The organism is Photorhabdus kleinii (assembly GCF_025384885.1).
Classification (GTDB): Bacteria; Pseudomonadota; Gammaproteobacteria; order Enterobacterales; family Enterobacteriaceae; genus Photorhabdus; species Photorhabdus kayaii.
Map to the genome: position 1 here is coordinate 1 of NZ_JAJAFY010000010.1, position 102,051 is coordinate 102,051.

A 102,051-nucleotide genomic window follows, 5' to 3' on the forward strand; every position below is an offset into this window, starting at 1 on the left:
TGGATCTTTGTGACTTCCCCCAAAACTTCTTACTGGGGAGAAAAAGTTGATTACATTGAAATTAACCGCCGCAAATATACTCCTGATACCTTCCGTAGTACCAAATTTAAGGAAGCTCAGGAAAAAGCCAAACTCACACTGAATGGCGATACTGCAACGCTGGAGGTGGTATTTACCGAAACGAAGGGCGTTTTACCCCGTAGTAGTGAACTGTACTGGTACTATGAACAATCAGCGAATGTTATCGCCCCTTTGCGCTATCTCTGGGGAGCAGAGCCCACAGCAGAAAATACCATTAAGGGCAGTTTTGACGGAGAGCGTACACTATGAAACAACGATTAAAACATTTACTTAAAAAATGGTTTCCCACTATTCATCCACTGCCAGCCAAACGGCTGGCCCGTTGGGAAAAAGAAATTCTAGCGGTACCGCCAGATATTAAGGATAAAGAAACTATTAAGCACGTTGAAATATTGGACTACCTTGATAATAAGGAATGCCGTATTCGTAACACTCAACGCCGTGCCCGGAGTATTGCCTTGATTCCAGTCACACTAGGGATTATTAGTAGTCTGGTATTAAATGTTAATGATTTTATTGAAACATGGCGGGCAGCAGAAAAGAATCTGCTTTGGTCTGTTAACGATGCAAAAAAAGATTATGGTGAGAAGTTTTATTTGGATCCTGATCTACCAAATTTTCTTAAAAAATATGAATACATTGCCCATGATAAAGAAATCTCCTTAAGAAAATACCTGTATTATCGATATAATCATTATGAATATAGCAATGATATTTTGATAACTGATATAACATTTTTATTACTTTACTTACTAATTATTCCACCTTTCGTATGGGCTGTATTTTTTTTACGCCGTCAAGCACCATTAATTATCGACCGTGAACGACAGATTTTTTACACCTGGTATAAAGGTAAAGCCTATGCTGCTCGTTATCCACAAATCGGCATGGCAGAAAAAACTAATATTTTTTTCCTCAAAGTCTACGGACTGGATGAAAATAATAACCTTATCGGGCGGGGTTTTATCCCTAACGTCAGCAGTTATTCTTTTGCCTTCTTAAGTAGTGGCAATGATAAAGGTTTGGCGCTGGCTTTTATGGTGAAATTCTTATTAAATGGCAAAGAAGCAGTCAGTAAGGTGGATTATAAACGCCGTGAGCCGCTTATCTGGTGGAGTAAAGATAAAAGACCTGCGGATTTAGAAGCCCAAATTCCGTTGATTTTGGCAGAATTGGATCGCTTAGGTCCTCCTGATGAAGATCTTTCCGAATGAAGCAACGATTAAAAAACTTACTTAAAAAATGGTTTCCTACGATTCACCCGCTGCCAGCCAAACGGCTGGCCCGTTGGGAAAAAGAAATTCTGGCGGTACCACCGGATATTAAGAATGAAGAAACCATTAAACATGTGGAAATACTTGATCGCCTTAATGATAAGGAATGCTGGGTTAGGAATCCCCAGCGCCGTTTCAGGAGTATTAATTTTATCCCAGTAACTCTGGGGATTATTAGCAGTTTGGTGTTAAACGTTAACGATTTTATTGAAACATGGCGGGCAGCGGAAAAAAATTTACTTTAGTCTGTTAACGATGCAAAAAAAGATTATGGTGAAAAATTTTATCTACGCAATGATTTACCCAATTATATGGAAGATGCTCGTTATATTGGTAACGATAAAGAGATCTCTCTGAAAAAATATCTTCACTATCGCTATACCTTTTACCCAAGTAGTTCCCGGCTTCTCATTATTGATATAAGCTTCCTACTGCTCTATCTGTTAATTATTCCACCTTTCGTGTGGGCCGTATTTTTTTCGCGCCGTCAGGCACCATTAATTATTGACCGTGAACGACAGATTTTTTACACCTGGTATAAAGGTAAAGTCTATGCCGCTCGTTATCCACAAGTCGGTATGGCAGAAAAAACTAATATTTTTTTCCTCAAAGTCTACGGACTGGATGAAAATAATAACCTTATCGGGCGGGGTTTTATCCCTAACGTCAGCAGTTATTCTTTTGCCTTCTTAAGTAGTGGCAATGATAAAGGTTTGGCGCTGGCTTTTATGGTGAAATTCTTATTAAATGGCAAAGAAGCAGTCAGTAAGGTGGATTATAAACGCCGTGAGCCGCTTATCTGGTGGAGTAAAGATAAAAGACCTGCGGATTTAGAAGCTCAAATTCCGTTGATTTTAGCAGAATTGGATCTCCTAGGTCCCCCTGATGAAGATCTTTCCGAATGAAACAACGATTAAAACATTTACTTAAAAAATGGTTTCCTACTATTCATCCAATGCCAGCCAAGCGGTTGGCTCGATGGGAAAAAGAAATCTTGGCGGTACCTCCAGATATTAAAAACGAGGAAACCATTAAGCATGTGGAAATATTGGATTGCCTTAATGATAAGGAGTGTTGGGTTAGGAATCCCCAGCGTCGCTTCCGAAATATCACCTTAATCCCAGTAACATTAGGAATTATCAGCAGCTTAGTGTTAAGCGTTAACGATTTTATAGAATCAAGAAAAAAAATGAGGAAGCTATACATCGATGGGTTGGTTATGCCAAAAAGAAATATGGTGAAGAATTCTACCTGCGTAATGACCTACCAGAGGATATGGAAGATGTGCGTTATATCGGCAATGATAAAGAAATATCACTAAGAAAATATTTGTATTACCGTTATACCTACTACCCCAGTAGCCCCCAACTTCTGATAATTGATATAAGTTTCCTTCTGCTCTATCTATTGATTATTCCACCCTTTGTCTATTGTGTATTTTTCTGGCAGAGTCAAGCGCCATTAATTATCGATCGCGAACGGCAAATCTTTTATACCTGGTATAAAGGTAAAGCCTATGCTGCCAGTTACCCACAATTAGGTATGGTAGAAAAAACTAATATTTTATATCTCAAAGTCTACGGACTGGATGAAAATAATAACCTTATCGGACGTGGCTTTATCCCTAATATCACCAGTTACACCTTTGCGGCCTTAAGCAGTGGCAATGATAAAGGACTGGCAGTCGCCTTTATGGTAAAGTTTTTATTAAAAGGCAAAGAAGCAGTCAGTAAGGTGGATTATAAACGCCGTGAGCCGCTTATCTGGTGGAGTAAAGATAAAAGACCTGCGGATTTAGAAGCTCAAATTCCATTGATTTTGGCAGAATTGGATCGCTTAGGTCCCCCTGATGAAGAAGAAAATGAAGAAAAAACAGCGCCAATAGCGCTGTAATTACAATGGATAATAAATTAAACCTGATACATTTCGCACAAATAATGGGAAACTGCATCATCAGCGTTTGAGCCAATCACTTCCATTTCTGGCAGGATATCTTTCAAGCGCTGGTGAGCATCCTGCATAATACAGCCCTTACCTGCTACCGTCAGCATTTCAAAGTCATTCATGCCATCACCAAAAGCAATACAATCACTCAGTTTATAGCCCATAGATTGGGCTACCCGCTCAAGTGCATGACCTTTCGACACTCCACCTGCCATCACTTCCAGGCAATTGCGCAACGAGAAACTCACATTGACTCTATCACCCCAACGTGTTTTGATTTTCTCTTCCAACACAACCAATAGATCATGATCTTCGCAGGTAAAATAAACTTTGCATACATCATCGGTTTTGAAGTTGTCACGCTCAAAAAGTTGATAATGAAACACTGATTCCTGAAAAAATTCTTTCTGCTCAGGGCATTCACGATTCATATACCAGTGATCATGACAATAATAATTCGTCAAAATATCAGCGTTATCAAACTCCATTAGACACAAGTCATGCACAATCTCAGGCTCAACATTGTGACTGAAAACCAGTTCACCCATAGCATTGTGTACCCGAGCGCCATTGGAAGTAATCATATAGGCATCAATACCAAGAACATCTCGGATTTGCGCAACATCTACATGATGACGACCAGTAGCAAAAATAAAATGAATGCCTTTATTGGTCAGTAAATTAAGAGTTTCCTTGGTGTAAGAAGTCAATTTGTGATCAGGAGACAGCAAAGTGCCATCTAAATCTGAAGCAACAATGTGATACATAGTTATCGTTCCTATCATTTAATTGAGTCAATTCTGGTCAAAAAAATCACAAATGGCGTTGAGTGCCTGGCTACGTAATTTATCTTTTTCAAATAGGATTTCATGATGCGACCCCTGAATAATTAACAGTAACGGCTCTTCAATGAAAGCCCTCTCTCTCCTACGTAATTCACAAAAAGCCCGTATTTTCTGATTATTAATGACTTTATCCTCACTGGCTTCTAAGACCATCAGCGGTGTCTCAATTTCTCCGGCTTTTTCTATCAGCATATCGCCAATCCAGATACTTTCCCTCATCCAGTGATATGTTGGGCCACCTATGCGTAATTCCGGATTATCCGCGTAATAACGGAGGTAACGGCTATAACGTTCATAACTGTGTGTCAGAAGGTTTATCAAATAAGGCAACGGACGCCATTTCCCAGTTAGTACCGCATAATGGTTGCGCATATCTGGCCGCTTTTCAGCCCGATTTACCAGGAAAGTTGCCAACCAACGTGGCATAGGAAAGTTAATACCAAACATAGGAGCACAAAGGGCTGCTGCATCAAATACCTGGCCGTGACGTAATAAAAATCCCCCTAATATTGCCGCACCCATTGAATGAGCTAACGCATAACAGTGAGAATAATGACGAGGAAGAATTTCTCTTTCTATTAATATTTCAACGTCATCAATATAATCATCAAATTTTTCTACATGCCCTTTTTGTGGATCTGCAAGCATCCTACTGGATCGCCCCTGTCCACGATGATCAATAATAAAAATGTCGTAGCCAAGGTGATAAAAATCAAATGCTACTTCCGAGTATTTAACATAACTTTCACTACGGCCAGGAAAGATAACAACCGCTCTATAATTTTTTATCGTTGCACAAAAACGGACATAACGTATCAGTACATTATCGACACCAATAAATTCACACTCTTCCCTGGCTTGCCAAAAATCTAATAAAGGCCCGTTGGCAAAAGCAGAAAACTGCATCTCACGATTGAGCCAACTTTCTTTCAACATTTCTGGCGTCATAAGTTGCCCTCTGACTATCCAAACTCCTCTAGATGTTCACGTATTAAGGCCATAAAGACATTACCAAAACGTTCAAGTTTCCGTTGCCCTACCCCGTTGATTAATAACATTTCACCCTCCGTCACCGGGCATTGCTCTGCCATTTCAATCAGCGTGACATCGTTAAATACAACAAAAGGAGGGATATTTTCTTCGTCAGCAATAGATTTCCGTAATTTACGTAGCTTGGCAAATAGTTTGCGATCATAATTACCACTATACGATTTACTTTGCTGATTACGCCCTTTCAGATTCTGTATTCGTGGAACAGCCAGTTTTAGCGAAACTTCACCACGCAATATCGGACGCGCAGCTTCCGTTAATTGTAATGCAGAATAATTGGCAATGTTTTGACTGATAAAGCCTAAATGAATAAGCTGCCGCAATACACTCACCCAGTGTTCCTGACTTTGATCTTTACCGATACCATAAACCGGCAAATGATCATGTCTCATATCACGGATACGCTGATTATTCGCACCTCTAAGCACTTCAACAATATAACCAATACCAAAGCGCTGCCCAACCCGGTAAATACAAGAAAGCGCTTTTTGGGCATCCACCAAGCCATCATAATTTTTTGGTGGATCAAGACAGATATCACAGTTACTGCAAGGGGTTTGTTTGCTTTCACCAAAATAGTTCAATAACACCAGACGGCGGCAAGTTTGCGCTTCGGCAAAAGCCCCCATTGCATTGAGCTTATGCCGCTCAATATCCTGCTGTGTGCCCACCTCTTTCTCTTCCAGACAACGGCGAAGCCATACCATATCAGCAGGATCATAAAACAGCACCGCTTCCGCCGGCAGACCATCACGCCCGGCACGCCCGGTCTCCTGATAATAGGATTCGATATTACGTGGAATATTAAAATGAACCACAAACCGAACATTGGGTTTATTAATTCCCATACCAAATGCTACGGTTGCCACTACAACTTGCAAATCATCACGCTGAAATGCATCCTGCACCCGCGCACGCTGGCTGTTATCCAACCCGGCATGGTATGGCGCAACACTCAAGCCACGTTTTTGTAAACGCTCTGATATCTCTTCAACTTTGCTACGGCTATTACAGTAAACAATACCGCTTTTACCTTTTTGACCGCGAATAAATAACCACAGTTGATCCAATGGTTTGTATTTTTCTATCAAGGTATAACGAATATTGGGGCGGTCAAAACTGCTGATATGGATAAGTGGATTATTAAGATTCAGTAGTCGGACAATATCATTGCGAGTCGTTTCATCTGCGGTGGCCGTCAACGCAATGACAGGTAATGTCGGAAAGCGTTGCCTGAGCTGCCCCAACGCCCGATATTCTGGTCGGAAATCATGGCCCCACTGTGAAATACAGTGAGCTTCATCCACAGCCAGCATTGCTGGTTGCCATTCCAGAAGTTGCTCAAGGAAGTTATCCATCATCAAACGCTCAGGGGCGATATACAGCAATTTAATCATGCCCTGACGGCAACGCCGGATCACATCAATCTGCTGTTCGCGGACCTGAGTTGAATTCAAGCAATCCGCCGCAACGCCATTTGCCCGCAGTTGATCCACCTGATCTTTCATTAAAGAGATCAACGGCGAAACAACCAAAGTTACCCCTTCCTGTACCAGCGCCGGAATTTGGTAACACAATGATTTACCGCCACCAGTCGGCATAATGACTAAACAATCACGCCCCTCAAGAATGGTATTGATAACTTGTTGCTGACCAGGCCGGAATTGCAAATAACCAAAGGTTTCCCGCAATACCTGCTCTGTCAGTGATATCGTATTAATGACCTCTGCGGTAGACACACTTTTCCTCAACCATATTAAAAAATCACAGACGCTTTTCAAAACGCCTGGGCATTATGCTATCTCACTCTGGAAATAATTACAGCATGTCATTGAACATCATCTCAGTATAAAAGCGGGTTTAATTGAAGGTTACAGCCGATCAAAAATTCTCCCCCAATTCATCTTACTCATCCCAACGCAGCGCCATAACGCCACATTTTTGACTGCTATTTAAGCAAAAATAGAGTAAATCCTTACACTTACACAGTTGTTAATGATAATAATTTGTATTAATGTTATCAAAATTGAATACCCCAAAAGTCACCTGTCTAAGAGAACCGGAATGAATACCTGGAAAAGGATGCTTATATTCGAAAATTTCAGAATTAAGCGTACCGATTTGTTTCCAGTGTACAACGACTATGTTGGATAGGATTTTTGATTATGAATAGGGATTGTTATCACCATGAGTTCACTGCATATTAACTCCAATAATCACACTCTGCACCTCAACGCAGAGAACTGGCTCCATGCCAATCGCCATCTGGTGACAAAAATATTACGTGAGCTATATCACGAAAAATTAATTAATCCTACCTATCATGGACAGCAGCAGTATTCTCTGGCAATAGGTGACTACCAATACCATTTTCAAGCGGAAACTTATCAGCTCGATCATATTGATATTGATGCCGCTTCCGTAACCAAATTCAGGGATAATCAATCTCAACCGCTTGATGCTATTCAACTGATTATTGAGTTGCATCCGCTGTTGGAAATCCCGGAAAAAATGCTGCCGATTTATCTCGACGAGATATCCAGTACGCTCTACGGTCACGCTTTTAAATATCAGTACAACCGACTTACAGCCCAAGATTTAGCTTATGCCGATTATCAAGTCGTTGAAACGACAATGAGTGAAGGCCATCCAGTCTTTATTGCCAATAATGGCCGAATTGGTTTTGATGCCGATGATTATCAGCGTTATGCACCTGAAAGCGCCAGCCCCGTGACTTTAATCTGGATTGCGGTACATAAGAATAAAGCTATTTTCTCGTCATTATCCGATCTCTCATACCAACAATTAATAGAAGAAGAGCTAGGGAAATACCTGCCAGCCCAATTTGAACGCCATCTTAATATGTTGGGATTATGCCCATCAGATTATTATCTGATGCCTATCCATCCCTGGCAGTGGCAGCACCGTATTGCTATCAGCTTTGCGGCAGATATTGCCAATAATCATATTGTTTATCTTGGAGAAGGTCATGATCGCTACCTCGCACAGCAATCTATCCGCACTTTCTTCAATATTACTCAACCGAAGAAGAACTACGTTAAGACTGCCCTCTCCGTGTTGAACATGGGCTTTATGCGCGGGCTCGATCCACACAGCATGGTCACAACCCCATCAGTCAACGAATGGCTCAGTAACTTAGTCCATAATGACAGTTTCTTCCAACAGAAGGGTTTTACCGTACTACGGGAACGTGCCGCTCTCGGTTATTTCAATAACTACTTTGAGTCAGCCATTAAAAAGGACAGTCCACATAAGAAAATGTTGTCAGCACTGTGGCGCGAAAGCCCAATGACGCTGTTGCAGGATAACCAGCGCCTGATGACAATGGCTTCGTTGCTGCATGTCGATTATCAAGGTCATTCCGTCGTCGCAGCTTTGGTAAAGTATTCCGGTTTAAGCGCAGAAGAGTGGGTGTCACGTTATCTCGATGCTTACCTCTCGCCATTACTGCGCTCTTTCTTCACCTATGATCTGGTATTTATGCCACACGGCGAAAACCTGATGTTGGTATTAGATAATAACAGCCCGACAAAAATGTTGATGAAAGATATTGGTGAAGAAGTCGCTATTTTGAATGGTGATCTTCAACTGCCTGAAGAGATTAATTTCCTGCACGTCACTATCGAAGACGACATGAAAATTAACTACATCTTCCTTGATATTTTCGATTGTTTCTTCCGCTACCTAATTCCGCTGTTGCAAAAAGATCTTAATCTACCCGAAGAGCGTTTCTGGTTACTGGTTGCACGCTGTGTCCATAATTATCAGTCACAACATCTGCATCAGATTGAAAAATTCCGCAAGTTCGATCTGTTTAAGCAGGAATTTGTTCGTACTTGCCTGAATCGTCTGCAAATGGCGAACAATCAACAGATGATCGATCTCGACGATCGTGAAAAGAATCTCAAATTCGCCGGAACTTTAGTGAATCCACTATACGCTTTACGCCATGAATACTCGGTTACTTTTCGTCAGGCAGAGCAGCAATAAATAAAAATATCAACATAGATAAATACCAAAAGACTTATATTTGGGGATGTAATGAATAATAAGAAAGTGATGTATCCGTTTTTGCGAAAGGATTCCATGATTAAAAAGACAACCCTTGCAATGACGATACAGTTAGTATTGATGGGAAATAGCTACGCAGTCGCGGAAAGTGCACAGAGCACAAGCGATAAAACCACTGCCCAAAATGACAAGATACTCGTCACCGCTTCACGAGCAGAACATGAAGGGGTGACCGAAGACACCGGGATGTACAATACCACGTCGATGGTCACCGCCACCGGTCTAAACCTCTCGGCGCGTGAAACACCACAGACCGTCAGTGTCGTGACCAAACAACGTATGCTTGACGAAAATCTGGACAGTGTTAATAGCGTCATCGATAGCACAACCGGTATGAGCGTACGCCAGTTTGATAGTGATCGTTTTGGGTTTACTTCTCGTGGCATGTCCATCAATAACATCCTGCGTGATGGGGTTGCTACCTACTACGACACCCGCTTTAACTATGGTGACAATCTTCTGGATGCTGACCTGTTTGATCGTATCGAAGTGGTACGCGGAGCAGCCGGTTTGATGGTTGGCCCGGGCAATCCTTCAGCAGCCGTTAACCTGATTCGTAAACGTCCGACCCGTGATTTCCGTGGCGAATTCTCTGCTGGCGCCGGTTCTTGGGATAAATGGCGCACTGGCCTTGATCTCTCTGGCCCGTTAAATAACAGTGGCAACCTACGCGGGCGTTTCGTTACAGCCTATCAAGCGGCCAACTCCTTTATTGATCGCAATAACAACGAAAGATACCCGTTCTATGGCGTTCTTGAAGCAGATTTGACAGAAAATACCTTGCTGACTATAGGCGTTGATTATCAACGTAACCACACCCGCGGCGGTATGTTTGGTGGTTTGCCAATCTACTTTGCAGACGGCAGCAAAACAGACTATAAACGCAGCGACAGCTACGCACCTGATTGGGCTTTTTCAAAAGTTCGGACCTTCTCTACCTTTACCAGCCTGCAACATAACTTTGACAACGGCTGGAGTGTAAAAGGCACCTTTACTTATGATAATAACGCTCTGGACCAAAAAGTCCTATGGGCAACAAGTTTTCCTGACCGTAGCACCAATATTGGTATGGTGCCAGGTAACATGACACTTATTGATGGCAGCCGCCGCCAGAAGAACTACGATCTACAGGTGAATGGTGACTACCGGTTATTTAACCGTACTCATCATGTCAGCTTCGGCTTAAATCATCAGCAACAAGATTTCCAAAACGATTACTTCAACGCAACTTGTATGCCTAAGGGCAGTTGCACCGGACTGGGTGACTTCACCTCTCCTGGCTGGCAATATCCTGAACCAGAGTGGAGTAATACGCGAACTTATGGCTCAAAAGGGCGTAATGAACAGACCGCAGGTTATGCAGTCACTCAGATTTCTCTGGCAGATCCGCTGACCTTGATCCTCGGCGGCCGGGTAACCAGTTGGCAAACACGCGGTGATAATTTCAATACTCCACAGAATGCCAGCTACAGTGACGAATTTGTTCCTTATGGTGGGTTGATCTACAACATTACTCAAGACCTGTCGATTTACACCAGTTACACCGAAATATTCAACCCGGAAAGCCACCGTGACCGCAATAATAAATTGCTTGCCCCAGTGTCCGGACAAAACTATGAAGTAGGCCTAAAAGGTGTTGCCTTCGATAACAGCCTTGATTACTCACTGGCAGTCTTTGAAATCCGTCAAGATAACCTGCCATTAGTAGATAACAATGCACCGAGACTACCGGATCTCTCCATTCCTCGTTATACAGTGGATGGCACCAAAACTCGCGGGTTTGAAGCAGAAATCAGTGGTCAACTGACAGATAACTGGCGTTTTTATACTGGTTACACGCAATTCCGCGCAACAGATCCTAATGGTGTACGAATCAATACCAATACGCCAAACAGGTTGTTTAAACTGTTTACCACCTACACCCTGCCAGGTGCGATGAGTAATCTGACCATCGGTGGTGGTGTTAACTGGCAGGATAAAACCTGGTTAACCGTTGATGGGCCTGGGAAAACATCAATGCAAGCGAAGCAAGACAGTTTCGCGGTGGTTAACCTGATGAGCCGTTATCAATTCACACCGGATCTCTCTTTGACGGTTAACCTGAATAACGTCTTTGATAAGACCTACTACACCCAGTTCGGCCAATATTCTCAGTATTACTATGGCGCACCTCGCAATATTGAAGCGATCTTGCGTTATAAGTTCTGAGTTTAAAGTCATAATGACACTGCGGACGGCAAACCTTATGTTTCTATTTATTTGAGGAAAACAAAAAATGAAATTGAAGCGTTACAAAGGGTTTGCCGTATTGGTGCTGTTGGTCAGTCTGCTGGCTGGCTGTGATAAGCCAGCCAGAACAGACAATATATCGTCAGACAAGCCCGGTTATCCTAAAGAAATAACTACCGCATTGGGTACAGCGGTGATTCCACATCAACCCCAACGTGTTGTTGCCTTGGGTGCAGGAGCGGAAGATATCGTACTGGATCTAGGCATCGTTCCTGTCGGTATCGAATCCCACCGTTGGGGCGGGGATGAACAGGGCTATCTGCCGTGGTTTAAACAAGCGATACAACAGCGTGGCGAGACTTTGCCAACTGTGATAGATATGTACCCCGAATTAGACATTGAGAAGGTAATTCGTCTCAAACCGGATCTGATTGTGGCAACCCAATCAGGCATCACCCAAGAAATTTATGACCATTTATCATATTTCGCCCCAGTGATCGCTTATCCATCTGCCCCTTGGCTCACGACACCACAACAGCAGATTGAATTAATTGCTCGTGCGCTAGATAAACAGCCGCAAGGAGAGCAACTCGCTACTGAACTGGATGCCATATTACGCGAATCAGGTAATACCATCCCGTGTATCAGTGGCTACACTTTCGCCTATATCAAAGCGGGTATCAGCAGTAACATGCTATCGGTATACGTCAAAGGCGATCCACGCGTCGATACCTTAGTCCATCTTGGTTTAACGCTACTGCCATCGGTCAGCACACTGGCCGATCCCTTCGGCAGTTTCGCCGCCAATATTGGACTGGAAAATGCGGATTATCTTAATGGCGCTGATATCTTAATAACCTGGTTCAATAATGAACAAGAACGTAAAGCAGTGGAAGCACAGCCGTTATTTCAATCCATCCGAGCTGTACACCAGGGAGGTTATATTCCGCTAACCGATCAATCATTGGTCGTTGCTATGTCTTACGGTACACCGCTTAGTTTGCGCTGGGGTTTATCACAATTTATGCCGATTCTGGCAGAGGCAATTAAATCATCATGACAAATCCTAAACGCCGATCCCTACTGCTGCTTGGCTTAGGTCTCATGATACTGCTGACCCTCATTTGTATTATTGCCAGCCTGAGTCTGGGCGCAAAAATGTTACCACTATCAACCATATGGCATCACTATTGGTTAGGTGACAGCGGTAGCTATAGCGATCTGGTCATCAATGCCCGCAAACCACGTACGTTAATTGGCATCATGGCCGGTGCAGCACTGGCGCTTTCCGGTGCCGTAACACAGGGATTGCTGCGTAATCCACTCGCCGAACCGGGTTTACTGGGTGTTAACGCTGGTGCTGCTGCGGTGGTCGTCAGTTTCTCTTTCATACCCATACTGAATGAACTTCCACGCTTCTGGACAGCATTTATTGGCGCAAGTCTAGCTACATTGCTGTTCTACCTGCTCAGTGGAGGACAACGTAATAGCAATCCAGCACGCATGGTATTGACTGGTGCTGCCATTAACGCCTGTCTATTTGCTTTTGTGCAAGGTTTCGTATTAATGAATGCGCATGTACTGGATAGTTACCGCTTCTGGACTATTGGATCGCTTAGCGCAATGTCTCTGGCAGAAGCGAGTTCACTGATACCCTATCTATTATTCGCCTTGATATTGACTCTTTCACTCGGCGCTTCCCTGAATGTGATGGTGTTTGGTGAAAGCATCGCCAGTTCACTTGGCGCCAATATTGCCCGCACCCGCGTGTTGTCGCTTATTACTGCTACTATGCTGGCGGCAGTGGCTACCGCTATGGCAGGCCCCATTGCCTTTATTGGCTTGGCTGCCCCCCACTTGATGCGGGCTTTAGTTGGCAGCGATTTCCGCTGGCTACTACCCTATTGTCTATTCGCCGGGCCTTGCCTGTTGCTCACTTCCGATATACTGGCGCGGTTGGTGATAGCACCCGGGGAGATCATGGTGGGAATTATCACCGCAGGAATCGGTGGACCGTTGCTCTATCTGGTTATTAAAACCTATCGTGGAGTTAATTATGTCGCAGATTAACCTATCCAGACCGGCAAAAATTCGAACCTTCATGTTGGGAACTGCTGTTTTTCTTGTACCTCCACAACGGACCCAAAGAGCCATCTTATTGATATTGTTACTGCTTGCAGTGCTATTTTATCTCTCTCTAGCACTGGGTAAGCAAGGTATCGATAACCCCTGGCTAGCAACTTCAACTCCTTATCAGGAATTTATTCTCACACAGCTACGTTTACCCCGCGCATTAGTGGCTATCGGGGCGGGCGCAACACTGGCACTCTCAGGTTCACTTTTTCAACTAACAACCCGTAACGCACTCGGTAGCCCCGATATTATCGGCGTGAATGCCGGTGCTGCCGCAGGGATCGTCACCACACTGATCATCTGGCCTAGCGTTTTCCCCGTTGCTTTAGGTGCGCTGCTAGGAGCCAGCTTCGCAGTACTACTGGTATACGCAGGAAACATTAGCGCCTCCGGACAAATGCAAACAACCAGGATTGTCATCTCTGGAATTGCTATCGCCGCCCTTTGTATGGCATTTGTTAATTTTGCTATCTCGAATGTGCGCCTTGAGCAGGCGCAACAACTTGCTTCGCTGCTGCACGGTAGCCTCGCCAACCGGCGCTGGCAAGATGTTGGGTTAATTTATGGAACGATGATACTGTTTGTTCCGCTTCTGCTCTGGCTAGGACGGCAATTGAACTACGTTAATCTGGGCTATGAAGTTGCTAATACGCTCGGTGTACCAGTACGTATCATTCAGCTTATGAGTTTGTCACTGGCGGTCATACTGGCCTCAATGGCGGTACTGGTTGTCGGGCCGGTGGCTTTTATCGCACTTTCTGCTCCACAAATCGCCCGCCGCTTGGTACGGGCCAAAGGCACTGCGCTGTTCTGCTCAGCACTGGTGGGAGCATTACTACTGCTCGCTTCCGATTTAATGACTTTGCTACTTCCTACTTCGGCACGTCTGCCAATAGGAGTTATCACCGCAGGGGTAGGCGGTGTCTATTTGATGTATTTGCTGTACGCTGAATTAAGGAGAACAAAGTCATGTCATTCGATATGAATTCCTCAACCACCGCCTCACGACTAACAGCCCAAGCGCTTTCGCTAGCATACGGCAAGAAAACGATTGTTGAGTGTCTGGATATTTCTATTCGTGATGGTGAATTCAGCGTCATCATTGGCCCAAATGGTTGTGGAAAATCGACACTACTACGCGCCATTAGCCGAGGTATAACTCCACAGCATGGCGAAATCCTGCTTGATGGGAACAATATTCAACATTACAAACCGAAAACGGTAGCACGTGAGCTATCTCTGTTAACACAAGGGGCAATCATCACCGAAGCGTTGACCGTATACGATTTGGTTTCACGTGGGCGTTACGCTCATCAATCCTTTTTACGACAGTGGTCAGCAGAAGATGAGCGAGCAGTTAACGACGCTTTACATGCGGTCGAACTCCAGGAGATGTCGCAACGGTTAGTGAATGAGCTTTCCGGTGGTCAGCGCCAACGCGCTTGGTTTGCTATGACATTGGCACAACAAACACCCATTGTACTGTTAGATGAACCAACCACTTATCTGGACATCACCCATCAGATTGAAATGCTCGATCTTTGTCAACGTTTACATTTACAGGGAAAAACGTTGGTGCTGGTACTACACGATATTAACCTGGCACTACGTTACGCCTCACATTTAATCATGATGAAAAATGGCAAAATTTACGCCGAAGGTGTGCCAGAAGAGATTATCAATGAGCAGAGTATCGCTGATGTGTTTGGTCTAGCCTGCCGTATTATTTGCGATCCAGAATCTGGTAAGCCTTTAATTATCCCAAGATACAATCCTATCTGAACGGGAAATGAGCTGCCTATACCCTATGGATTTCAAGATGGATCGCGACGGCAAGGGAGCGAATCCCCGGGAGCATAGCGAACTATGTGACCGGGGTGAGCGAGTGCAGCCAACAGAAAGAGGCAACTTGAAAGATAACAGGTATATAGTTTTGTCGTATTAACAAGCAAGCAATATAGGCGCTCAAAATATTTACCACTTGATAATAACAATGATAATAATAATAATTATCATAATTATATTTACAATGATTAGTCATATGTAAGATACTACAATCAGGTGGTATGAACATGTAAGCAGGGAGTTGGTGGTGTCAGAGACAAAGCATTCAATTACACCTTTAACCACAGTGGTAATTGAAGATATCATTCAGTTATTTGAACAAACGTTTAGCCATTTTTCTTCCACCATGAGAATAAATGCAGATAATATCCCTACTAATAGCATGAATTTCCCTCAGTGGTCAGACACAAGGAAATTTCCAGTATTAATTCAGCGCTATCAAGATGAATATTACGGTGACAATGATATAAAACCTAACCAGAAAGCCCTATATTCCTTATGGGCACAATGGTATTTTGGTTTAGTTATTCCCCCAATGATGTTAATGTTGCTGGAATATCCACAAGCAGTGGATACCCATTACAATCTTTTTCAGGTTGAATTCCATGATAGCGGTAGGCCAGATATTTTTTACTATAATTTGACCTGGCTGAATGAGGCTCCTTCATCATTACTCCATCGCCACTATTCTCTCTTGGAGCGCCATATTATTCCCGTATGCGAAAAGATTGAATCATATCAAGGGATAAATAGACGTCTCCTGTGGAATAATATTGGTTATCTTATGTATTGGTATCTTGCAGAATTCAGCACAAGAATAAATAGCAAGTTATATCAAGAAATTATAAATGGTCTTTTTATGGAACCACAATTACCTGATGGTAGAGATAACCCCCTTTACCGTACTGTTATTTTACGGCATAACAATATGCAACGTCGCAGTTGTTGCCAGAGAAATAAACTACCTGGCGTCGGTAATTGCCATGATTGCCCTTTGGAATCCAAAGTAGAAAACAAACATTAACATTCTATTCTATAATTTTTTATCTGCTTAGGTAGAAAGAGATTATTATGATTTAATCGCGCTATTATTCAACAGTTATTTACTCTAACCCAATATTACACATAATAAAATCAATTATGTTGGGAAATAACCAAATTATAACCTATATATGAGATAAAAAGGATATATAATGTACGGAGATGCTCTGCTATTAAACCATCCACTCACGGAAGATAGTCATATAACGGAAGAAAATTTTTCCAGATATTTCTTAAATATGCATAGTGCTGGAGACTATCTCGATGACGCCTATAATGTCATTACCAGAATAAAGAAAATACTACAGCGGGTAGATAGACCTTTCAGTGGGATATTACCCCATGAGTTATCCCCGCTATTTTCTAAAGTGAATTTAGATCTTCCTCTGACCTCATTAAACCAGGCCTTAGATGAGCTACAGCAACTTTATCTTAAAGATGCTGTTTATTTTCATCATCCAAAATATGTTGCTCATCTTAATTGTCCACTGGTATTACCCGCTGTTCTGGCTGAAACCATTATTGGCGCAATTAATTCTTCACTGGATACCTGGGATCAAAGCGCTGGCGGGACACTAATAGAGCAAAAAGTTCTCGACTGGACACGAGATAAAATGGCATTAGGCACAAATGCCGATGGTATCTTTACTAGTGGCGGTACCCAATCAAATCTGATGGCAATACTACTTGCGCGGGACCACTTTTGTCACCAGCGCAATCCTGAACATAAAAATCAGCTACATGGTCTGCCGACAGATTTTCATAAACTACGTATTTTTACCTCGACAGTCAGCCACTTCAGTACACAAAAAGCCGCTGCTATCCTTGGTTTGGGATATAACGCCGTTATCTCTGTTCCTCATGACAGTGAGTTCCGCATGGACCCTCAAGCATTGGAACAAAGCATTAACCAATGCATCGAACAGGGCAACATTCCTTTTGCCATTGTTGCTACGACGGGTACCACAGATTTCGGCAGTATTGACCCACTTCATCCTATCGCGGCTATCGCCAAACAGTATGGTATCTGGTTACATGTGGATGCGGCATACGGATGCGGTTTACTGGTTTCGCCTCGCCGCGCTCATCTACTGGAAGGCATCAATTTAGCGGATTCTGTCACGGTGGATTACCATAAGTCATTCTTCCAACCCGTTAGTTGCAGTGCTTTCTTCGTCAAAAATAAGAAGCATTTATCCCATTTGACTTATCATGCCGAATATTTAAATCCACTCAGTGCGTTACAAGAAGGTACGCCCAATCTGGTCAATAAAAGTATCCAGACAACTCGTCGTTTTGATGCATTGAAAATGTGGCTGACATTACGAATTATGGGTGCAAAACGACTCGGACAAGCTTTTGATAAAGTGGTCGATACGGCTCAGGATGCCTATCGATTAATGGCACAGAATCCCTATTTTGAACTTATTCATTATCCAGAATTAAGTACTTTGGTTTTCCGTTTTATTCCTAAACAAAAATTACCTGATGCAGATATTGACGCCATCAATGCGGCCATTCGTAAGGCACTATTCCGTGAAGGTAATACCGTTATTGCGGGTACCAAAGTCAATGGTAGACAATATCTGAAATTTACTTTCCTTAACCCGGCAACAAACCAGCAACATCTACAAGAAATTGTGCACAGCATCGTAATGCACGGAAACGATTTTCTGGCAACCCATAATAACAACTTATGAGATTAATACTGTTTACCAGGAGAAAATTTTATGACAACTCGCCCTTATGATTTTATCGCCATTGGAATAGGTCCTTTTAATCTCGGACTAGCATGTTTAACTCAGCCACTAAAAGATGTTCATAGCCTGTTCATTGATCAAAAACCGGGCTTTGATTGGCATCCGGGAATGATGCTAGAAAATTCCACCATGCAAACCCCTTTTATGTCAGATCTGGTGACTCTGGCATCACCCACTCATCCACTTAGCTTCCTTAATTACATCAAGCAAAAAGGGAGAATATACTCTTTTTATATCCGGGAAAGTTTTTTCCTGATGCGTAAGGAATACAACCAATATTGCCAGTGGGCGACAGAACAGTTATCTAATCTACGCTTTAACACACGCGTTGACAGCATTAGCTATGATGAACATGCCTCGCTATATACATTACATTGTTCAGATACGTTAACTGGGCAACAACACCAATTTGTTTGTAAAAAATTGGTATTGGGTACCGGACCTGCACCTTATATTCCAAAGTGTTGCCAACCCTTCTCTGATCAGATGGTGACATCTGGTAATTACTTGAAGAACAAAGAAGCTTTACAACAAAAGCAATCTATTACTGTTCTGGGTAGTGGACAAAGTGCCGCAGAGATTTTCTACGATTTGCTCAGTGATATTGATAAATTCGATTATCAACTTAATTGGCTTACCCGTTCGCCACGTTTTTTCCCGCTGGAATATACCAAGCTGACACTAGAAATGACGTCACCAGAATATGTAGATTATTTCTATAGTCTCCCAAGCGAAAAACGTGATGCATTAAATTTGTCCCACAAGCAGCTTTATAAAGGTATCAATAGTTCATTAATCAACGATATTTTCGATTTAATGTACACCAAACGATTAAATGGTAAGTTAAACGTCAATTTATATACCAATAGTGAATTACAACAAATTAGCCATGCCCAAAATGGCCGCGACCTAACATTGGCGTTATTCCAACACGAACAGGAGCAACCATTTTCTCTGGACACCGAAGGAGTCGTTCTGGCTACCGGCTTTCAGTATCAAATCCCGACTTTTATTGAAGGTATACATCACCTTATCCGTTGGGATGAGAAAGGACGTTATGGTGTACAGCGTAATTACAGTATCGATCAGAACAATACCATTTTCATACAGAATGTGGAATTACATACTCACGGTTTCGTCACGCCAGATCTGGGAATGGCCTGTTATCGCAACTCCTGCCTGATTTATGAAATTACCGGTATTGAACATTATCCGATTGAGAAAAGTATCGCTTTCCAGCAGTTCAGCGTTGACACCGAAGGAGCATGCTAATGTCCGTCTTTAATCCTACACTGTTTGAAAAATCCTTGCCTGAAATAGGTACCTTTGCATTACGTTCACTGGATCTGGAACAGGACATTCCCATATTAACTGACTGGGTTAACCGGGATTACGCCCATTATTGGGGAATGCAAAACAATACTGAGAAACAAGTATGGGAATTTTATCATAATTTAGAATCCAGCCATCCGGGCAGTGTCTTTATTGGAATATATCGGGGGCAACCTACTTTTCTATTAGAGTGTTATCGTGCACAAGATGATCTGATTGGAAAATATTATCCGGCACACCCAGATGATATGGGAATGCATATTCTGGTTGCACCACCGCAAGAAAAAATAAGGCATTTCACCTGGGGAATTTTCCAAACCATCATGGCCTTTATTTTTAGTGATACTACTGTGGCTCGCATTGTGGTTGAACCTGATATACGTAATGAGAAAATTCACAAACTTAATCTACAGGCTGGTTTTGTTTATCAGAAGGCATTGGTATTACCGAATAAAACAGCCAAGTTAGCCTTTTGCACCAGAGAACAACATCAGATTGCGTTACAGCGGGAACATCAAGCGACAACATCAACCCACTCAGGCTCATTGATGACAAATGCCATACACTTGCAACCGGCGGTCTGGCGGAAAGTTAATCGTCTACACTTGTGTAAAGCGATTTCTGAATTTTCACATGAATGTTTACTCGTGCCTCAACAGTTAACTGAAAAAGCAGATAGTGATGGATATCACCATTACCGTTTGGATAACGCTGACCATCTGGTCAGCTATACTTTCCGGGCACGGCGTATGGCACTGGATCACTGGCTGATTGATGCCGATTCGTTACAGAAAAATGCCAACGGAGAAGAAAAAGCACTCGATTCCTTGCTATTCATTATTGAGTTCAAACAACAACTTGGCATCAGTGATGTCGTAATGCCTACCTATCTGGAAGAAATTACCAGTACTCTCTATAGCAGTGCTTTTAAGCATAACAGAATCGGTATCAGTGCAATGGATCTCGTGAATACTGATTTTCAGGCGCTGGAAGGGGAGATGATGGAGGGACATCCCTCTTTCGTTGCCAACAATGGCCGGATTGGTTTTGATATTGGTGATTTCCAGAACTTTAGTCCCGAAGCCGCCTCTGCTATGCATTTAGTATGGTTGGCCGCACATAAGAGCAAGGCACACTTTGCTTGCATCGAGCAACTCAATTATCAACAGTTGCTGGAACAAGAGCTAGGCACAACCACAGTAGCTGAATTTAACCGGCAGTTAATCGCGCTTAACCTTAATCCAGAAGACTATTTCCTGATGCCAGTTCACCCCTGGCAATGGCAGAACAAACTGGCATCGGTGTTTGCTCCTGATATTGCTAATCAGAAATTGGTCTATCTTGGTATTGGTGCTGATACCTATCAGGCACAACAGTCAATCCGTACCTTATTCAATCGCAGTCATCCTCAGCGATATTATGTGAAAATGGCGTTATCCATTCTGAACATGGGATTTATGCGCGGTTTATCACCTTATTACATGGCGACGACACCGGGCATTAACGACTGGCTATTCGATTTGGTCACACAAGATCCCATCCTGCAACGTTATCGTTTTAAAATTTTACGAGAAGTCGCCAGTGTTGGATTCAAAAACAGCTATTACGAGCAAGCAATCAGTAGTGATACGCCTTATAAAAAAATGATGGCGGCACTATGGCGAGAAAACCCACTGCAACTCATTGAACCTGGGCAGCAAGTGATGACGATGGCTGCGTTACTGCACAGTGATCAGCACGGGAATCCCCTGTTGCCCGCGTTAATTTCAGCATCCGGCCTACCTACTCAGGAATGGTTACGTCGCTATTTAGAGAGTTATCTTGCGCCACTGTTACACTGTTTGTACGCTTATGATCTGATGTTTATGCCACACGGCGAAAACATCATTCTGGTATTGGAAAACCATGTTCCACAGCACATCTTCATGAAAGATTTAGCGGAAGAGATTCTGGTCATGAATCCCGACGCCGATTTACCGGAAAAAGCGCGTCGAGTCAAAGTAGACATGCCCGAAGATATGAAAACACTGACCATCTTATCTGATGTGTTTGACGGTATATTCCGCTATCTGGCTGCAATACTAGATGAACAGGGTGACTATTCACAGGAGCTTTTCTGGCAGGCCGTAGCAGATTGTATTTTAAGCTATCAGCACAACCATCCTGAATTAAGTGAGCAATTTGTACGTTACGATCTGTTTACACCAGAGATTAAACGCTGCTGTCTAAACCGCCTGCAAATAGCGAATAACCGTCAGATGCTTGATTTAGCTGATCCGGCTCAAAGTTTACAGTTTGCTGATAACCTGATTAACCCAATTGCCAAATTTGGTCACTCGTAAAATAGAGCTATCAATGAGCATGAAGAATGGTGCCTCATCAGTAACATGCTAACGATTCTATATAAGGCGGTGCTGCTACAGTACTGCCTTCTTTATTTGCATAATTTACCTATACACGTAATTTCAGTGGATTAAATTCCAGCACCGATATTATTTTCCGTTTCAACTTACCTATAGTTGTATTCAATTATGCTATTCAGATTATTGCCAGACATTCCTTAAAGCTGGCAAGGTTAGCAATAAAAGCATAACATTAACAACTCATTAACTATATCCGTTATCTTTCAAGTTGCCTCTTTGTTGGCTGCACTCACTCACCCCGGTCACATCGTTATCTATGCTCCCGGGGATTCGCTCCCTTGCCGTCGCGATGCATCTTGAAATCCATAGGGTATATATAAAGTCATATTGATAACACATATCTTTATTTGGGAATAAAATTAAATGTCTACAACGCTATTAACCCTAGAAGAAGCCCGGCAAGTGATTGGTCATGCTTTTGTTCACGATATGCCTTTTAACCAATTATTAGGACTTGAACTGATTCGGTTTGAACAAGATTACGTAGAAATACAATTCCGTAACCAAAGTAAATTAGTAGGTAATATCGCACAAAAAATTTTACATGGTGGTGTCATTGCCTCAGTGCTTGACGTATGTGGTGGATTGGTCTGTATCGGTAACGCCTTGACCCGTCTGATACCCGCATCATTAGAAGAATTAGAAAAACGATTATCAATAATGGGAACGATTGATTTGCGGGTGGATTATCTACGCCCCGGTCGTGGTGAATTATTTACCGCCACCAGTAGTATTATCCGCAATGGCAACAAAGTTTCTGTTGCCAGAGCAGAACTACATAATGAGCAGAGAACCCATATCGCCAGTGTAACGGCGACCTATTTGGTAGGATGACAATATAATTTTAATCGCTTGCGTAATATTCAGCCCGGTGACATATTATTTTCACGTTAACGGGCTAAAAACCCATGACACTCTTTCCACCTTTATTAACATCAGGACAATATGAACAAGCCACAAACTACCAAAGGAGTATTGTACGCCTTCGGTGCCTGTTTTATCTGGGGAATCGCACCAATTTATTTTAAACATATCCAGCAAGTACCTGCTGACGAAATCCTGACCCATCGTATTATTTGGTCATTTTTCTTTATGTTGCTACTGTTAACATTAACTCGTCACTGGTCACAGGTAGCCAAAATTTTCCGTCAACCTAAAAAAGTATTATTTCTGGCCGTGACAGCAACCGTGGTTGCCTGTAACTGGCTGATTTATATCTGGGCGGTGAACCACGGCCATATGCTGGAAGCCAGCTTAGGTTATTTCATTAGCCCATTGGTTAACGTTTTGTTCGGCATGCTGTTTCTCAGTGAACGTTTCCGCCGTACGCAATGGGCTGCGGTTATTCTGGCCTTCACCGGCGTATTAATCCAGCTATGGCAATTTGGTTCTATACCGGTCATTGGATTAAGTTTGGCTGTCACTTTTGCCCTGTATGCCCTGCTGCGTAAGAAGATGAATGTTGATGCTCAAACAGGCATGACGATTGAAACACTGTGGTTACTACCGGTTGCCGCCATTTATCTATTTGGTTTTGCCAACACCCCAACCAGTGATTTAAGTAATAACCCAACGATTCTCAATTTATTGCTGATTGCCGCGGGCATTATTACTACTGTGCCATTACTGTTATACACGGAAGCCGCAGCTCACCTGCGCCTATCCACACTAGGATTCTTTCAGTATGTCGGCCCAACGCTGATGTTCTTGCTAGCAACCTTGGTTTATGGTGAACAAATAGGCACCGACCGTCTGATTACTTTCGGCTTTATCTGGGCTGCATTAGTGCTGTTTACACTGGATGCCGTGTATACACAGCGTAGATCGCAGAGATAGCAAAACAATGAAAATAGCCATCAGATTAGCCAATACAACCGAACAGATCGCCCTTGAAGCTCTGCAATTACGTGCGTCTCTTATGTGGGAAGAAGATAGGGAATCCTTACTAGCAAATCCCCACATGATAGAACTGCCGATAGAATATATTGCAGCAGGATATGTTTATATTGCGGAACAAGCTAATGTAATCTTGGGATTTTGTGTTGTATTGCCGCTAACTGATGGAAATGCAGAACTTGATGGAATATTTGTTGAACCGGCCTTTTGGCATCAAGGTATTGGCAAGCAATTGGTGCAAATCACATTGAATGATCTTCACATAAAAGGCAACGTCTCATTGCAGGTGCTGACTAATCCGCAAGCAGAAGGGTTTTATATTGCCCTTGGCTTTGAATATTTAAGAAAAGAATATACTCAATTAGGAACAGCAATTCGTATGATTAAGTACACCCTGTAAAATAAGCTAATTCTATTTTGTAAATTAATGCCTTTTATCGTCACATCTACTTTATCTTTAATAATTAAATACTGTTTTTTAATAAAAATCCCAACTACATTAAAGATATAAAATAATAGCAAAAGCTTATTTTAAAACAAAAAACACCCCAAGTTATATATCCAATCAGATATTATATAAACCATATGGAATATTTACTTAAGCATTTTATAATAATGTTAATATCGTTTCCACTCAATAATCAACTTTTTAAAATAATAATAAAACCCAATACTGCACAAACAGATGATTAAACTCTTAACGTATTATTTTTATGTCTCTATTATGACCGCCGCAATACAACTATTACGGCGGTCATATAGTGACCTGCTCCCGCCACTAAGTCACAAGTGACTCAGGCGGGGGCTTCCTATGATCCCTATTAGCAAAGGATAACAACTTTCGTTGCAGTCCCTGCTCTGACAGCAACTGCCTTGAAACATAATTTCACATTAGGTCATCCGATGGTAAAATGCATCCCATCCCTCGCTCTTTCTGACCATGCGTTCAGAAACGTAAGAAGCTTACGCACAACCACTTTTTTGGGCTTTCCAGCAGCCACGAGGCTTTAAAATCTGTGACACCTTTTCGTGGATGAGAACCGCTTTTTGTTTCTACTTTTTACGTGCTGAAAATGGCGGTCTTTTACGGGACAGTATTCACTGGGCAACTTGCAAGCAGTGTATGCCCGAACTGAGAAACCGGGAATTATTTTCTTTATGTCCATTAGATAAGATGCATACAGGTGACAGATATAAATCAATACCTACGCTTCTGTCTGCACTGATTGTGTCTGGGGTTAATTTGCCTTCAAATCATCAAATAGGCACACAAGCGTAATATTTTCCCGATAGAGCTTTTTATAGTGACCATCTTTATCTTCCCGTCAATGATACAATGCAAAACTGCTTTTAGGAAACTAACCCATTCGGCGAAAAAGTTTTTGAAGACAGCCTCTAGATTAGCCAATACAGCCAACAAAGACTGACTATTGACTTCACAAACGTGTATTCAATAAACGAACAACTTACCATAACAACAAGAATTACATTAAAATAATAAATTGACATAACACCTAACATTAGAAATAATGATGTTAATTTTTTTTAACATGACCAAAACAAATGATCAAAATAGCAACAGGACTTGCAGCGATCACAGTAATTTCTCTTTCTCACACTGCATTTGCATCTTCTCTTCCACAAGAAAGGGATATACTGGATAAAGAAAAACCAAAGAATATTTTAAAAATTGACGATTTTCTACCTGAAAAGAAAAAATGGACTCTCTCGACTGGAATCTCCATTTTAAATAAATCAGGTGATGGAAGTTCACCTTTATTTTATTTAAACGAGATATCCCCCGGCCACTATATTTTGAACAAAGGAACACAAACATACCAGAAAGAAACTAACGGTGTCTCTGCTCATTCATCACTAATATATGGTATTACTGATGAACTTGCAGTAGGAGCTACTGTCAATGGCCAATGGCAGAATAATCAATATACTTTTGATGATGGCAAGAAAGCCGTTAATGACAAATATCAATTTAATGGTGTTGGACTAGGAGGAAGCTATCAAACCTACTTATTCTCCGATTATACTGTTTTCTTTAGTGGAATAAATATAAAAGAAAGCAAAATAAAAAGCTATACATTAGGAACATCACTAAACTGGATTTATGATCCTTTAGTCCTTAACCTGTCTTTAGGATATTTAGATGGCATATCTAGAGAACGGTTTTCAAACAATTATACAGCTTATACTACAGGTGGTTCCGTCATCTTCGCTGTTAATCCTGAAGTAAATATTCGTTGGGGTTTTTCAAAAGACTTTATCTATACACAAAATAACCTTTTATCTCAAAAATCCTGGAGCAGTAATACATCTCTATTAATTGGAACAATAGTAAATCTGACTGATAGAGTTTCTACTGATATTAATATCAAAGGTGGTGTCGGTAATAATAAAATATCTACCGTTTCTGTTTCTTTATCTTACAAAATCTGAGGACTCTGACAATGTTAAGAATTTTTTGTACTTCATTACTCATTTTGTCAACATTAATAACTACATCCTATGCTGTAATTCCTGAAAATAATGATAAATCTATATCTATAAATGATGATCTAATGAAAGAACTTGGATATAGCTCATTCAATCAGCTCAACTCAGAAGAAATGTACGAAACAAAAGGCAAAGTTGGACCAGTAGTGGTTGGCGCTATCGGCGCTATTGGTGGAGCGAGCTTATCCGTAGGACTTGATAAATCTAACGGAGATCCTGTTAATTGGAGAAATGCAGCTACTGCAGCATCAGCCGGGTTTGTTACCGGATTTAGCGGTGGTATTATGGGCCCAAGCACACTTGGAGTAGCGACTAGCACTACACTAGGAGTCAGTGCTGGTGGAGCAACCAATGCTCTACTCAAAGGTATAAGTAAAGGGTCGGCAAGCTCAGGATGTGTCTCTTGTCATTCGAACATATAATGAACATTAATTTCATCGTATTTTTGTTACTGATTTCTGGTTATCTATATTTGGGTACGAGAGCTTTTCCCGGCCCCAAATGGAGTGTACGCCTCTTATCAACATTTATCATGTTATTTTCTGGATATATTAATGAATACAATACAGTAACACTTATTTTTCTAGTCATATTATTAGGTTATGCCATAATGATTTTTTTCCTAAAAAATCTTGGCATATTAAGTACCACTAGGAATCTGGATGTTCTCTATTTATTGGGACCTGCTATTTACTTAATGATTTTTATCATAAGATGGGCTGAATAATATGATAACACTTAAAATTCACCTAAGAACCACACTGATTTTCGTAATTTTGGTTCTTTTTGCAGGCCAATCTTCTGGGAGAGAGTTAAAAGTAAGTAACTATATAGACTTGAAGTTCAAAAATATAGTAAGACAAGAGTATGACTTTACCTGTGGGCTCGCCTCATTAATAAATATACTTGCAACAAATTATCAAATCAATATAGAGGAAGAGGATCTCATTAAAATAACAGGAATAAAACCAGAATATTCATTTATAGATCTACAGAATACACTCAAGAAATTTGACATTTTATCTATGGGAGTAAAGATATCATTAAAACAACTTGAAAAGGTAAATTCACCAACAATCCTTTATCTGAAAAGAAATGGAACCAATCATTTCGTTATATTTAATGGAATAGACTCTTCTCTCGTCCAAATTATTGATCCGGCTTGGGGAAATATTAATTATACTCGATCTCAATTTGAACGATATTGGCTCCAGGATAATCAATTAGGACGAGCATTAATACTAATGAAAAAAACAGTCATACATATTAATCATGATTATGTCTATAGAAAATCACTTTTCTAAATAGTTGATCTGAATAAAGTACAAACTATATACAATATAACATTTATACTATGGTTCAACACCCCAAAAAGAAAATATGAGTTCCTTAATGCTGGAAGCGAAAAATTTGAGTTATATCTGTGATGAACGCTCTCTGTTCGTTGGGTTGAACTTTACAGTAACCCCAGGTGACATAATTCAAGTTGAAGGGCCAAACGGTGCAGGCAAAACCAGCCTACTACGTATTTTGGCCGGATTGATACGTCCAGACACTGGTGAAGTGCGCTGGCAGGACAAAAACATTCTGAGTCATTATAAGCATTATTACCATAATTTGCTTTTTATCGGTTATCAACCAGGGATAAAAACCGTACTGACACCGTATGAAAACCTGAAGTTTTATCAATCGCTTAAGCAGCAGAAAGACAATCAAGCAATTTGGCAAGCGCTGGAACAAGTCAGTTTAATCGGTTATGAAAATTTGCCAGTAGCCCAGCTTTCTACCGGTCAACAACGCCGTGTTGCTTTAGCACGTCTGTGGCTAAGCCACTGCCCGTTGTGGATTCTTGATGAACCTTTAACCGCCATTGACAAAAAAGGTGCGACAAAATTGATAACGCTTTTCAAACAACATACACAACAGGGGGGAATGATATTACTGACTACCCATCAGTATATGGCAGAAATAACACCATCTGTGAAGAAAATCCACCTAGTAGGTCAAGAGGTGATCTAATGTTTATCACTATACTACGCCACGAATTGAAAATTGTTTTTCGCAAAAGATCAGAGATCGCCAATCCTCTATGGTTCTTCTTAATCGTTATCGCATTGTTCCCATTAGGTATTGGACCGGAACCACAGTTACTAACACGCATTGCACCAGGAAATATCTGGGTCGCCGCACTACTAGCATCGCTACTTTCGCTAGAGCGACTGTTTCGAGAAGACTTTCTCGACGGCTCTTTGGAACAATTATTCCTACTATCCGCACCACTACCACTCATAGTGTTGGGTAAAGTATGCGCTCATTGGATGGTGACAGGTTTACCATTGTTGATCCTATCACCAATAGTAGCCCTACTACTGTCATTAAGCTTTAGCACCTGGACCGCCATAGCATTAACCCTACTACTAGGTACACCGATATTAAGCCTGATAGGGGCGATCTGTGTGGCTCTGACCGTTAAGACACGCAAAGGCGGCATATTGCTTAGCCTGTTGGCTCTACCGTTGTATATTCCAGTACTGATATTTTCCACCATAGCTATCGACGCCGCATCGATAGCTATACCTATCGATGGATACTTGGCGATTTTGGGCGCTATGCTGATAAGCAGCGTAACTCTGGCACCTTTCGCTACCGCAGCCGCTCTGCGTGTAAACATACACTAGGGGATTACTAATCTATCGAACCAGACTATACAGATGAGAGCTAATCCTGAAAACAACAAATAATTTCATTGATCTGAAGAACGATCAGAGTTTCAATTTTGCAGTGAGCAATGACAACTATGTGGAAATGGTTACATCAATTTGCCAAGCCAGAGAAGCTATACCAAATGTGTGGCTACTTTATTCCTTGGCTAGGGCTAGCCAGTATACTGTGCCTAGGACTGGGATGGATATGGGGTTTTGGCTTTGCGCCATCAGACTACCAACAAGGTGAAAGCTACCGCATTATGTATATCCACGTACCAGCCGCAATGTGGTCAATAGGAATTTATGCCTTGATGGCGATAGCAGCATTAATAGGTCTAGTATGGCAAATGAAAATGTCTAATACCATAGTCGCTGCAATGGCACCAGTGGGAGCTGTGTTCACTTTTATCGCTCTGATAACCGGATCTGCTTGGGGTAAACCAATGTGGGGTACCTGGTGGGTATGGGATGCACGCCTGACCTCAGAACTAATACTATTATTCCTCTATATTGGTACCATCGCGCTGTACAACACATTTGAAGATCATCGCCTAGCAGGACGCTCAATTAGCATTCTAGTGTTAATTGGAGTAGTAAATTTACCAATTATCCATTTTTCCGTTGAATGGTGGAATACCCTCCATCAAGGTTCAACCAATCTGCAACAAACCGTTGCTCCAAATATGCGCCTACCACTGCGTTGGACAATTCTCGGCTATCTACTGTTCTTCATCACCTTAACCCTAATGCGCTTGCGTAACCTGATCCTATTCCAAGAACGCCAACACCCATGGGTAGTTGCACTGGTCAATAAGGAAAATTAACCATGAATACAGCATTCAGTTCTTGGCAGTCATTCTTTGCCATGGGTAGCTACGCTTTCTATGTATGGCTAGCGGTAGCAGCTACGTTGATCTCAATGCTCGCTCTGGTAGTACATACACTGTGGCGACGTAAACAACTATTTGATGAAATCATTCGCCGACAAACACGCGAACTACGTATCCACCAGTCAAAACGGACCTCTCTACCAATGAAACGACATACCATCCAGCAACGGGAGAGAAACTATTGTGAATCCTCGTCGTAGAAACCGTCTTTACCTAGTAATAATAGCGTTGATCAGCATTGCACTGACCGTTTCACTGGTTCTGTATGCGCTACGTTCAAATATCGACCTATTCTATACCCCAAGCGAAGTCCTACTAGGCAAAGGAAAAAATCATAAGAAACCGGAAATCGGCCAGAGATTACGTATCGGAGGCACAGTAATGCCCGGCTCAGTAAAACGCGATCCACAAACCTTGAAAGTGAATTTCAAGATCTATGATGCGCAAGGCACTATCAATGTCATTTATGATGGAATCTTGCCCGATCTGTTTAGAGAAGAGCAGAGTGTGATAGCACAAGGCGTACTGGAAAAACGTAATGTCGTAAATGCGCACGAAATACTGGCGAAGCATGACGAAAAATATATGCCGCCTGAAATAACCGAGGCAATGACGGAAAACGATAAAGAGGCAACTTCAGCCTACATCACCCCACAGGAAAGGAACAGAAAGTCATGATGCCAGAGTTAGGAAATTTTCTGCTGTGCCTAGCATTAGCAATTTCCGTGCTGCTGAGCGTTTATCCCCAATGGGGTGCAGTGCGCCAAGACGAACGCATGATGGCCGTTGCTCGCCCGCTTACCTACGGCCTATTCATCACCATTGTATTAGCATTTTTCTGCTTGGTGCATGCATTTGTGGTCAACGACTTCACTGTAACCTATGTGGTCAACAACTCCAACAGCCAACTACCAGTATATTACCGTATTGCTGCTACTTGGGGGGCACATGAAGGTTCTCTGTTACTGTGGGTACTACTACTAAGCAGCTGGACTCTGGCGGTAGCACTATGTAACCGCCAAATGCCACTGGACGCCGTGGCATACGTGTTATCAGTAATGGGAATAATCACAGCAGGCTTCCTGCTGTTCATCATTATGACTTCCAATCCATTCACTCGTACACTGCCAAATTTTCCTACCGATGGGCGAGATCTCAATCCTTTACTACAGGACATTGGACTAATTTTCCATCCTCCGCTGCTATATATGGGCTATGTCGGTTTCTCCGTGGCCTTTGCCTCCTCCATCGCCTCATTAATATCTGGACGGCTGGATACTATCTGGGCACGCTGGTCACGCCCCTGGACTATAGCCGCTTGGGTATTTTTGACCTTAGGGATAGTACTCGGCTCTGCTTGGGCCTACTACGAATTAGGCTGGGGTGGCTGGTGGTTCTGGGATCCGGTAGAAAATGCCTCTTTCATGCCATGGCTGGCCGGTACAGCACTGATCCACTCTCTGGCAGTGACAGAAAAACGTGGTACCTTCAAAGCTTGGACAATATTGTTAGCAATTACTACCTTCTCACTATGCCTACTTGGTACGTTTCTGGTACGTTCTGGTATGTTAGTATCAGTCCATTCATTCGCTTCCAACCCAGAACGCGGCATATTTATCTTGGCCTATCTGGTGATCATCATTGGTGGTTCTTTGTTGCTATATGCAGTGAAGGGTGACCAAATGCGTAGCCGCATACAGCACAAAGTATTCTCACGCGAGACATTCTTGTTGGGTAACAATGTGCTGCTGATCACCGCAATGATGGTAGTACTATTAGGTACACTACTACCGTTGATCCACAAACAATTCGGCTTTGGCAGTATTTCTATCGGAGAACCATTCTTCAATATTATGTTCACCTGGCTGATGGCACCGTTTGCACTACTATTAGGCGTTGGACCTCTGGTACGCTGGCGACGCGATAAACCATCCAATCTATGGAAGCGCTTATGCGTGGCAATAGTATTAACACTACTACTCTCTATCTTGCTACCCTGGCTATTGCAGGATCGAATAGTTGGGATGACTGTGGTCGGACTAATCATGGCACTATGGGTAATTGTACTGACGCTGGTAGAACTTCACGAACGCGCCACCCATCGACACAGCTTTTGGCGTGGTTTGACACAATTCTCTCGTAGCCATTGGGGAATGATATTCGGCCATCTCGGCTTAGCGGTAATGGTTATCGGAATCACCTTCAGCCAAAATTACAGTATCGAACGCAACGTACGCATGAAGATAGGCGATATAGTAAATATCCATGATTACCACTTCATCTTCCGTGACATACACGGCATCTACGGACCTAACTACATTAGTGGTGTGGGTATTATCGACGTTACACGCAACGGAAAACCAGAAGCGACGCTACATGCCGAGAAACGCTATTACAACATAGCCCGTAGCATAATGACTGAAGCGGCTATAGATGGCGGCTTTACCCGCGATCTGTATGCTGTGCTAGGTGAAGAATTAGAAGATGGCTCCTGGACAATACGCCTGCATTACAAACCGTTTGTACGCTGGATCTGGTTCGGTGGCATATTCATGGCAATAGGCGGGATACTGTGCATCTTCGATCCTCGCTATCATATGGGCAGAAAGCTAACGGGCAAAGGTAAAATGAAGGAGCCGACATGAGACATAGGCTATTATTTATCCCGCTAATCCTTTTTCTTCTCCTAGTGGCGGCGTTCATAGTGCAGCTGACACGTAACATCTACAACGGTGAAGAGCCTACCATGCTAGAGTCAGCTTTGATCGGCAAATCAATACCTATATTTAAGCTAGAATTGCTTAATCAACCAGAAAAAACCTGCAATCAAACAATATTGCACAACGGCAAACCAATACTACTCAATGTTTGGGCGACATGGTGCCCAACCTGCTGGGCTGAACACGAATATCTGAATACCCTAGCTGCGAAAGGAATACGTATAATTGGCCTAAACTATAAAGACGATCGTACTAAAGCTGTGGCTTGGCTCAATAATTTAGGAACCCCATACATCTTGAGTCTATACGATGGCGACGGCATGTTTGGCCTCGATCTTGGTGTATATGGTGCACCGGAAACGTTTCTAATTGACGGACAAGGCGTTATCCTCTATCGCCACGCCGGAGCCATGAATAAACGAGTTTGGGAGCAGAAAGTACTACCGCTATACAAGAAATATGGGGGTGACTCATGAAGCTAGTAACACTATTGTTGGCAGGGCTACTGAGCTACAGCACTTGGGCAACAATTGACACATATCAATTTAAGTCAGCAGAACAAGAACAACAATTCCACGAACTGACAAAACAACTGCGTTGTCCAAAATGTCAGAACAACAACATCGCAGACTCCAATTCAATTATTGCAGCAGACATGCGCACCAAAGTGTATGAGTTAATAATACAAGGGAAAAACAAACAACATATCATCGACTATATGGTGGAACGTTACGGTAATTTCGTAACCTATAAACCACCTATAACGCCTATAACACTGATCCTTTGGGTCAGCCCACTACTGTTTGTACTGATTGGTGGTGCTATAGTAATTGTACACTTCCGCCGTCATCAAGAAACAGACGATGGATTTACCAAACAGGAGCAACAACATTTAGTGATGTTACTAAAAGAGACTGACAGGAACAAACCCTAATGATTTTTTGGTTAATAATTATTATGCTACTAGCTAGTGCCTCAGCGCTACTGGTAGTACCTGCAATTCTCCAAGGCAAAGCAAACACCAATACCAACCGCGATACGCTTAACAAGATACTTTATCAGGAGCATCTGAGAGAGTTAGAGCAGAATGAAGCACAGGGTGTGGTAAATGATCGTTTGGCGCTGGTACAAGAGTTACAACGAAACCTTCTGAGTGACATACCTATACAACCAATAGTGCAAAAAAAGCCCATTAATCGCTGGGCGTTAGTGCCTGGTGTATTAGTTCTGATCATAGTAGCTGTCGGGTTCTACCTAAAAACTGGCAGCCTAATGCAAGTGCTTGACTGGCAGAATCAAAAAAAACAATGCGAGAGCTATCAACCAACAAGCACACCAAGAGTTTGCTCACACCTACCATCAACTTGAACCAAATAATCAGGGAGTCACCTAGACTATATGCCGAAATCTTTATGCAATTACACCAAGATAAAGAGATAACAAACATCACTGATTTTGGCGCCTGTCGCTTCCTTAATGCTCCCATAATTAAAGATATCGCCAGCGCCCAAAAAACAACTGTTGCCACTCAGGCTGTCTGGCGTTTTCGACCCAGCTAGCCGCAAAGGTTTTGGATCAGTTCAGCGATGTGTAAATACCTATGCTACATTGGGCAAGGGTTTACAGCAGTTTTTGCTAAAGCCAGTTCTTCCGCTTAAAATAGAGATACGGTGCAAGGCCGGCCGCAATCATTAAACCAATTGCGCCCGGATAACCAAATGTCCAGTGTAACTCCGGCATAAATTCAAAGTTCATACCATAACTGGAAGCCACCAGCGTTGGCGGCAGGAATACCACAGAGACAACCGAGAAGATTTTGATAATTCGGCTCTGTTCAATATTGATAAAACCCATTGCCGCCTGCATCAAGAAATTAACTTTTTGAAACAAAGATTCATTATGTGGCAACAGTGATTCAATATCCCGCAAGATTTCACGGGCCTGCTCTAGTTGAGCTCCCGGCAAACGGGCCCGTCGCACCAAGAAGTTAAGCGCACGCTGTGTATCCATAAGACATAAGCGAACCTTCCAGCTAATATCTTCCTGTTCAGCAAGACTGGACAAGGCAATATCAAACTCATCACCCTGTTTCCCTTCCATAATGACCCGGCTCAGGGATTCCAGCACGCTGTAAATATTTTCGATGACATCAGCCAACTGTTCAATCTTGGTTTCAAACAGATCCATCAGCACTTCATAAGCATTACCGTCGACTAATGTCTGATTACGAGCACGCATACGATACAATCGGAACGCAGGGAGCTCCCGCTCTCGCAACGTATAGAGACGACCATCACGAATAGTAAATGCAACTGTTGCGTTGCCAGCATGGTCTTCCGCGTCTTCAAAGTAAAAAAATGAGTGGACGTGTATCCCGTCTTCATCTTCAAAAAAACGCGCCGACGCCTCAATGTCATCCAGTTCCGGTCGGGTTGCCAGAATTTGGCCTAATTCATTTTGAACTTGCAACCTGTCTTGTTCTTCCGGCTCAACCAAATCTACCCATAAGGAATCAGATAACTTTTCTCCCTCTTCAAATTCAAGACGGAGCAGGCGATTATTCTCTAACTTAAATGCGCTCAGCATGTATCATAAGTCTCCTTTACTCCCTACGTGATCGTAAGGCGCGAATGTTACGCTTAGAAGAAAAAGCCTGTCAACATTCAACCTGGATATTATTTTCAGACCATTTCAAGTCTGGCATAAGCAGCAACCAGCCACTTAATCCCTTCCCCTTGAAACGCGATTTGTAATCGGCTATTTTCACCACTCCCCTCCATATTGACAATGGTTCCTTCACCAAATTTAGGATGACGAACACGTTGCCCAAGAGCATAACCGCTATCATTGGAGCTAATTGGTGTACCTAACCGACTATGGCTAACTGGACGAGATACTGTCGCACGTAACCGAACTTCTTCAATACATTCTGACGGCAGTTCCCCAATAAAACGAGATGGCCGATGATAAACCTCTTTGCCATATAAACGACGACTTTCGGCATAAGTGATGGTCAGCTTTTCCATTGCACGTGTCAGCCCCACATAAGCCAAACGACGCTCCTCTTCTAAACGTCCACCTTCTTCAATCGACATCTGGCTTGGGAACATGCCTTCTTCCATGCCAACAATAAATACCTGTGGGAATTCCAGTCCTTTAGCCGAATGTAATGTCATCAGTTGCACCGAATCTTGATAGGCATCGGCCTGCCCTTCTCCCGATTCCAGCGCAGCATGGGAAAGAAACGCCTGCAATGGCGTAAAATCTTCATCCTCTTCCTGATAGCTAAACTGGCGAGTCGCCGTGACAAGCTCTTCAAGGTTTTCAATACGCGCCTGCGCTTTTTCACCTTTTTCCTGCTGATACATTGCCCGCAGGCCAGAATCACGGATAACCCTGTCAGTCTGAACATGCAATGGCATATCTTCAGTTTCTGTCGATAATGCGTCAATCAGTTCAATAAAACGCTGTAAGGAAGCAGCGGCACGCCCAGCCAGCACTTTCTCTTGAAGCAATATCTGACAACAGTCCCACAACGTTTGCTGCCGTTCACGAGCCGCTTGGCGCACAATATCTAAAGTTCTGTCACCAATACCACGGGTAGGCGTATTCACCACACGTTCAAACGCCGCGTCATCATGACGATTGGCAATCAAACGCAGGTAAGCCAGTGCATCTTTAATTTCCTGACGTTCAAAGAATCGTTGACCACCATAAATACGGTATGGCATTGATGCCTGTAACAGCGCCTCTTCCAGTACACGGGACTGAGCGTTGCTGCGGTAAAGTATGGCACAGTTTTTCAGGGCACCACCATTTTCAAGCCAGTTTTTTATCCGGCCAACCACATAACGGGCTTCATCCAGTTCATTAAATGCACAATAAAGGGAGATAGGTTCACCCTCTACACCATCAGTCCACAGATTTTTACCCAGACGATCACTGTTATTAGCAATCAGTGTATTGGCAACTTTCAGAATATTACTGGTGGAACGGTAGTTCTGCTCCAAACGGATAGTTTCAGCGCCGGGAAAATCTTTCAGAAAACGCTGAATATTCTCAACTTGAGCCCCACGCCAACCATAAATAGATTGATCATCATCCCCGACAATCATCACTTTGCCTGTTTCCCCTGCCAACAGATGAATCCAAGCATATTGAATACTGTTAGTGTCCTGAAACTCATCCACCAGAATATTAGTAAAGCGGCCACGGTAATGTTGCAGGATCTGAGGTTTATTCAACCACAACTCATGAGCTCGCAGTAAAAGCTCGGCAAAATCCACCAGCCCGGCTCGATCACAAGCCTCCTGGTAAGCCTGATAAATTTTCTGCCATGTCGCCTCAACAGGATTGCCATAACTTTCAATATGCTGGGGCCGCAATCCTTCATCTTTTTTACCATTGATGTACCACATGCCTTGACGAGCTGGCCATTGTTTATCATCCAAATTCATTGCTTTGATAATGCGTTTAAGCAGGCGATTTTGATCTTCACTGTCAAGAATCTGAAAATCCTGTGGCAAATTAGCATCCAGATGATGGGCTCGTAACAAACGATGAGCCAAACCGTGGAATGTACCAATCCACATCCCTCCCTGACTGGTACCGATCAAGTTTTCAATCCGATGGCGCATCTCCGCCGCCGCCTTGTTGGTGAAAGTCACCGCCATAATGGAAAATGGCGAAGCCTTCTCCACTGACAACAACCAAGCAATTCGGTGTACCAAAACCCGGGTTTTACCACTCCCTGCGCCAGCTAATACCAACATATTGGTTCGCGGAGCAGCTACAGCTTCCCGTTGTTTGTCATTCAGACTTTCGAGCAGATAGGAGACGTCCATAGTTACCATCAATTGATTAGACAGCGCCCAGAGGCTGCTGTGTTTTTATACAGAATAATTTCTTGATTATATCAATGCTGTCAAAGAAGCCAAATCGTAAATCTCAATGTGAGGCAGTAGGCAGCTTTCCATCGTCTGCAATAATTTTTTATTCTTAGTATTCATCCAGCAAGCTTGCATACCACTACGCAGTGCCCCTGCCACATCAGTATTCAAGTCATCACCGACATGTAAGATTTGCCCAAGCGCTAAACCCAGACGATCCGCAGCCAAACAGTACATATCGCTGCAAGGTTTTGAACGCCCATCAGGGCCAGCTTTCAGCACAAATTTAAAATAAGGGGCAAGACCACAAGCAGCGGGTTCTGCATTGCCATTAGTAATGGCTACTAGTGGCATCTGTTCAGCAAGTGCCGCCAGGGTCTTATGTGTTGATTCAGGAATATCAATCCGATTACGCCAGAGGGTGAAATGCGCCATGACATCATCTGCCCCCCGATCAGCATCTTCACGGCTAAAACCGTAATGGCAAAACATCAACTTTGAAGAGTGCCAGCGCCATAAAGTCATGTCATGACAAATTTCAGGATACTGCTCAAGTGTCAATTCACGGAAAGCACATAGATCCTGATGATTAAGATGACTGAACCTAGGATCATACCGCCGTACAAAATTCAGTACTTCCTCTTCCGTTTTATCCATAACTGGATGATTATCATACAGCGTATCATCCAGATCAAATGTCATCGCTAACACTGGCGCAAGAGGCCGGTAAAAACGCATTACTATTTCCCCCGTTTGGCTCTGGGATGGGCTACATCATACACTTTTGTCAAATGCTGGAAATCCAAATGAGTATAGATTTGTGTGGAAGATAGGCTGGCATGACCAAGTAATTCCTGAACTGCGCGCAAATCACCACTAGATTCCAGAATATGAGTGGCAAAAGAGTGGCGCAATTTATGAGGATGAATATGGCTACTCATTCCCTGGCGTATTCCCCACTGAGCAAACCGTTTTTGTACATTACGAGTTGATATCCGCCGCCCACTCTTTGAGACAAAAACGGCATTATCCTCCGGCTCGAATAGTTCCCGCATTGCCAACCAACGATTAAGCCATTCAACCGCGGTATGTCCCAAAGGCACCTTCCGCTCTTTACTGCCTTTACCTGAAACCCATACTTCTCCACTTTCAAGCTCCAGATGCTGGCAATCAAGGCTCACCAACTCCGACAAACGTAATCCAGCACCATACATCACTTCCAACATCGTCCGGTCACGCACCGATAATGGATCATTAAAATTGATATTCAGCAGCTGGTTCACTTCATCCACATCGATATTTTTCGGCAAGTGACGCTTGGTTCCCGGCGTGCTGACGGTTTTACTCGGGTTAACGGAAATTTCCCCTTGAGTCACCTGCCAATCAAGGAAACTGCGCAAGGAAGATAAACGCAACGCCAAGCTCGCTGACTGTAAGCCAGCCCGACGACTACGTGTTACCAACATTCTCACTTTCGCTGGATCAAGATCTTTCCATTGGCTGACACCCATTTCTAAAACCATCTCAGCCAATGTGGCAAGCTGGCGACGATAATTGGTGATAGTCACTGGACTTAACCGACGCTCTACCCTGAGATACCGCAAAAATGCCTCAATCGGCTCCAGTAACCAGTCAATTTCCTGCATCATATTCGTTTAATCCAACGAGACAATATATCCGGCAATAAATTAGCCAGATGCTCAAGCATGTCAGTTCCCATACCGGCTTGATAATGTTGATGATTTCGACTATTAAATATCACCATCCCCAATTCGCCCCTCGTTCCCAGTAGAGAGACGGCAACCGAACCGACATGCCGAACTTGCGGCAACAACAATAGAATTTCCGGCCCATTTAGCATACCGAGATAGTGGTTTTTATTACCAAAACGCTGAATACGGATTGGTTCAAAAGCATTGCGAGCAAGCGCTAAATCAGGCGCATTAAGTGGTGCACCAATATGCCATTTATCATTGAAAAGACGAATACTGGCACTATTTAGTCCCATATTCTTAGCCCATGAACTTAACCGACCAAGCATATCTTGTAAACTCTCTGCCGCAACTAAATTAACAAGTAATTTAAGCAACTGCTCAAACAGTTGTTCATTCTCTCTGGCCTGCTCCATGAGCAGAGTTATATCTTCTTCCAGATAAGCAATTCGCGTTCTCTGACGGCTCATATACCATTCAACCAAAGAAATCGTTTCTCTTACCGGGTGAGGAATCCGCATCTGTTCAACGACACATGCATTACGGATAAAGAAATTGGGGTTTTCCAACAAATAATCCACAACAGTCTGATCATCAAGTATGCCATTGATGCTTAACTGCTCTTCTTTTTTCTCCATCTCTGATGCTCCGCAGCTCAAAACAGACTCGATTACAGGTGAATTGTACCATCATAAACATGCATCGCCGGCCCCGTCATATAGAGCGGTTTTCCCGGCCCATCCCAACAGATAAACAGTGAACCTCCCGGCAAATCTACCCGAACATGATTGTCGAGCAGTTGCTGCTGAATGCCTATTGCCACCGCAGCGCAAGCACCACTGCCACAAGCTTGGGTTTCCCCAACGCCACGTTCATAAACCCGTAAGCGGATATGACCACGGTTTAAAATTTGCATGAAACCAATATTCGCCCGTTCAGGAAATCTTTCGTGGCTTTCCAAAGCTGGCCCTAAAATATCTACTTCGGCCGTTTCCACATCTGACACTTGAATCACACAATGAGGATTCCCCATAGAGACAACCCCACAAAGAACGGTTCTCTCTACTACCCGTAAAATATAGGTTTTTTCCGCCCTTAACGCACGAAATGGTACATGATGCGGCTCAAATTCAGGTTCCCCCATATTAACGCAAACCTGATCATCATTGGTGATGCTCAGCATCATCCGCCCCGATTGCGTGCTGACTTTAATATCACGCTTATTAATTAATCCTTTAAGACGGACAAAACGGGCAAAACAACGCGCTCCATTGCCACACTGCGCAACTTCACTGCCGTCAGCATTAAAAATACGATAGTGAAAATCCATATCCGGATCATAAGGTGCTTCAACAATTAATAATTGATCGAAGCCCACACCAGTATGTCTATCTGCCAAACGGCAGATCAATTCTGGTGAGAAATAAACATTTTGGGTCACAGCATCAACGACCATAAAGTCATTACCTAGACCATGCATTTTGGAGAACTGCATATAATGCTCCACCGTAAACCGTAGCTACTGACTATCGGCTTATCTCGCTTATTTCTGAGAGGTGCTATCCACTTTCTGCCCTTGCTGCCCAGTATTTGGGGAAATCTGAGACGCAGTTGTCGCCTTCTCTGTCGATGGTTGTTCTGGAGGAAAATAGAGAGGACCTTTCAGTCCACAGCCGGAAAGTACAAATAAGGTTATGATAGCCAGAAATCCGCGTAATTTTTTCTTCATTGCATTAATGCCTGTAATTCATACGTCAATATTCTCTATAATCGCAGTTAGACCTCGAAAAGCAAATAGGAAATGAAGATGAACGACAGTGAATTTCACCAGTTAGCTGACCAACTGATGCTTTATATCGAAGGGCAGTTAGATAATTATGATGGCAATGCTGATATCGACTGTGAAACCAATGGCGGCGTCATGACCCTGAGCTTTGATAATGACAGCAAAATTATTATCAATCGCCAGGAACCTTTCCATCAAATCTGGTTGGCAACCAAAGGCGGTGGTTATCATTTTGACTACAAAGAAAGTCAGTGGATTTGTGACCGCAATGGTGACAATTTTTTAACCATGCTAGCACACGCCATCAGCGAACAAAGTGGCGAACAGTTCAGTTTTCCATAATTGAACCTACCCCGCATCGCGGGGTAAATCAGTAATGTGACACAAAACGATAAGGTTCTGGCTGCTCTTCATTTTCCCCATCATGAGCCACACACAAATGTGAAAAAGATGATTCACTAAATGGAATCACCTGAATCTGGCCTTTCATTTGCACAATCTGATAAAACTGTGGCAAGTTAAAGTTGATAAAACTTGATCCGTAGGTAAACCGATCATGAGATGAAGAATAAAACCGACTGACGTCACGTACCAATTCTTCCTTACTTCCCTCACAATGAGAATAAATTTCTACCCGGTTGGTTTCATCCAGAATATAAATATTAAAACCTTGATTATCTTGCGTATTTTCGAAGAAAAATTGAATAATGCCCTCACTGGCAAAGCCATCAACCACCGCAGGCAAATGTGTCTCTTTGGTATTAATTTTCACCGGCAACCCATGCAATTTGTTATTAGAAATTGCCCCATAGAATTCCACGGCATTTTCCAATTTCTGCACAGATACGTTAAGACGTTCAAAGAACAGCCCCCAAGTCTGGCCGGCAATACGTAATGCTTTAAAACGACCAGGGTCCTGACGATTGCTGGATAAACGTAATTCAATACATTCAGATACCAGTTGCTGGATCCGGGTTCGGATAAGCCCTCGTAAATGTTCGCTGTAACAGAACACTTCAACAGCCGCTGGCGGTGCAGCATCTTGATGCATTTTACCCAATATGGTCTTCAACGCTTCCAGCACAGATTGCCCACCACTAAAGTGTAAAGTCCTCACTTCATTCCATGAATTACGATAAAGTAAGTCAATGCTTTCTACCAAACACTGTTGCGATTCACCAAAACTGAATACATCAAGCTTACGGAAATCAAAATGTACAACCTGATTGGAGAATTCAGCGGTCGGATCTTTTTCCAGATTGACAATAATTGCCAAATGGCGAATTTCACATGGGCTATAGAGTGCTTTCGGTGTCGGTGATGGCAGACGGATGGGAAAATGAGTAGAAATATCATTAATCAATTCATGCAGCTTCAGCTCATCACATTGAGTTTCGCCATGATGAATATGAATAGACGATTTTTCTGTTAATAAACCGTTAAAGTAGGTCCACGACACCAGTTTATTGAGATAACGATTATATTCCAGAGGTTGATGACCAATGATCGATCCAATAGCCGGAGCCTGATTGTAGAGATACCAACCGCTACGGTTTGCACGTCCTTGAGGGACATAAATAAATGTTAAATTTTTCTCTGATAGGTCTGGCGAAATTTGCGGATTAACCAGCGTTACTTTTCCTGGCAATGCTTCAAATGCAGCATAAAGTTTACGCGTCAGCACACCAATATCCTGTGGACTGGCACTGACACTCAGATTATTACGGCGAGCAAAACGGATAAGATTACGATAGCTCTGCATCATGGTATCGAGCAGTTCATTATGCGCATCACGAACCTGTTCAATTTTCCATGAGTTGCGGTTATCCAAAATTTTCAACCGTTCTGGATCCCACTTCCACTCATAGACCAATTGGGTCAAAACCTGACGTCGCCAGCCAATGCAGCCTTTATCATCTTGATTTAGAGAGAGCTTTTCACAAACTTTTAAATAAAAACATCGACGTATTAGATCTAAACGGGTCGTATCATTAATTTCTATCAGATAACGGGTAACACGCTCAAGCATCATGCTGTATGCATCAAGGCCAAAGGAAACTATTTCACCCGCATGTAGGCGCTGTTTCATCTCCATTGCCAGTAACTTACCATTGGGATATTCCCAAGAATAGGCTTCCAGTAACAAGCTTTTTAATACGGCTTTATAAGGGGAATCGATACTTTTGTAGAGTTGCCATAAGCTAGCACCAAAGTACTCTTCAGCAGATAGTTCACCCAATCCACCGAGATCAAGCCACTCATTTGGCGTCAGAACACCTTGCGCATAAAGCGATAAAACATATTCATCATAATGGCGTTCTTCTTCTACGGGCACCATTTCCCATAACAAACGCTTACCCGCCATACGTACAGCGGTACGATAAAATTCATCAAGTAACAGAATATGCTGAGTAGAACCGCAGTCCTCACCACCGAGGCTACCACTCGCATTATGGCGAAAGCGGTTTTCATCAATAAGAAAAAAATTGACTTCAATACTAAGCGCTGCCGCCCACTGTTCAATAAGCGTACACTTACGTTGCAGCAAAAGGCGCTCATCATTATCAAGCCATGACTGATGACATACCCAGATATCCAAATCAGAACAACCGCTCTGCCCGATTGATGAAGTACTGCCCATTGAGTAAATACCGGTAATAGGAAGTTCACCATTGGCAGGCTGTTCTATGAAGTGATCTAATTTATTTTCTAAATCATTAAGATAAGATTTTTGTGCTTCATCATGCACGAAAAAACATACGCCATAGGGAACATTACCGTTAATGTAACCTGGCATCATCGGATGATGATAATGCAATAATACTGGCAGTAAACTGTATACCTGTTTAAATTCCGCACTCATGGCGGTAGAGGCGCGTTCTAACCTGAGTTGGTTTATCGCATCCAGTCTCTGCTTCAGTGTTTCGATATAAAGGTACAAGACGTCTCGCCCGATTGAGTTCCAGTGCCCAGATAAATCCCCCGTTTCCGGCTGTTATAGCTCGATGGAATTATTTAGAATGATTTTTACCAATTTATTACCGGAAACGTGATCAATTTAACACCTTGTCGATAAACCGTAAAGTCAGTAAAGCAATTGAATTCGATGCCTTATCGTACGGAAAATCAAATAATACATTGTTATATATGGGAATAATCAAAAAACCCATACCGTTTATACTTTCTTATACGAAAGAAATTTTCTCTACCCATTTTTTCAAGTTAATGCGCGTAATACCTTGTTATCATCAACCCTATAAAAATGACTCCGTTGGCTATATTTTAATTAATGATTTTTTCCATTCGGAATTCTTTAATTACAGAAATAATTTACTTGAAAAGTTAATTCATAATTAAATCAATCTATTTTTATAGATATCAAAATAATTTAAAAATTAAAATTTATTTTATGATTTAACATAACTGGCATCTCTTCTTCTCAGCCTCCTAGCTGGAAAAAAAAGTGATGAAGTGTTAAAACGAGTGCTATGTTTTTCATTTATATGACGGCTGAAAAGCCTGAGAAATACAAACATCTATGTCAACTAAAACCATCCGTATCGCAACCCGACAAAGCCCTCTAGCCATGTGGCAGGCGCTGTATGTTCAACAAAAACTACAACAATGTCACCCAGATTTGGAAGTTCAACTGGTTCCGATGGTAACCCAGGGCGATATTATTCTGGACACGCCTCTAGCAAAAATTGGAGGAAAAGGGCTATTTGTCAAAGAGTTAGAATTAGCTCTACTTGAAGGCCGAGCCGATATCGCCGTCCATTCAATGAAAGACGTCCCGATCTCTTTTCCTGAGGGGCTAGGTCTGGTCACTATTTGTGAACGTGATGATCCACGTGATGCTTTCGTCTCTGTGAAATATCACTCTCTTGATGAATTGCCAACAGGCAGCATCGTTGGCACATCAAGTTTACGCCGCCAGTGTCAACTCCGTGTATTCCGTCCTGATCTGATTGTCCGTGACCTTCGGGGCAATGTTGGAACCCGTCTGAACAAGTTGGATAATGGTCACTATGATGCAATTATCCTCGCCGTCGCAGGATTGAAAAGGTTAAAACTGCATGAGCGTATCCGTACGCCATTGACGGCGGAACAATCATTACCTGCCGTTGGTCAAGGCGCGGTAGGAATTGAATGCCGCCTCGACGACCAACAAACACAAACTCTGTTAGCACCATTAAACCACTATGATACAGAAGCTTGTGTTCTTGCCGAACGTGCGATGAATACCCGGCTGGAAGGAGGCTGCCAAGTACCAATAGGTAGCTATGCTATCTGGCAGGACGGGAAAATCTGGTTACGGGCATTAGTTGGCGCACCTGATGGTAGCGTTATTATTCGCGGTGAGAGAACGGCTTTCCCAAAAGATGCCTGCCAGGCAGGGGTTGAATTGGCAGAAGAGTTGTTGGAACGGGGAGCACGGGAAATTCTAACCAAAGTTTATCGAGGAAATCCCTCCACATGAGTATTCTGGTGACTCGCCCTGCTCCTGCCGGAGAGGAACTAGTCAGAAAGTTACAGGCTGCGGGAAAAACAGCTTTCAGCGCACCTTTAATCAATATTCACCCAGGTTCAGAGCTGCCACAGCTAGCTGAGAAGCTTAACCATCTAAATACCTGTGATATGGTATTTCTATTGTCAAAAAATGCAGTTTATTATGCAAACTCTCAGTTAAATAAAATTAATCTTTTATGGCCCAACAAGCTGATTTATTATGCTATCGGCAGATCAACCGCTCTGGCTTTTCATCAACTAACGGATATGAATGTTATCTGGTCATCAGAGGGTGAGACCAGCGAAATCTTGCTAAAACTACCATCACTACATCAGGTTGAAAATAAACAAGCTTTGCTGCTCAGAGGAAATGGCGGACGTGAACTTATTGCCCGGACGCTGACAGAAAGAGGCGTCACAGTTAATTATTGTGAATGTTATTTCCGCGAGCCAGTAGACTACCCGGCAGCAGAATTCAGTGCCCACTGGCAAAAGTATGGAGTACAAACTTTAGTTGTAACCAGTGGCGAAATACTGCAACTATTATATAACTTAATACCTGAAAGTGATCGAAACAGGTGGTTATTGCATTGCCACCTGATTGTGGTAAGCGAGCGTCTTGCACATACCGCCCGGAACTTGGGCTGGCAGGATGTTAAAGTTGCAAAAAGTGCAGATAACGATGCCTTAATTCAGGCACTAGAATAAACTGACATGGGATGCCCACTATGACGGAGCAAAAACAGTCCGCCGAGACAGTTGAACAAACAAAAACTACGGTTGAAAACTTGCAACAGCTCGAAACCGCGCCTCAAAAGCAAGAACGTTCTGGTACGCTAAAAAACATTATTGCTATTGCAATCATGCTGGCAATCGGTGGCGGTCTTTATTATTACGGACAGCAACAAAGCCATTTATTGAGAGCAGAGAACCATGAGCTACGCCAACAACTGGAATCACTGAAACAACAGCAATCACAGGATAAACAGCATATTGAAGCGCTGTTTAAAGAACAATCACAGACTTTAAGCCATTTCGCCGCACAAAATGATCAGCTAGATAATAGCCTACAAGAGTTACAAGCCAAAATCTCTGCGTTATCCAGCTCTGATGTAAAAAGCTGGCTACTGGCACAAGCTGATTTTCTGGTCAAAATGGCAGGCCGGAAATTATGGAATGATCAAGATGTAGTCACCGCCGCTGCTCTGCTGAAAAATGCAGATGCCAGTCTCTCTGAAATGAATGATCCAAGCCTGATTGAAATCCGTCGTGCAATTACACAAGACATCAGTACATTATCTGCCATTAGTCAGATTGATTTTGACGGCATTATCCTGCGAGTTAATCAGCTTTCTAACCAAGTAGATAACCTGCGTCTGGCTGACAATACAACCGATGGTTCGCCAATGGACGAAGATAATGATGAATTAACCGGTACATTATCTGAATGGCGCCAGAATCTGAGCAAAAGCTGGAAGAGTTTCATGGATAATTTCATTACCATCCGTCGCCGGGATACCGCAGCAGAGCCATTACTGGCACCAAATCAAGATATCTATCTACGAGAAAATATCCGAGCCCGTCTGTTGATTGCCGCCCAAGCAATACCGCGTCATCAAGGTGAAGTTTTTAAACAATCATTAGAAACGGTTTCAACTTGGGTTAGAGCTTACTTTGATATCAATGATCCCAATACCAAAGCATTCTTGGAAGAAATTGATTCATTAAGCCAGCAACCTGTTTCCATCACTGCGCCAGACCACCTTTCAAGCCAGCCTTTACTGGAAAAACTGATGCAAACCCGGGTTCGCAGCCTACTTTCCCAATCTTCTGAAACCAATCAGGAGGGTTAAGTTATGCTGAAAGTTCTATTACTGTTTGTGGTACTCATTGTTGGTATTGTGCTTGGCCCAATCGTTGCCGGCCATCAGGGATATGTTCTGATTCAAACTGACAATTACAACATTGAAACCAGTGTTACCGGCCTGTTTATTATATTTGTTCTTTTACAACTGGCACTCTGCCTCCTTGGCTGGTGCTACCGCAGAGTTATACGCACAGGCTCACGTACCCGTGGCTGGTTCCTTGGACGCAAACGCAGCCGTGCCCATGCTCAAACAAAAGCAGCGCTGATCAAACTGGCAGAAGGCGATTTCAAACAAGTTGAGCAATTACTGACCCGTAACGCTGACCATGCAGAACAACCTGTGGTCAACTACTTACTGGCGGCTGAAGCAGCCCAACAACGCGGAGATGAATTTCGTACCAATCAATATTTACAACGCGCGACAGAAGTCGCAGATAATAACCAGTTGCCTGTGGATATTACCCGTGTACGTATTCAACTCACGCAAGGTGAAATTCACGCAGCCCGTCATGGTGTAGACAAGCTATTAAATCAAGCTTCACGTCATCCAGAAGTCTTACGCTTGGCTGAACAGGCTTATATGAAGTCAGGAGCTTACCAGTCACTGATTGATATACTACCGGTAATGGAAAAAATCCATCTACATGATGAGTTACAAATTCACAAATTGCGCCAGCAAGCCTATATCGGTCTGATGAATCAGTACATGGCAGAACAAGGCAGCGAAGGCTTAAAACGTTGGTGGCACGATCAAAGCCGAAAAATTCGCCATGATGTGGCTTTACAAGTTGCAATATCTGAACACTTAATTGAATGTGATGACCATGAAACTGCACAAAAGATCATCCTGGAAAGTTTAAAACGTCAATACGACGAACGTTTACTCTTATTGATCCCACGCTTAAAAAGCGAAGATCCAAAGCCGATACAAAACGCATTGGATCATCAGTTAAAACAACATGGTTCAACTCCCTTGCTAAACAGTACGCTCGGACAAGTTGCTTTGCGTCACGGAGAATGGGAAAAAGCAGTAAAAGACTTTAAAACCGCATTAGCCCAACGTCCTGATGCACATGATTATGTATGGTTAGCAGACGCATTGGATAAACTGCGTAAACCAGAAGAGGCCGCACAGGTTCGTCGTGAAGGATTAATGCTCACTTTGAAGCGCGAGAGTAATGTCGTGAAGAGTGATCTCGTTAATAGCAATAGTGCTGTAATGTCGTGATCTCTCATCCATTATTAGCAAGTCTTCATGCCGATGATTAAAAATGCCCCGCACGGGGTAATGTCAGTCAGTTAAGCAACTGACTGGCTGTTTTTCTGAGCCTTTCTGTACTTATATGGCCTTTCCTTTACCACTCTCGGGAAGGCCCTTTCCCTCCTTGTCGGCAACTTCAGTGACTACGCTATACTTTCCAGACCTCGCATCAGTTCTGGGATTCTGCCCGGCGAAGCACCCTGTAACATCATCAGCATTCTCATTACCATGCCGCACGATTCTGAGAAGCTCAGTTGATTCGGCCAATAACGCGCCCCATAGCTCCTGCTCCACCAGTTCCGGCTTTTTACTCCTCAGGGTTAATTTGTTCAGTAACATATAACATAGTCTGTTTGATTTCGCGATAACCCAGCTCTATTTCCCACCGGTGGCTGTAAAGATCTACCATCTCATCTCCCGGATAACGCATGGCGTGAGTCATGGTATTTCTAGTTTAAATCAGGAACAAAAAGATAAACTAGAACACATTATTAATGAACAAAAAAACTAGCTGACGAAGATCTTCAAGCAGCTAGCAGAAATTTTATGAGTATAACGCATGAAGAACTTTTTTATATCAAAGTTATATTTCACAAATTCAAAGTGGCGAACGAATTTATTTTGAAAATAATTATGATTTCGCTAAGGAAGCAAAAATACAAGTTGTCGATCCTCTGTGGGCTATTGTAGGTGCAACAGTAAGCGGAACTTTGAAAGATACCAAGGCTGAAAATATTGGCGATAAATATAATATATCTGGCGTAATAAATTATAGATTTTATGACGAATTTACAGACCCATACGATATGAAAGATTTAATTGGTAAAGAGTGGAATCCTAATGGAACTCCGTTTGATATCACAGGGGAGTGGAAAAAAATGTAAATTTCCAGGTCGATAAAGATGTTTATGAAAACAAAGTCAAGCCATTGATTGAAAAGCAATAGCATTAATATCCATCATCAAAGGTCGCACATTAAATGCGTGACCTTATACAAAAAACAATTAAAAAAACCATTGATACATAATCATAGGAGAAACATGGCTGAATATTGCAATAATAGTCATTAATAACGACACTAATATGGTTTTTTTAAATTTCTTCCTAATATAGAATAATTAGCTACCATAGATAGCATAAAAAAAATCACAAATATCGACAAAAGAAAAGCAATTAATAACATAACACAATCCATTATTGAAGAAATTGTCTGTAATATTACATCAAATGAGGATCAATTTTTAATGGGAAAAATTGAGACTTATGTCACATCTATTGATATTTCAGATAAATTTTTCTGACCTATTAGCGGAAGTGGCCGAGGCCAATTTTTTATCACCACATCAGTAATATCAAAAACGACCGCTCGTCAAGTGAGAGCGTTTCTGGTGGGAAAGTCTGAGGAAGAGGTGTTCTTAACATAGCAGTAAGCTCCGTTTGGTGAATGGGATTTAATTAAAACAAAGTGCCGGATAAAAAACCAGCACTTTGTCAATAATCTGAATGCCCCACACGGGGCATTTTTCTAACCATATTTCTTAGCAAAATCTTCATCGGAAGTGCAAAGATAAATAATAAATTCAATAAATGAGATAAGTGCAGGGATAAATGTCCAGCAAAATAACAGATATAAAATCCCCATACCGATTTTGCCCAGATAAAATTTATGAGCGCCAAAGGAACCAAGAAAAAACGCCAACAGTGCAGCAACAATGCGGCTTTGACTACCAGAAGAATAGGCCCTTATCATCGCGCCACAATGTGGGCACGATTGTGCAGACTCATGCAACATTCGACCACAACCAAAGCATCCAATCATTTTTGACATCAATATTCCCCTTAAGATAAGTTTAGGAATGAAGTAGCTAGATTAATTTTATATTAAAAAAACTAACCATCATATTTTCAGTTCTGTTTATATTAGATAGTAATATCTAAACAGTATATAAACCTACCAGATATGTCTTTTAAAAATAAAAAAAACACCTACCTTAAAAACAAAAGATAGGTGTACAAATACAATCAGGTCTACAGACGGATAGTGCCTCACTCAACGTTGAGTCCGGTCGGCGATGAAAATTACTCATCTGTGACATGGACAATAGGCACCGATAATCGGCTCTGCATCATCCCTGGGTTTATGAAGCATATGCAATCATAAGAAATAGGATGAGCATCTACGTTTGTAACAATGCATTTAATGTGCCAGCTTTTATTTAAATGAAAACTGCCTCGCTTCATCAGCTATTTCTCTATTTATTACAACAAGAAATCGAATCATCACAAAATCCATCTCATGCACTGTCTCTTATTTGAGACAAAACATAAGGTATTTATTATTTTCATTATAATTCAATTTGTTATAAGTCTCTTATTTGAGACAGCTAGTATATCGATTGTCTTCAAAATACAAAAAATAAAAAATTACCATATAAAACAAATAGTTATTTTAAAAAAATAATCCACTAAATTTGAATCAACAGAGCACAACTTAAAGGTATATGGATCAGGAAAGGGAACAAAAAATCAGGGGGACAAAAAGGGATAAAACGCAAAAAACCCTGCAATGCAGGGTTCTTTTGGAATTTGGTCGGCGAGAGAGGATTCGAACCTCCGACCCACTGGTCCCAAACCAGTTGCGCTACCAAGCTGCGCTACTCGCCGAAATTTTCTACTCTTTCTTTTCTCTTTTTTATGGTGCGAAAGGGGGGACTTGAACCCCCACGTCCATAAGGACACTAACACCTGAAGCTAGCGCGTCTACCAATTCCGCCACCCTCGCATGTCACAAAAAAGATGGGGTGGCTAATGGGACTCGAACCCACGACAACTGGAATCACAATCCAGGGCTCTACCAACTGAGCTATAGCCACCATAACAGCTATTTACTGCTAAATACTTATTACCAACGGCGCAACACATCACCGCAGCTCTTGCACGCAAATAATGGCGCGCCCGACAGGATTCGAACCTGAGACCTCTGCCTCCGGAGGGCAGCGCTCTATCCAGCTGAGCTACGGGCGCTTAACGCCGTTTCGGGTGGGGATAGTACGGATTTAATGATATACTGTCCAGTGCTTTTTTAAAGAAATGATGCGTTTGATTACACCTTACTCATTTCGTAGATAAAGCCAGCTCTTAACTTCCCTATTCACTACCACCGTGACAGTAAATCAATCTATCAGGCTTTTGGTTTTTTACCGTTAAAAAGCTTCACCAACCAATAAATCAGCGACACCATTAACAAAAATCCCCCACCGACCAGCAATGAGAAACGAGTATCCGGGTTAATTGCCATCCCTATCAACACACAACATAAAAATGCTAATGTCAGGTAATTTACATAAGGGAACAAAATGGATTTAAAACCATGTTGTTTCAGTGCCTGCTGATGATACTGACGAAAACGCAATTGGCTTATCAGAATAACAAACCACGGTACCATTCCTGGTAACACACTGGCGCTATAAACATAAACAAAAACCGCCTGCGGATTTGGGATCAAATAATTCAAACTAGAGCCCACAATCAAACACAGGATAGTGATGGCAATACAGATTACCGGCACCCCATTCTTTGACAATTTAGTCAGTGATGAAGGTAGCTGATGGTTTTGCGCCAACGCATAAAGCATCCGCCCACCACTGTACATGCCGCTGTTACAGCCGGAAAGCGCAGCCGTCAATACAACAAAGTTAATCACGGCTGCCGCAGAGGTGATCCCCACTTTGGTAAATGTCATTACAAACGGGCTACCCTGTGAACCCACTTCTGTCCATGGAAATAATGTAACTACAATGAAAATCGCACCCACGTAGAAAATCAGGATACGCCAGAGAATATTGTTAATCGCTTTTTTCAATGTCACCTGAGGGTTCTTCGCTTCCCCCGCAGTGATACCAACCAACTCCACACCCTGATAAGATGCAACCACAATACAGAGCGCAAACAGAAACCCTTGCCAATTACCCGCAAAGAAACCACCATGCGCAGTCAGATTACCCAATCCAATAGGCTGCCATTGATTACCAATACCGAAAAATATCAATCCCAAGCCAATCAGGATCATGACAATAATTGTGGTCACCTTAATCATGGCAAACCAAAATTCCAGCTCACCATAAAGACGTACCGCCGCAAGGTTAGCCAAAGCGACCAATGCCACCGCAATCAATGCCGATACCCACTGAGGAAGTTCAGGGAACCAAAACTCGGCATAAACCCCGATAGCCGTTATTTCTGATATTCCTACCGCCACCCACATAAACCAATAGCCCCAAGCGGTGAGGCATCCCCAGTATGGGCTGAGATATTTATGTCCAAAAGAGGCGAAAGAACCCGTGACAGGTTCAAGAAACAGCATTTCTCCCATCGATCGCATAATGAAAAAAACAAAAATTCCGGCAATAATATAAGCCAGCAAAACGGAAGGACCAGCCCATTTCAGTGTGCTGGCCGAGCCCATAAACAGACCGACACCAATTGTGCCGCCTAGTGCGATCAGCTCTATATGACGGGCTTCTAAACCCCGTTGCAAGCTATGTTGTTGATCTGCCATAAATTCCCTGTCCATTGTTATATGTTGTAATATGCAATAATAAAAACATACAAGACTGATGTTGATCAGCCATAAAAAGGTCAGGGATCAAAACATGTTTTTCCACTGAGTGGAATAAAAAATTATCTAATAATTAACTATAAATAGTGAAAATCTGGCAGGATAAAACTGTTAGATAAATATTGTGGAATAAATTCATTGTATCACCTGACGAAAGCATCACCTGACGAAAATTTACACGACAGGCAAGAAGCGGGTTTACAGACGACCACTATAATAATATCCAAGAAATTTCAGTAAGTTAAACTGGCGACGAATACGGCTTGGTTGTGATAACAAGCGATAAAGCCATTCAAGCCCCAAATTCTGCCATGCTTTTGGCGCACGTTTCACATGGCCGGTAAATACGTCATAAGTACCGCCAACGCCCATATACAACGCATCCGAATGAATTTTTCGACAGTCACGCATAAAGACCTCCTGTTTAGGCGATCCCATTGCAACTGTCACAATCACCGCACCGCTGGCATGAATCCGTTCAAAAACAGCATTACGTTCTTCTGGCGTGAAATAACCGTTCTGGCTGCCAACAATATTGACGTTCCACTGAGCCCGTAGTTTGCTTTCAGTCTGTTTCAATATCTTTGGTTTACCTCCAACCAGAAAAATAGGTGTACCTTCTTTGCCGGCACGTTCCATGATGGCTTCCCATAAATCAGCACCCGCTACACGAGAAACTTCAGCATCAGGGTATTTACGGCGAATAGCACGTACAATACTGATACCATCAGCATACAGATATTCTGCGTCACTCAGCAGTGTGCTTAAAGCTGTATCTTCTTCTGCCGTCAGAACTTTTTCCGCATTAATCGCTACCATAGTACCCGTCTTTACCTGTCCGCGTTGAAAAATATGGTCAAGAAAGTGCGCCATATCGCGGAAGCCCCAAATATTCAGGCCACGAATACTGTATTTAGGAATATTGCTTAGCTCCATTTTCTTCCCTTACATTGCAACAGACGTTTTTATGATACAACCAGGTTGCTTTCTAATAAGCCCTGCACTCTCAAATAGCCAATACAACAACTTAGCAATTACCAGACATAAGCCAAAAATAATACAGAAAAATACCACACGGGAAACAAATGAATCCACACCTTCACGGGCCAATACTATCATGTTGAAGATCGCGCCAAAGCAAAATGCCTGCAAGATAGCGGCCTTATAACGATTAATCTCCTGTTTTCCTAATTCATAAATCCAGTCAAACCACTTAATTATCAATCCAACAACAATCGCACCAACCGGAATAAACAACACGCCCCCCATCACAACCAGAGAACCTATCAGAGTTGGAGAAATTGCCAGACCAGAGTGATTATCCAGTACTTCCCAGGTAAAATAATTCGCAGAATTCAACACAGCATCAGGGCGTCCTGGCCAAAGCCAGCTTGGAATAAAGACATAGAAATCACGGACAATAGGCGCTAATCCCTGAAAATCAATTTTGTCGTAATTATTCAGCAGTAACGCAAGATTTTCCCACGGAGAAAAAGTGTCCCTTGTAAGATAGAGAAAAGTATAAAACGCTTCCGCACCACTGACATCCAAACTATAACGTTTGAGTGCCAACCAAAACATGCCAACAATCCCTATTGCGCCCGCCGTTACCAACATCCACAAGGTTATCCAGCCACGCACAATGCCAATAAACAGAAACAACGCGAACGCAATGATAATATTAGCGCGTGTTCCGCCAACAATAACATAAGTCAGTATCCCAAAAGCAACTGTGCTCATCAGAAAAAACAACCAGCGTAACTGTGTCGGCTTCAAGAAATAAACCACCAACATGGCAGGAATAAAGAAGTAAAAGAATCGCTTTAGAGCAACACCAGAAACCTGACTGGAAAAAATTTGACTGTACGACTGTAACTTAAACAGTAGAAAACCGTTTTGCATAAAGAACAGCCCTACTGTCACCACCGCAACCAATGCCAGTAGTAACCATGTAAAGTTAGTTTCTACCCGGTTCATGGTGAATACAGGTGCTTTAGGCTGTATAGACGGCTTTCTTAGCCGTGTTTTATAACTGACGTAATAAATACCATAAAAACAGGTCGAAGCCAGTAGAGCGTGTAGTAAGGCGTCTACAGGCACCACTTCAACATCAAATTGGAAAACCAACAAACACGTCAGTGGAAAGCCAAAATAGAATGTCAGCAAATAAAGCAATGAGAAGAATATATTAAAATTAAAACGTACACGCCGGAATTCCTGATAAGTCAACGTCAGGATGAAAACCAGCGATATTAAATAAACAGCAAATAATCCGCCAAACTGCGTTAAATTCATTATTGCTGCTCTCCCGCCGCTTTCGCCAGCGCCTGTCGCCAGCCATCAATAAAGTTCGGACTAAAGAAAGCTATCGCATTTCTGTCCAGGGAAAGCATCTGACGTTGCGCTTCTGCAATCAGTTGATTATCTAAAGGATCACCGGAGAAAAATACCGGCACCTGTTGTTCTATTAAATCTCGCCAAAAAAGATTCTGACGACTGAGTACAAATGGCACACCAAATTGTATCAACAAACAAATTGTTCCAATCCCCTGCTGGCGATTAAACATGAAATACCCTAAATTACAACGGCGCAACAATGCCAGATAATCACCAAACACCATATTCTGCTTAATAATGTTCAAATTTTCTGGCCGGAACAATGATAAAGCAGCCTGTTCAACCTGATTAATATAAACCTGATTGTTTTCAGGATAACCCATTGGGATAATGATTCGCACCTTATCGCCAAACTGCTTATGAATTGCTTTCAATGCCGTAATATGGCGGTTCGATCGATCACCGGAATTCCCCAACAAAATTGTCATTTTACCATCTTCAACAGGTATTCTTTCCGCAATTGTCAAAGCAGGTTCCATTCTGGTTGGAAAATAGAGCAATGATGTTGGTACGTCCGGATGATGTTGAGAATAAAAATAGAGATCTCCACGAACCGCAAACACATGCCCTACCCGGCGCTGTGCCAGACGACGCAAGAAATAGAATAGACGAAATTTTAACTGACAGGAGTCTTCATACAGATCCGCTCCCCAAACATGCCACCAAAACTGATTACGTTTGATTTTTCCTGACAACAGCGCCAACCACAAACTCACATTAAATTGGCCGTGAAAAAAAAACCGACAATCTCTATCTGAACGTGCTTGAGCAATAACAGCCTGTGCCAGAGATTTTTTACTATCAAAGAATGCCATATCCAATGCCGGGCAATCATCCAGTAAAGCGCGATTTTTGGTCACCACCATAAACTTCGGTTTGGCTAAAAAACCAATTTCTTGTACTAAGACGTCATTAAAAAAGCGCAATACTATTCGATTGTGATGTGGGATATCAGATCCCAAAACGTGAATGAGGGTTGTCATGCTCGCCTACGATAAATAAGAAATGCACCACAACAAAGGGTGAAATAAATAATGTAAGTTGCCATATAGGCTTGTGCCGCACCTAACGCTCCGTTTACAGGAATAAGCCAGTGCGCAAAACCAATAAGCAGTAAAAACTGACTAACTTCTGTCAACACATAAAAACGCAACGCAGCCTTAGCAATCACCAGATAGCCAAAAACATAAGCACCCACTTTCAAAACATCACCCACCAACTGCCAGGCAAATAGATCACGCATAGCAGTAAATTTGTCAGAAAATAGTAACCAAATGGCAAAATCACGCAGCAGCCATACAGTAAAACTTGCAACGGCCACAGCAGGCAAAACAAATTTCAGCGCCTTAATTATCTCATTTGATATTTCGCTCTTACCCTGCAATCGTGAAAGTGTTGGCAACAGATAAACACTAAAAGATGCTGTGATAAATTGCAGGTAAGCATCGGAAATACTGCTTACACCTTGCCAGATACCCACTTCGTACCAACTATAATGCACTGCCAGCAAATTTCGCATCAAAATGTAGGCAACTGGTAAAGTAATGGAAGTCAACAGGGCCATAAGGGTAAACTTGCCAAGCTGACCAACCAATACCTTATCCCACATGGGTTTAAAACTTGAAATCGATACCGCTTTGAGACGCCAAACCATCAATCCCGCGGGAAATATGATTAATGCTGGCACTAAAGCCAAACCCGCCAAAGCACCTCCATACCCACCAAGGATAAAACAGAGATAATAGGCAATCACACCTATCACGCTACCAAAAATAATCGCCAGCGCATTCCTCTGTGCATCTCGGTATCCCTTCAAAATAGCCAAAAAATAGTTGGCAAAAGCAATCCCCATTTGAATAAAAGCGAGAGCCTGCACAACTGGCTTATAATTTTGATGACCAAATAACCCTATACTGATAGACCCGCTAAACAGCAAAAAAATCACTGCCAACAGCGTGGAAAACCCAAGAATAATGGTAGAAGATGTTCCCAGTACCGCCCGCAACCTTTCCGGCTGTTGCTGATATTCAGCAACATATTTAGTCACACCATTAAAAATACCGGCACCAGCCAACACCCCAAGCACAGTGATAAGCTGACGAAAATTACCCGCCTGCCCAACCCCGCTGGGGCCAAAAGCAACTGCCAGTAATTTAACGATTAAAAGCCCCACACCGATTTTTATCAGTGTGGAGCCCGCAGTCCATATTGATGCTTTAGCCAACGACATATCAGGCGAAGTATTCTCGAATATGTTTAATGACGATCTGCTGTTCAGCGTCTGTTATGTTGTAAAACATCGGCAAGCGCACCAGACGATCACTTTCACAGGTAGTAAAACAGTCTTCTCCGTGAAAACGGCCAAATTTTTCACCGCCGGGGCTAGTGTGCAGAGAAACATAATGGAATACCGTTAATACACCCGCGTCCTTCATATAGCTATTGAATGCCGAGCGTTCTTCAACATCTTTCAGCTTGATATAGAACATATGAGCATTATGCTCCAACCCTTCCGGTATGACGGGCAATGTCAGGAGACCATCATCAGCCAGCGGTTTTAATGCTTGATAATAGGTATTCCACAAGGCAAGGCGACGTTCATTGATTGTCTCAGCTTTCTCTAATTGCGCCCACAAATAAGCAGCCTGAAGCTCCGACATCAGATAACTCGAACCGATATCGCGCCAAGTATATTTATCAACTTGACCACGGAAAAACTGACTACGATTAGTCCCTTTTTCGCGAACAATTTCCGCACGGGAAATCAGTGATTGATCATTGATAAGCGCTGCACCACCTTCACCACCAGAAGAGTAGTTTTTGGTTTCGTGAAAACTGTAGCAACCAATGTGTCCGATAGTTCCCAGTGCGCGTCCTTTATAAGTAGACATTACCCCCTGTGCAGCATCTTCCACGACAAACAGATTATATTTCTCTGCCAAGGCCATGATGGTATCCATTTCACAGGCTACGCCGGCGTAATGCACTGGAACAATCACGCGTGTTTTAGCTGTAATTGCTGCTTCGATTTTGGTTTCATCAATATTCATGGTATCCGGACGAATATCCACGAATACAATGGTTGCTCCACGCAGCACAAACGCGTTAGAACTAGAAACGAAAGTGAAGCTCGGCATAATAACTTCATCACCGGGTTGAACATTCAGCAAAATAGCCGCCATTTCCAGTGAAGCTGTACAGGATGGCGTCAATAAAACTTTCGGGCAATTGAAATGTTGTTCCATCCACTCTTCACAACGCTTGGTGAAACCACCATCCCCGCAAAGCTTACCGCTCTCCATTGCTTGCTTCATGTAATCTAATTCAGTGCCAACGACTGGTGGTCTGTTAAATGGAATCATTTCATCCCCTATATAACCAATACGCGGTGCTTTCAACAAACGCACCACTGCGTGTATAAAGGCGCAAAGCAGCAATGTTGCTGGTTTGTGTCGCAATCCTTAACTGCCGTATTTGGTGGCGTTGACACCACTGCTGCGCCGCCAACATCAATTTTGAGCCAATCCCACGGCCAATATTTCCTGGGAATACAGCCAGTAAACCTATACGAGCCTCTCCTGCTCCTATATCTCGTAAGGTAACAAACCCTGCGGGTTGCCCATTACCCCCATTTACCAGAAAACATTGATGATCAAATGTCCCCAATACCGCTTTTTCCACCCAAGTCGCGTAGAAACGACCACTATCCTGCGGTTGATACCACGGAGTTCGGAAACGACTCAAAGGAAATACGTTGGAAGCTACCTCCTTCAACATCGGGATATCTCGCCGCTCAGCCGAAAGCAACTTACTCTCAGAGTTGTCATTATTAGCATTTTCTATGCCAATCATTAAGGAAAGGTCTACTTCCCCTTCCACTAACGAAAAGCCCAACGCGGATAATCCATCAATAAGATCCAATCGCTGCGCAGGTACTTTAGCTTGCACTAAAGCATACTGTTCTAACTGAGATGAGGTTAGCAGACCAGCATCAGGTGTGAAATCAAGGCGAGCGGTGGATAGCCCAAAATAGTGACTATCCCACTCTAACGGTTCAATATTGGCGCGCACGAACATGGAGCAGATCCAGCAGATATTGGCCGTAGCCAGTTTTTGACAAAGATTTTACTGTTTCTCTTAACTGTATATCATCCAGCCAACCATTACGCCAAGCGATCTCTTCAAGACAGGCGATCTTAAAACCTTGACGCTTCTCTACGGTCTGCACAAAAGTACTGGCCTCAATCAGGCTGTCATGAGTGCCAGTATCCAGCCAGGCAAAACCACGCCCTAACAACTCGATGTTTAGTTCACTACGTTCCAAATACATCTGGTTAATACTGGTAATTTCCAGTTCACCTCTGGCAGAAGGCTTGACCTGCTTAGCAAAATCTACTACTTGATTATCGTAGAAATAGAGACCCGTCACCGCCCAGTTGGATTTTGGCTTTTCTGGTTTTTCCTCAATGGAAAGAACGCGGAATGAGTCATCAAATTCCACCACCCCAAACCGCTCAGGATCCATCACTTGATAACCAAAAACAGTCGCCCCTGTTCCACGGGAAACAACATTCCTCAGTTTTGGGCTGAACCCTTGTCCAAAGTAGATATTGTCTCCCAATACCAAGCAGCAAAGCCCGCCGTTGATGAACTCCTCACCAATCAAAAATGCCTGAGCTAAACCATCCGGTGATGGCTGTTCTTTATAGCTTAAGTGAATACCAAATCTGTCACCATCACCTAACAGCCGGCGGAAAGAAGGTAAATCTTCTGGTGTAGAGATAATCAGAATATCACGTATCCCTGCTAGCATGAGTACTGACAAAGGATAGTAGATCATTGGCTTATCATAAATTGGCAGTAATTGTTTGGAAACACCCTGTGTTATCGGATGCAACCGGGTTCCTGATCCACCTGCCAGAATGATCCCTTTCATATTTACTGCCCCCATCGTCATTCAGTTTTTACCTAATCCAAGGCGTTCACCGGCATAAGAGCCGTCTTGAACTTTACGCCACCAGTTTTCATTTTCTAAATACCATTGAACTGTTTTGCGAATACCTGATTCAAATGTTTCTTGTGGTCTCCAGCCTAGATCTCGTTCAACTTTCGCCGCATCAATAGCATAACGCATATCATGGCCTGGGCGATCTGCAACATAAGTAATCAAATCTCGATAATAAGCAATACCCGCTGGTTTCTCAGGACAAAACTCTTCCAGAAGCTCACAAATCGCACAAACCACATCAATATTTTTGCGTTCATTATGACCTCCAATATTGTAGGTTTTGCCCGGTTCAGCTTCTGTCACAACCAAATAGAGCGCTCTGGCATGGTCTTCCACATACAGCCAATCGCGAATTTGTTTCCCTTCACCATATACCGGTAAAGATTTTCCTGCTAATGCATTTAAGATCACCAGTGGGATCAGTTTTTCCGGGAAATGGTAAGGACCATAGTTATTTGAACAATTGGTGATAACGACCGGTAAACCATAAGTCCGGTGCCATGCTCTTACCAGATGATCGCTGGATGCTTTGGACGCCGAATATGGGCTACTTGGCGCATAAGGTGTTGTTTCAGTAAAGAGGCCCTCTTCACCATGTAAATCACCATACACTTCATCTGTTGAAATGTGGTGAAAACGGAAAGCAGCTTGTTTCTCTTCATTGAGTTTCTGCCAGAAAGCACGCGCAGCTTCCAACAAAGTATAAGTACCCACAATGTTGGTTTCGATAAATGCCGCAGGGCCATCAATAGAACGATCCACATGGCTTTCTGCCGCCAAATGCATCACACAATCCGGCTGATATTGTTCAAAGACCCGATCCAGCGCTCCGCGTTGACAGATATCAACCTGCTCAAACACATAACGAGGGCTATCCGCAATCGGGGCAAGAGACGCCAGGTTACCGGCATAAGTCAGGCTATCAACTACAACCACACTGTCTTCTGTATTATCAATAACATGCCGTACAACAGCGGAGCCAATAAAACCTGCACCACCTGTGATTAGAATACGTCTCAACGCCAGACTCCTTTTGTATCCACAATCCACTTCTGTTTAATTTCATGACTATTTACAGCTTTAAACTGATTATGATCTACCAGCATCAACAGAATATCTGCTTCTTCCAGCGCTTTTTCCAGATTAACTAATAGAGTTATTTCCTTCAAGGGAGCGGGTAATTCATGAATATGAGGTTCTACAGCCAGCGTTTCACCTGCATGCCATTGCGCAATCATACCGGTGATATGGGCTGCTGGACTCTCACGCAAATCGTCAATATTTGGTTTAAATGCCAAACCAAAACAGGCAATTTTCACTTCGCTTGCACGTTTTCCACTTTCAGCCAAACAATCCGCAACAGCCGCTTTTACTTGATCCACAACCCACAATGGCTTGTCATCATTAATCATACGTGCTGTATGAATAAGACGTGATTGTTTCGGGTTTTGAGAAACAATGAACCACGGATCAACAGCAATACAATGACCACCCACGCCAGGACCTGGTTGGAGAATATTTACACGCGGATGGCGATTTGCCAAATTGATCAATTCCCACACGTTGATACCTTGATCAGCACAAATCAGGGAAAGTTCGTTGGCAAATGCAATGTTTACATCTCGGAAACTGTTTTCTGTCAGCTTACACATTTCTGCCGTTCTTGAATTAGTGATAACACATTCACCTTCAAGGAAAATTTTATACAGCTCACTAGCTCTGGTTGAAGATTTTGACGTCATACCACCAACAACACGGTCATTCTTAATTAATTCAACCATAACTTGCCCTGGCAACACACGTTCAGGACAGTAAGCGATATCAATATCAGACTCCTCTCCCATCTGTTGTGGGAACGTTAAATCAGGGCGCACTGCTGCCAACCATTCTGCCATCTGCTCCGTCGCGCCTACTGGTGAGGTAGATTCTAAAATAACCAAATCACCTTTTTTCAGAACTGGCGCCACAGATTCGGCTGCGGAACGGACATACGTCATATCCGGCTCATGATCGGCTTTAAAAGGCGTCGGAACAGCTATCAGAAAAGCATCTGCGGGTAACGGAGCAATCACTGCTTTCAGGTAACCGCCTTCTACGGCAACTTTCACCACTTTGTCTAGATCCGGTTCTACAATATGAATTGCACCACGGTTGATGGTTTCTACCGCATGCTGATTGACATCCACGCCAATGACTTTCTTATTACGGGATGCAAACGCTGCCGCCGTTGGCAAACCAATATAACCAAGACCAATAACAGAAATAGTTTCAAAGCTCATAGTGTCACCTGATTTTTTTCAAAGCGTCGAGAATACGTTGACAGGCATCGCCATCCCCGTAAGGATTATGAGCGCGGCTCATTCGCTGATAGGCAGCATCGTCTGTCAACAATCGAGTCACCTCTTCCACGATAGTTCTTGTTTCCGTCCCTACCAAACGTACCGTTCCAGCATCAACCGCCTCTGGCCGTTCAGTAGTATTACGCATTACCAATACCGGCTTTCCTAAAGAAGGGGCTTCTTCCTGAATACCACCGGAATCTGTCAGGAGCATATAGGCATGGTTCATTAGATAAACAAATGGCAAATAATCCTGAGGTTCAATAAGAATAATGTTATCAATATCATGCAAAATGCGCTTTACTGGCTCACTGACATTCGGGTTTAGATGAACCGGATAGACTACTTGCACATCTGGATGAACACGGGCTATCTGTGCCAAAGCTTCACAAATTCGCTCAAATCCGCCACCAAAACTTTCACGACGATGCCCTGTCACCAGAATCATTTTCTTATTAGTATCAATAAACGGGTAGTGCTTCGCCAGCTTACTCCGCATAGCCTCGTCATTCATTATTCGATCGCGTACCCACAACAACGCATCAATTACTGTATTTCCGGTAACAAAAACCCGATTATCTGCAATTGATTCTTTCAATAAATTATTGTGAGAATTTTTTGTCGGAGCGAAATGATACATTGCCAGATGCCCAGCAATCTTACGGTTTGCCTCTTCCGGCCAAGGGGAATAAAGATCACCCGTTCTTAATCCAGCTTCAATGTGACCAACAGGGATACGTTGGTAGAACGCAGCCAAACTGGTTGCCATCGTTGTTGTCGTATCTCCGTGAACCAATACAACATCAGGCTTAAATTCTGCTAAAACAGGCTTCAATCCTTCCAAAATACGACAGGTAATATCCGTTAGATCTTGCCCTGATTTCATAATATTGAGATCAAAATCAGGAGTAATCTCGAAAAGGTGTAACACCTGATCCAACATTTCCCGATGTTGGGCGGTGACACATACTTTCGCTTCGAAGGCTTCATCCTCTGCCAATGCGTGTACTAGCGGAGCCATCTTGATAGCCTCCGGCCGAGTACCAAACACAGTCAACACTTTCACAGTGACTCTCTTATAGTCAGTAACTTGCAGATTTTCCTGCAAACAATACTCTGAATGCCATTTACTCCTGCTGGAGTCGCAGAAAATATCCTTCAGAAACAGTTATTCCTAATAATTATCTGATTATTTACGCGAACATCTAACCAATGCCACGCCGGCTCCCACTAAAGCGCCAACTGCACCCCACATGATCATCAAAAACATTCTGCGAGGGCTGTCTCTGGTAACAGGCTCCTCTGGTGTTCTCAAATAGCGGTAAGCCTGGAATTGATCCTGTAATGTCGGGTGAACATTCAATGCTGCTAACATTGCAATATTTTGGTCATAGTCCACATCATACTTAGGCCCTATTGCTTCCAAAGTCTCAAGTTGAGCCTGTAACAACGGAGCCCCTAACATAAACATTTTTGAATCGGGCAACTGATCCACCGGTGTATCCGTTTGATTGCGCTGAATCCCTTGTTTTTCCGCAATTTTCAGGGACTGCTGTAATACATTCATTTCGCGGTTATAAACCGCTTTAGCGACCATTTCTTGGCGCTTAACCAGTGCATCCATAGATTGGGCACGGGTAACCCATGCACCTTTTACTTCATCATTTAAATGAGTACTGGCACGACTATTGGCAAAAGAAATGTACTGGCGCAGGAGTTGATTTGCTTGTCTAGAAGACTCAGCGGTCAGTTTAATGCTGTCATTCAGCACTTTTTTATCATCATGAGGAATAAACTGAATATTATTGATTAATTCATCTAATAAGGCCGCATCAGCTCTGGCATCGCCCTCCTGCTGCTGTTTGTAATAATCAGATTTCAACCAAAATTCACGGCGAGTATCATATGCAGCAACCTGAGTGATAAACTCCTTATAGGCTTCTTCTGGAATAGACGGTAACTGAGTTTCCAGTGAAATGTTAATGTGAGTATCCAGATTGCGCAAAAACTGCTGCTGAGAGTAATAACTTCCCAACTGATTAGTCGTAGGCAGATCAGTGATTGCGGTGGCACTCCATTTTTGTTGCATCAGATAAGATGCTCCTAACGCCGCGGTTGCGAAAATTATTGCCAGTGCAACGATCCATACCTTTCCATGCCATAACGCCCTGCACAAGGCTCTGATATCTAGCTCATGCTCCAGAGCTTGTTCATCCTGAATAGATTTCGTTTCTGATTTTATCACTGCACAGAACCTCCGCTGATAATAGATGTTTAATGGTTAGCTGAACGGCGCATACGACGCTTTTGCCGTTTAATGAAACGAGCTACCTTCCATACACGCTTGAGGCAATAGCCATACAACACAAATGCAAGCAAGAACAGTGCCAACATTATCCACTCAGGCACAAATTCCAACCATTCTCCAGTAATGCCGACAGCGGCTAATAAAGCGGCAACAACAGTGATTAAAATAAAAGCCTGACGTGATGAGAATCCAGACCGCATAACTAGGTGGTGAATATGTTGCCTGTCAGGAGAAAATGGGCTCATTCCTTTCCGTAACCGGCGGTACATAATAGCAACCATATCCATTAATGGAATGGCAACAATCCACAACGCAGTAACTGGATTAACAGGATGCTCATTCCCCTGAGTAGATTCAATGAGCAGCCAGATAATGGTAAAACCAATCAGTGTACTGCCCGCATCCCCCATAAATACTTTGAAACGTTGGCTTAATAAACCAAGATTAAGGACAATATAAGGGAAAATGGCAGCAATAAATGCAAAACACCATAATGCTAGTGCCGTATTACCACTTTGATACAGTAAGATCCCCAAAGCACCGAAGGAGACACAGGATAATCCGCCTAATAATCCATCTATCCCATCAACCATATTGAATGCATTGATAGCAGCCCAGACAGCAAATAGTGTCACAACATAACTAAACGGTCCAAGTGTCATGTCCCAAGGGCCAAAAGCATAACCAAGACTATCTAATTTCAGTCCAGCAAAATACATCATCGCAATACCAACCAGAGCTTGGATGGCTGCCCGGACCTTAACGCTGATATCAAAACGGTCATCCAATGCGCCGACAAATACCAATACACCGGCACAAACCAAATATAACCACTTGTGAGGAATAAATTCTTTTGTGATAACAAAAGCAAAACAGATGCCAACAAATATTGATATTCCTCCAACCAGAGGCACTAACCCCTGATGACACTTACGATAATTGGGCTTATCAACAAGACCAACTTTCTTTGCTATTTTGCGAGCCATAAACAAAAACGCAAAAGAAAATAGAAAAACATAAAAAATTTCAATATTCATGCTGAGAATATTCACGATGATAACTCTCTGTAAAAAGTAAACACACCCTGGTCATTTATCAACCGAAAACATATGATTTTCTAGCCAGAATCTACCCTCACGAGCGCCTAGCTTACGAAAACACTGCTTATATGAAAAAATTAATGGCCCTTATGCTCTTACATCATTCTTTTAATATTTATTTCAAATATATGGCAGCAGATACAGCTTGCAAAATACATGCCATATATAGCTATAACAGTGCGGTGAATACAAAAAACGCCACGAAACTGTGGCGCTAATTAAAATGATCATGAACTGAGTTAAAAACTATGAACGTTTCATCATGTCAAAGAAATCGTCATTCGTTTTGCTCATAGCCAGTTTGTTGATAAGGAATTCCATCGCATCAATTTCGCCCATCGGATGAATAATTTTACGCAGAATCCACATTTTCTGTAGCTCTTCAGAGGTGGTGAGTAGCTCTTCTTTACGTGTACCAGAACGGTTGTAATCGATAGCTGGGAAGACGCGTTTTTCAGCAATTTTGCGGGAGAGATGCAGCTCCATGTTACCAGTGCCTTTGAACTCTTCGTAAATCACTTCATCCATCTTAGAACCCGTATCCACCAACGCAGTCGCAATAATGGTCAAGCTTCCGCCCTCTTCCACATTACGCGCAGCCCCGAAGAAACGTTTCGGACGATGTAACGCGTTAGCATCCACACCACCAGTCAATACCTTACCGGATGCGGGAACAACAGTGTTATAGGCACGAGCTAAGCGAGTAATAGAGTCAAGCAGAATAATCACATCTTTTTTGTGTTCAACCAGACGTTTTGCTTTCTCAATAACCATCTCTGCCACCTGAACGTGACGAGAAGCAGGTTCATCAAAAGTAGAAGCAATAACCTCACCTTTTACCAGGCGTTGCATTTCAGTGACTTCTTCTGGACGTTCATCAATCAGAAGTACCATCAATACACAATCTGGATGATTGTGGGCAATGTTAGCAGCAATATTTTGCAGCAACATCGTTTTACCCGCTTTTGGTGGCGCGACGATCAGACCACGTTGTCCACGGCCAATCGGGGCAGCCAGATCCAGAACACGGGCAGTCAGATCCTCAGTGGAACCATTACCACGTTCCATACGCAGTCGGCTATTAGCATGCAGCGGGGTTAAGTTTTCAAAAAGAATTTTACTGCGAGCATTTTCTGGTTTGTCAAAATTAACTTCGTTAACCTTCAACAGGGCAAAATAGCGTTCACCTTCTTTAGGTGGACGAATTTTACCTGAAATTGTGTCACCGGTGCGGAGGTTAAAACGACGGATTTGGCTGGGAGAAACGTAGATATCATCGGGGCCGGCAAGGTAAGAGCTGTCTGCTGAACGGAGGAATCCAAAGCCATCCTGCAATATCTCCAACACGCCATCACCGAAGATATCTTCCCCACTTTTCGCATGCTGCTTAAGGATAGAGAAGATAATATCTTGTTTACGCATACGGGCTAGATTTTCCAGCCCCATATTTTCGCCGAGTGTAATCAGTTCAGATACCGGCGTATTCTTTAATTCGGTAAGATTCATAATGGTGGGTTCTTAAACTCGGGGTATATCTCGAACTATGAACGTGAATAGTATGGCAGCGTCATCGATCGGTGCCTGTTTATTTTGTACAAAAACAAATCAGACCTTTAATACATTATTCATATAAAAAGGTAATAATTTGAAGTACTAAGATTGAGCTCAAATAAGACTGACAGGCTGTCAAAAACGCTGTTGAGATAATGCTGAAACATTACTGATTTCTATAAAAACTATCTCAACGTAACGAGCTATACGCCAGATTATTCCCGTATAACCCATTGGATATTTTAGACTATCCAGAGATAACAGACTTATCAGACACTACAGATTATTCAGTATGCAACATACTTCTAACATGATGTATGTGATACAAGCAGTAGCGCTAACTTATCACGCTTCTTTACGGACGTCTAGCGGTCAATGAAATAAATAATAGTATACGCTAAACGTCCGGTATTAATGTGAGCTCTCTTCAATCAGAGATTAGCGTCCAAAAATTCTTTCAATTGAGTTTTTGACAGTGCTCCCACTTTTGTAGCAGCAACTTGACCATCTTTAAATAGCAACAGTGTTGGAATACCACGGATACCATATTTAGGAGCAGTTGCCGGGTTTTCATCAATGTTCAGTTTAGTAATAGTCAGTTTGCCGGAATATTCTGGGGCAATTTCATCTAAAATAGGTGCAATCATTTTACATGGTCCACACCACTCAGCCCAAAAATCAACAAGAACCGGACCTGTTGCTTTAAGAACGTCAGTATCAAAGCTAGCATCACTCAAACGAATAATTTTATCGCTCATTTTTTACTCCAAAGAATAATTTTTTACCATGCTAGTGTAACATTACTGATATAAGGTTGCCTTTATTTCAGCGGATACACTTTCGTAAGACAATGGTTAACTGATATTCTACCACACTATGAGTAAAACACACTTGACAGAAAAGAAGTTTTCCGACTTCGCCTTGCACCCCAAGGTTATAGAAGCTCTTGATAATAAGGGCTTTTCTAATTGTACACCGATACAAGCACTGACATTGCCTTTCACTGTCGAAGGTCGTGATGTCGCGGGGCAAGCGCAAACCGGTACGGGGAAGACGCTAGCATTTTTAGCGTCTGCTTTTCATTATTTACTGACTCATCCCGCAGCGGAGGAGCGTCAAACCAATCAGCCAAGAGCGCTGATTATGGCTCCTACCCGCGAGCTCGCTGTACAGATTTACTCTGATGCAGAAGATCTGGCACAGGCAACAGGTCTAAAGATGGGTCTTGCCTACGGCGGTGATGGTTACGACAAACAGCTGAAAATACTAGGATCCGGTGTTGACATCCTTATCGGCACTACCGGACGTCTAATCGACTATACCAAACAGGGGCACATTAATCTGAATGCGGTCCAAGTTGTGGTTCTTGATGAAGCTGATCGCATGTATGATCTCGGTTTTATCAAAGATATCCGCTGGCTATTCCGTCGAATGCCATCAGCAAACGAACGTATGAACCTACTGTTTTCTGCCACACTCTCTTACCGAGTCCGAGAACTGGCATTTGAGCAAATGAATCATGCAGAGTATGTCGAGGTAGAACCGTTACAGAAAACGGGACACCGTATCCGCGAAGAGCTGTTTTATCCTTCTAATGAAGAAAAGATGCGCCTGCTTCAAACGTTATTGGAAGAAGAGTGGCCTGATCGATGCATTATTTTCGCCAATACAAAACATCGTTGTGAAGATATCTGGGCGCATCTGGCTGCTGACGGACATCGAGTTGGGTTACTAACCGGTGATGTAGCACAAAAAAAACGGTTACGCATTCTGGAAGAATTCAGCAACGGCAATATTGATATTCTAGTTGCAACTGATGTCGCAGCCCGTGGATTGCACATTCCTTCAGTCACTCATGTTTTTAATTATGACCTACCAGACGACTGCGAGGATTATGTTCACCGCATTGGCCGTACTGGTCGTGCAGGTGAAAGTGGCTATTCGATCAGCCTAGCCTGTGAAGAATATGCACTAAACCTGCCAGCGATTGAAGATTATATTCAACACCCTATCCCGGTCAGCAAATATGACAGTCAAGCCTTGCTGAAAGATTTACCGGTACCTAAACGCCGACACCGTCCGCGTTCAGGAAACCATCAGCGTCGTAACAACTTGTCGCATCGTAATAATACACCACGTAATAACCGTAAACGTTCAGGCTGAAAATGATGCTGAGTTCTTCTTCGCTCTATGCGGCTATCGACCTAGGTTCAAACAGTTTTCACATGCTGGTTGTGCGTGAAGTATCCGGCAGTATGCAGATACTGGCACGAATCAAACGTAAAGTCAGGCTGGCCGCTGGATTAGATAAAAATAACCGCTTATCTCAACAGGCAATGGAGAGAGGCTGGCAATGTCTCAGGATTTTTTCTGAACGCTTACAGGATATACCTCCATCACAAATCCGCGTTGTTGCTACGGCAACTTTACGCATCGCTGAAAATTCAGACGCATTTGTGAAAAAAGCATCAGAAATCCTTGATTGTCCGGTTAAGGTAATCAGTGGCGAAGATGAAGCTCGGCTTATTTATCAAGGCGTTGCTCATACAACTGGCGGCCCTGAAAAACGTCTGGTTGTCGATATTGGTGGTGCAAGTACAGAACTGGTTACGGGGAATGGGGCAAAAGCCTCTCAGTTATCCAGCCTAAGTATGGGTTGTGTTACCTGGCTTGAAGGCTACTTTAATGACCGTAGCCTGACGGAAGAAAATTTCGCCAGAGCCGAAGCTGCCGCACATGAAACGTTGAAACCCATTGCCCCAAAACTGATCGAACAAGGCTGGCAGATTTGTGTAGGTGCTTCCGGTACCGTTCAGGCTCTGCAAGAAATCATGATTGCTCAAGGTATGGATGAGCTGATCACTTTGCCGAAACTTCAGGAGCTCAAACATAAAGCGATTGAATGCGGTAAGCTGGAAGAGCTGGAAATAGAAGGATTGACGCTGGAACGGGCTTTGGTTTTCCCAAGTGGCCTTGCTATCCTGATAGCGATTTTCCAGGCATTAAATATTGACAGTATGATCCTTGCGGGCGGCGCTTTACGGGAAGGTCTTGTTTACGGCATGCTGGATTTACCAATAGAACCAGATATTCGTACCAGAACACTACGAAATATACAGCGACGTTTTCAGTTAGACGTTGAACAGTCTCAACGGGTCAAACAATTGGCTGAACACTTCCTACAACAGATTGCTAAACCTTGGGAGCTTGATAGCCGATGTCATGAATTATTACAAAGTGCCTGTCTGATACATGAAATTGGCCTAAGTATTGATTTCCATCATGCTCCATCACATGCAGCCTATCTGATCAATTATCTCGCTCTCCCCGGCTATACGCCTGCGCAGAAAAAACTCTTAGCCACATTGCTAAAGAACCAGAGTGGCCCTATTGATTTGTTTTCCTTTAATCAACAAAACGCCTTACCTCTGATACAAGCTCAACGTTTATGTCGTCTGTTGCGGTTAGCTATCATCTTTGCCAACCGTCGTCGAGATGACACGCTCCCTGCTCTACATTTAAAAGTGAATGATGAAGCGTTAACAATAACGTTACCTCATGGCTGGCTAATGCAACACCCTCTGAGGGCAGAGTCTTTACAGCAGGAAATCCAGTGGCAAAGCCATGCTCAATGGTCACTTGTTTTAGGCGAGCAGGATACTCAAACCTGAATAAAATCACTTTCCCTGTATCTCTGTGATACAGGGAATCTCCAACATATTTACGACTTATTTTTTTGTCCAAGCCCTAAACGCGATTTGATATCCGCGATACGCGATTGCCCTTTTTGCATTCTTTCTTCTGCTGTCACTATTTTTTTATCTTGTGACCAATGTAAGTCATCCTGTGGCAACTCATGCAAAAAACGGCTTGGTTCTGGACGGATTAATTCGCCATATTGACGACGCTCTTTACATAAAGTAAAAAATAACTCCCGTTGAGCACGGGTGATCCCTACATAAGCCAGTCGTCGCTCTTCATCAATATTTTCTTCATCAATACTGCTCTGATGAGGCAACAGCCCTTCTTCCATGCCGACCAGAAATACATAGGGAAACTCCAATCCTTTAGAAGCATGTAGAGTCATCAATTGCACCTGATCAAACTCCTCACCATCTTCGCCTCGCTCCAGCATATCCCGTAATGTGAAACGCGCGACCACCTGAGATAAAGTCATTGCTTCGTTCAGTTCATCACCTTCCAGCATTTCACTCATCCAAGTGAATAACTGATTAATATTTTTCATCCGCATTTCAGCCGCTTTCGGACTCGGGGATGTTTCGTACAGCCAGCTTTCATAATCCATACCATGTAGTAGATCACGCACAGCTAGCAAAGGATCTCGTTCAACCTGACGAGTTATCTCATCCATCCAGTGAGTAAAACGCTGTAATGCCGCCAAACCGCGGCCAGTTAGACTTTGTTCCAAACCAAGATCGAAACTAGCCTGATAGAGACTTTTATTGCGCTGATTCGCCCACTCACCCAGTTTTTGAATGGTAGCCGCACCAATTTCACGTCTTGGTGTATTGACAATTCTTAGGAACGCACTGTCATCTTCGGGATTAGTCAGCACCCGCAGATAAGCTAGCAAATCCTTAATTTCAGGGCGGGCAAAGAAAGAAGTACCACCAGAAATCCGGTAAGGAATGCGGTTTTGCATCAGCATCTTTTCAAACACGCGGGATTGATGATTTCCTCGGTAGAGAATAGCGTAATCTTTATATTGGGTCTTATTGATAAAGTGATGTGCCATCAGCTCCCCAATAACCCTTTCCGCCTCATGTTCTTCATTATTAGCTGTAATCACTTTCAATGGATCACCATACCCCAGTTCAGAAAAAAGCCGTTTTTCAAACACGTGAGGGTTATTGGCGATCAAAATATTAGCTGCTTTCAGAATACAGCCAGAGGAACGATAATTCTGTTCCAGTTTAATCACATTAAGCTTTGGGAAATCCTCTTTCAGTAACACCAAATTTTGTGGTCTTGCGCCGCGCCATGAATAGATCGACTGGTCATCATCACCCACCACCGTAAAACGAGCCCTTTGCCCCACCAACAATTTAACCAGTTGATATTGACTGGTATTGGTGTCCTGATATTCATCTACCAACAGATAACGGATACGGTTTTGCCAACGCTCTCTGACTTCATCATCATGCTGCATCAACAAAGTCGGTTTGGTAATCAGATCGTCAAAATCCAATACATTACAGCTCGCCAGATGTAAATCATAACGGCGATAACATTCAGCAAACTGATGCTCCTGAGCAGAACGGGCCAATGCCAAAACTTGCTGTGGAGAAAGCAGATCATTTTTCCAGTTTGAAATGGCAGAGATCAATTTTTGTAATAGATCTTTATCTTCCTCCAGTAAATCAGCTGTTAAATCTTTCAACAGGGCCATCTGATCCTGATCATCAAACAACGAGAAATTGCTTTTCATTCCTAACGCTTTGTACTCGCGCTTAATGATTTCCAACCCCAACGTGTGGAAAGTAGAAATCATCAGCCCCTTAGCCTCTTTGCGCCCCAGAGTTTGTGCCATACGCTCTTTCATTTCCCGTGCGGCTTTATTAGTAAACGTCACAGCGGCGATATGACGAGGCTGATAGCCACAAATGCGGATAAGATGAGCAATTTTATTGGTAATCACTCTAGTTTTGCCGGAACCTGCCCCAGCCAGGACCAGACAAGGACCGGTAACAAATTCGACAGCTTGTTGTTGGCTAGGATTTAATCGCATGATGTTTAATAAGTTATATCAGGACAGTATCTCAGGGGATAGAATTGTAGCAGAAAGGGGAGAAAGGAAACGCGGTTTTCTTTGTGAAGAAAAAGGACTCTACTGGTTGATAAATATTAAATGCAAAGAGGGAGAATTTCTCCCCCTTATCTTTATCAATATCAACCACCAACAGCAATACGTTTCATATCTGTCATGTAACCACGTAATACACGGCCAACAACTTCAATTGGGTGGTTACGAATAGCCTCATTTACATCGCGTAACTGGGCGTTATCGATACCGTTATCAACAACGAGTTTACCTAAATCACCCGCCTGTAGCGAACCCATAAACTTCTCTTTCAGCAGTGGGACCGCAACATGAGAGAACAAATAGTTACCATATTCTGCTGTATCAGAAATAACAACATTCATTTCGTACAGGCGCTTACGAGAGATAGTATTCGCAATCAGCGGTAATTCATGCAGAGATTCATAATAGGCAGATTCAGCAATAATACCGGTATCAACCATAATTTCGAATGCCAGTTCAACTCCAGCTTTCACCATAGCAACCATTAAAACGCCATGATCAAAGTATTCCTGCTCACTGATTTTGCCATCATATTCAGGTGAATTCTCAAACGGAGTGTTACCGGTTTCCTCACGCCAACCTAACAGTTTCTTATCATCATTGGCCCAATCAGCCATCATACCGGAGGAAAATTCACCAGAAATGATATCATCCATATGTTTCTGGAACAGCGGCGTCATCATTTCTTTCAACTGCTCAGACAAAGCATACGCTCGCAGTTTTGCCGGGTTAGAAAGGCGATCCATCATCAGGGTAATGCCACCTTGTTTCAGTGCTTCTGTGATGGTCTCCCAGCCAAACTGGATCAGCTTTCCTGCATAACCGGGTTCAACGCCATCTGCCACCAGTTTGTCATAACACAACAGTGAACCCGCCTGTAACATACCGCACAGAATAGTTTGCTCACCCATCAGATCAGATTTCACTTCAGCCACGAAAGAAGATTCCAGAACACCGGCGCGATGCGCACCTGTTGCCGCTGCCCATGCCTTAGCGATTGCCATACCTTCACCTTTCGGATCGTTTTCCGGGTGAACTGCAATCAAAGTAGGAACACCAAAACCCCGTTTGTATTCTTCACGTACTTCCGTACCAGGACACTTAGGCGCTACCATCACTACAGTGATGTCTTTACGGATTTGTTCACCTACTTCAACAATATTTAAACCGTGAGAATAACCCAGTGCAGCGCCTTCTTTCATCAATGGTTGAACTGCACGAACAACAGAAGAGTGTTGCTTATCTGGCGTCAAGTTAATTACCAAATCAGCCTTCGGTATTAACTCTTCATAAGTGCCGGCTTGAAAACCATTTTCCATTGCTTTACGCCATGAAGCACGTTTTTCTTCAATGGCCTCTTTACGCAGGGCATAAGTGATATCCAGACCTGAGTCACGCATATTCAGGCCCTGATTCAGTCCCTGCGCTCCGCAACCGACGATAACCACTTTTTTACCTTTTAAGAATCCTGTCTCATCAACAAACTCTTCCCGCGCCATAAAACGACATTTACCTAACTGCGCCAACTGCTGACGCAAATTCAGCGTATTAAAATAATTCGCCATTAGTGACTCCGTTATCATGTTGTGCTCAGCGCTCAGCAATGAAATGCTGTGACTGTTTTTTAGATTTCCCCACCCTGTGGGGTGTTTATATATTTTCAATATATGACATGAAAGCCATTGCTTAAATTGATATATTAACAATACTACATTGCACTTTATGCAATACAGATTATTGGACAGGAAAAGGAGAATAGGCTATGGATATACGCGACCTCAAACTGTTTCTACATCTGGCTGAAAGCTGTCATTTTGGTCGTACAGCAAAAGCAATGCATGTCAGTCCATCCACATTATCTCGCCAGATTCAGCGTATTGAAGATATTTTGGGGCATCCATTATTTTTACGGGATAATCGCACTGTAAAATTGACCTTTGCCGGTGAGCAATTTAAACAATTCGCCCAACAGACACTGTTGCAATACCAGCAACTAAAACACTCATTGAATCAACAAAGCCCATCTCTAAGCGGCGAGTTACGTCTGTTTTGTTCAGTCACTGCGGCCTACAGTCACTTACCACAGATCCTAGACCGTTTTCGTGCGGAACATCCTATGGTTGAAATCAAACTCACCACAGGTGATGCCGCAGATGCGGTCAATAAGATACAGTCTAATGATGCCGATTTAGGCATCGCCGGTAAGCCGGAAAAACTACCAGACAATGTCAGCTTCACCAAAATCGGTGAAGTCCCACTGGTACTGATTGCGCCTTCCCTCCCTTGCTCTGTACGAGCACTTGTAATACAAAAGTCCCCTGACTGGAATAGCATTCCCTTCATTTTGCCGGAACATGGCCCTTCACGTAAGCGCATTGAGCACTGGTTCCGTCACCATAAAATTACCAACCCATCGATTTACGCTACCGTGTCCGGTCATGAAGCCATTGTTTCTATGGTTGCATTGGGTTGTGGAGTGGCATTAATTCCCAATGTCGTTGTAGAAAACAGCCCTGAACCGGTACGCAGTCGCATATCTTTATTGGACAACATCTCTCTAGTAGAACCGTTCGAATTGGGTATATGTGTACAGAGAAAACGGCTTAATGAACCCCTGATTAAAGCATTTTGGGGATTGTTATAACAAACTGCCCTAACAGGTCTTTTTATTCATTACAAGCCTGATACAACTTATTTTCGGTATTATACCAATACACTTATAATTTATGTGGCCTAATTCACAAAGAACATAAAAATATAACCATATTGTTCTCATGATAATATGTTTAATATAAGTTATAACCAATCAAAATAATTATATGAAAATATTGGCTCCTCATTAAATTTTTGGTCATTAATTATGTCACTAAAGAAAATACTTTTAATTATATCAAGTAGATAGTAGCTATTTAACGTTAAACAATTTAGATATTGTTAAGATTGACCAGCAAAAACCGAATATTCCACCAGCAAAAAACAGAGTGGAAAATAATTCTTTTCGCCATGTCATAACGATATATTCCAATAGTGAAATTATTTTTTCCAGATACCAAAGGAGGCGGCTTAATAATAATTATTTAATGGTATTGTGACGATATAGTAACTAATAATAATTATTTAATGAGTTAATATAATTTAATTAAAAAATAACATCAAGGATTCATAATAATTAAATAAAATAATTAATTCAAATACACAAAACAATTTAATAAAGGACACCATCATGTTACACAAAATAGACAAATCACCGTATTTTATTAAATTCTATAAATTTCATCTACAAGATCTCGTCTTCTCTTATAATATGCAAACAGAATGGCATCATCATCCTTGCATCCAATTAAGTGTATCACCACATAATTCACTCATGAGGGTTGATACCGAAAATGAATCGAGACAAGTACATGGATTCATTATTTCTTCTAATATTAAACATAGATTACACTCGGAAGGGCAACTCTGCTTTAATCTACTGATAGACCTAGCCAATCCACTATGTCATTTATTACTACATCAAATGAGAGGCTCAGATATAGTATACTTAAATCAAGAATCATCCAGTTTAATAGCAAATTACTTTATTAATTGTTTACAGTCAGAAACCTCTCCAGATATTTTCATCTTAAATAACCTTTTAGGTAAAATAGAAGATTGCCATTGTTATCAGGACAAACGAATCATGAAAGCAGCCTCTCTTATTACTGAATTACCGGTTAAATGTATATCTTCTCGTGAAATATCAAACCAACTCTATTTATCCGAAAGCCGATTCTTACATCTATTTAGAGAAAAGATGGGAACTAATTTCCGTAGTTATCTATTATGGAAACGTCTGCATCATGCTATTGATGAGATACATTCATCAGATTCACTGACTTTATTAGCTTGTAATAGTGGATTTTCAGATGGCGCACACTTCAGTCGTACCTGTATGACGCTATATGGATTAAGGCCCTCTGAATTAAAACATGCCAGTAAGAACAGAATTCAGCAAGCACAACAAAAATATTTCAATTTATCATCAACATTAACAGGTCTAAATTTTACAAAGAAAAATATCTGTGTTATGAATAAATAATATTTTTGATACATTACCTAAAATAAATAATTTCTATTTATAACCGTTATTATCAAAGCCAATATGTTAGAGATTCTGTATCATTTTATTCCTAATAGCACATTTACTATATTATGCACTCTTAGTAATGATACAGAATTCAGAATAACACCATAACAATACTACCTAATAAACCATCAATCCACGACAAATAAAACATACAGAGTAAAATATCACTATTATGAATTAATCATTCATTTTAATGATACATGCTCTTTCAGATAATTTTCCACCCATTTAGCGACCCGACAAGTGTCTTTATAAGCCCCTAACATCAGTTCAGAACCACGGCTACTCAACCATTTCCGCCCAACGATAAATAACCCAGGATAAGGCGTTTTCCCACCTTCTGCATGACCATTTTTACAAACGAATCCATTAGCATCCGCAGCACCGGGAAGCGTTAACCATGCCGTATCATCTTTATACCCCAAACACCAGATAACCGTATCCACCTCATATTGATTGCCGGACGAATCACATAATTTATTGTCTTTTATATCAACTAGCCTATTCGCTATTTTTATACCCCAAGCAGCTAGCCGATGGTTTTTCAGGTCACCACAAGGAATAGGATTACGCCGCCGCATAATTTTCCCTACTAAACTGTAATAATTGGCAAATAACAGACCGCTTTTACTTAACCACCAAAATATATCTTTGCCCAATATTCTATTAGGTAATAGAGGACGGGAGGAACCGCAAAATAATGTCACCTTCGCAGTTGCTGCCAAATCTTTAGCAATCTGACGACCACTCGCACCATCACCAACGACAGCAACTCGGCTGCCCGTTTTAATTTGCTTAGGTTCCCGGTATTGATCTGCTGCAATTTGTTGTATATCTGTAGAAAACCGTTCAGCAAGCGCCGGAATATCAACTAATTGATTAGCCCCTGTTGCATTAACCAAACAAGGCGCATGAAATACTTTCCCATCTTTTGTTTTAACACGATAGCCATCTGTATCATGCTTCACCTCAATCACTTCGGTTTGAGTATGTATCGCAAGGTTATGATGTGAAGCATAGCGCTCAAGGTAATCAGCAACTTCATTTTTATCTGGATAACCTTCTTTAATTCCAGGAAACGGTAAGCCATGAAGTTGAGTCATACCGCGTGAAGTGAATAATAGCATATTATCTGGGCGCCTGCGCCACACATCACCAATACGTGCCTCCCGCTCTAATATGCAGACATTAATATTCTTAGCCGCAAGGATAGCAGCTAAACTTAACCCGGCTTGACCGGCACCCACAATTAAGCAATCCATTTTCATCATGCGTACTCGTTTTTTAATTTGGCATTTATTTATATTTTATTTCTATCATTATCCCAATCTTAGGACAATGAAAAAATTTACAAAAAGAACATTCAATAGATCAAAAAACAACGAACTTCACAAAAATATAAAAGACAATTAAAAAATTTACTTGAATTAACTGGTCATATTCGCACTAAAGTGAATATTTTGAATAAACCAGCTATTTTTAGCATAATTTTAACAATATTGACAAATCCATATAATGATCAAAGCAATAATATAGCCAATTTATTCAATAAAAATAAATTATTAATGACTATCATTTTTGCCTACGTAACTTATACTTTATCGCTATAACTTATAATAAGCAAAGACTAATTTATCTACTCTTTACCCTACCGGAGATGAAAAAATGGAAAATATCAAAAATATATATGACGATATAAAATCTCGTGGCGGAAATCCGTTGAAGTGGTTAATAGCCGATGTTGACCTTCTCTATAAGCTGTCTAAAGAAGAGCAACAAGAATTAAAAACCTGTTTGCTTAAGGACGCTTTTAATTTCCATTATCATAATAACCCTTACTATAAAGATATTTGTGAAAAACAAGGTATTAAACCAGAAGATATCCAGAATTATAATGACTTAGTTCGCATCCCACTAATACCCGTTGCAACTTATAAATCAGCCGAAAGTCACCGTTTATTAAGCAAGCCATTATCTGAAATCGAACATGAAATGCGCTCAACGGGTACCAGTGGAATTCCTAGCGTTTATCGTCGTTGCCACGATACGATGGATCATACAGTATTGGCTGTCTATTCCAATTATCGCAGTATGTTCAAAGTATCTGGCGGTGCCGGCCTATGTTTATGCCCGTCAACAGAAGATATTCCAGAAATGGCACTGGTCAAAATCTTTAATTTCCTGACAGGTTTGTTAGATACCCGACGCTATATGATTAATCAGGACCGCTTTTCTCCAGAAGATGCACTGAATCAATTAATCCAGTGGAAAGGTAAGTTCACTCGTCATTTAATTGGCCCTCCATTCATGATCCATCGTTTTATCACGTTCCTAAAAGAGAATAATACCAAGCTCACTTTAGATCGCGATAGTATGGTAATCACCATGGGCGGCTGGAAACGTTTTACCGGGGATATGATCTCCCGCGGCGAATTAAATGCAGATATCGAAGAATGGATGGGCATTCCAGTTTCCCGGATACGTGATATGTATGGTCTGGTTGAAGCAAACGTTCTTGCCATCGAAGATGAATATAACCATAAGCATGTTCCACCTTATATTCATTTCTCCGTCCGTGATCCTAATGATTTAACACGTGAGCTACCTGAGGGTGAAACCGGGCAATTAGTGATCCTAGATCCACTCTCTGTTTCCACTCCCGGCATGTTACTGACAGAAGATTTGGTCTATTTGCGTACCGATCCTAATAAATCCTGGCGTAATTCTCAGCGAGTTCAGTTTGTTATGCGTACCGCTGCTGCTAAAGAGTTTGGTTGCTGTGCAGTCAACCTTGAGAGAAAAATGTCAGACGATGAAGGTACTTCAGCTACACCCGCTGTATAAATAGCAAGGTGGAATTATGTTTAACAACATCATTATTGACAACTTTTGCAATCCTGACTGCCAAGGGATGTTATCTGCCCCCACCATTAAACTGGCATTAGGTAACCCTGTATGCGGTGACAAGGTTGATATCGACCTGACACTGGATAACCAAGGGCGGGTAAATAATGCCTGTTTTCGTGCATGGGGATGTACCGCCTCTCTGGCAATGTCTAACCAATTTTGTCGTCATGCTAAAGGTAAGACTCTCGAAGAATTGAATGCATTATCGCCTGAGGGAATAGATGCATTATTAGGCGAGTTAGAACCCGCACAGCAACACTGCCTTGATATGCTGCATAAGCTATTTGAGCAGCTAAAGGGAAAAATATGACAAGTCTATATTTCGACTACAACGCCACAACACCGCTAAGTGTTAAAGCGCAGTTGGCGATTAAAGACGCAATGTCTATTTTTGCTAACCCGTCTAGCCACTACAGCTTAAGTGGCACGGCGAAAAAGTTGCTCACTGACGCTAGAAGATCGATGGCTGCATTGATGGGCACAGTCCCTGAGCAAATCCTATTTACATCAGGGGGAACCGAAAGTAATAACCAAGCCTTATCCAGCTTGTTAGCAACACTTTCCGGTTCGGATCTGTCTGCTCATCATGTTATTAGCTCTTCCATTGAGCATCCGTCTGTTCTGGCACCGTTACTCTGGTATCAGCAACACGGGCTCCAGCTAACGCTGATCAATCCCGATAATCAAGGACGGATCAGTGTACAAAGTATCCAGGAAAACCTACGACCACAAACACGTCTGATCACATTGATGGCGATTAACAACGAAACCGGCGTGATCCAGCCCTATGAAGCGGTCGCCTCTTTAGCAAAAGAGGCCGGTGTTTATCTACATATCGATGCAGTACAGGCTATTGGTAAGCTTCCTTTTAGCTGTGACACACTTTCCGGCGTAACGACCGTATCTTTCTCCGGCCATAAGTTTAACGGCCCGAAAGGTATTGGTGGACTCTACCATGCACCAGGTATTCAATTAAATCCCTTGCTACATGGTGGAGGGCAAGAACAAGGAGTACGCAGCGGCACTGAGAACACCTTAGGACTTGCTGGACTGGCAGCGGCAGCTAAAGAATCACTGAACGGCTTGCAAGGACGCTTCAATACTTACAAAGCGCTCAGAACAACCTTGCTATCTCTGTTAGATCAATATCATGTTAACTACCTGATTAATGGTAATACCAATCCAGCGTTTCAGGCACCTTGGACTCTCAATTTAAGTTTCCCTGGTATTCGTGCTGAATCGCTAGCCAGCAGGCTAGATTTACGTTACGGCATCTCTTTATCCTTAGGATCAGCCTGTAGCAATAACAAATCAACACAACGTTCTCATGTTCTGGCTGCTATGAGGCTCCCCGATGATCGTATTGATAGTGCGGTACGCATCAGTTTCGGATATACCACAAGCCAAGATGATATTGAGATATTGGCTAGCGCTATCAAACAAGAAACATATAACTTACTTAAAATTTCAGGGAAATCTTTAATCACCCAGGAATAATAGCAAAACGATATTTAAAAAACGGTGTGGCAGGAATAACGCATTTATTAATTGGTACCTACACCCTATGGATTTCAAGATGCATCACGACGGCAACGGAGCGAATCCCCGGGAGCACAGCTAACTGTGTGACCGGGATGAGCAAGTGCAGCCAACAAAGAGGCAACTTGAAAGATAACGGGTATATATTCCTGCACCTAAGCTCCGCCAATATTTTTCAAATTTTTAGGGGATATTAATATGAAACTATTTGAATTACTTCAATCTCAAATTACTGAATTAACTGATATCGAACCAGAAGATATTACTCTTGACACCCTGCTTGATGATATTCATCTGGTGAGTCTGGATTTTGTTTCTATTCAGGTTGCTTTAAAAAGAGAAATGGGAATTCAACTGAATTTCGATAAGTTCCAACGAGATAACACGACGACAATCGGTGATTTCGTCAATTATGTCAGTGAATTAACAAAATAATCATCACCAATGCACTTGGATGTTAGCTGTCTATGACGATATCACAATGCAGCTAACATTCATTTTTATGATGCTTTTATCTGCCAATCCTATTATTTGGTTGTATTAAAAATAAAGCATGTCACCAGGAAATAAATTTTGGAAATAATGTTTCATGAATATTCAAACAGGCTATCACCGCGTTGCCGTCACAGGCTATGGTTCTATCTGTTCACTTGGGCAAAATACCCAAGAAATTTGGGACGCAATTCTAAACTATCGTGTAGGCTACAAAAAGGAAGACCACCCAGACGTTTCTGTCGTAGCAAAGTTTTTCGGCAATATCCCTTTTTCTCCTGATGTATCTCGGTTTTCCAAAAAGTTATTAAAGAACCTGCCCAAATTCAGCAAACTTGGGCTGATTGCTGCGGATGAAGCAATCAAGATGGCATTTGGTCACGATAAAGCCGCTCTTGACGAAAATTATTCTCCTTTTGAACGCGGCGTCATTTTTGGCACTGGCTGGGGTGGAGAAGATGCAACCGTTGAAAACAGCCATTCCTATGCTGATCAAGGCATTGCTTCACCTATGACCAATATTATGTCTATGCACAGCGTAGGGACAGCGGCAATTTCAATGAACTGGAATTTACGGGGATATCAAAATACCCCGGTTGCAGCTTGTGCAACTGGCAGTATGGCGATAGGTGATGCGTTTGAACTTATCCGCAGTGGACGCACTAAAATGATGCTAGCAGGGGGCGGTGAAAGCATCAGAGATCCATTCATTGTCTGGAGTATCGACATTCTTGGAGCATTGAGTAAAGAACAGGAATCTGTCGAAAAGGCCTGCTGCCCATTCAGTAAAGATCGTAGTGGTTTTGTTATGTCGGAAGGCGCTGCAATATTATGCCTTGAAGACTATGACAGCGCTGTTGCCAGGGGAGCCAAAATACTGGCGGAAGTGATTGGCTATGGCAATAACTCTGATGCGTCAGATATGACAGCCCCGGCACCAGATTGCAAAGGACGGGTCATGGCGATTCAGATGGCGCTGGAACAGGCCAAGCTCTCCACCTCAGATATTCACTATATTAATGCTCATGGGACATCAACCCCATTAAACGACATTAACGAAACCGATGTTCTAAAAATAAGCCTGGGCGAGCACGCTTATCGTATCCCTATTTCCAGTACAAAATCCTATACAGGCCATCTTATTGCCGGAGCCGGAGCAATTGAATCCATTTTCTGTCTCAAAGCGATAGAGACAGCAACGATTCCCGCAACGATGCACTTGAATAACCCTGATCCGCTATGCGATCTGGATTATGTCCCCAATACCCACCGAACTCACCAAGTTGTTGACACTGCTTTAAATGTTAACTACGGATTCGGTGGCACAAACTGTGCACTTATTTTCAGGAAAGCCGACAGATGAACGTTCAATTTCGTAAAGAAGATCTCAGTCAATGGGCTAAATTCTCTGGCGACTACAATCCTATCCATTTTGATGAAAAAATCGCTAGAGAAGTCGGGTTGGGTGGTATTGCAGTACACGGCATGCTGGCAATGATCCCGCTCAAAAGCGGATATGATTATCTGTCACAACCAAATGGGGAAATGGGCAGACAGTGGCACGTTAATTTACGCAATCCCGTACCTCTGGATGCCTGCTATTGCGTCAAAACTAAGCACACTGACCAAAATGGGAAAACGACCTTTAATCTGCAAGACGAAACAACCAACCTGAAACCTCTAGTTGGTCACTATAGTTGTTTCGATTTTTCACAAAAAACTAGCTTTCCCGAAAAACCACGTTGCCAAGTTCCCATACAAGAGACAATAAAAAAATCCATCGAATTTAAACATACCTTTCCAGAAGTCAATGAATTCTGGATCTTTCTTGATGCTCTGATGTTTTATCTTTTTATGCAGCAAAGTGCCAAAACTGCACTAGCAACAGAATTTAAAACCTATTTTGGCAAACAAGAACATGATGAAACATGCCTCAAAGACCTCATTGTTTTGCATGTTATGCACACTGTGAGTTTCTCTCCAGCGCTGCTTAATCGCCAAATCCCAGATGAAATGCCAAAGATCGAATATATGATCCTACCAAAAGATACATTCGACGTTGATGGTTCGTTATACGGTACGTTGGAAATCCCGATCTGGCTGAATGGCAAAATCTCTTTAGTTGTTGAGATGAGTCTGATGGGAACAACAAAAAGAAAGCAGATTGCCAACTAAGATTTGATGAATGCGGTATTGGCAGACGGATGGCAAAAATTTAGAGGAATAACTTAATGAGTATCAGCACCCCTTGGGTTTTTATTTCAGGAGGATCACGTGGTATCGGCAAAGGCATAGTAAAAATGCTGGCTGCTCAGAACTATCACGTGGTTTTTACCTATAAATCAAGCACAAATGAAGCTCAAACATTATGTCAGGAAATTGAACAGCAAGGTTATCGCTGTGAGGGCTATCAATGTGATGTCTCAAACGCCGAAGAAGTCAAAACATTGTCAACAGAGCTTATCTCACGATATGGCTCTCCCTATGCCATCATCAATAACGCCGGAATTACACAAGATGCATTACTGATAAATATGAAAGAAGAAGAGTGGCACAATGTCATTTCTACCAATCTTTCTTCTGTTTATTTAGTCAATCACGCTTTTCTCCCTGAAATGATTACTGCGGGAGAAGGCTGCATTATCCACATAAGCTCAGTCACTGCGTTTAAAGCCAACTCAGGGCAAGTTAACTACGCTGCAACCAAAGCCGCTATGATCGGTATTACCCGCTCGTTAGCGGTTGAAGTTGGCCGATTTAATGTTCGAGTCAATACCGTTGCGCCTGGCTTTATTGATACTGAAATGTTGGATCATATCCCTGCATCACACAGGAAAAAACTGTTATCTACCATTCCATTGGGCCGTTTAGGTTCAGTGGAAGATATTGCTCTGGCAATCAATTTCCTGCTCAGCCCCGGAGGACGCTACATCACCGGGCAAACATTCGTTATTGATGGAGGAATGACTGCCTGAGTCAGTTAAATAATTAACATCAATAGCTTCGTATCCTTATTATGTGATTATTTGTACCCAGATAAATGTTCTGGGTACTGACACAAAATACTGTTAATCATTGCCAGATAGACAATCCAGCCTCTCTGATAAATGTTAATAACGATAATAAACAATTTTAATATTAAATCATGCTTTTGGCGTTAAGTGCTAAATATTAGCAATTTTCATTTTATCAGATGAGAAGGGCTTGACCTTGTAGTCGACTCCAAGGTGTTTAATCAAATATAAGCACATTAATTAAGACGAATTTATTTTTAATCACTGTGATGGGAGAGAACACATGGACGGAGAAATACAATCACCTCCGCTTAATGAGAAAAAGTCAAAACGTAAGTTAACACTGATCCTCGCAACTCTCTTATTTATTTTTGCCGGGTTAGGTTACTTCGCCTATTGGCTTATTTCATTACGTCATTATCAAGCAACTGATGATGCTTACGTTGTTGGTAATCAGGTACAAGTAATGGCCCAGATCACCGGCAGCGTAACCGCTATTTATGCTGATAATACCGACTTCGTTCAGCAAGGCGATATTTTGCTACGTTTAGACTCTATTGATGCGGAACATGCTTTTGAGCGAGCGAAAAATATATTGGCTAATAATGTCAGACAAACTCACCAAACCATTATTGATAATGAAAAACTATTAGCTAATATTGCGCTCAAACAAACGGCATTACAACAGGCTCAAGATGATTTAAAACGACGTGAACATTTGGGACTCACAGGTGCTATCGCCAAAGAAAATCTGATTCATTCCCGCAATAGCGTGCAAATGGCAAAATCTGAGCTAAATGTTGCCCGACAACAATATTATGCTAACAAAGCACTAGTTATAGACACCCCATTAAATCAACAACCTGCCATTAAACTGGCCGCTTCCCAACTCCGCGATGCATGGTTAACCTTACAGCGCACCCAGATTGTAGCGCCGGTAACAGGATACGTTTCACGCCGCAGTGTTCAAGTAGGCTCACAAATAAAAAGTGGCGCTCCATTGATGGTTATCGTACCCGCTGACCAACTTTGGGTCGAAGCTAACTTTAAAGAAGTTCAACTCGCCAATGTCCGTATTGGTCAACCCGTAACACTGATTAGCGATTTCTATGGCAATGATGTCATTTATAAAGGTCAGATCGTTGGTCTTGATATGGGAACTGGCAGTGCATTTTCTTTATTACCAGCACAAAATGCCACCGGTAACTGGATCAAAGTGGTTCAACGTTTACCTGTCCGTGTTGAACTAGAAGCACAACAACTTATCGATCATCCTTTACGCATCGGTTTATCCATGCACGCCACGGTTGATACCCGAAATCGGGATGGTCTGGTGCTTGCCGACACGCCTCGTAATGGCATTGTTTATGAAACCAACGTCTTAACTTACAACACCGGAGAAATTGATCAGCTAATTAACGAAATCATTCAAGTTAATACCAGTCAAAATAAGTGAGGTTAACATGCTAAAAGAGCCATTATCAGGAGCCAAACTTGGCTGGCTAACCCTGGCTTTAGCATTAGCCGCTTTTTTACAAATATTGGATCTGACTATTGCTAACGTTGCAATATCAACAATTGCTGGAGATCTGGGTTCATCAGTATCACAAGGTACTTGGGTAATTACTTCATTTGCTGTTGCTAACGCGATCTCTATCCCATTAACAGGCTGGTTAGCAAAACGGTTCGGGGAAGTCCGGGTTTTCTTAATTTCAATGATCTTGTTTGTTATCACTTCCTGGTTGTGCGGTATTGCCAATAACCTAGAAATGTTGATTATTTTCCGTATTCTGCAAGGTATCTCAGCCGGGCCAATTATGCCCCTTTCGCAAAGTTTACTACTCAACAACTATCCTCCGCTAAAACGCAATATGGCATTGGCACTGTGGTCAATGACTATCGTTATCGCTCCGGTTTGTGGTCCGATACTCGGCGGTTGGATCAGCGACAATTACCATTGGGGATGGATCTTTCTCATCAATGTTCCTGTTGGCTTTGTTGCCATTGCTATCACCTGGATGCTGTTAAAAGACCGGGAAACTGAAACAACAGCTAGGTCAATTGATATCGTAGGACTAATTTTATTGGTCATCGGTGTTGGTTGTTTTCAGCTATTGCTTGATAGAGGAAAAGAGCTTGATTGGTTCAACTCAACAGAAATTATTGCATTAGCCATTATCGCAGTTATTGCCATAACTTTCCTGATCATCTGGGAATTCACCGATGATGATCCGATCATTGATTTATCACTATTTAAATCACGTAATTTTACTATCGGTACTTTATGTATCAGTTTTGCTTTCCTACTCCATATAGGCACTCTGGTTTTGCAGCCTCAACTATTGCAAATGGTATTTGGTTATACAGCCACTTGGGCAGGATTGGTAATGGCTCCATTAGGAATAGTGCCGATAATGCTCGTTCCACTCATTGGTCGTTTTAGTTCAAAAATTGATATGCGTTATTTGGTTATGTTTAGCTTTATCATTTTTGCACTCTGTTTCTTTTGGAGAACGAATACCTTTGAGCTATCAATGGACTTTGCCACCGCTGCCTGGCCACAATTTATTCAGGGCTTTGCTATCGCCTGTTTAATTATGCCACTAACAGCCATTATATTATCTGACGTTGAACCCGCTAAAATTGCCTCTGCCGGTAGCTTGTTCAACTTTTTACGCACGCTGGCAACATCCGTAGGTACTTCAATTACCACCACCATGTGGTCCCGTCGCGAAGCTGTCCACCACGTTCAGTTAACTGAATCGATAACTCCCCATAATCCTATTGCCCAACAAGCCTATGAAAAAATGGAACAACTAGGGATGTCACACGCCCAAGTCAGTCACTCTCTGGCACGTGAAATCACCAATCAGGGATTGATTATTGCTGCTAACGAGATTTATTGGCTATTTGGCTTTATTTTTCTGATCTTGCTGATCTTTATCTGGTTGGCAAAACCCACTGTTGGAGAAAAGAAATAGCACAATAATCAAAGAATTTATTATAGAGCTCTTTCCAGTGGAACCTAGGCGAATATTAAATCTTGTCAAAATAGCACCTTATCCAGGCGCTATTTTGTCGTTTTATAGAACATGTTTTTTCATTACCAAGACACCGATCAACCTCCGGCTGCTTCAGACGCCTGGCACATTAAAAAGAATTTAAACGCGGGGGTATCCGTCTCATCGTGATACGCATAGCCTAATGCATCAAGATGACGCTTAAAACGCACTTCCGCTCCTGACAATTCAAATGCCGCTAATACCCGGCCATAATCTGTACCATAATTGCGATAATGGAATAACGTAATATTCCAGTGAGTTCCCAAAGTTTGTAGGAACTTGAGCAAAGCCCCTGGCGATTCAGGAAATTCAAAACTAAACAAGCGCTCTTTCAATGGCTTAGATGGACGACCGCCGATCATATAACGAACATGTAATTTCGCCATTTCATCATCTGAAAGATCAGCAACCTGATATCCTGCGGTACGTAATTCCTCGATAATTTCCCGCCGTTCTACCTCACCACGACTCAGGCGAACACCAACGAAAAGACAAGCCTGATCAGGATCTGCATTCGTATAACGATAATTAAACTCTGTTACCACCCGATCGCCCAATTTCTGGCAAAAACTCAGGAACCCCCCTTTCTGTTCAGGAATAGTCACTGCCAGCAATGCTTCCCGCTGCTCGCCCAATTCACAACGCTCAGAGACATAGCGTAACCCGTGGAAGCTCACGTTAGCGCCAGAAAGAATATGTGCCAGTCGTTCACCTTTAAGTTGATGCTGCTGAACATACTTTTTCAATCCAGCTAGCGCCAATGCACCGGATGGCTCAGCAATCGCACGTACATCTTCAAACAGATCTTTTACCGCCGCACAAATAGCATCACTGTCTACCGTGATAACATCATCCACATATTGCTGACACAAACGAAATGTTTCATCACCGATACGCTTAACAGCAACACCCTCAGCAAATAAGCCAACTCGTGGTAAATCTACCGGATGTCCAGCTTCCATCGCCGCTTTCAGGCAAGCTGAATCTTCCGCTTCCACCCCAATGATTTTAATTTCTGGCATCAGTTGCTTAATCAACACTGCCACTCCAGCAATCAAGCCACCACCACCAACAGGTACAAAGATGCGATCCAAGCGCACATCCTGTTGCAAAAGTTCCATCGCCAGTGTTGCCTGACCTGCGATTACAGCGGGATGATCAAACGGAGGAATAAAGGTATAGCCCTCCTGTTGTGCCATTTCTATTGCTTTAGCTTTAGCCTCATCAAAATTAGCACCATACAACAGAGCCTTACCACCGAAACTACGGACTGCATCGACTTTAATATCCGCAGTAGTAACCGGCATAACAATCAGAGATTTTATTCCCAAACGATTGGCAGAAAGTGCAACCCCCTGAGCATGGTTACCGGCTGACGCAGTAATCACTCCCCGGTTTTTTTGTTCCTCAGTCAAACCTGCAATCATGGCATACGCACCACGGAGCTTGAAACTGTGAACAGGTTGCCGATCTTCCCGCTTTACCAAAATAGTATTTCCTAAGCGGGCAGAAATTTTCTCCATTTCCTGCAAGGGCGTCACCTGAGCAACTTCATAAACCGGCGTACTTAATGCCGCTTTCAAATACTCTGCACCATTTGGTGCGGAAGTTAAGGGAAGAAATGCAGCCATGAGATTATCCCCCTAACTTAGATTTATCACGGACGGCCCCTTTATCCGCACTGGTCGCCAATGAAGCATAAGCTCTCAGGGCAAACGATACCTGACGTTCACGAGCTTTCGGCGTCCACAATTTATCACCGCGGGCAAATTCCACTTCTTTACGGGTAGCAAGTACCCTTTCATCTACATCAAGTCGAATTTTCCGCCGTGGAATATCAATATCAATAATATCGCCATCTTGAACCAAACCGATTAGCCCCCCATTAGCCGCTTCCGGAGAAACATGACCGATCGACAAACCCGAGGTACCACCAGAAAAACGCCCATCGGTAATCAATGCACAGCTTTTGCCTAGCCCCATAGATTTTAGATAAGTCGTCGGATACAACATTTCCTGCATGCCAGGCCCACCTTTTGGCCCTTCATAACGAATGACCACTACATCACCAGCAACGACTTTTCCACCCAAGATCGCATCAACCGCATCTTCCTGACTTTCGTAAACTTTGGCTGGCCCACGGAACGTCAGACTGCCCTCATCAACCCCGGCGGTTTTTACAATACAACCATCTATAGCCAAATTACCAAATAGAACAGCAAGACCACCATCCCGGCTATAGGCATGTTCAATGTCGCGAATACACCCTTCTACACGGTCAGTATCCAACGAAGGCCAGCGACAATCTTGTGAAAATGCCTGAGTAGTACGGATACCCGCAGGGCCTGCCGAATACATCTCCTTCACTGACTCATCTACCATCTGCATCACATCGTACTGATTAAGCGTTTGTAACAAATCCAGACCCAAAACATTTTTAACCTGACGATTCAGCAAACCCGCTCTATCCAGCTCACCTAAAATACCGATCACACCACCAGCACGATGAACATCTTCCATATGGTATTTTTGTGTACTTGGTGCAACTTTACATAGATGAGGGATCTGACGAGACAAACGATCAATATCCGCCATAGTGAAATCAACCTCCCCTTCCTGCGCCGCAGCCAGTAAGTGAAGCACAGTATTTGTTGAACCACCCATTGCAATATCCAACATCATTGCATTTTCAAATGCGGCTTTCGTTGCAATACTACGCGGCAGAGCACTGTCATCATTTTGTTCATAATAACGCTTAGTCAACTCAACAATGCGTTTGCCTGCATTCAGAAACAGCATCTTACGATCTGCATGAGTAGCCAGTAATGAGCCATTCCCCGGTTGAGACAAACCCAGTGCTTCTGTAAGACAATTCATAGAGTTAGCAGTAAACATACCTGAGCAGGAACCGCAAGTTGGGCAAGCTGAGCGCTCAATCTGATTGCTATCCTCATCACTGACTTTCGGGTTCGCGCCTTGGATCATTGCATCGATCAGATCCAATTTAATAATCTGATCTGACAATTTAGTTTTACCCGCCTCCATAGGGCCACCAGAAACAAAAATCGCCGGAATGTTCAGACGTAGTGCTGCCATCAGCATTCCTGGTGTAATTTTGTCACAATTGGAAATACACACCATAGCGTCCGCACAATGTGCATTCACCATATATTCAACAGAATCAGCGATCAATTCACGTGACGGCAGAGAATAGAGCATACCACCATGCCCCATTGCGATACCGTCATCCACCGCTATAGTATTGAACTCTTTTGCAACACCGCCTGATGCTTCAATCTGTTCCGCAACCAGTTTACCTAAGTCCCGCAAATGAACATGCCCTGGAACAAACTGAGTAAATGAGTTAACTACTGCAATAATCGGTTTACCGAAATCTGCATCGGTCATCCCTGTCGCGCGCCATAAAGCGCGAGCTCCTGCCATATTGCGGCCATGAGTCGTAGTGGCAGAACGGTACTTAGGCATTATCTTCACTCCCGTGTTATCAAAACAGGCGGGGAACGAACCGCCCGTTAAATTATTTATAGTTCTATTAAGGATTGACTGTATCTAACCAACCCCATTTATCATCTGTCGTACCATCAAACAAGCCAAAGAAAGCTTGTTGAATTTTTTTGGTAATAGGTCCACATCTACCGATACCAACCTGAATATCATCAACACTGCGAACGGGTGTGATTTCAGCCGCTGTGCCAGACATAAAAACTTCATCAGCCAGGTACAGTGACTCGCGCGACAATACCTGCTCACGCACTTCCAGCCCTAAATCTTTCGCCAGTTTGATAATGGCATCGCGAGTAATTCCTGGTAATGCAGCAGAGGTAAATGGTGGGGTAAATAATATGCCATCTTTTACTTCAAATAGATTTTCACCCGCACCCTCAGAGATATAACCAGAAACATCCAGTGCAATACCTTCCTGATACCCACGACGACGAGCTTCACTACCCACTAAAAGCGAAGACAGGTAGTTACCACCGGCTTTAGCCGCAGTTGGCATTGTGTTTGGTGCCGCACGATTCCATGAAGAAACCATCGCATCAATTCCTTGATCTAATGCGCCTTCTCCCAAATAAGCTCCCCACGGAAAGGCGGCAATAATGACATCAGTTTTATAACCGGCAGGTGGATTAACCCCCATGCCAACATCACCGATAAAGACCAATGGACGTATATAAGCACTGACTAAATTATTTTTACGAAGAGTTGCCCGACACGCCTCCATTAATTCATCGACACTCTGGTTCAACGGCATACGATAAATCTTTGCAGAGTCATGTAAACGCTGCATATGCTCACGATGGCGGAAAACCACTGGCCCTTTATGAGAGTCATAGCAGCGAATTCCCTCAAAAACAGATGTACCGTAATGTAAAGCATGGGACATCACGTGAACTTTAGCATCTGCCCAAGGAACCATCTCACCATTGAACCAAATGTAATCGGATTGCTTCGTCATTCTCTTATTCCTTTATTTCTACGTTATGCACGTATGAGTTGTGATTTTTGTTGCAGGATCTTGACGCCAGCGACATCCACTAATTTAGTCAGTTGTGAAGACAACAAATTAACCGGTTTTTGGCTGGCAACAATTAATTCGATATTAACATTATCGCCATCCATTGTTTGATCCATATTCATGGAACATATCTGAAATCCACGATGACGCGTTACCCGTAAGATACGCTCTAATATTTCAGGACGGAAACGAGCATGGATTGCAAGTTGATGCTGCATCATAATGATTTCTCCAACATAGTTTCATTGCTTGCACCGGGAGGAACTAACGGCCAAACGTTCTCTAATTCCTCAATAGATACCTGTAATAAATAAGGACCCTTACTGCTGAATAATGCATTCAGCGCTTCATCAATCTGTGATTTATCTGTGATATGTTGCCCAGGAATACCAAAAGCTTTCGCTAATGTGACAAAATCGGGGTTATCTGTTAATGTCGTTTCACTATATCGCTTATCAAAAAACAGCTCCTGCCATTGCCGCACCATTCCCAATCGCTGGTTATCCAACAATAAAATTTTTACTGGTAATTGCTTGCGTTTAATTGTCCCCAATTCTTGAACATTCATCATGAAAGAGCCATCTCCAGATACACAAATCACCATATCTTCCGGTCGAGCAATCTGAGCACCAATTGCAGCAGGGATACCAAATCCCATTGAGCCCAATCCACTAGATGTAATGAAATTTTCAGGCCCATCAAAAGTCATATGCTGAGCTGTCCACATTTGATGCTGTCCAACATCGGTAGTAATAACCGTATTAAATGTTTTACGATCTGAAACCTGCTTCAATAACCAAGGCGCATAGATACTCTCTCCCTGATGGTCATAACACCAAGGATATTCAGCTTTCAGATACTTAACTTCCTGTTGCCAGGGCATAATTGACAACGGCTGTTGCAAACGGGGCAATAATACCTTCACATCCCCCAGTAACGACACATGAGCCTGACGTAATTTACCCAACTCTGCCGGATCGATATCCAGATGAATGATTTTTGCACACGGAGCAAAAGTATTGAGTTTGCCAGTCACACGATCATCAAAACGAGCACCTACAGCAATCAACAAATCACATGACTGAACGGCAAGATTGGCCGCTTTCGAACCATGCATCCCAAGCATTCCCAGATAACATGGATGTTCTGAATCGGCAGCCCCCAAGCCTTTCAACGTAGAAGCAACCGGCATACCTGTTTCCACAACAAAATCTCGCAGAATAGAAACTGCTTGAGACATCCCTACTCCACCACCGACATACAACACTGGCTTTGCCGCAGCCGCAATCATTTTCCGAGCTTGTTCTAATTCACTTTCCGAGCAGGGCTCCTTTTGCTCAACGGGTACCAAATGTGGTACCAAATTCCCCTCTTTCAACTGAATATCTTTAGGAATATCAATCAAAACTGGGCCAGGTCGACCACTAGTGGCAATAGAAAAGGCTTCCGCCATAATTTGAGGTAAATCTTCCAGTGAGTCCACTAAGAAACTGTGTTTAGTACAAGCAAGGGAGAGGCCTAAAACATCGACTTCTTGGAAGGCATCAGTTCCAATCAATTCAGAACCAACCTGACCAGTGATAGCAACAATAGGAACAGAATCTAACAATGCATCGGCTAATCCAGTGATTAAGTTTGTTGCTCCCGGTCCCGATGTAGCGATACAAACTCCCGGCTTACCACTAGCTCTCGCATAACCAATTGCAGCCATAGCTGCCCCCTGTTCATGCCGACAAAGCAAATGCTCCACCCCACCATCGTACAAAGCATCATAAACCGGCATGATCGTACCACCAGGGTAGCCAAAAACCTTATCAACCCCTTGCGTTCGTAATGCCTTTACAACCCACTGCGCCCCGTTCATTTTTCATATCCCCTGTGTTTACCCTGTGAGACAAGATTTTGTTCTGTTGTATGTTTCCGTCTCTACCGGATTTTGCTTGTCGAAAAAAAAACCCCGCGCCTTTCGGTGCGGGGGTCTTCGAGAGATCTGGCTGTTATTCTAAGCCTTTCTTCGTCCAAGTGCAGCCCCGCACGGTGGGATAATAATCACCACCACGCTGACAATAATTAGGCTAATCACTAGGACAAATGTGTTCATAATCTTGGTCGTTTAATTCGTTTGTTTAATCTATATTTAAGAGTTATCACGTTCTTCATAGCTTGACAACATTTATTTTGTTTTATTACTCGATATAAAAAAATACTATTTATTTTCAATTAAATACTTGTTATATGGATTATTTATCCAGTAAATAGACCGATTTAAGTGATAAAAACTAACTGATTAGATATAAACAAAACAACACATTAATAGATAACATAAAAAACAAATCATCCGACTATAATCAAAAATAAAGAGCTTGTTATTAATCACTTGAGTAACAAAAACTTCTCATTAAAAATAAAGCATGATGATATAACATACTAAATTCATCCACTGTAAAAATATATATAAATTTGAATTTAAATTAAATTCAACCAATGAAAAATCAATCTTAAAACATAACTAAAATAATAAAAAAACCTCAAAATAAGAATATAAAAATAATAGATAAAATGATTTAAACATTAAAATAATAAAAATTAAACCATTTAAATCAATAAAATAAAAATCATTTGATTTAAATTCCAAAATAAAATTTTTATAGTTGCTTCGAAAAATATTTATTAGAGCCGCTTCGCAAAAAAATAATAGAAAACTATTTATTATCTAATTTCAGTCCATCATATACGCTTTCTTACTAAGGAGAATAGGATGGCCCTCGCTGTTATTTATACCCGAGCGACTATAGGTATTCACGCCCCTATTGTTACCGTTGAAGCGCATATTAGTAATGGTTTACCTGGATTAACCCTAGTTGGTTTGCCTGAAACAGCCGTAAAAGAAGCAAGAGATCGTGTCAGAAGCGCGTTGATCAACAGCGGGTTTACCTATCCGCCTAAAAGAATCACCGTCAATCTTGCACCCGCAGATCTTCCCAAAGAAGGTGGCCGTTATGATTTGCCAATCGCTATCGCTATTTTAGCCGCTTCAGAACAAATACCTACCAATAAACTAAGTCATTACGAATTTCTTGGTGAACTCGCTCTATCCGGGGGTTTACGGAAAGTTAACGGCGCAATTCCAGCCGCACTCAGCGCAGGAGAAGCAGGAAGACAACTTATTCTACCAACAGAAAACGCAATGGAGCTGGCAATTTTATCTCAGAATGAAACGTTAATGACAGAACATCTCTTGCATATCTGTCACTTTCTTCAGGGAGAACAACAACTGCTGACAGCACCAATCCAACATGAATCCTTAACAGAACCATCACAACCGGATCTGCAGGATATTATTGGCCAGGAACAAGCAAAACGCGCCCTAGAAATCACAGCCGCAGGCGGACATAATCTTTTGCTACTTGGCCCACCAGGGACAGGAAAAACAATGCTGGCAAGCCGGCTATGTAGTCTATTACCACCATTAACAAACAAAGAGGCCCTTGAGATTGCCGCTATCAATAGCTTGATGGATACCTACCTTCCACCTGAACAATGGCATACACGCCCATTTAGAGCGCCTCATCACAGTTCTTCAATGGCAGCTCTAGTCGGCGGCGGAGGACTTCCAAAACCTGGTGAAATTTCACTTGCTCACAACGGCGTGCTATTTCTAGATGAACTACCTGAATTTGAACGCAGAGTCCTTGATGCTCTCAGAGAACCGCTGGAATCAGGGGAAATAATTATCTCCCGAGCCAGAGCAAAAGTTTGTTTTCCTGCCCAAGTTCAATTGATAGCAGCAATGAATCCTAGCCCTACAGGCTATCATCAGGGCATTAAAAATCGAAGTAGTCCTCAGCAAATACTTCGATACCTAGCGAAACTTTCTGGTCCTTTCTTGGATCGTTTTGATCTCTCAATTGAAGTTCCCCTGTTACCCATTGGAACATTGAGTAGCCCTGTTAGACCAAGCGAAAGCAGCAAAGATGTAAGATTAAGAGTACTAGCAGCACGAGAAATACAACTAAAACGTTGTGGAAAAATTAATGCTCATCTGAATAGTAAAGAGACAGAGACATTTTGTAAGCTCAAACCTGACGATGCTGTATTTCTAGAACAAACTCTAATAAAACTAGGGCTTTCAATCCGAGCATGGCACCGAATTCTGAAAACATCCCGGACACTTGCCGACTTAGAAGAAAAAAAAGAGATAGAAAAACCACATATCATGGAAGCCTTAAGCTATCGCAGTATGGACAGATTATTAATACAATTACAAAAACAATCAGGTTAGCAATGAAAAAGGGGCAAAGCCCCTAATATTCATAACTTGTGATAATATTAATCATCGGTGTCGGTATAGTCATCAGAAGCATCGATCTGGGGCTTACCGCCTGAAAGAGTATGAAAACGCTTTGGACGACTAATCTTTGCAAGATATTTGGTCCACACTTTTTCTTCTATTGTCACAGGCTGCCGTTCACCCCGGCAAACAGCAACAAACAGCTCTTCTACTTCTGTTTGAGGCTCGCGTTTACCAAGATCTAACTCATTGAACGCATAACCATGGCGCTCTAGCAATTGCGCCTCTTTAATGGTGAAATCGCCATGGCGGGAGAACCCGCGAGGATAATTTTTGTTATCAAAAAAACGATTAGTCGTGATGAAGCTTTCGGCCATCTGACACACTCCTAATTCTAGTACTGTTACTATCATGCCAATTATGGCGCGGAGTATTAGATAGGCCTGGCGTTCTGTAAAACAAAAAATTTAAATCTTAACGATAAATATTATTGGAGATATATGTGGACACTGAATTACTGAAAACCTTCTTGGAAGTCAGTAAAACTCGTCACTTTGGGAGGGCAGCCGAATCACTGTACCTGACGCAATCAGCAGTTAGCTTTCGCATACGCCAACTAGAAAATCAATTAGGTACTCATCTTTTCACTCGCCACCGTAATAACATCCGTCTTACAGCAGCAGGAGAGCGCCTTATTCCCTATGCAGAATCACTGATGAGCACCTGGCTATTGGCTAAAAAAGAGATAATGCATGCTTCTCAACATATTGAATTAACAATTGGTGCCACTGCATCACTATGGGAAGCATATTTAACTTCCTGGTTACAAGGCTTCTATAAAAAACATCAGGAATTAAGATTGGAATCCCGGGTTTCTACACGGCAATCCCTTGTTAAACAGCTTCATTCACGTGAGTTAGATCTGTTGATCACTACCGAACCACCCAAAATGGATGAGTTCCAAAGCCTATTATTAGGAAATATTTGCTTAAAGTTATTAACAACAGAAGAAAATCTGAAATACCAAATTAAAAATTACATCAAGCTAGAATGGGGAGCTGATTTCCATCATCAAGAACAACGGATTTTAAAAAGTGAGCAGTTACCTACCATCACAACCACTTCAGCACATATAGCCCGCCAACTACTCAATAGCGTAAGAGGAGCCGCCTTCTTACCAATACACTGGCAAAATGAATATCCAGAGCTGGTCTCCTATCCAAATACTGAACTAATTGAACGCCCATTATATGCCATATGGCTACAAAAGAATGATCAGCAAGCATTCATTCAACAGCTATTAAAAATACCTATCATACATACTCCTACAAGAGGTTAAGAAGCATCCATGTAAATCATTTAATTAGCAAATATATGTTCTGCAAAATTTATGGATAGCAATACTATACGAAAACAGGAATGAAAATAGTAAAGGAGAAAGAAATTTCAGATCGAGCATAAGGTGGGATTACTTTTACTATCTTCCCACATATAGCTCCTATTTACTAAGTAATCCTTACGTATAGTATAACCTGAATCAGACGTAGTGTTCCCACCTTATCGTTTTAGGTATCCTATCCTTCAAACCGAGCTTTTCTTAAGAAGAAAATTTTCACAATCAAAATATTAGCTAAGATCCATTCGTACATATCCTCTAGACACTTAGTTCAGAAGGACTTTAACTAACCCGAATTCTGGATAAGAAATTGACGAGAAGCCTGTTCCAAGAGCAAAGTTTTGGTGCACACCAAAAACAGCTCTGAGGTGGAACAGGCTATGAATAAGTTAGTTGAAATTTTCTGTGATGTCGATGATTTTTGCCGTTTTTTCATCCCGCAATGGGAGCCGTTTTGCCTCGATAACGGATACCGCCTGCACCGCCGACAAGGTCACATGTATCCCAGTGAAATCATGACCATTTTGATCCTTTTTCATCTGTCACATTACCGTGATTTTAAAAATTTTTATCTAGAACATATTTGGAAATATCACCACAACGATTTTCCCACCTTGCTCAGCTATCCTCGTTTTGTCAGTGTGGCCCCTTCCTTTTTGGTGCCACTATGCAGTTATCTGACTCAACTAAAAGGGAAACCCACAGGCATTGCTTTAATTGATTCCACCAGTTTGCGGGTTTGTCATAACATCCGTATTCCCCGTCATAAGGTTTTTGAGGGGATAGCAAAACGAGGAAAAACCTCAATGGGGTGGTTTTACGGTTTCAAATTACATTTGGTTGTTAACCATCAGGGCGAAACTCTGGCGCTTAAAGTTACCGCCGATAATGTGGATGATCGGGAACCTGTTCGCGAATTAACAACAGAATTAACGGGTACTCTTTACGCCGACAAGAGGTATCTCAGTCAGGAGCTCGCTGACGATTTAGCCAAAATCGGTGTCACTTTCATCACAAAAAAGCGCCGAAACATGAAAGCGTGTATGCAAGCTGAATGGGATAAGATAATGTTATCAAAGCATTTTATCATAGAAAGTGTACCGCAGGCATACAAACTTGCTGCATAAGGAATAAGCGTAAGATTGTGGCATAAGCTTAGGAAGAGATGGTGGCAGGTCCACCGAAGTCTGCTGTCGGAAGCTGGCTTCATCCCCCCTCAAGCGGCTGCCGTAAAGAGCGCTGGTCGTGAGCGTTGAAGTTAAAGCGCGAACAATAGTTCGGCAGGTAGGGTACAAAGAGACGAGTAAAACCGAACCCATGTGGACGCGTCGTAAAGAAGAGATTTGACATTAAAACCGGGGGCGTTTCTATCTTCCGGGATAAATCTGTAAGTGAATTCCGAATACTGCGCAGGTGGTGTCCGGCGTAGAGTGGGCGTGACTTTGTATCGGGCTCTTTCTGGGAACTGCGGGAACCCGTCATCACGATGTCAAGGGAGAAATGCAAGTCACTAAATTGACAAGTGATGAGAGTACCGATGAGTGATACGGGGGCGGAGTGACTCGTAGTAGTGAGGAAATATTTGTAATGAATGTGGAGCGAAGGGGTCACGTCAAGCAGCCTTGCCCGGTATCCAACTGTCAGACAGGAGGAGATGCTGGGGTTAAGGCAAAACCGTTTGTCATTGAAAAAAGGGATGTGCACCGTGCCGGGTTATTGGTCAAAGCCAATCAGGGGGCGGCGGGCGTAGACGGTCGAACCATTGCGGATTTTGAATCAAACCTAAAAGGGAATCTATATAAACTGTGGAACCGCTTATCATCGGGCAGCTATTATCCGCCCCCGGTGAAAGGTGTCACTATTCCCAAGAAATCAGGTGGTGAACGTCTGCTGGGTATTCCCACTGTTGTGGATCGTGTAATAGAGCATTCGCGCCACCGAAGTATAAAAGGATTTATGTTGACCGTCTTAGGCGGTTTGATTGCTTACTGCCTTAAATGGAAGAAACCATCACTGAAAGTTTTCTACTCAGAAGACGATTTTTCAGTGACGATTTAAACATAATTCGGGTTAACTAGTATGAAAATTGCCAAAAAGTCTAAAAAGTTATCTATAAGAATTCACTTTGACAATAGATAATTAGAAAGAAAGGTTTTATTGCTATAAGATCGAATAACATTGAGAACTGAAAAATGTGTAACCGAACCAGACAATATTTGGGAACAAATTTTCCAAGTGAGATCATTTCTGGAGAAAAGGTTCGCATAAGAGGATTTTTAGTGTAACGGCAAATCCGTTTTTCTTACAAAGTTCCATTAGAAAAAAGGCGCCGACCAAAAAGTCAGCGCCTTATCAATAATCTAATTCAAGTAGCATATATGGATCACCAATATTATAAACTACCCTAGTTGCCACTTAACTTATAACTGGCAGGGGCGGAGAGACTCGAACTCCCAACACCCGGTTTTGGAGACCGGTGCTCTACCAATTGAACTACGCCCCTAAATTAAGGTGGCGGTGCGGACGGGGCTCGAACCCGCGACCCCCGGCGTGACAGGCCGGTATTCTAACCAACTGAACTACCGCACCACCGAATTCTCTTTGATTTATATCACTGTTACGACATAAAACTTAAATATCAAACTTAGCAGCTCATAAACGGCTTTCCTGCCGTTTTCCCTTCGGACCATCACAACTCGCGACGTTCAAACCCGTTGCCGACGGAGTTTGTCCTACTCTCTGCTACT

General features: G+C 42.5%; 90 protein-coding genes, 6 tRNA genes and 3 pseudogenes. 55 read left to right on the forward strand and 44 right to left on the reverse strand.

What is annotated here, in order from left to right; translation table 11 throughout:
- From LG003_RS07675 to LG003_RS07700, 6 genes are all read left to right on the forward strand, one after another.
- On the forward strand, positions 1 to 330 hold a 330-nt coding region (locus tag LG003_RS07675; RefSeq protein ID WP_262980464.1), incomplete at its 5' end, for a hypothetical protein.
- Positions 327 to 1,295 carry a hypothetical protein gene (locus tag LG003_RS07680; RefSeq protein WP_262980465.1) on the forward strand — a complete coding sequence of 323 codons (969 nt, stop codon included), beginning with the start codon at positions 327 to 329 and terminating at the stop codon, positions 1,293 to 1,295. The genes LG003_RS07675 and LG003_RS07680, both read left to right, overlap by 4 nt.
- A complete protein-coding gene (locus LG003_RS07685; RefSeq protein ID WP_262980466.1) occupies positions 1,292 to 1,600 on the forward strand; it encodes a hypothetical protein in 309 nt (102 codons plus the stop codon). Before LG003_RS07680 ends, LG003_RS07685 begins: the two co-directional genes overlap by 4 nt.
- A 66-nt stretch (positions 1,601 to 1,666) precedes the next feature.
- Entirely contained in the window at positions 1,667 to 2,260 is a 594-nt protein-coding gene (locus tag LG003_RS07690; RefSeq protein ID WP_262980467.1) for a hypothetical protein, read from the forward strand.
- On the forward strand, positions 2,257 to 2,676 hold the full coding sequence (locus tag LG003_RS07695; RefSeq protein WP_262980468.1) for a hypothetical protein: 420 nt from the start codon (positions 2,257 to 2,259) through the stop codon (positions 2,674 to 2,676). Before LG003_RS07690 ends, LG003_RS07695 begins: the two co-directional genes overlap by 4 nt.
- Positions 2,631 to 3,248 (forward strand): hypothetical protein, encoded by a 618-nt coding sequence (locus LG003_RS07700; protein WP_262980469.1) that lies wholly within the window; start codon positions 2,631 to 2,633, stop codon positions 3,246 to 3,248. Before LG003_RS07695 ends, LG003_RS07700 begins: the two co-directional genes overlap by 46 nt.
- A gap of 17 nt (positions 3,249 to 3,265) precedes the next feature.
- Here LG003_RS07700 and yigL read toward each other — a convergent pair whose 3' ends face one another.
- The 3 genes from yigL to recQ are packed head-to-tail and all read right to left on the reverse strand — an operon-like array spanning position 3,266 to position 6,933.
- Positions 3,266 to 4,066 carry a sugar/pyridoxal phosphate phosphatase YigL gene (gene yigL, locus LG003_RS07705; protein WP_112877254.1) on the reverse strand — a complete coding sequence of 267 codons (801 nt, stop codon included), beginning with the start codon at positions 4,064 to 4,066 and terminating at the stop codon, positions 3,266 to 3,268.
- A 27-nt stretch (positions 4,067 to 4,093) separates the two neighbouring features.
- Positions 4,094 to 5,092: a lysophospholipase L2 gene (gene pldB, locus LG003_RS07710; protein WP_262980470.1), complete on the reverse strand. Its 999-nt coding sequence runs from the start codon at positions 5,090 to 5,092 to the stop codon at positions 4,094 to 4,096.
- A gap of 14 nt (positions 5,093 to 5,106) precedes the next feature.
- A complete protein-coding gene (gene recQ / locus LG003_RS07715) occupies positions 5,107 to 6,933 on the reverse strand; it encodes an ATP-dependent DNA helicase RecQ (RefSeq protein WP_112877256.1) in 1,827 nt (608 codons plus the stop codon).
- A gap of 448 nt (positions 6,934 to 7,381) precedes the next feature.
- Here recQ and LG003_RS07720 point away from each other — a divergent pair, with 448 nt between their 5' ends.
- From LG003_RS07720 to LG003_RS07845, 26 genes are all read left to right on the forward strand, one after another.
- Positions 7,382 to 9,205: an IucA/IucC family protein gene (locus tag LG003_RS07720; protein ID WP_262980471.1), complete on the forward strand. Its 1,824-nt coding sequence runs from the start codon at positions 7,382 to 7,384 to the stop codon at positions 9,203 to 9,205.
- Positions 9,206 to 9,256: 51 nt separating this feature from the next.
- Entirely contained in the window at positions 9,257 to 11,494 is a 2,238-nt protein-coding gene (locus tag LG003_RS07725) for a TonB-dependent siderophore receptor (protein ID WP_112877258.1), read from the forward strand.
- 67 nt (positions 11,495 to 11,561) lie between these two features.
- Positions 11,562 to 12,575 (forward strand): iron-siderophore ABC transporter substrate-binding protein, encoded by a 1,014-nt coding sequence (locus LG003_RS07730; protein WP_112877259.1) that lies wholly within the window; start codon positions 11,562 to 11,564, stop codon positions 12,573 to 12,575.
- Positions 12,572 to 13,585, forward strand: coding sequence for a FecCD family ABC transporter permease (locus tag LG003_RS07735; protein ID WP_112877260.1), 1,014 nt, complete (start codon positions 12,572 to 12,574; stop codon positions 13,583 to 13,585). The genes LG003_RS07730 and LG003_RS07735 overlap by 4 nt, the downstream gene beginning before the upstream one ends.
- The gene (locus LG003_RS07740; RefSeq protein WP_262980472.1) at positions 13,572 to 14,633 is read left to right on the forward strand and encodes a FecCD family ABC transporter permease; all 1,062 of its coding nucleotides are present in this window, start codon (positions 13,572 to 13,574) and stop codon (positions 14,631 to 14,633) included. The genes LG003_RS07735 and LG003_RS07740 overlap by 14 nt, the downstream gene beginning before the upstream one ends.
- Positions 14,618 to 15,430, forward strand: a complete 813-nt coding sequence (locus LG003_RS07745) for an ABC transporter ATP-binding protein (RefSeq protein ID WP_112877262.1) — start codon at positions 14,618 to 14,620, stop codon at positions 15,428 to 15,430. Before LG003_RS07740 ends, LG003_RS07745 begins: the two co-directional genes overlap by 16 nt.
- A gap of 310 nt (positions 15,431 to 15,740) precedes the next feature.
- Positions 15,741 to 16,517: a siderophore-iron reductase FhuF gene (gene fhuF / locus LG003_RS07750; RefSeq protein ID WP_192881004.1), complete on the forward strand. Its 777-nt coding sequence runs from the start codon at positions 15,741 to 15,743 to the stop codon at positions 16,515 to 16,517.
- A gap of 169 nt (positions 16,518 to 16,686) precedes the next feature.
- Positions 16,687 to 18,234 (forward strand): pyridoxal phosphate-dependent decarboxylase family protein, encoded by a 1,548-nt coding sequence (locus LG003_RS07755; RefSeq protein WP_262980473.1) that lies wholly within the window; start codon positions 16,687 to 16,689, stop codon positions 18,232 to 18,234.
- A 30-nt stretch (positions 18,235 to 18,264) separates the two neighbouring features.
- Positions 18,265 to 19,566 (forward strand): lysine N(6)-hydroxylase/L-ornithine N(5)-oxygenase family protein, encoded by a 1,302-nt coding sequence (locus tag LG003_RS07760; protein ID WP_262980474.1) that lies wholly within the window; start codon positions 18,265 to 18,267, stop codon positions 19,564 to 19,566.
- On the forward strand, positions 19,566 to 21,968 hold the full coding sequence (locus LG003_RS07765) for a GNAT family N-acetyltransferase (protein WP_262980475.1): 2,403 nt from the start codon (positions 19,566 to 19,568) through the stop codon (positions 21,966 to 21,968). The genes LG003_RS07760 and LG003_RS07765 overlap by 1 nt, the downstream gene beginning before the upstream one ends.
- 444 nt (positions 21,969 to 22,412) lie before the next feature.
- Complete coding sequence (locus tag LG003_RS07770; RefSeq protein WP_262980476.1) at positions 22,413 to 22,883, forward strand: thioesterase family protein; 471 nt, start codon at positions 22,413 to 22,415, stop codon at positions 22,881 to 22,883.
- A gap of 111 nt (positions 22,884 to 22,994) precedes the next feature.
- Positions 22,995 to 23,885, forward strand: coding sequence for an EamA family transporter RarD (gene rarD / locus LG003_RS07775; protein ID WP_112877268.1), 891 nt, complete (start codon positions 22,995 to 22,997; stop codon positions 23,883 to 23,885).
- 7 nt (positions 23,886 to 23,892) lie between these two features.
- Positions 23,893 to 24,345 (forward strand): GNAT family N-acetyltransferase, encoded by a 453-nt coding sequence (locus LG003_RS07780; RefSeq protein WP_262980477.1) that lies wholly within the window; start codon positions 23,893 to 23,895, stop codon positions 24,343 to 24,345.
- A gap of 1,163 nt (positions 24,346 to 25,508) precedes the next feature.
- Positions 25,509 to 26,396, forward strand: a complete 888-nt coding sequence (locus LG003_RS07785; RefSeq protein WP_262980478.1) for a hypothetical protein — start codon at positions 25,509 to 25,511, stop codon at positions 26,394 to 26,396.
- 11 nt (positions 26,397 to 26,407) lie between these two features.
- A complete protein-coding gene (locus tag LG003_RS07790; protein ID WP_112877272.1) occupies positions 26,408 to 26,875 on the forward strand; it encodes a hypothetical protein in 468 nt (155 codons plus the stop codon).
- Between the two features lie 306 nt (positions 26,876 to 27,181).
- A complete protein-coding gene (locus LG003_RS07795; protein WP_112877274.1) occupies positions 27,182 to 27,757 on the forward strand; it encodes a C39 family peptidase in 576 nt (191 codons plus the stop codon).
- Between the two features lie 88 nt (positions 27,758 to 27,845).
- Positions 27,846 to 28,472, forward strand: coding sequence for a cytochrome c biogenesis heme-transporting ATPase CcmA (gene ccmA / locus LG003_RS07800; protein ID WP_112877275.1), 627 nt, complete (start codon positions 27,846 to 27,848; stop codon positions 28,470 to 28,472).
- Positions 28,472 to 29,131 (forward strand): heme exporter protein CcmB, encoded by a 660-nt coding sequence (ccmB, locus tag LG003_RS07805; RefSeq protein WP_112877276.1) that lies wholly within the window; start codon positions 28,472 to 28,474, stop codon positions 29,129 to 29,131. Before ccmA ends, ccmB begins: the two co-directional genes overlap by 1 nt.
- A gap of 119 nt (positions 29,132 to 29,250) precedes the next feature.
- Entirely contained in the window at positions 29,251 to 29,982 is a 732-nt protein-coding gene (locus tag LG003_RS07810; protein WP_112877277.1) for a heme ABC transporter permease, read from the forward strand.
- A 2-nt stretch (positions 29,983 to 29,984) separates the two neighbouring features.
- Positions 29,985 to 30,248 (forward strand): heme exporter protein CcmD, encoded by a 264-nt coding sequence (gene ccmD / locus LG003_RS07815; RefSeq protein ID WP_112877278.1) that lies wholly within the window; start codon positions 29,985 to 29,987, stop codon positions 30,246 to 30,248.
- Positions 30,232 to 30,726: a cytochrome c maturation protein CcmE gene (gene ccmE / locus LG003_RS07820; protein WP_112877279.1), complete on the forward strand. Its 495-nt coding sequence runs from the start codon at positions 30,232 to 30,234 to the stop codon at positions 30,724 to 30,726. The genes ccmD and ccmE overlap by 17 nt, the downstream gene beginning before the upstream one ends.
- Entirely contained in the window at positions 30,723 to 32,693 is a 1,971-nt protein-coding gene (locus LG003_RS07825) for a heme lyase CcmF/NrfE family subunit (RefSeq protein ID WP_262980479.1), read from the forward strand. Before ccmE ends, LG003_RS07825 begins: the two co-directional genes overlap by 4 nt.
- Positions 32,690 to 33,244: a DsbE family thiol:disulfide interchange protein gene (locus LG003_RS07830; RefSeq protein ID WP_112877281.1), complete on the forward strand. Its 555-nt coding sequence runs from the start codon at positions 32,690 to 32,692 to the stop codon at positions 33,242 to 33,244. The genes LG003_RS07825 and LG003_RS07830 overlap by 4 nt, the downstream gene beginning before the upstream one ends.
- Positions 33,241 to 33,702, forward strand: coding sequence for a cytochrome c-type biogenesis protein (locus LG003_RS07835; protein ID WP_112877282.1), 462 nt, complete (start codon positions 33,241 to 33,243; stop codon positions 33,700 to 33,702). Before LG003_RS07830 ends, LG003_RS07835 begins: the two co-directional genes overlap by 4 nt.
- On the forward strand, positions 33,702 to 34,136 hold the full coding sequence (ccmI, locus tag LG003_RS07840; protein WP_262980480.1) for a c-type cytochrome biogenesis protein CcmI: 435 nt from the start codon (positions 33,702 to 33,704) through the stop codon (positions 34,134 to 34,136). The genes LG003_RS07835 and ccmI overlap by 1 nt, the downstream gene beginning before the upstream one ends.
- Before the next feature lie 44 nt (positions 34,137 to 34,180).
- Positions 34,181 to 34,327, forward strand: a complete 147-nt coding sequence (locus tag LG003_RS07845) for a hypothetical protein (protein WP_157975275.1) — start codon at positions 34,181 to 34,183, stop codon at positions 34,325 to 34,327.
- Between the two features lie 76 nt (positions 34,328 to 34,403).
- On the opposite strand, the gene corA is transcribed toward LG003_RS07845, so the two are convergent.
- From corA to lptM, 7 genes are all read right to left on the reverse strand, one after another.
- Positions 34,404 to 35,354 (reverse strand): magnesium/cobalt transporter CorA, encoded by a 951-nt coding sequence (gene corA, locus LG003_RS07850; protein ID WP_112877284.1) that lies wholly within the window; start codon positions 35,352 to 35,354, stop codon positions 34,404 to 34,406.
- A 95-nt stretch (positions 35,355 to 35,449) separates the two neighbouring features.
- Complete coding sequence (gene uvrD / locus LG003_RS07855; RefSeq protein ID WP_449301332.1) at positions 35,450 to 37,612, reverse strand: DNA helicase II; 2,163 nt, start codon at positions 37,610 to 37,612, stop codon at positions 35,450 to 35,452.
- Between the two features lie 66 nt (positions 37,613 to 37,678).
- Positions 37,679 to 38,395: a 5-amino-6-(5-phospho-D-ribitylamino)uracil phosphatase YigB gene (gene yigB, locus LG003_RS07860; protein WP_112877286.1), complete on the reverse strand. Its 717-nt coding sequence runs from the start codon at positions 38,393 to 38,395 to the stop codon at positions 37,679 to 37,681.
- 2 nt (positions 38,396 to 38,397) lie between these two features.
- Entirely contained in the window at positions 38,398 to 39,306 is a 909-nt protein-coding gene (gene xerC / locus LG003_RS07865) for a tyrosine recombinase XerC (RefSeq protein WP_315903379.1), read from the reverse strand.
- A complete protein-coding gene (locus LG003_RS07870; protein ID WP_112877288.1) occupies positions 39,303 to 40,007 on the reverse strand; it encodes a DUF484 domain-containing protein in 705 nt (234 codons plus the stop codon). The genes xerC and LG003_RS07870 overlap by 4 nt, the downstream gene beginning before the upstream one ends.
- A gap of 32 nt (positions 40,008 to 40,039) precedes the next feature.
- Positions 40,040 to 40,864 carry a diaminopimelate epimerase gene (gene dapF, locus LG003_RS07875; RefSeq protein WP_112877289.1) on the reverse strand — a complete coding sequence of 275 codons (825 nt, stop codon included), beginning with the start codon at positions 40,862 to 40,864 and terminating at the stop codon, positions 40,040 to 40,042.
- 48 nt (positions 40,865 to 40,912) lie between these two features.
- Complete coding sequence (gene lptM / locus LG003_RS07880) at positions 40,913 to 41,098, reverse strand: LPS translocon maturation chaperone LptM (protein WP_112877290.1); 186 nt, start codon at positions 41,096 to 41,098, stop codon at positions 40,913 to 40,915.
- A 78-nt stretch (positions 41,099 to 41,176) separates the two neighbouring features.
- Between lptM and cyaY the strand changes: the two genes are divergently transcribed.
- Positions 41,177 to 41,497 carry an iron donor protein CyaY gene (gene cyaY / locus LG003_RS07885; protein WP_112877291.1) on the forward strand — a complete coding sequence of 107 codons (321 nt, stop codon included), beginning with the start codon at positions 41,177 to 41,179 and terminating at the stop codon, positions 41,495 to 41,497.
- Positions 41,498 to 41,525: 28 nt separating this feature from the next.
- Here cyaY and LG003_RS07890 read toward each other — a convergent pair whose 3' ends face one another.
- Entirely contained in the window at positions 41,526 to 44,096 is a 2,571-nt protein-coding gene (locus LG003_RS07890; RefSeq protein ID WP_262980481.1) for a class I adenylate cyclase, read from the reverse strand.
- 597 nt (positions 44,097 to 44,693) lie between these two features.
- Here LG003_RS07890 and hemC point away from each other — a divergent pair.
- The 4 genes from hemC to hemY are packed head-to-tail and all read left to right on the forward strand — an operon-like array spanning position 44,694 to position 48,759.
- Positions 44,694 to 45,635, forward strand: a complete 942-nt coding sequence (gene hemC, locus LG003_RS07895) for a hydroxymethylbilane synthase (protein WP_262980482.1) — start codon at positions 44,694 to 44,696, stop codon at positions 45,633 to 45,635.
- On the forward strand, positions 45,632 to 46,372 hold the full coding sequence (gene hemD, locus LG003_RS07900; protein WP_262980483.1) for a uroporphyrinogen-III synthase: 741 nt from the start codon (positions 45,632 to 45,634) through the stop codon (positions 46,370 to 46,372). The genes hemC and hemD overlap by 4 nt, the downstream gene beginning before the upstream one ends.
- 20 nt (positions 46,373 to 46,392) lie before the next feature.
- Positions 46,393 to 47,517 carry a uroporphyrinogen-III C-methyltransferase gene (gene hemX / locus LG003_RS07905; protein ID WP_262980484.1) on the forward strand — a complete coding sequence of 375 codons (1,125 nt, stop codon included), beginning with the start codon at positions 46,393 to 46,395 and terminating at the stop codon, positions 47,515 to 47,517.
- A 3-nt stretch (positions 47,518 to 47,520) separates the two neighbouring features.
- Positions 47,521 to 48,759, forward strand: coding sequence for a protoheme IX biogenesis protein HemY (hemY, locus tag LG003_RS07910; RefSeq protein WP_262980485.1), 1,239 nt, complete (start codon positions 47,521 to 47,523; stop codon positions 48,757 to 48,759).
- Positions 48,760 to 48,830: 71 nt separating this feature from the next.
- Here hemY and LG003_RS07915 read toward each other — a convergent pair.
- Positions 48,831 to 49,237, reverse strand: a pseudogene (locus LG003_RS07915) (transposase); the annotation flags it as partial.
- 265 nt (positions 49,238 to 49,502) lie between these two features.
- On the opposite strand from LG003_RS07915, the gene LG003_RS07920 reads away from it, so the two are divergent.
- Positions 49,503 to 49,676: a hypothetical protein gene (locus LG003_RS07920; protein WP_158537765.1), complete on the forward strand. Its 174-nt coding sequence runs from the start codon at positions 49,503 to 49,505 to the stop codon at positions 49,674 to 49,676.
- A 641-nt stretch (positions 49,677 to 50,317) separates the two neighbouring features.
- On the opposite strand, the gene LG003_RS07925 is transcribed toward LG003_RS07920, so the two are convergent.
- The 20 genes from LG003_RS07925 to trxA all read right to left on the reverse strand — a co-directional run bounded on the left by LG003_RS07925 (position 50,318) and on the right by trxA (position 68,871).
- Positions 50,318 to 50,620 (reverse strand): NINE protein, encoded by a 303-nt coding sequence (locus LG003_RS07925; protein WP_112877297.1) that lies wholly within the window; start codon positions 50,618 to 50,620, stop codon positions 50,318 to 50,320.
- Between the two features lie 759 nt (positions 50,621 to 51,379).
- Positions 51,380 to 51,456: transfer RNA gene (locus LG003_RS07930), tRNA-Pro, on the reverse strand.
- A 31-nt stretch (positions 51,457 to 51,487) separates the two neighbouring features.
- A tRNA-Leu gene (locus LG003_RS07935) sits at positions 51,488 to 51,574 on the reverse strand.
- Between the two features lie 15 nt (positions 51,575 to 51,589).
- A tRNA-His gene (locus tag LG003_RS07940) sits at positions 51,590 to 51,665 on the reverse strand.
- Between the two features lie 74 nt (positions 51,666 to 51,739).
- Positions 51,740 to 51,816, reverse strand: a tRNA-Arg gene (locus LG003_RS07945).
- A gap of 157 nt (positions 51,817 to 51,973) precedes the next feature.
- On the reverse strand, positions 51,974 to 53,350 hold the full coding sequence (gene thrP, locus LG003_RS07950) for a bifunctional threonine/serine APC transporter ThrP (RefSeq protein WP_262980486.1): 1,377 nt from the start codon (positions 53,348 to 53,350) through the stop codon (positions 51,974 to 51,976).
- Positions 53,351 to 53,608: 258 nt separating this feature from the next.
- On the reverse strand, positions 53,609 to 54,346 hold the full coding sequence (wecG, locus tag LG003_RS07955) for a lipopolysaccharide N-acetylmannosaminouronosyltransferase (protein ID WP_262980487.1): 738 nt from the start codon (positions 54,344 to 54,346) through the stop codon (positions 53,609 to 53,611).
- A gap of 9 nt (positions 54,347 to 54,355) precedes the next feature.
- Positions 54,356 to 55,705, reverse strand: a complete 1,350-nt coding sequence (gene wzyE, locus LG003_RS07960; protein WP_262980488.1) for an ECA oligosaccharide polymerase — start codon at positions 55,703 to 55,705, stop codon at positions 54,356 to 54,358.
- A complete protein-coding gene (locus tag LG003_RS07965; RefSeq protein WP_262980489.1) occupies positions 55,705 to 56,790 on the reverse strand; it encodes a TDP-N-acetylfucosamine:lipid II N-acetylfucosaminyltransferase in 1,086 nt (361 codons plus the stop codon). The genes wzyE and LG003_RS07965 overlap by 1 nt, the downstream gene beginning before the upstream one ends.
- A complete protein-coding gene (gene wzxE / locus LG003_RS07970; protein WP_262980490.1) occupies positions 56,787 to 58,037 on the reverse strand; it encodes a lipid III flippase WzxE in 1,251 nt (416 codons plus the stop codon). The genes LG003_RS07965 and wzxE overlap by 4 nt, the downstream gene beginning before the upstream one ends.
- Before the next feature lies 1 nt (position 58,038).
- Positions 58,039 to 59,169 (reverse strand): dTDP-4-amino-4,6-dideoxygalactose transaminase, encoded by a 1,131-nt coding sequence (gene rffA / locus LG003_RS07975; protein ID WP_262980500.1) that lies wholly within the window; start codon positions 59,167 to 59,169, stop codon positions 58,039 to 58,041.
- A gap of 1 nt (position 59,170) precedes the next feature.
- A complete protein-coding gene (rffC, locus tag LG003_RS07980; protein WP_262980491.1) occupies positions 59,171 to 59,884 on the reverse strand; it encodes a dTDP-4-amino-4,6-dideoxy-D-galactose acyltransferase in 714 nt (237 codons plus the stop codon).
- Entirely contained in the window at positions 59,862 to 60,743 is an 882-nt protein-coding gene (gene rfbA, locus LG003_RS07985; RefSeq protein ID WP_262980492.1) for a glucose-1-phosphate thymidylyltransferase RfbA, read from the reverse strand. Before rfbA ends, rffC begins: the two co-directional genes overlap by 23 nt.
- A gap of 21 nt (positions 60,744 to 60,764) precedes the next feature.
- Positions 60,765 to 61,835, reverse strand: a complete 1,071-nt coding sequence (gene rffG / locus LG003_RS07990) for a dTDP-glucose 4,6-dehydratase (protein WP_112877305.1) — start codon at positions 61,833 to 61,835, stop codon at positions 60,765 to 60,767.
- Positions 61,832 to 63,094, reverse strand: a complete 1,263-nt coding sequence (wecC, locus tag LG003_RS07995; RefSeq protein ID WP_112877306.1) for a UDP-N-acetyl-D-mannosamine dehydrogenase — start codon at positions 63,092 to 63,094, stop codon at positions 61,832 to 61,834. The genes rffG and wecC overlap by 4 nt, the downstream gene beginning before the upstream one ends.
- Positions 63,095 to 63,098: 4 nt before the next feature.
- On the reverse strand, positions 63,099 to 64,220 hold the full coding sequence (gene wecB / locus LG003_RS08000) for a non-hydrolyzing UDP-N-acetylglucosamine 2-epimerase (protein ID WP_112877342.1): 1,122 nt from the start codon (positions 64,218 to 64,220) through the stop codon (positions 63,099 to 63,101).
- A gap of 123 nt (positions 64,221 to 64,343) precedes the next feature.
- Positions 64,344 to 65,399 carry an ECA polysaccharide chain length modulation protein gene (gene wzzE, locus LG003_RS08005; RefSeq protein WP_112877307.1) on the reverse strand — a complete coding sequence of 352 codons (1,056 nt, stop codon included), beginning with the start codon at positions 65,397 to 65,399 and terminating at the stop codon, positions 64,344 to 64,346.
- Between the two features lie 29 nt (positions 65,400 to 65,428).
- Positions 65,429 to 66,514 carry a UDP-N-acetylglucosamine--undecaprenyl-phosphate N-acetylglucosaminephosphotransferase gene (gene wecA / locus LG003_RS08010; protein WP_112877308.1) on the reverse strand — a complete coding sequence of 362 codons (1,086 nt, stop codon included), beginning with the start codon at positions 66,512 to 66,514 and terminating at the stop codon, positions 65,429 to 65,431.
- Positions 66,515 to 66,808: 294 nt separating this feature from the next.
- The gene (rho, locus tag LG003_RS08015; RefSeq protein ID WP_011148733.1) at positions 66,809 to 68,068 is read right to left on the reverse strand and encodes a transcription termination factor Rho; all 1,260 of its coding nucleotides are present in this window, start codon (positions 68,066 to 68,068) and stop codon (positions 66,809 to 66,811) included.
- A 476-nt stretch (positions 68,069 to 68,544) separates the two neighbouring features.
- Positions 68,545 to 68,871, reverse strand: coding sequence for a thioredoxin TrxA (trxA, locus tag LG003_RS08020; RefSeq protein WP_112877309.1), 327 nt, complete (start codon positions 68,869 to 68,871; stop codon positions 68,545 to 68,547).
- Between the two features lie 118 nt (positions 68,872 to 68,989).
- Between trxA and rhlB the strand changes: the two genes are divergently transcribed.
- Positions 68,990 to 70,276, forward strand: a complete 1,287-nt coding sequence (rhlB, locus tag LG003_RS08025; RefSeq protein WP_112877310.1) for an ATP-dependent RNA helicase RhlB — start codon at positions 68,990 to 68,992, stop codon at positions 70,274 to 70,276.
- 5 nt (positions 70,277 to 70,281) lie between these two features.
- Complete coding sequence (gene gppA / locus LG003_RS08030; RefSeq protein WP_112877346.1) at positions 70,282 to 71,784, forward strand: guanosine-5'-triphosphate,3'-diphosphate diphosphatase; 1,503 nt, start codon at positions 70,282 to 70,284, stop codon at positions 71,782 to 71,784.
- A gap of 50 nt (positions 71,785 to 71,834) precedes the next feature.
- Here gppA and rep read toward each other — a convergent pair whose 3' ends face one another.
- Both rep and ilvC read right to left on the reverse strand, forming a co-directional pair.
- On the reverse strand, positions 71,835 to 73,862 hold the full coding sequence (rep, locus tag LG003_RS08035; protein ID WP_262980493.1) for a DNA helicase Rep: 2,028 nt from the start codon (positions 73,860 to 73,862) through the stop codon (positions 71,835 to 71,837).
- A gap of 161 nt (positions 73,863 to 74,023) precedes the next feature.
- On the reverse strand, positions 74,024 to 75,502 hold the full coding sequence (gene ilvC, locus LG003_RS08040) for a ketol-acid reductoisomerase (RefSeq protein ID WP_262980494.1): 1,479 nt from the start codon (positions 75,500 to 75,502) through the stop codon (positions 74,024 to 74,026).
- Positions 75,503 to 75,699: 197 nt separating this feature from the next.
- On the opposite strand from ilvC, the gene ilvY reads away from it, so the two are divergent.
- Positions 75,700 to 76,581, forward strand: a complete 882-nt coding sequence (ilvY, locus tag LG003_RS08045) for an HTH-type transcriptional activator IlvY (protein WP_112877313.1) — start codon at positions 75,700 to 75,702, stop codon at positions 76,579 to 76,581.
- Positions 76,582 to 77,616: 1,035 nt separating this feature from the next.
- Complete coding sequence (locus tag LG003_RS08050) at positions 77,617 to 78,015, forward strand: helix-turn-helix domain-containing protein (protein WP_240000763.1); 399 nt, start codon at positions 77,617 to 77,619, stop codon at positions 78,013 to 78,015.
- A gap of 233 nt (positions 78,016 to 78,248) precedes the next feature.
- On the opposite strand, the gene LG003_RS08055 is transcribed toward LG003_RS08050, so the two are convergent.
- Positions 78,249 to 79,367, reverse strand: a complete 1,119-nt coding sequence (locus tag LG003_RS08055; RefSeq protein ID WP_315903380.1) for a flavin-containing monooxygenase — start codon at positions 79,365 to 79,367, stop codon at positions 78,249 to 78,251.
- Positions 79,368 to 79,728: 361 nt separating this feature from the next.
- On the opposite strand from LG003_RS08055, the gene LG003_RS08060 reads away from it, so the two are divergent.
- From LG003_RS08060 to LG003_RS08100, 9 genes are all read left to right on the forward strand, one after another.
- Positions 79,729 to 80,907, forward strand: a complete 1,179-nt coding sequence (locus LG003_RS08060; RefSeq protein ID WP_112877316.1) for a LuxE/PaaK family acyltransferase — start codon at positions 79,729 to 79,731, stop codon at positions 80,905 to 80,907.
- A gap of 16 nt (positions 80,908 to 80,923) precedes the next feature.
- On the forward strand, positions 80,924 to 81,280 hold the full coding sequence (locus tag LG003_RS08065; protein WP_112877317.1) for an iron-sulfur cluster assembly scaffold protein: 357 nt from the start codon (positions 80,924 to 80,926) through the stop codon (positions 81,278 to 81,280).
- A complete protein-coding gene (locus tag LG003_RS08070) occupies positions 81,277 to 82,467 on the forward strand; it encodes a cysteine desulfurase family protein (protein WP_112877318.1) in 1,191 nt (396 codons plus the stop codon). The genes LG003_RS08065 and LG003_RS08070 overlap by 4 nt, the downstream gene beginning before the upstream one ends.
- Before the next feature lie 240 nt (positions 82,468 to 82,707).
- Positions 82,708 to 82,944: an acyl carrier protein gene (locus LG003_RS08075; RefSeq protein ID WP_112877319.1), complete on the forward strand. Its 237-nt coding sequence runs from the start codon at positions 82,708 to 82,710 to the stop codon at positions 82,942 to 82,944.
- 154 nt (positions 82,945 to 83,098) lie between these two features.
- Positions 83,099 to 84,364 (forward strand): beta-ketoacyl-[acyl-carrier-protein] synthase family protein, encoded by a 1,266-nt coding sequence (locus LG003_RS08080; protein WP_112877321.1) that lies wholly within the window; start codon positions 83,099 to 83,101, stop codon positions 84,362 to 84,364.
- Positions 84,361 to 85,176: a MaoC/PaaZ C-terminal domain-containing protein gene (locus LG003_RS08085; protein ID WP_262980495.1), complete on the forward strand. Its 816-nt coding sequence runs from the start codon at positions 84,361 to 84,363 to the stop codon at positions 85,174 to 85,176. The genes LG003_RS08080 and LG003_RS08085 overlap by 4 nt, the downstream gene beginning before the upstream one ends.
- 56 nt (positions 85,177 to 85,232) lie before the next feature.
- A complete protein-coding gene (fabG, locus tag LG003_RS08090; protein ID WP_262980496.1) occupies positions 85,233 to 85,976 on the forward strand; it encodes a 3-oxoacyl-ACP reductase FabG in 744 nt (247 codons plus the stop codon).
- Between the two features lie 322 nt (positions 85,977 to 86,298).
- Positions 86,299 to 87,471: a multidrug efflux MFS transporter periplasmic adaptor subunit EmrA gene (emrA, locus tag LG003_RS08095; protein ID WP_112877327.1), complete on the forward strand. Its 1,173-nt coding sequence runs from the start codon at positions 86,299 to 86,301 to the stop codon at positions 87,469 to 87,471.
- A 7-nt stretch (positions 87,472 to 87,478) separates the two neighbouring features.
- Positions 87,479 to 88,996: a DHA2 family efflux MFS transporter permease subunit gene (locus LG003_RS08100; protein WP_262980497.1), complete on the forward strand. Its 1,518-nt coding sequence runs from the start codon at positions 87,479 to 87,481 to the stop codon at positions 88,994 to 88,996.
- 137 nt (positions 88,997 to 89,133) lie between these two features.
- Here the strand turns inward: LG003_RS08100 and ilvA are convergent, their stop codons facing one another.
- The 6 genes from ilvA to ilvL form a co-directional block, all read right to left on the reverse strand.
- Positions 89,134 to 90,708 (reverse strand): threonine ammonia-lyase, biosynthetic, encoded by a 1,575-nt coding sequence (gene ilvA, locus LG003_RS08105; RefSeq protein ID WP_112877329.1) that lies wholly within the window; start codon positions 90,706 to 90,708, stop codon positions 89,134 to 89,136.
- 4 nt (positions 90,709 to 90,712) lie between these two features.
- Complete coding sequence (gene ilvD, locus LG003_RS08110; protein ID WP_112877331.1) at positions 90,713 to 92,563, reverse strand: dihydroxy-acid dehydratase; 1,851 nt, start codon at positions 92,561 to 92,563, stop codon at positions 90,713 to 90,715.
- 67 nt (positions 92,564 to 92,630) lie between these two features.
- Complete coding sequence (locus LG003_RS08115) at positions 92,631 to 93,557, reverse strand: branched-chain amino acid transaminase (protein ID WP_112877332.1); 927 nt, start codon at positions 93,555 to 93,557, stop codon at positions 92,631 to 92,633.
- Between the two features lie 23 nt (positions 93,558 to 93,580).
- A complete protein-coding gene (ilvM, locus tag LG003_RS08120) occupies positions 93,581 to 93,838 on the reverse strand; it encodes an acetolactate synthase 2 small subunit (protein ID WP_011148754.1) in 258 nt (85 codons plus the stop codon).
- The gene (ilvG, locus tag LG003_RS08125) at positions 93,835 to 95,481 is read right to left on the reverse strand and encodes an acetolactate synthase 2 catalytic subunit (RefSeq protein WP_112877334.1); all 1,647 of its coding nucleotides are present in this window, start codon (positions 95,479 to 95,481) and stop codon (positions 93,835 to 93,837) included. Before ilvG ends, ilvM begins: the two co-directional genes overlap by 4 nt.
- Before the next feature lie 138 nt (positions 95,482 to 95,619).
- Positions 95,620 to 95,718, reverse strand: coding sequence for an ilv operon leader peptide (gene ilvL, locus LG003_RS08130; RefSeq protein ID WP_071647081.1), 99 nt, complete (start codon positions 95,716 to 95,718; stop codon positions 95,620 to 95,622).
- 657 nt (positions 95,719 to 96,375) lie between these two features.
- On the opposite strand from ilvL, the gene LG003_RS08135 reads away from it, so the two are divergent.
- Complete coding sequence (locus LG003_RS08135; protein WP_112877335.1) at positions 96,376 to 97,899, forward strand: YifB family Mg chelatase-like AAA ATPase; 1,524 nt, start codon at positions 96,376 to 96,378, stop codon at positions 97,897 to 97,899.
- 47 nt (positions 97,900 to 97,946) lie between these two features.
- On the opposite strand, the gene LG003_RS08140 is transcribed toward LG003_RS08135, so the two are convergent.
- Entirely contained in the window at positions 97,947 to 98,285 is a 339-nt protein-coding gene (locus tag LG003_RS08140) for a DUF413 domain-containing protein (RefSeq protein WP_112877337.1), read from the reverse strand.
- 125 nt (positions 98,286 to 98,410) lie between these two features.
- On the opposite strand from LG003_RS08140, the gene hdfR reads away from it, so the two are divergent.
- The 3 genes and pseudogenes from hdfR to LG003_RS23400 form a co-directional block, all read left to right on the forward strand.
- Complete coding sequence (hdfR, locus tag LG003_RS08145) at positions 98,411 to 99,247, forward strand: HTH-type transcriptional regulator HdfR (RefSeq protein WP_112877338.1); 837 nt, start codon at positions 98,411 to 98,413, stop codon at positions 99,245 to 99,247.
- A 437-nt stretch (positions 99,248 to 99,684) separates the two neighbouring features.
- Positions 99,685 to 100,419 (forward strand): annotated as a pseudogene (locus tag LG003_RS08150) (IS982 family transposase); the annotation flags it as partial.
- An 805-nt stretch (positions 100,420 to 101,224) separates the two neighbouring features.
- Positions 101,225 to 101,362, forward strand: a pseudogene (locus tag LG003_RS23400) (IS982 family transposase); the annotation flags it as partial.
- Between the two features lie 369 nt (positions 101,363 to 101,731).
- On the opposite strand, the gene LG003_RS08160 reads toward LG003_RS23400, so the two are convergent.
- Both LG003_RS08160 and LG003_RS08165 read right to left on the reverse strand, forming a co-directional pair.
- Positions 101,732 to 101,807: transfer RNA gene (locus LG003_RS08160), tRNA-Trp, on the reverse strand.
- A gap of 9 nt (positions 101,808 to 101,816) precedes the next feature.
- Positions 101,817 to 101,893, reverse strand: a tRNA-Asp gene (locus LG003_RS08165).
- Between the last annotated feature and the right edge of the window lie 158 nt (positions 101,894 to 102,051).

Coding starts and splice junctions, on each gene's coding strand:
- LG003_RS07680 (WP_262980465.1), top strand. CDS start 327: ATGAAACAACGATTAAAACATTTACTTAAAAAATGGTTTCCCACTATT.
- LG003_RS07685 (WP_262980466.1), top strand. CDS start 1,292: ATGAAGCAACGATTAAAAAACTTACTTAAAAAATGGTTTCCTACGATT.
- LG003_RS07690 (WP_262980467.1), top strand. CDS start 1,667: ATGGAAGATGCTCGTTATATTGGTAACGATAAAGAGATCTCTCTGAAA.
- LG003_RS07695 (WP_262980468.1), top strand. CDS start 2,257: ATGAAACAACGATTAAAACATTTACTTAAAAAATGGTTTCCTACTATT.
- LG003_RS07700 (WP_262980469.1), top strand. CDS start 2,631: ATGGAAGATGTGCGTTATATCGGCAATGATAAAGAAATATCACTAAGA.
- yigL (WP_112877254.1), bottom strand. CDS start 4,066: ATGTATCACATTGTTGCTTCAGATTTAGATGGCACTTTGCTGTCTCCT.
- pldB (WP_262980470.1), bottom strand. CDS start 5,092: ATGACGCCAGAAATGTTGAAAGAAAGTTGGCTCAATCGTGAGATGCAG.
- LG003_RS07720 (WP_262980471.1), top strand. CDS start 7,382: ATGAGTTCACTGCATATTAACTCCAATAATCACACTCTGCACCTCAAC.
- LG003_RS07725 (WP_112877258.1), top strand. CDS start 9,257: ATGAATAATAAGAAAGTGATGTATCCGTTTTTGCGAAAGGATTCCATG.
- LG003_RS07730 (WP_112877259.1), top strand. CDS start 11,562: ATGAAATTGAAGCGTTACAAAGGGTTTGCCGTATTGGTGCTGTTGGTC.
- LG003_RS07735 (WP_112877260.1), top strand. CDS start 12,572: ATGACAAATCCTAAACGCCGATCCCTACTGCTGCTTGGCTTAGGTCTC.
- LG003_RS07740 (WP_262980472.1), top strand. CDS start 13,572: ATGTCGCAGATTAACCTATCCAGACCGGCAAAAATTCGAACCTTCATG.
- LG003_RS07745 (WP_112877262.1), top strand. CDS start 14,618: ATGTCATTCGATATGAATTCCTCAACCACCGCCTCACGACTAACAGCC.
- LG003_RS07755 (WP_262980473.1), top strand. CDS start 16,687: ATGTACGGAGATGCTCTGCTATTAAACCATCCACTCACGGAAGATAGT.
- LG003_RS07760 (WP_262980474.1), top strand. CDS start 18,265: ATGACAACTCGCCCTTATGATTTTATCGCCATTGGAATAGGTCCTTTT.
- LG003_RS07765 (WP_262980475.1), top strand. CDS start 19,566: ATGTCCGTCTTTAATCCTACACTGTTTGAAAAATCCTTGCCTGAAATA.
- LG003_RS07770 (WP_262980476.1), top strand. CDS start 22,413: ATGTCTACAACGCTATTAACCCTAGAAGAAGCCCGGCAAGTGATTGGT.
- rarD (WP_112877268.1), top strand. CDS start 22,995: ATGAACAAGCCACAAACTACCAAAGGAGTATTGTACGCCTTCGGTGCC.
- LG003_RS07780 (WP_262980477.1), top strand. CDS start 23,893: ATGAAAATAGCCATCAGATTAGCCAATACAACCGAACAGATCGCCCTT.
- LG003_RS07785 (WP_262980478.1), top strand. CDS start 25,509: ATGATCAAAATAGCAACAGGACTTGCAGCGATCACAGTAATTTCTCTT.
- LG003_RS07790 (WP_112877272.1), top strand. CDS start 26,408: ATGTTAAGAATTTTTTGTACTTCATTACTCATTTTGTCAACATTAATA.
- LG003_RS07795 (WP_112877274.1), top strand. CDS start 27,182: ATGATAACACTTAAAATTCACCTAAGAACCACACTGATTTTCGTAATT.
- ccmA (WP_112877275.1), top strand. CDS start 27,846: ATGCTGGAAGCGAAAAATTTGAGTTATATCTGTGATGAACGCTCTCTG.
- ccmB (WP_112877276.1), top strand. CDS start 28,472: ATGTTTATCACTATACTACGCCACGAATTGAAAATTGTTTTTCGCAAA.
- LG003_RS07810 (WP_112877277.1), top strand. CDS start 29,251: ATGTGGAAATGGTTACATCAATTTGCCAAGCCAGAGAAGCTATACCAA.
- ccmD (WP_112877278.1), top strand. CDS start 29,985: ATGAATACAGCATTCAGTTCTTGGCAGTCATTCTTTGCCATGGGTAGC.
- LG003_RS07825 (WP_262980479.1), top strand. CDS start 30,723: ATGATGCCAGAGTTAGGAAATTTTCTGCTGTGCCTAGCATTAGCAATT.
- LG003_RS07830 (WP_112877281.1), top strand. CDS start 32,690: ATGAGACATAGGCTATTATTTATCCCGCTAATCCTTTTTCTTCTCCTA.
- LG003_RS07835 (WP_112877282.1), top strand. CDS start 33,241: ATGAAGCTAGTAACACTATTGTTGGCAGGGCTACTGAGCTACAGCACT.
- ccmI (WP_262980480.1), top strand. CDS start 33,702: ATGATTTTTTGGTTAATAATTATTATGCTACTAGCTAGTGCCTCAGCG.
- LG003_RS07845 (WP_157975275.1), top strand. CDS start 34,181: ATGCAATTACACCAAGATAAAGAGATAACAAACATCACTGATTTTGGC.
- corA (WP_112877284.1), bottom strand. CDS start 35,354: ATGCTGAGCGCATTTAAGTTAGAGAATAATCGCCTGCTCCGTCTTGAA.
- uvrD (WP_449301332.1), bottom strand. CDS start 37,612: ATGGACGTCTCCTATCTGCTCGAAAGTCTGAATGACAAACAACGGGAA.
- yigB (WP_112877286.1), bottom strand. CDS start 38,395: ATGCGTTTTTACCGGCCTCTTGCGCCAGTGTTAGCGATGACATTTGAT.
- xerC (WP_315903379.1), bottom strand. CDS start 39,306: ATGATGCAGGAAATTGACTGGTTACTGGAGCCGATTGAGGCATTTTTG.
- LG003_RS07870 (WP_112877288.1), bottom strand. CDS start 40,007: ATGGAGAAAAAAGAAGAGCAGTTAAGCATCAATGGCATACTTGATGAT.
- dapF (WP_112877289.1), bottom strand. CDS start 40,864: ATGCAGTTCTCCAAAATGCATGGTCTAGGTAATGACTTTATGGTCGTT.
- lptM (WP_112877290.1), bottom strand. CDS start 41,098: ATGAAGAAAAAATTACGCGGATTTCTGGCTATCATAACCTTATTTGTA.
- cyaY (WP_112877291.1), top strand. CDS start 41,177: ATGAACGACAGTGAATTTCACCAGTTAGCTGACCAACTGATGCTTTAT.
- hemC (WP_262980482.1), top strand. CDS start 44,694: ATGTCAACTAAAACCATCCGTATCGCAACCCGACAAAGCCCTCTAGCC.
- hemD (WP_262980483.1), top strand. CDS start 45,632: ATGAGTATTCTGGTGACTCGCCCTGCTCCTGCCGGAGAGGAACTAGTC.
- hemX (WP_262980484.1), top strand. CDS start 46,393: ATGACGGAGCAAAAACAGTCCGCCGAGACAGTTGAACAAACAAAAACT.
- hemY (WP_262980485.1), top strand. CDS start 47,521: ATGCTGAAAGTTCTATTACTGTTTGTGGTACTCATTGTTGGTATTGTG.
- LG003_RS07925 (WP_112877297.1), bottom strand. CDS start 50,620: ATGTCAAAAATGATTGGATGCTTTGGTTGTGGTCGAATGTTGCATGAG.
- thrP (WP_262980486.1), bottom strand. CDS start 53,350: ATGGCAGATCAACAACATAGCTTGCAACGGGGTTTAGAAGCCCGTCAT.
- wecG (WP_262980487.1), bottom strand. CDS start 54,346: ATGGAGCTAAGCAATATTCCTAAATACAGTATTCGTGGCCTGAATATT.
- wzyE (WP_262980488.1), bottom strand. CDS start 55,705: ATGAATTTAACGCAGTTTGGCGGATTATTTGCTGTTTATTTAATATCG.
- LG003_RS07965 (WP_262980489.1), bottom strand. CDS start 56,790: ATGACAACCCTCATTCACGTTTTGGGATCTGATATCCCACATCACAAT.
- wzxE (WP_262980490.1), bottom strand. CDS start 58,037: ATGTCGTTGGCTAAAGCATCAATATGGACTGCGGGCTCCACACTGATA.
- rffA (WP_262980500.1), bottom strand. CDS start 59,169: ATGATTCCATTTAACAGACCACCAGTCGTTGGCACTGAATTAGATTAC.
- rffC (WP_262980491.1), bottom strand. CDS start 59,884: ATGTTCGTGCGCGCCAATATTGAACCGTTAGAGTGGGATAGTCACTAT.
- rfbA (WP_262980492.1), bottom strand. CDS start 60,743: ATGAAAGGGATCATTCTGGCAGGTGGATCAGGAACCCGGTTGCATCCG.
- wecC (WP_112877306.1), bottom strand. CDS start 63,094: ATGAGCTTTGAAACTATTTCTGTTATTGGTCTTGGTTATATTGGTTTG.
- rho (WP_011148733.1), bottom strand. CDS start 68,068: ATGAATCTTACCGAATTAAAGAATACGCCGGTATCTGAACTGATTACA.
- trxA (WP_112877309.1), bottom strand. CDS start 68,871: ATGAGCGATAAAATTATTCGTTTGAGTGATGCTAGCTTTGATACTGAC.
- rhlB (WP_112877310.1), top strand. CDS start 68,990: ATGAGTAAAACACACTTGACAGAAAAGAAGTTTTCCGACTTCGCCTTG.
- gppA (WP_112877346.1), top strand. CDS start 70,282: ATGCTGAGTTCTTCTTCGCTCTATGCGGCTATCGACCTAGGTTCAAAC.
- rep (WP_262980493.1), bottom strand. CDS start 73,862: ATGCGATTAAATCCTAGCCAACAACAAGCTGTCGAATTTGTTACCGGT.
- ilvC (WP_262980494.1), bottom strand. CDS start 75,502: ATGGCGAATTATTTTAATACGCTGAATTTGCGTCAGCAGTTGGCGCAG.
- ilvY (WP_112877313.1), top strand. CDS start 75,700: ATGGATATACGCGACCTCAAACTGTTTCTACATCTGGCTGAAAGCTGT.
- LG003_RS08050 (WP_240000763.1), top strand. CDS start 77,617: ATGAAAGCAGCCTCTCTTATTACTGAATTACCGGTTAAATGTATATCT.
- LG003_RS08060 (WP_112877316.1), top strand. CDS start 79,729: ATGGAAAATATCAAAAATATATATGACGATATAAAATCTCGTGGCGGA.
- LG003_RS08065 (WP_112877317.1), top strand. CDS start 80,924: ATGTTTAACAACATCATTATTGACAACTTTTGCAATCCTGACTGCCAA.
- LG003_RS08070 (WP_112877318.1), top strand. CDS start 81,277: ATGACAAGTCTATATTTCGACTACAACGCCACAACACCGCTAAGTGTT.
- LG003_RS08075 (WP_112877319.1), top strand. CDS start 82,708: ATGAAACTATTTGAATTACTTCAATCTCAAATTACTGAATTAACTGAT.
- LG003_RS08080 (WP_112877321.1), top strand. CDS start 83,099: ATGAATATTCAAACAGGCTATCACCGCGTTGCCGTCACAGGCTATGGT.
- LG003_RS08085 (WP_262980495.1), top strand. CDS start 84,361: ATGAACGTTCAATTTCGTAAAGAAGATCTCAGTCAATGGGCTAAATTC.
- fabG (WP_262980496.1), top strand. CDS start 85,233: ATGAGTATCAGCACCCCTTGGGTTTTTATTTCAGGAGGATCACGTGGT.
- emrA (WP_112877327.1), top strand. CDS start 86,299: ATGGACGGAGAAATACAATCACCTCCGCTTAATGAGAAAAAGTCAAAA.
- LG003_RS08100 (WP_262980497.1), top strand. CDS start 87,479: ATGCTAAAAGAGCCATTATCAGGAGCCAAACTTGGCTGGCTAACCCTG.
- ilvA (WP_112877329.1), bottom strand. CDS start 90,708: ATGGCTGCATTTCTTCCCTTAACTTCCGCACCAAATGGTGCAGAGTAT.
- ilvD (WP_112877331.1), bottom strand. CDS start 92,563: ATGCCTAAGTACCGTTCTGCCACTACGACTCATGGCCGCAATATGGCA.
- LG003_RS08115 (WP_112877332.1), bottom strand. CDS start 93,557: ATGACGAAGCAATCCGATTACATTTGGTTCAATGGTGAGATGGTTCCT.
- ilvM (WP_011148754.1), bottom strand. CDS start 93,838: ATGATGCAGCATCAACTTGCAATCCATGCTCGTTTCCGTCCTGAAATA.
- ilvG (WP_112877334.1), bottom strand. CDS start 95,481: ATGAACGGGGCGCAGTGGGTTGTAAAGGCATTACGAACGCAAGGGGTT.
- ilvL (WP_071647081.1), bottom strand. CDS start 95,718: ATGAACACATTTGTCCTAGTGATTAGCCTAATTATTGTCAGCGTGGTG.
- LG003_RS08135 (WP_112877335.1), top strand. CDS start 96,376: ATGGCCCTCGCTGTTATTTATACCCGAGCGACTATAGGTATTCACGCC.
- LG003_RS08140 (WP_112877337.1), bottom strand. CDS start 98,285: ATGGCCGAAAGCTTCATCACGACTAATCGTTTTTTTGATAACAAAAAT.